Origin of the sequence: Lapillicoccus jejuensis (assembly GCF_006715055.1) — a bacterium.
Lineage (GTDB): Bacteria > Actinomycetota > Actinomycetes > Actinomycetales > Dermatophilaceae > Lapillicoccus > Lapillicoccus jejuensis.
The window spans coordinates 3,705,268-3,818,998 of sequence record NZ_VFMN01000001.1; the positions used below are offsets into that span (position 1 = coordinate 3,705,268).

110 protein-coding genes, 1 tRNA gene, 1 pseudogene and 1 riboswitch (2 of these 113 running past the window's edge) are annotated in these 113,731 nt (G+C 74.4%); of the genes and pseudogenes, 61 read left to right on the forward strand and 51 right to left on the reverse strand.

Annotation, left to right across the window (positions count from 1 at the left end; genetic code table 11):
• The 3 genes from FB458_RS17160 to FB458_RS17170 all read left to right on the forward strand — a co-directional run.
• Positions 1-722 carry the 3' portion of an ABC transporter permease gene (locus FB458_RS17160; protein ID WP_141849573.1) on the forward strand. It extends 157 nt beyond the left edge of the window, so 722 of the gene's 879 nt are visible here — the last part of the coding sequence; the start codon falls outside the window, past its left edge; the stop codon is at positions 720-722.
• A complete protein-coding gene (locus tag FB458_RS17165; protein WP_246061317.1) occupies positions 719-1,825 on the forward strand; it encodes an ABC transporter ATP-binding protein in 1,107 nt (368 codons plus the stop codon). Before FB458_RS17160 ends, FB458_RS17165 begins: the two co-directional genes overlap by 4 nt.
• Positions 1,826-2,039: 214 nt before the next feature.
• The gene (locus FB458_RS17170) at positions 2,040-2,723 is read left to right on the forward strand and encodes a GNAT family N-acetyltransferase (protein ID WP_141849574.1); all 684 of its coding nucleotides are present in this window, start codon (positions 2,040-2,042) and stop codon (positions 2,721-2,723) included.
• Between the two features lie 130 nt (positions 2,724-2,853).
• Here the strand turns inward: FB458_RS17170 and FB458_RS17175 are convergent, their stop codons facing one another.
• Positions 2,854-3,807 (reverse strand): 5'-3' exonuclease, encoded by a 954-nt coding sequence (locus tag FB458_RS17175; protein ID WP_246061319.1) that lies wholly within the window; start codon positions 3,805-3,807, stop codon positions 2,854-2,856.
• Between the two features lie 39 nt (positions 3,808-3,846).
• Here FB458_RS17175 and FB458_RS17180 point away from each other — a divergent pair, with 39 nt between their 5' ends.
• Both FB458_RS17180 and FB458_RS17185 read left to right on the forward strand, forming a co-directional pair.
• Positions 3,847-4,302, forward strand: coding sequence for an Lrp/AsnC family transcriptional regulator (locus FB458_RS17180; RefSeq protein ID WP_141849575.1), 456 nt, complete (start codon positions 3,847-3,849; stop codon positions 4,300-4,302).
• A gap of 83 nt (positions 4,303-4,385) precedes the next feature.
• Positions 4,386-4,733, forward strand: coding sequence for a hypothetical protein (locus FB458_RS17185; RefSeq protein ID WP_141849576.1), 348 nt, complete (start codon positions 4,386-4,388; stop codon positions 4,731-4,733).
• A 36-nt stretch (positions 4,734-4,769) separates the two neighbouring features.
• On the opposite strand, the gene ybaK is transcribed toward FB458_RS17185, so the two are convergent.
• Complete coding sequence (gene ybaK, locus FB458_RS17190) at positions 4,770-5,276, reverse strand: Cys-tRNA(Pro) deacylase (RefSeq protein ID WP_141849577.1); 507 nt, start codon at positions 5,274-5,276, stop codon at positions 4,770-4,772.
• Positions 5,277-5,312: 36 nt separating this feature from the next.
• Between ybaK and FB458_RS17195 the strand changes: the two genes are divergently transcribed.
• Entirely contained in the window at positions 5,313-6,203 is an 891-nt protein-coding gene (locus tag FB458_RS17195) for a MerR family transcriptional regulator (protein ID WP_211356081.1), read from the forward strand.
• Here FB458_RS17195 and FB458_RS17200 read toward each other — a convergent pair.
• Positions 6,200-6,853: a TetR/AcrR family transcriptional regulator gene (locus FB458_RS17200; protein ID WP_246061321.1), complete on the reverse strand. Its 654-nt coding sequence runs from the start codon at positions 6,851-6,853 to the stop codon at positions 6,200-6,202. The two genes, FB458_RS17195 and FB458_RS17200, sit on opposite strands and share 4 nt — an antisense overlap.
• A 129-nt stretch (positions 6,854-6,982) precedes the next feature.
• On the opposite strand from FB458_RS17200, the gene FB458_RS17205 reads away from it, so the two are divergent.
• The gene (locus FB458_RS17205) at positions 6,983-7,861 is read left to right on the forward strand and encodes an SDR family NAD(P)-dependent oxidoreductase (RefSeq protein WP_211356082.1); all 879 of its coding nucleotides are present in this window, start codon (positions 6,983-6,985) and stop codon (positions 7,859-7,861) included.
• A gap of 10 nt (positions 7,862-7,871) precedes the next feature.
• On the opposite strand, the gene FB458_RS17210 is transcribed toward FB458_RS17205, so the two are convergent.
• On the reverse strand, positions 7,872-9,320 hold the full coding sequence (locus FB458_RS17210; protein ID WP_141849580.1) for a KamA family radical SAM protein: 1,449 nt from the start codon (positions 9,318-9,320) through the stop codon (positions 7,872-7,874).
• Positions 9,321-9,416: 96 nt separating this feature from the next.
• Here FB458_RS17210 and kdd point away from each other — a divergent pair, with 96 nt between their 5' ends.
• On the forward strand, positions 9,417-10,502 hold the full coding sequence (kdd, locus tag FB458_RS17215; RefSeq protein WP_141849581.1) for an L-erythro-3,5-diaminohexanoate dehydrogenase: 1,086 nt from the start codon (positions 9,417-9,419) through the stop codon (positions 10,500-10,502).
• Between the two features lie 4 nt (positions 10,503-10,506).
• Here kdd and FB458_RS17220 read toward each other — a convergent pair whose 3' ends face one another.
• From FB458_RS17220 to FB458_RS17230, 3 genes are all read right to left on the reverse strand, one after another.
• Positions 10,507-12,015 (reverse strand): TolB family protein, encoded by a 1,509-nt coding sequence (locus FB458_RS17220; RefSeq protein ID WP_141849582.1) that lies wholly within the window; start codon positions 12,013-12,015, stop codon positions 10,507-10,509.
• A gap of 5 nt (positions 12,016-12,020) precedes the next feature.
• The gene (locus FB458_RS17225; RefSeq protein WP_141849583.1) at positions 12,021-12,812 is read right to left on the reverse strand and encodes a LamG domain-containing protein; all 792 of its coding nucleotides are present in this window, start codon (positions 12,810-12,812) and stop codon (positions 12,021-12,023) included.
• A gap of 146 nt (positions 12,813-12,958) precedes the next feature.
• Positions 12,959-14,353 (reverse strand): mycothione reductase, encoded by a 1,395-nt coding sequence (locus FB458_RS17230; protein ID WP_246061323.1) that lies wholly within the window; start codon positions 14,351-14,353, stop codon positions 12,959-12,961.
• A gap of 150 nt (positions 14,354-14,503) precedes the next feature.
• Between FB458_RS17230 and kamD the strand changes: the two genes are divergently transcribed.
• From kamD to FB458_RS17270, 8 genes are all read left to right on the forward strand, one after another.
• Positions 14,504-16,123, forward strand: a complete 1,620-nt coding sequence (gene kamD, locus FB458_RS17235; protein ID WP_141849585.1) for a lysine 5,6-aminomutase subunit alpha — start codon at positions 14,504-14,506, stop codon at positions 16,121-16,123.
• Positions 16,120-16,917, forward strand: a complete 798-nt coding sequence (gene kamE, locus FB458_RS17240) for a lysine 5,6-aminomutase subunit beta (RefSeq protein WP_141849586.1) — start codon at positions 16,120-16,122, stop codon at positions 16,915-16,917. Before kamD ends, kamE begins: the two co-directional genes overlap by 4 nt.
• Positions 16,914-17,345: a 3-aminobutyryl-CoA ammonia lyase gene (gene kal / locus FB458_RS17245; protein WP_211356083.1), complete on the forward strand. Its 432-nt coding sequence runs from the start codon at positions 16,914-16,916 to the stop codon at positions 17,343-17,345. Before kamE ends, kal begins: the two co-directional genes overlap by 4 nt.
• Positions 17,346-17,408: 63 nt before the next feature.
• Positions 17,409-19,013: an HNH endonuclease signature motif containing protein gene (locus FB458_RS17250; protein WP_141849587.1), complete on the forward strand. Its 1,605-nt coding sequence runs from the start codon at positions 17,409-17,411 to the stop codon at positions 19,011-19,013.
• Positions 19,014-20,043: 1,030 nt separating this feature from the next.
• On the forward strand, positions 20,044-20,928 hold the full coding sequence (locus tag FB458_RS17255) for an LLM class flavin-dependent oxidoreductase (RefSeq protein ID WP_141849588.1): 885 nt from the start codon (positions 20,044-20,046) through the stop codon (positions 20,926-20,928).
• Positions 20,929-21,460: 532 nt separating this feature from the next.
• Positions 21,461-23,089: an apolipoprotein N-acyltransferase gene (lnt, locus tag FB458_RS17260; RefSeq protein WP_141849589.1), complete on the forward strand. Its 1,629-nt coding sequence runs from the start codon at positions 21,461-21,463 to the stop codon at positions 23,087-23,089.
• 61 nt (positions 23,090-23,150) lie between these two features.
• Complete coding sequence (locus FB458_RS17265; protein WP_141849590.1) at positions 23,151-23,945, forward strand: polyprenol monophosphomannose synthase; 795 nt, start codon at positions 23,151-23,153, stop codon at positions 23,943-23,945.
• A complete protein-coding gene (locus FB458_RS17270; RefSeq protein WP_141849591.1) occupies positions 23,930-24,484 on the forward strand; it encodes an FxsA family protein in 555 nt (184 codons plus the stop codon). The genes FB458_RS17265 and FB458_RS17270 overlap by 16 nt, the downstream gene beginning before the upstream one ends.
• Before the next feature lie 105 nt (positions 24,485-24,589).
• Here the strand turns inward: FB458_RS17270 and FB458_RS17275 are convergent, their stop codons facing one another.
• Positions 24,590-24,949, reverse strand: coding sequence for an RNA polymerase-binding protein RbpA (locus FB458_RS17275; protein WP_141849592.1), 360 nt, complete (start codon positions 24,947-24,949; stop codon positions 24,590-24,592).
• A gap of 209 nt (positions 24,950-25,158) precedes the next feature.
• Positions 25,159-26,517 (reverse strand): MFS transporter, encoded by a 1,359-nt coding sequence (locus FB458_RS17280; protein ID WP_141849593.1) that lies wholly within the window; start codon positions 26,515-26,517, stop codon positions 25,159-25,161.
• A gap of 262 nt (positions 26,518-26,779) precedes the next feature.
• On the opposite strand from FB458_RS17280, the gene ngcE reads away from it, so the two are divergent.
• Genes ngcE through FB458_RS17295 form a run of 3 tightly spaced genes read left to right on the forward strand, consistent with a single transcriptional unit; the run spans position 26,780 to position 30,110 of the window.
• Complete coding sequence (gene ngcE, locus FB458_RS17285; RefSeq protein WP_246061325.1) at positions 26,780-28,246, forward strand: N-acetylglucosamine/diacetylchitobiose ABC transporter substrate-binding protein; 1,467 nt, start codon at positions 26,780-26,782, stop codon at positions 28,244-28,246.
• A complete protein-coding gene (locus tag FB458_RS17290) occupies positions 28,243-29,211 on the forward strand; it encodes a carbohydrate ABC transporter permease (RefSeq protein ID WP_141849594.1) in 969 nt (322 codons plus the stop codon). The genes ngcE and FB458_RS17290 overlap by 4 nt, the downstream gene beginning before the upstream one ends.
• Entirely contained in the window at positions 29,208-30,110 is a 903-nt protein-coding gene (locus FB458_RS17295) for a carbohydrate ABC transporter permease (RefSeq protein WP_141849595.1), read from the forward strand. Before FB458_RS17290 ends, FB458_RS17295 begins: the two co-directional genes overlap by 4 nt.
• Before the next feature lie 6 nt (positions 30,111-30,116).
• Here FB458_RS17295 and FB458_RS17300 read toward each other — a convergent pair whose 3' ends face one another.
• Positions 30,117-31,670: an acyl-CoA synthetase gene (locus FB458_RS17300; RefSeq protein WP_141849596.1), complete on the reverse strand. Its 1,554-nt coding sequence runs from the start codon at positions 31,668-31,670 to the stop codon at positions 30,117-30,119.
• 38 nt (positions 31,671-31,708) lie between these two features.
• Entirely contained in the window at positions 31,709-32,239 is a 531-nt protein-coding gene (locus tag FB458_RS17305; protein ID WP_141849597.1) for a GNAT family N-acetyltransferase, read from the reverse strand.
• Between the two features lie 63 nt (positions 32,240-32,302).
• Here FB458_RS17305 and FB458_RS17310 point away from each other — a divergent pair, with 63 nt between their 5' ends.
• The 6 genes from FB458_RS17310 to FB458_RS17335 are packed head-to-tail and all read left to right on the forward strand — an operon-like array spanning position 32,303 to position 37,487.
• Positions 32,303-32,704, forward strand: coding sequence for a helix-turn-helix transcriptional regulator (locus FB458_RS17310; protein ID WP_141850673.1), 402 nt, complete (start codon positions 32,303-32,305; stop codon positions 32,702-32,704).
• Between the two features lie 5 nt (positions 32,705-32,709).
• On the forward strand, positions 32,710-33,129 hold the full coding sequence (locus FB458_RS17315; protein ID WP_141849598.1) for a VOC family protein: 420 nt from the start codon (positions 32,710-32,712) through the stop codon (positions 33,127-33,129).
• Between the two features lie 17 nt (positions 33,130-33,146).
• Positions 33,147-33,836 carry a pyridoxamine 5'-phosphate oxidase family protein gene (locus FB458_RS17320; protein ID WP_211356084.1) on the forward strand — a complete coding sequence of 230 codons (690 nt, stop codon included), beginning with the start codon at positions 33,147-33,149 and terminating at the stop codon, positions 33,834-33,836.
• Positions 33,837-33,864: 28 nt separating this feature from the next.
• Positions 33,865-36,228, forward strand: coding sequence for an ATP-binding cassette domain-containing protein (locus FB458_RS17325; RefSeq protein ID WP_141849599.1), 2,364 nt, complete (start codon positions 33,865-33,867; stop codon positions 36,226-36,228).
• A gap of 3 nt (positions 36,229-36,231) precedes the next feature.
• Positions 36,232-36,762, forward strand: a complete 531-nt coding sequence (locus FB458_RS17330) for a putative immunity protein (protein ID WP_141849600.1) — start codon at positions 36,232-36,234, stop codon at positions 36,760-36,762.
• Positions 36,759-37,487 (forward strand): class I SAM-dependent methyltransferase, encoded by a 729-nt coding sequence (locus FB458_RS17335; RefSeq protein ID WP_141849601.1) that lies wholly within the window; start codon positions 36,759-36,761, stop codon positions 37,485-37,487. Before FB458_RS17330 ends, FB458_RS17335 begins: the two co-directional genes overlap by 4 nt.
• Here the strand turns inward: FB458_RS17335 and FB458_RS17340 are convergent.
• Complete coding sequence (locus tag FB458_RS17340; RefSeq protein WP_141849602.1) at positions 37,484-38,164, reverse strand: SDR family NAD(P)-dependent oxidoreductase; 681 nt, start codon at positions 38,162-38,164, stop codon at positions 37,484-37,486. The two genes, FB458_RS17335 and FB458_RS17340, sit on opposite strands and share 4 nt — an antisense overlap.
• Positions 38,165-38,272: 108 nt before the next feature.
• Between FB458_RS17340 and FB458_RS17345 the strand changes: the two genes are divergently transcribed.
• Both FB458_RS17345 and FB458_RS17350 read left to right on the forward strand, forming a co-directional pair.
• On the forward strand, positions 38,273-39,544 hold the full coding sequence (locus FB458_RS17345) for an EAL and HDOD domain-containing protein (protein ID WP_170185722.1): 1,272 nt from the start codon (positions 38,273-38,275) through the stop codon (positions 39,542-39,544).
• 20 nt (positions 39,545-39,564) lie between these two features.
• Positions 39,565-40,029 carry a GNAT family N-acetyltransferase gene (locus FB458_RS17350; RefSeq protein ID WP_211356085.1) on the forward strand — a complete coding sequence of 155 codons (465 nt, stop codon included), beginning with the start codon at positions 39,565-39,567 and terminating at the stop codon, positions 40,027-40,029.
• Between the two features lie 26 nt (positions 40,030-40,055).
• On the opposite strand, the gene FB458_RS17355 is transcribed toward FB458_RS17350, so the two are convergent.
• Positions 40,056-41,267: an ROK family transcriptional regulator gene (locus FB458_RS17355; RefSeq protein ID WP_141849604.1), complete on the reverse strand. Its 1,212-nt coding sequence runs from the start codon at positions 41,265-41,267 to the stop codon at positions 40,056-40,058.
• A 110-nt stretch (positions 41,268-41,377) separates the two neighbouring features.
• On the opposite strand from FB458_RS17355, the gene FB458_RS17360 reads away from it, so the two are divergent.
• From FB458_RS17360 to FB458_RS17375, 4 genes are all read left to right on the forward strand, one after another.
• Positions 41,378-42,835 carry an APC family permease gene (locus FB458_RS17360; RefSeq protein ID WP_141849605.1) on the forward strand — a complete coding sequence of 486 codons (1,458 nt, stop codon included), beginning with the start codon at positions 41,378-41,380 and terminating at the stop codon, positions 42,833-42,835.
• The gene (locus FB458_RS21450) at positions 42,832-43,776 is read left to right on the forward strand and encodes an ROK family protein (protein WP_170185723.1); all 945 of its coding nucleotides are present in this window, start codon (positions 42,832-42,834) and stop codon (positions 43,774-43,776) included. Before FB458_RS17360 ends, FB458_RS21450 begins: the two co-directional genes overlap by 4 nt.
• Positions 43,773-46,676 carry a glycoside hydrolase family 2 protein gene (locus FB458_RS17370; RefSeq protein ID WP_141849607.1) on the forward strand — a complete coding sequence of 968 codons (2,904 nt, stop codon included), beginning with the start codon at positions 43,773-43,775 and terminating at the stop codon, positions 46,674-46,676. Before FB458_RS21450 ends, FB458_RS17370 begins: the two co-directional genes overlap by 4 nt.
• An 86-nt stretch (positions 46,677-46,762) precedes the next feature.
• Positions 46,763-48,403, forward strand: coding sequence for a beta-N-acetylhexosaminidase (locus FB458_RS17375; RefSeq protein ID WP_141849608.1), 1,641 nt, complete (start codon positions 46,763-46,765; stop codon positions 48,401-48,403).
• 10 nt (positions 48,404-48,413) lie between these two features.
• On the opposite strand, the gene FB458_RS17380 is transcribed toward FB458_RS17375, so the two are convergent.
• Positions 48,414-49,241: a phytanoyl-CoA dioxygenase family protein gene (locus tag FB458_RS17380; protein WP_141849609.1), complete on the reverse strand. Its 828-nt coding sequence runs from the start codon at positions 49,239-49,241 to the stop codon at positions 48,414-48,416.
• A 78-nt stretch (positions 49,242-49,319) separates the two neighbouring features.
• On the opposite strand from FB458_RS17380, the gene FB458_RS17385 reads away from it, so the two are divergent.
• The 3 genes from FB458_RS17385 to FB458_RS22280 all read left to right on the forward strand — a co-directional run bounded on the left by FB458_RS17385 (position 49,320) and on the right by FB458_RS22280 (position 51,106).
• A complete protein-coding gene (locus tag FB458_RS17385) occupies positions 49,320-50,192 on the forward strand; it encodes a helix-turn-helix transcriptional regulator (protein WP_170185724.1) in 873 nt (290 codons plus the stop codon).
• A gap of 73 nt (positions 50,193-50,265) precedes the next feature.
• Positions 50,266-50,439, forward strand: coding sequence for a hypothetical protein (locus FB458_RS21670; RefSeq protein WP_211356086.1), 174 nt, complete (start codon positions 50,266-50,268; stop codon positions 50,437-50,439).
• 100 nt (positions 50,440-50,539) lie between these two features.
• Positions 50,540-51,106, forward strand: a complete 567-nt coding sequence (locus FB458_RS22280) for a GNAT family N-acetyltransferase (protein WP_425460855.1) — start codon at positions 50,540-50,542, stop codon at positions 51,104-51,106.
• On the opposite strand, the gene FB458_RS17395 is transcribed toward FB458_RS22280, so the two are convergent.
• The 3 genes from FB458_RS17395 to FB458_RS17405 all read right to left on the reverse strand — a co-directional run bounded on the left by FB458_RS17395 (position 51,041) and on the right by FB458_RS17405 (position 52,827).
• Entirely contained in the window at positions 51,041-51,580 is a 540-nt protein-coding gene (locus tag FB458_RS17395) for a hypothetical protein (RefSeq protein WP_141849611.1), read from the reverse strand. The two genes, FB458_RS22280 and FB458_RS17395, sit on opposite strands and share 66 nt — an antisense overlap.
• Positions 51,581-51,642: 62 nt before the next feature.
• Positions 51,643-51,819, reverse strand: a complete 177-nt coding sequence (locus FB458_RS17400; protein ID WP_170185725.1) for a hypothetical protein — start codon at positions 51,817-51,819, stop codon at positions 51,643-51,645.
• Positions 51,820-52,032: 213 nt separating this feature from the next.
• Positions 52,033-52,827 (reverse strand): MerR family transcriptional regulator, encoded by a 795-nt coding sequence (locus tag FB458_RS17405; protein ID WP_141849613.1) that lies wholly within the window; start codon positions 52,825-52,827, stop codon positions 52,033-52,035.
• 78 nt (positions 52,828-52,905) lie between these two features.
• Between FB458_RS17405 and FB458_RS17410 the strand changes: the two genes are divergently transcribed.
• The 3 genes from FB458_RS17410 (at position 52,906) to mraY (ending at position 54,756) form a co-directional block, all read left to right on the forward strand.
• Complete coding sequence (locus FB458_RS17410; RefSeq protein WP_141849614.1) at positions 52,906-53,274, forward strand: nuclear transport factor 2 family protein; 369 nt, start codon at positions 52,906-52,908, stop codon at positions 53,272-53,274.
• Positions 53,275-53,292: 18 nt separating this feature from the next.
• On the forward strand, positions 53,293-53,517 hold the full coding sequence (locus FB458_RS17415; RefSeq protein WP_141849615.1) for a hypothetical protein: 225 nt from the start codon (positions 53,293-53,295) through the stop codon (positions 53,515-53,517).
• 141 nt (positions 53,518-53,658) lie between these two features.
• The gene (gene mraY, locus FB458_RS17420; protein ID WP_141849616.1) at positions 53,659-54,756 is read left to right on the forward strand and encodes a phospho-N-acetylmuramoyl-pentapeptide-transferase; all 1,098 of its coding nucleotides are present in this window, start codon (positions 53,659-53,661) and stop codon (positions 54,754-54,756) included.
• Here the strand turns inward: mraY and FB458_RS17425 are convergent.
• Together FB458_RS17425 and FB458_RS17430 are read right to left on the reverse strand one after the other, a co-directional pair.
• On the reverse strand, positions 54,723-55,760 hold the full coding sequence (locus FB458_RS17425) for a GNAT family N-acetyltransferase (protein ID WP_141849617.1): 1,038 nt from the start codon (positions 55,758-55,760) through the stop codon (positions 54,723-54,725). The two genes, mraY and FB458_RS17425, sit on opposite strands and share 34 nt — an antisense overlap.
• Before the next feature lie 27 nt (positions 55,761-55,787).
• Entirely contained in the window at positions 55,788-56,999 is a 1,212-nt protein-coding gene (locus tag FB458_RS17430) for an FAD-dependent monooxygenase (protein WP_141849618.1), read from the reverse strand.
• Positions 57,000-57,072: 73 nt separating this feature from the next.
• On the opposite strand from FB458_RS17430, the gene FB458_RS17435 reads away from it, so the two are divergent.
• Complete coding sequence (locus FB458_RS17435) at positions 57,073-57,864, forward strand: GNAT family N-acetyltransferase (protein WP_141849619.1); 792 nt, start codon at positions 57,073-57,075, stop codon at positions 57,862-57,864.
• Between the two features lie 12 nt (positions 57,865-57,876).
• Here FB458_RS17435 and FB458_RS17440 read toward each other — a convergent pair whose 3' ends face one another.
• Complete coding sequence (locus FB458_RS17440) at positions 57,877-58,218, reverse strand: TraR/DksA family transcriptional regulator (protein WP_425460856.1); 342 nt, start codon at positions 58,216-58,218, stop codon at positions 57,877-57,879.
• A 61-nt stretch (positions 58,219-58,279) separates the two neighbouring features.
• On the opposite strand from FB458_RS17440, the gene FB458_RS17445 reads away from it, so the two are divergent.
• Together FB458_RS17445 and FB458_RS17450 are read left to right on the forward strand one after the other, a co-directional pair.
• Positions 58,280-59,428 carry a methyltransferase domain-containing protein gene (locus FB458_RS17445; protein WP_141849620.1) on the forward strand — a complete coding sequence of 383 codons (1,149 nt, stop codon included), beginning with the start codon at positions 58,280-58,282 and terminating at the stop codon, positions 59,426-59,428.
• Between the two features lie 74 nt (positions 59,429-59,502).
• Positions 59,503-60,078: a TetR family transcriptional regulator gene (locus FB458_RS17450; protein WP_170185726.1), complete on the forward strand. Its 576-nt coding sequence runs from the start codon at positions 59,503-59,505 to the stop codon at positions 60,076-60,078.
• Positions 60,079-60,128: 50 nt separating this feature from the next.
• Here the strand turns inward: FB458_RS17450 and FB458_RS17455 are convergent, their stop codons facing one another.
• Positions 60,129-62,783, reverse strand: a complete 2,655-nt coding sequence (locus tag FB458_RS17455; protein WP_141849621.1) for a hypothetical protein — start codon at positions 62,781-62,783, stop codon at positions 60,129-60,131.
• 551 nt (positions 62,784-63,334) lie between these two features.
• Between FB458_RS17455 and FB458_RS17460 the strand changes: the two genes are divergently transcribed.
• The 9 genes from FB458_RS17460 (at position 63,335) to FB458_RS17500 (ending at position 71,630) form a co-directional block, all read left to right on the forward strand.
• Positions 63,335-64,393 (forward strand): IS110 family RNA-guided transposase, encoded by a 1,059-nt coding sequence (locus tag FB458_RS17460; RefSeq protein WP_141847067.1) that lies wholly within the window; start codon positions 63,335-63,337, stop codon positions 64,391-64,393.
• A 14-nt stretch (positions 64,394-64,407) separates the two neighbouring features.
• Positions 64,408-65,253: an aldo/keto reductase gene (locus tag FB458_RS17465; RefSeq protein WP_141849622.1), complete on the forward strand. Its 846-nt coding sequence runs from the start codon at positions 64,408-64,410 to the stop codon at positions 65,251-65,253.
• A 6-nt stretch (positions 65,254-65,259) separates the two neighbouring features.
• On the forward strand, positions 65,260-66,354 hold the full coding sequence (locus tag FB458_RS17470; protein WP_141849623.1) for an ATP-dependent DNA ligase: 1,095 nt from the start codon (positions 65,260-65,262) through the stop codon (positions 66,352-66,354).
• Between the two features lie 69 nt (positions 66,355-66,423).
• The gene (locus FB458_RS17475; protein WP_141849624.1) at positions 66,424-66,996 is read left to right on the forward strand and encodes a biotin transporter BioY; all 573 of its coding nucleotides are present in this window, start codon (positions 66,424-66,426) and stop codon (positions 66,994-66,996) included.
• 160 nt (positions 66,997-67,156) lie between these two features.
• Entirely contained in the window at positions 67,157-67,795 is a 639-nt protein-coding gene (locus FB458_RS17480) for an urease subunit gamma (RefSeq protein WP_141849625.1), read from the forward strand.
• Complete coding sequence (locus FB458_RS17485) at positions 67,788-69,491, forward strand: urease subunit alpha (RefSeq protein ID WP_141849626.1); 1,704 nt, start codon at positions 67,788-67,790, stop codon at positions 69,489-69,491. The genes FB458_RS17480 and FB458_RS17485 overlap by 8 nt, the downstream gene beginning before the upstream one ends.
• A 12-nt stretch (positions 69,492-69,503) precedes the next feature.
• Positions 69,504-70,193, forward strand: coding sequence for an urease accessory protein UreF (locus FB458_RS17490; RefSeq protein WP_246061326.1), 690 nt, complete (start codon positions 69,504-69,506; stop codon positions 70,191-70,193).
• Entirely contained in the window at positions 70,186-70,905 is a 720-nt protein-coding gene (gene ureG, locus FB458_RS17495) for an urease accessory protein UreG (RefSeq protein ID WP_141849627.1), read from the forward strand. Before FB458_RS17490 ends, ureG begins: the two co-directional genes overlap by 8 nt.
• Positions 70,902-71,630 carry an urease accessory protein UreD gene (locus FB458_RS17500; RefSeq protein ID WP_141849628.1) on the forward strand — a complete coding sequence of 243 codons (729 nt, stop codon included), beginning with the start codon at positions 70,902-70,904 and terminating at the stop codon, positions 71,628-71,630. Before ureG ends, FB458_RS17500 begins: the two co-directional genes overlap by 4 nt.
• 495 nt (positions 71,631-72,125) lie before the next feature.
• Here the strand turns inward: FB458_RS17500 and FB458_RS22285 are convergent.
• A pseudogene (locus tag FB458_RS22285) lies at positions 72,126-72,419 on the reverse strand (hypothetical protein); the annotation flags it as partial.
• Here FB458_RS22285 and FB458_RS17510 point away from each other — a divergent pair.
• A complete protein-coding gene (locus FB458_RS17510; protein ID WP_141849629.1) occupies positions 72,398-72,859 on the forward strand; it encodes a cupin domain-containing protein in 462 nt (153 codons plus the stop codon). The pseudogene FB458_RS22285 and the gene FB458_RS17510 sit on opposite strands and share 22 nt — an antisense overlap.
• Before the next feature lie 18 nt (positions 72,860-72,877).
• Here the strand turns inward: FB458_RS17510 and FB458_RS17515 are convergent, their stop codons facing one another.
• Both FB458_RS17515 and FB458_RS17520 read right to left on the reverse strand, forming a co-directional pair.
• A complete protein-coding gene (locus FB458_RS17515) occupies positions 72,878-73,492 on the reverse strand; it encodes an FMN reductase (protein ID WP_141849630.1) in 615 nt (204 codons plus the stop codon).
• 10 nt (positions 73,493-73,502) lie between these two features.
• Entirely contained in the window at positions 73,503-74,627 is a 1,125-nt protein-coding gene (locus FB458_RS17520; protein WP_141849631.1) for an LLM class flavin-dependent oxidoreductase, read from the reverse strand.
• A gap of 106 nt (positions 74,628-74,733) precedes the next feature.
• Here FB458_RS17520 and FB458_RS17525 point away from each other — a divergent pair, with 106 nt between their 5' ends.
• Positions 74,734-75,762 carry an aminotransferase class V-fold PLP-dependent enzyme gene (locus FB458_RS17525; protein WP_141849632.1) on the forward strand — a complete coding sequence of 343 codons (1,029 nt, stop codon included), beginning with the start codon at positions 74,734-74,736 and terminating at the stop codon, positions 75,760-75,762.
• Positions 75,763-76,021: 259 nt separating this feature from the next.
• Here FB458_RS17525 and FB458_RS17530 read toward each other — a convergent pair whose 3' ends face one another.
• Genes FB458_RS17530 through FB458_RS17550 form a run of 5 tightly spaced genes read right to left on the reverse strand, consistent with a single transcriptional unit; the run spans position 76,022 to position 82,613 of the window.
• Complete coding sequence (locus FB458_RS17530) at positions 76,022-76,849, reverse strand: CoA transferase (RefSeq protein WP_141849633.1); 828 nt, start codon at positions 76,847-76,849, stop codon at positions 76,022-76,024.
• Positions 76,846-78,423: a fatty-acid--CoA ligase FadD5 gene (gene fadD5, locus FB458_RS17535; RefSeq protein ID WP_246061330.1), complete on the reverse strand. Its 1,578-nt coding sequence runs from the start codon at positions 78,421-78,423 to the stop codon at positions 76,846-76,848. The genes FB458_RS17530 and fadD5 overlap by 4 nt, the downstream gene beginning before the upstream one ends.
• Complete coding sequence (locus FB458_RS17540; protein WP_141849634.1) at positions 78,420-79,187, reverse strand: enoyl-CoA hydratase-related protein; 768 nt, start codon at positions 79,185-79,187, stop codon at positions 78,420-78,422. The genes fadD5 and FB458_RS17540 overlap by 4 nt, the downstream gene beginning before the upstream one ends.
• Entirely contained in the window at positions 79,184-81,388 is a 2,205-nt protein-coding gene (locus tag FB458_RS17545; protein WP_141849635.1) for a 3-hydroxyacyl-CoA dehydrogenase NAD-binding domain-containing protein, read from the reverse strand. Before FB458_RS17545 ends, FB458_RS17540 begins: the two co-directional genes overlap by 4 nt.
• Position 81,389: 1 nt before the next feature.
• Positions 81,390-82,613: an acetyl-CoA C-acetyltransferase gene (locus tag FB458_RS17550; RefSeq protein ID WP_141849636.1), complete on the reverse strand. Its 1,224-nt coding sequence runs from the start codon at positions 82,611-82,613 to the stop codon at positions 81,390-81,392.
• Positions 82,614-82,735: 122 nt separating this feature from the next.
• On the opposite strand from FB458_RS17550, the gene FB458_RS17555 reads away from it, so the two are divergent.
• Entirely contained in the window at positions 82,736-83,926 is a 1,191-nt protein-coding gene (locus tag FB458_RS17555) for a TetR/AcrR family transcriptional regulator (protein WP_141849637.1), read from the forward strand.
• A gap of 46 nt (positions 83,927-83,972) precedes the next feature.
• The gene (locus tag FB458_RS17560) at positions 83,973-85,115 is read left to right on the forward strand and encodes an acyl-CoA dehydrogenase family protein (protein WP_141849638.1); all 1,143 of its coding nucleotides are present in this window, start codon (positions 83,973-83,975) and stop codon (positions 85,113-85,115) included.
• A 28-nt stretch (positions 85,116-85,143) separates the two neighbouring features.
• On the opposite strand, the gene FB458_RS17565 is transcribed toward FB458_RS17560, so the two are convergent.
• On the reverse strand, positions 85,144-85,404 hold the full coding sequence (locus tag FB458_RS17565) for a GlsB/YeaQ/YmgE family stress response membrane protein (protein ID WP_141849639.1): 261 nt from the start codon (positions 85,402-85,404) through the stop codon (positions 85,144-85,146).
• A 107-nt stretch (positions 85,405-85,511) separates the two neighbouring features.
• Entirely contained in the window at positions 85,512-86,363 is an 852-nt protein-coding gene (locus FB458_RS17570) for a TIGR03620 family F420-dependent LLM class oxidoreductase (protein WP_141849640.1), read from the reverse strand.
• Positions 86,364-86,431: 68 nt separating this feature from the next.
• Between FB458_RS17570 and FB458_RS17575 the strand changes: the two genes are divergently transcribed.
• On the forward strand, positions 86,432-87,190 hold the full coding sequence (locus tag FB458_RS17575) for a TrmH family RNA methyltransferase (RefSeq protein WP_246061331.1): 759 nt from the start codon (positions 86,432-86,434) through the stop codon (positions 87,188-87,190).
• A 29-nt stretch (positions 87,191-87,219) separates the two neighbouring features.
• Here the strand turns inward: FB458_RS17575 and FB458_RS17580 are convergent, their stop codons facing one another.
• From FB458_RS17580 to FB458_RS17590, 3 genes are all read right to left on the reverse strand, one after another.
• Positions 87,220-88,416, reverse strand: coding sequence for an outer membrane protein assembly factor BamB family protein (locus tag FB458_RS17580; protein ID WP_170185728.1), 1,197 nt, complete (start codon positions 88,414-88,416; stop codon positions 87,220-87,222).
• A 154-nt stretch (positions 88,417-88,570) separates the two neighbouring features.
• Complete coding sequence (locus tag FB458_RS17585) at positions 88,571-89,632, reverse strand: TerC family protein (protein WP_141849643.1); 1,062 nt, start codon at positions 89,630-89,632, stop codon at positions 88,571-88,573.
• 185 nt (positions 89,633-89,817) lie between these two features.
• Positions 89,818-90,678, reverse strand: a complete 861-nt coding sequence (locus tag FB458_RS17590) for a PhzF family phenazine biosynthesis protein (RefSeq protein WP_141849644.1) — start codon at positions 90,676-90,678, stop codon at positions 89,818-89,820.
• Between the two features lie 23 nt (positions 90,679-90,701).
• Between FB458_RS17590 and FB458_RS17595 the strand changes: the two genes are divergently transcribed.
• A complete protein-coding gene (locus FB458_RS17595) occupies positions 90,702-91,310 on the forward strand; it encodes a histidine phosphatase family protein (RefSeq protein WP_246061339.1) in 609 nt (202 codons plus the stop codon).
• Here the strand turns inward: FB458_RS17595 and FB458_RS17600 are convergent.
• The 3 genes from FB458_RS17600 to FB458_RS17610 all read right to left on the reverse strand — a co-directional run bounded on the left by FB458_RS17600 (position 91,300) and on the right by FB458_RS17610 (position 94,142).
• Positions 91,300-91,956 (reverse strand): RES family NAD+ phosphorylase, encoded by a 657-nt coding sequence (locus FB458_RS17600; protein ID WP_141849645.1) that lies wholly within the window; start codon positions 91,954-91,956, stop codon positions 91,300-91,302. The genes FB458_RS17595 and FB458_RS17600 overlap by 11 nt on opposite strands.
• Positions 91,953-92,519 carry a hypothetical protein gene (locus tag FB458_RS17605; RefSeq protein WP_141849646.1) on the reverse strand — a complete coding sequence of 189 codons (567 nt, stop codon included), beginning with the start codon at positions 92,517-92,519 and terminating at the stop codon, positions 91,953-91,955. Before FB458_RS17605 ends, FB458_RS17600 begins: the two co-directional genes overlap by 4 nt.
• Before the next feature lie 135 nt (positions 92,520-92,654).
• A complete protein-coding gene (locus FB458_RS17610; protein ID WP_141849647.1) occupies positions 92,655-94,142 on the reverse strand; it encodes a glutamate-cysteine ligase family protein in 1,488 nt (495 codons plus the stop codon).
• A gap of 122 nt (positions 94,143-94,264) precedes the next feature.
• Between FB458_RS17610 and FB458_RS17615 the strand changes: the two genes are divergently transcribed.
• From FB458_RS17615 to FB458_RS17630, 4 genes are all read left to right on the forward strand, one after another.
• Positions 94,265-95,494 (forward strand): exonuclease SbcCD subunit D, encoded by a 1,230-nt coding sequence (locus FB458_RS17615; RefSeq protein ID WP_141849648.1) that lies wholly within the window; start codon positions 94,265-94,267, stop codon positions 95,492-95,494.
• Positions 95,491-98,715 carry an AAA family ATPase gene (locus FB458_RS17620; protein WP_141849649.1) on the forward strand — a complete coding sequence of 1,075 codons (3,225 nt, stop codon included), beginning with the start codon at positions 95,491-95,493 and terminating at the stop codon, positions 98,713-98,715. Before FB458_RS17615 ends, FB458_RS17620 begins: the two co-directional genes overlap by 4 nt.
• 122 nt (positions 98,716-98,837) lie before the next feature.
• Positions 98,838-99,821, forward strand: coding sequence for an alpha/beta hydrolase (locus tag FB458_RS17625; protein WP_141849650.1), 984 nt, complete (start codon positions 98,838-98,840; stop codon positions 99,819-99,821).
• Positions 99,822-99,878: 57 nt separating this feature from the next.
• On the forward strand, positions 99,879-100,994 hold the full coding sequence (locus FB458_RS17630) for a helix-turn-helix domain-containing protein (RefSeq protein ID WP_141849651.1): 1,116 nt from the start codon (positions 99,879-99,881) through the stop codon (positions 100,992-100,994).
• A gap of 49 nt (positions 100,995-101,043) precedes the next feature.
• Here the strand turns inward: FB458_RS17630 and gcvP are convergent, their stop codons facing one another.
• The 13 genes from gcvP to FB458_RS17695 form a co-directional block, all read right to left on the reverse strand.
• Positions 101,044-103,992 carry an aminomethyl-transferring glycine dehydrogenase gene (gene gcvP / locus FB458_RS17635; RefSeq protein WP_141849652.1) on the reverse strand — a complete coding sequence of 983 codons (2,949 nt, stop codon included), beginning with the start codon at positions 103,990-103,992 and terminating at the stop codon, positions 101,044-101,046.
• Between the two features lie 78 nt (positions 103,993-104,070).
• Positions 104,071-104,181, reverse strand: a riboswitch (glycine riboswitch).
• 35 nt (positions 104,182-104,216) lie between these two features.
• A complete protein-coding gene (locus tag FB458_RS17640) occupies positions 104,217-104,801 on the reverse strand; it encodes a MerR family transcriptional regulator (protein WP_141849653.1) in 585 nt (194 codons plus the stop codon).
• A gap of 200 nt (positions 104,802-105,001) precedes the next feature.
• Positions 105,002-105,541, reverse strand: coding sequence for a bifunctional nuclease family protein (locus tag FB458_RS17645; RefSeq protein WP_141849654.1), 540 nt, complete (start codon positions 105,539-105,541; stop codon positions 105,002-105,004).
• A 23-nt stretch (positions 105,542-105,564) separates the two neighbouring features.
• A complete protein-coding gene (gene ftsR, locus FB458_RS17650; RefSeq protein ID WP_141849655.1) occupies positions 105,565-106,326 on the reverse strand; it encodes a transcriptional regulator FtsR in 762 nt (253 codons plus the stop codon).
• Positions 106,323-106,790, reverse strand: coding sequence for an FHA domain-containing protein (locus FB458_RS17655; protein ID WP_141849656.1), 468 nt, complete (start codon positions 106,788-106,790; stop codon positions 106,323-106,325). Before FB458_RS17655 ends, ftsR begins: the two co-directional genes overlap by 4 nt.
• A gap of 136 nt (positions 106,791-106,926) precedes the next feature.
• Complete coding sequence (gene gcvH, locus FB458_RS17660; RefSeq protein WP_141849657.1) at positions 106,927-107,313, reverse strand: glycine cleavage system protein GcvH; 387 nt, start codon at positions 107,311-107,313, stop codon at positions 106,927-106,929.
• 97 nt (positions 107,314-107,410) lie between these two features.
• Positions 107,411-108,217 (reverse strand): DUF881 domain-containing protein, encoded by an 807-nt coding sequence (locus FB458_RS17665; protein WP_141849658.1) that lies wholly within the window; start codon positions 108,215-108,217, stop codon positions 107,411-107,413.
• A 3-nt stretch (positions 108,218-108,220) separates the two neighbouring features.
• Positions 108,221-108,553, reverse strand: coding sequence for a small basic family protein (locus FB458_RS17670; RefSeq protein WP_141849659.1), 333 nt, complete (start codon positions 108,551-108,553; stop codon positions 108,221-108,223).
• Positions 108,550-109,428, reverse strand: coding sequence for a DUF881 domain-containing protein (locus FB458_RS17675; RefSeq protein WP_141849660.1), 879 nt, complete (start codon positions 109,426-109,428; stop codon positions 108,550-108,552). The genes FB458_RS17670 and FB458_RS17675 overlap by 4 nt, the downstream gene beginning before the upstream one ends.
• Positions 109,429-109,440: 12 nt before the next feature.
• Positions 109,441-110,070 carry a cardiolipin synthase ClsA gene (gene clsA / locus FB458_RS17680; protein WP_170185729.1) on the reverse strand — a complete coding sequence of 210 codons (630 nt, stop codon included), beginning with the start codon at positions 110,068-110,070 and terminating at the stop codon, positions 109,441-109,443.
• Between the two features lie 27 nt (positions 110,071-110,097).
• Positions 110,098-110,610, reverse strand: a complete 513-nt coding sequence (locus tag FB458_RS17685; RefSeq protein ID WP_170185730.1) for a DoxX family protein — start codon at positions 110,608-110,610, stop codon at positions 110,098-110,100.
• Positions 110,611-110,723: 113 nt separating this feature from the next.
• Positions 110,724-111,227 carry a MarR family winged helix-turn-helix transcriptional regulator gene (locus tag FB458_RS17690; protein ID WP_141849662.1) on the reverse strand — a complete coding sequence of 168 codons (504 nt, stop codon included), beginning with the start codon at positions 111,225-111,227 and terminating at the stop codon, positions 110,724-110,726.
• 170 nt (positions 111,228-111,397) lie between these two features.
• A tRNA-Pro gene (locus FB458_RS17695) sits at positions 111,398-111,471 on the reverse strand.
• Between the two features lie 178 nt (positions 111,472-111,649).
• Between FB458_RS17695 and FB458_RS17700 the strand changes: the two genes are divergently transcribed.
• Positions 111,650-112,177, forward strand: coding sequence for a hypothetical protein (locus FB458_RS17700; protein ID WP_141849663.1), 528 nt, complete (start codon positions 111,650-111,652; stop codon positions 112,175-112,177).
• 116 nt (positions 112,178-112,293) lie between these two features.
• Complete coding sequence (locus FB458_RS17705; RefSeq protein ID WP_141849664.1) at positions 112,294-113,061, forward strand: hypothetical protein; 768 nt, start codon at positions 112,294-112,296, stop codon at positions 113,059-113,061.
• 51 nt (positions 113,062-113,112) lie between these two features.
• Here the strand turns inward: FB458_RS17705 and der are convergent, their stop codons facing one another.
• Positions 113,113-113,731 carry the final stretch of a ribosome biogenesis GTPase Der gene (gene der / locus FB458_RS17710; protein WP_141849665.1) on the reverse strand. 866 nt of this gene lie beyond the right edge of the window, so the window shows 619 of its 1,485 coding nt (coding positions 867-1,485); its start codon lies off the right edge, out of view; its stop codon occupies positions 113,113-113,115.

Genomic DNA, 113,731 nt, shown 5'->3' on the forward strand with positions numbered 1-113,731 from the left:
TGCTGGCGCTGCTCGTCCGGGCCCCGTGGTCGCGGATGGGGCAGGTGCTCGCCGACGCCGCCGTCCTCGACGCGCTGCGGCTGTCGCTGCTGTGCGCGTCCGGCGCGACGATCGTCTCCTTCGTCCTCGGCGTGCCCCTCGCGTGGTTCCTCGCGCGCGGCAGCGGACGGCTGACGAGCGTGCTGCGTGCGCTGGTGACGCTGCCGCTCGTCCTGCCCCCGGTCGTCGGCGGGGTGGCGCTGCTGCTCGCGCTCGGCCGGACCGGGCTGGTGGGGGAGTGGGTCTACCGGTGGACCGGGTTCTCGCTGCCCTTCACCGTCTGGGGGGTCGTCGTCGCCGAGGCGTTCGTCGCCATGCCGTTCCTCGTCGTCACCGTCGAGGGCGCCTTCCGCTCCGCCGACCCCGGCTACGAGGAGGCGGCCGCGACGCTGGGCGCCTCGCGGCTCACGACGTTCCGGAGGGTGACGTTGCCGCTCGTCGGGCCGTCGCTGCTCGCCGGAGGGGTGCTGGCGTTCGCGCGGGCGCTGGGGGAGTTCGGTGCCACGATCACCTTCGCCGGCAGCACGCCCGGGGTGACCCAGACGATGCCGATCAAGGTCTACCTCGCCCTCGAGGACGACCTCGACGCGGCGGTGGCGCTCTCCGTCGTGCTGCTGCTCGTCTCGGTCGTCGTCCTCGTCGCGCTGCGCGACCGCTGGCTGCGGGCGGGGCCGGCGGCGTGAGCGCGACGCTGGACGCCCGGGTCGTCGTACGGCGGAACGGCTTCGTCCTCGACGTCGAGCTCACCGCCCAGCCGGGCGAGGTCGTCGGCGTCCTCGGTCCCAACGGCGCCGGCAAGTCGACGCTGCTGCGCGCCCTCGCCGGGCTGCAGCCGCTGACCGGCGGCCGGCTCGCGCTCGGTGGGCGGGTCCTCGACGAGCCGTCGACCGCCGTGTTCGTGCCGCCCGCGGTCCGCCCGGTGGGGCTCGTCTTCCAGGACTACCGGCTCTTCCCGCACCTCGACGCGCTCGACAACGTCGCCTTCGGTCCCCGTGCCCGCGGCGTACGACGCCCCGCCGCCCGTGCCACCGCCGGTGACCTGCTGCGCCGGCTCGGGCTCGAGGGGCTCGAGCACCGCCGGCCCGCCGAGCTGTCCGGCGGTCAGGCGCAGCGGGTCGCGCTGGCGCGGGCGCTCGCCGTCGACCCCGGGCTGCTGCTGCTCGACGAGCCGCTGGCCGCGCTCGACGCCCGCACCCGGCTCGAGGTGCGCTCCCGGCTGCGCGAGCACCTGCGCGGCGTCGACGCCCCCGTCCTCGTCGTCACCCACGACCCGCTCGAGGCGATGGTCCTCGCCGACCGGCTCGTCGTCCTCGAGGGCGGCCGCGTCGTGCAGGAGGGGACGCCGCTGCAGGTCGCCCGCCGACCGGCGACGCAGTACGTCGCCCGCCTCGTCGGCCTCAACCTGTGGTCCGGCCGACTGGTGGGGACCGGTGTCGTCGAGCTCGAGGGTGGCGGTCGGGTGACCGGGACCCTCGACCCGGGGTCGGGTGCCCGGGAGGGCGACGCGGTCCTCGCCGCGGTGAGCCCGTCGGCGGTCGTCCTGTCGACCGCGGCGCCGGGACCGACGAGCGCGCGCAACGTCTGGCCCGGCACCGTCGAGGGCGTCGAGCTGCTCACCGACCGGGTCCGCGTCGAGGTGGGCGGCCCCCCGCACGCCTTCGTCGACGTCACCCCCGCCGCCGTCGCCGAGCTGGGCCTGCACCCCGGGCAGCCGGTCTGGCTGTCCGCGAAGGCCACCGAGACCGACGTCTACCCCGCCCAGAACCGGACTGCTGCGCAAGGGTGACGTCGACGTCCCGCCCCGATCCCGGGCTGCTGCGGGAAGGTGACGTCGACGTCCCATCCCGATCCCGGACTGCTGCGGAGGAGAGACGTCGACGTCCCGCCCGGAGTCCGGACTGCTGGGGGGAGTGCTGTCGGCGTCCCGCGGAGGGCACGACTCCAACCTCGACCGCTATCGTCCTGGGCCTCGAACTGATCGATGAGTGAGGGGACGTTCGGTGTTGACGATCGAGGAGATCTTCCCGCCGTTCGCCCTGCGCATCATCGGAGGTCCGGTCGAGATGCGTGTCCTGCGCGACGGGGACATCCCCGAGCTCGTCGAGCTGGTCCGATCGGGAGTCCAGACGCCCGGTCTGCCCATGCCGTTCCTGCGGGACTGGCACACCCAACCGTTCGACCCGGGGGCGCCCGGCGGATTCCCCACCGAGTCGCTCGCGTGGTGGTGGCGCCAGCGCAGCACGATCTCGCCGCAGGAGTGGCACCTCGCCCTCGTGGTCAGGAGCCAGGGCAGGGTGGTGGGCATGCAGGACCTGCGGGCCCGCGGCTTTGACCAGACCCGGCACGTCGAGAGCGGATCGTGGCTCGGACTGGAGCATCAGGGCCGTGGCACGGGAACCCTCATGCGCCGTCTCGCCGTCGGCTTCGCCTTCCAGGAACTCGGTGCCCGGTCATGTGGATCCGGCTACATCGCCGGCAACCACGCCTCCGCCGCCGTCAGTCGCAAGGTCGGCTACATCGCCAACGGGATCGAGCGGATCGTGCAGCAGACCTCCGACGGGCCTGTCGGGGTGGACGAGCAGCGGGTCCTGGTCACTCCCGCCACGTACGTCGCGCCGCAGGACCCGGTAGAGGTGCACGGGGCAGAGCAGCTGCGGCGGTTCTTGGGCATCACTCGAGGGTGACGTCGACCTCCCGCCTGGGCAGCAGTCCGGGTCCCCGGGGTGACGTCGACGTCCCGCCCCCGCAGCAGTCCGCGATCTCGGGGTGACGTCGACGTCCCGCCTCCGCAGCAGTCCGCGATCTGGGGTGACGTCAGCCGGCCGCGGGGATCCGCAGCGCCGTGAGCACCCGGTCGACCGAGGACGCGACGCCCCACGTGGACGCGACCTCGCTGAGCAGGCGCACGTCGGCGACGTCGGTGGGCAGCCGCAGGTCGACGTCGGGCACGGGCGCGTCACGAGCGACCTGCACGACGGCCGGGGCGGCGTCGAGGTACGCCGTCGCCGCCTCGAGCCGGGCGCGCTGCGCCCCCTTGATGGCCGGGTCGCCGCCGTCGACGGCGGCCCGCAGCGACGCGAGGTCGCCGTACGTCGCGATGAGCTTGGCCGCGGTCTTCTCGCCGATCCCGGCGACCCCGGGCAGGCCGTCGCTGGTGTCGCCGCGCAGGGTCGCCATGTCGGCGTACGCCGCCCCGGACGCCACGCCGTACTTCTCCCGCAGGAACGCCTCGTCGACCAGGTCGGAGTCCCGCACGCCGCCGCGCGCGGTGTAGACCACGCGCACCTCGTGGGCGTCGTCGACGAGCTGGAACAGGTCGCGGTCACCGGTGACGACGTCGACCGCCCGCACCCCGCGGTGCGCCTCGGCGAGCGTGCCGATGACGTCGTCGGCCTCGTACCCCGCCGACCCGATCCGCGGCAGACCCAGCGCGGCGAGCGCGTCGACGATGGCCGGCACCTGCACCCCGAGCTCGGGCGCGACGGCCTCCTCGTCGGGGCCGCCGCCCTCGGCGACGCGGTGCGCCTTGTACGTCGGGATGGCCTCGACCCGGAAGGCCGGTCGCCAGTCGTCGTCCCAGCACGCCGCCAGGTGCGTCGGCCGGTAGCGTTCGAGCAGCGAGGCGAGCATGTCGAGGAACCCGCGCAGCGCGTTGTTCGGCGGGGCGTCGGGGCGCGAGCGCTGGTCCGGGACGCCGAAGAACGCGCGGAAGTACAGGCTGGCCGAGTCGAGCAGCAGCAGTCGCTCGTCGGGGTGCTGGAGGCTCACGCGCCCACCCTAGGGTCCGTCGACCTCTAGGGTGACGCCGTGGAACGCCTCGACCGCCGCCTCGTCGACCTGCTCGCCGCCGACGGGCGGATGAGCTTCACCGACCTCGGCAAGGCCACGGGGCTGTCGACGTCGGCCGTCCACCAGCGGGTCCGGCGGCTGGAGGAGCGTGGCGTCATCCGCGGTTACCGCGCCGTCCTCGACCCCGAGTCGATCGGGCTGCCGCTCACCGCGCTCATCGCGGTCACCCCCTTCGACCCGGCCGCGCCGGACGACGTCCCGCAGCGGCTCGAGCACGTCCCCGAGATCGAGTCCTGCTTCTCCGTCGCCGGCGACGAGAGCTACGTCCTGCTCGTGCGGGTCGGCCAGCCCGGCGACCTCGAGGACCTGCTGGCCCGGATCCGCAGCGCCGCCAACGTCCGCACCCGCACCACCGTCGTCCTCTCGACGCCGTGGGAGGGTCGGCACGGTCAGCACGGCGACGACGACGCCTGACGCGACGAGGTGCCGGACGGCTCACGATCCGGGCGGAGCGGCCGATGGGCCAACCAGGTAACGGCCCCGACCCCAGGAGAGACATGCCCGTCGACGCCGTCGAGACCAGCACCTCCGTCACCTCCCGACCGGCTGCCGCGCCCGCCGACCGGGCGGGTCCGTCCGGCCGGCCGGCCCACGCCGGCACCGGGTCGGCGGCGACGATCGGCAGCGCCGCGGAGGCGGCCGCCATCGCCGCGCTGCGCAAGATGGTCGCGGCCGCCGAGGCCAAGCTGGCCCTGCTGCAGCGCCAGCGGGCCGGCGACCACGCCCTGCAGGGAGCGCGCATCGAGCTGGCCACCGCGTCCAGCGCGCTCGCGAACGCACTCGCCGACCAGGCCCGCCGGGCCCAGGAGGCCGCCGCGGCCGGCGGGCTCGACACCTACGCCTGACCGCTCGACGCGGCGCAGGTCGCCGTACGGCGTCCCTCAGCGCGCGATCGGCGCGGTGCTGGCGGCGGTGAGCCGAACGAGGTCCGCGGCGGTGAGCTCGACGTCGAACCCCCGGCGACCCCCGGAGACGTAGACCGTCGGGTGCGCCAGGGCCGAGACGTCGACGACGGTGCGCAGCGGCCGCTTCTGCCCCAGCGGGCTGATCCCGCCGACGACGTACCCGGTCGTCCGTTCCGCGACGTCGGGTGGCGCCATCGTCGCGCGCTTCGCGCCCACGGCCGCCGCGACCGCCTTGAGGTCCAGCTGCCGGTCGACCGGCACGACCCCGACCGCGAGGCCGCCGGGGGCGGCCCCGGCCGGCTCGAGCCGCACGAGGAGCGTCTTGAAGACCCGCGCCGGTTCGACGCCGAGCGCCTGCGCGGCCTCGAGCCCGTACGACGCCGCGCCCGGGTCGTGCTCGTAGGGGTGCGCCGTCCACGGCACGCCGCCGCGGTCGAGCGCCACCGTCGCCGGGGTCCCGCCGGCCACCGCCTTCCTCGCCACGCGGTGAGTATGCCGCCCGTCGGTAGGGTGGCGCCCGTGAGCCGCCGACCGACCCGCCGCCCGTCGAGCGAGGAGCCGCCGCGGCGGCGCCGCGGCCGGCGCGAGGGCGAGCTGACCGTCGACGAGCTCGCCGCGCAGACGGGGATGACGGTGCGCAACGTGCGGGCCTACTCCTCGCGCGGGCTGCTCCCACCCCCGCGGCTGGAGGGCCGGACCGGTTACTACGGACCCGACCACGTCGCCCGGCTCACGCTCGTGCGCGAGATGCTCGACCAGGGCTACACGCTGGCCGCCGCCGAGAAGCTCATCACCGCCGCCCCCGGCAGCGGCACCCAGGCGCTCGGGCTCTACCACGCCCTCATGAGCCCCTGGGACGGCGTCGAGGAGGAGGTCGTCGAGCCGCGGTCGCTGGCCCGCGAGGCCGGGATCGCCTACGACCCCGAGCTCGTACGACGCCTCGTCGACCTCGACCTCGCCACGGAGACCGAGGACCTGCGGCTGCGGATCGCCAACCCCACGCTCGTGCGGGCCGGGTTGCGGGTGATCGCCGCCGGCGTCCCGGCCGAGCGGGTGCTCGACATCGTGCCGACGCTGCGCGGGCACGCGGACGCGGTGTCGCGGCTCTTCGTGCAGCTCATCTGGGACTCGCTGTGGAAGGACTTCGTCGACGCCGGGATGCCGGCCCGGCAGTGGCCGCGGATGCAGCAGTCGTTCGAGGAGATCATCCCGCTCGCCGGGCAGGCGCTGCTCGCCGCGTTCCAGGACTCGCTCGGCACGGCCATCACCACGGCGATGCGCGACGCCCTGCCGGACGAGACCGCCGACGACGACACGGACCCCGACGACACGGACCCCGACGAGACCGACCCCGACGACACCGACCCCGACGGGGCCCTCGTGGGCGACCCCGACGAGGGGGACCGCTAGGCGGTCGCCGCCGCGCCGGTGAGTGTGCGCAGCCCGGTCCACACGGCCGAGACGACGAGGTCGGTCGCGTCCGCGGCGGTGACGCCGTCACGGTGGGTGCGCCAGACGGCGACCCGCTCGCAGGCGCCGACCACGACCTCGGCGTACCCCTCGACGAGCTGCTCGGGCACCTCGGCGAGGCCGGGGGAGCGGCGCAGGAACCCGACGATGACCGCGCCCTGCTGGGCCCGGATGCGCTCGACGTCGCGCTCGGTCGACACCGCGGCCGCGCTCTCCTGGTGCAGCAGACGGAACGCCAGGTCGTGCTCGTCGATGAACTCGAAGAACGCGGCGATGCCGCAGCGCAGGACCTCGTCGACGGGGGCGCCGGGCGGCAGCTGCTGAAGGGCCTCCTCGGTCGTGTCGGCCAGCAGGGTGCGGGCGCGGTCGACGCAGGCGATGAGCAGCCCGTCCTTCGACCCGAAGTAGTCGTAGATCAGCGGCTTGGTGACGCCGACCCGCTCGGCGATCTCGTCCATGGTCGTGGCCTGGTAGCCGAGGTCGGCGAAGACCTCCTCGGCGACGGACAGGATCTGCGCCTCGCGCTCCGCCCGCGGCATCCGGCGGCGCGGGACCGCCACCTCGTGGGTACGGCGTGCCGTCGTCCTCACCCTGGTCCCCGATCCGTCCTCGTGCGAGCACGCTCTCGTGCCCACAACTTACCCATGGTAACTTCAGCTGACGGCGCGCCGCCCCCGGTGCGCCCTCGGACTCTACCGCCGCGCTCGAAGGAGACCCCCGTGCCCGCTCTGCCGCTCACCGCCCGGCTCGGCATCACCACCCGGGGCCACTTCGACCCGCGGGTCAGCATCGTCACGGGGGGCGCCTCGGGGATCGGGCGCGCGATCGCCACGAAGCTCGCCGCCGGCGGCAGCCACGTCGTCGTCGCCGACCTCGACGAGGCGAAGGCGCAGCGGGTCGCGACCGGGCTGGGGTCGGCGACCGGCGTCCGGCTCGACGTCACCGACGCGGCCGCCGTGCGCGAGCTCGTCCGCGACACCGTCGCCCGGCACGGTGGCCTCGACCTCATGGTCAACAACGCGGGGGTGGCCGTCGGCGGGCTGCACGAGCAGCTCGAGCAGGCCCAGTGGGACCTCGCCCTGGCGGTCAACCTCGGCGGCGTCGTCAACGGCGTCAACGCGGCGTACCCCGTGATGCGCGAGGCGGGACGCGGGCACATCCTCAACACCGCGTCGCTGGCCGGCCTCATCACGGCGCCGGCGATGCTGCCCTACACGACGACCAAGCACGCCGTCGTCGGGCTGTCCACGGCGCTGCGGGTCGAGGCCGCCTCGGCCAACGTGCGGGTCAGCGTCCTGTGCCCCGGCTTCGTCGACACCCCGCTGCTCGACGAGATCCACACCGGCGGCCTGGCCGAGGGCGAGCGCACGAGCATGCGGCGCCAGATCAAGCTGCTCCAGCCGCGGCTCATCACCCCCGAGTACGTCGCCGACAAGGCCGTCGACGGTCTGCGCCGCAACCGCGCGATCATCCCCGTCGGCGGGATGGCCGAGGTCACCTGGCGGCTCGAGCGCTACCTGCCGGCCGTCGGCCGGGCGCTGACCCAGCTGCAGGCCACCGGCGCGCGCCGCGTGGTGCCGCGGCACACGGCCGGCTGAGAGCCCGGGCTCACCCCAGCTGGGCCTGCGCCAGCTCGCGGCTCGCCCGGGCCGCGTCCTGCGCCGCCGCGGCGTCCTGCGCGGCCGAGGCCGCCGACTGCTGGAGCCACCACTGCTGCCCGGCCTCGGGCAGGGTGTCGATCGGGTCGTAGTACACGTAGTCGCGCGACAGCGCCTCTGTGTCGTCGCCCTCGATCGAGGTGCGGTAGTTCTTGCGCCAGTAGGAGATCCCGCGCTCGGTGTCGTAGTCCTCGACCTGGTGCACCCACCGCTTGCCGACGAACGGCACGTCGCACACGATGCGCGGCGTGGCGAAGCCGGGCAGGTAGCCCATCATCGCGTGCTGCAGGTGCTGCGCGTGCTTCAGCGAGACCCGCCAGTGCTCGCTGAAGGGGATCATGTCGCACATGTAGAAGTAGTACGGCGTCACCATCGCGTCGTCCTGCAGGGCGAAGCACAGGTCGAGCAGCTGCTCGGGGGTGTCGTTGACGCCGCGCATGAGCACGCCCTGGTTGCGCACGTCGCGCACCCCCGCGTCGAGCATGGCCCGCGCCGCCGCGGCGACGGCCGGCGTCACCGACTGCGCGCTGTTGACGTGGGTGTGGATGGCGAGGTTCACCCCGCGGGCCCGCGCGACCTGGGCGACCCGGCCGACGCCCTCGACGACGTCGGGCGCGAGCCAGTGCTGCGGCAGGCCCATGAGGGCCTTGGTCGCGAGGCGCACGTCACGGACGTTGTCGATCTCGAGCAGGCGCAGCAGGAACGCCTCCAGGTTCTTCCACGGCATGTTGGCCACGTCGCCGCCGGAGACGACGACGTCGCGGACCTCGGGGTGGGTGCCGAGGTAGCCGAGCATCGCGGAGTAGCGGTCGACCGGTTTGCCGGCCAGCTTGAGCTTGGTGACCTGCGGGGTGGAGTTGCCGACGAGGTCCATCCGGGTGCAGTGGCCGCAGTACTGCGGGCAGGTCGGCAGCAGCTCGGCGAGCACCTTGGTCGGGTACCGGTGGGTCAGGCCCTCGGTCACCCACATGTCGTGCTCGTGCAGCGAGTCGCGCGTCGCGTGCGGGTGCGACGGCCAGTCGGACCGGCGGTCGGAGAACACCGGCAGCATGTAGCGGCGGACGGGGTCCGCGAGGAACGCGGCGGTGTACTCGGCGCCGGCCGCGGGCACCGGCCCGTCGGTGGCCGGGACCATCGTGTTGAGCATCTGCGGCGGCACGAGCATCGACATCGTCGCGCGCTCGGCCTGGTCGCGCTCGAGGTCGGCGTAGAAGGAGTCCTCGAGCAGGTCGCCCATGAGCTCGCGCAGCTGGCGCACGTTCTTCACGCAGTGCGCGCGCTGCCACTGCACGTCGGCCCACTCGGCGGCGGTGACGCCGGCCCATCCGGGCAGGCGCGTCCAGTCGGGCTCCACGAGCTCTCGGCGCCGGTAGGCATAGGGCTGCTCGACGATCGTCATGACCGGTACTGTAGCGGCGCCTGCTCGACAATTTCCCGTCAAGAGCCGTCAGAAGTGCAGGACTTCCTCTTGACGCGGGTTCTGAACGGAGTATCTGTGCCCACCACCCCGTCGTCCCCCGTCGGTCTGCACCGCGTCCTCGCCCCGCTGGGCGACACCGGTGAGCCGCTGACGCTGCCCCAGGCCGCCCAGCGGCTCGACGCGCGCGCGGAGCTGTGGAACGACGAGGTGCGGATCGAGGTCGAGACGCTCAACCTCGACGCGGCGTCGTACCGGCAGCTGGCCGAGAAGCACCGCACGCCGGACGGCAGGACCGACGGGGCGGCCGTGCGGGCCGAGGTCCTCGACATCGTCGCCACCCGGGGGAAGATGCAGAACCCGGTGACCGGGTCCGGCGGCATGCTCATCGGGACGGTCGCCGAGGTCGGGCCGCGCAGCCCGCTGGGCCTGGCGGTCGGCGAGCGGGTCGCCACCCTCGTCTCGCTGTCGCTCACCCCGCTCGCCGTCACCGACGGCCTCGAGCGCTGGGACGGCCTGTCCGAGCAGGTCCCGGCCACGGGGTACGCCGTCCTGTTCGGCCGCAGCATCGCCGCCGTCCTCCCGGGCGACCTGGACCCGCGGCTCGCGCTGATGGTCATGGACGTCTGCGGCGCCCCGGCCCTGGTCGCGCGGGTGGTGGGGGAGTACGTCGCCGCCCGGCCCGACCACGCGCCGACGGTGTGCGTCCTCGGCGGCGCCGGGAAGTCCGGCTCGCTGTCGCTGGCCGCGGCCCGCGAGGCCGGGGCGGGACGGACCATCGCCGTGGTCCCCGTCGAGCGCGAGGCGGCGCTGCTCGAGGGCACGGAGCTCGCGGACGCGGTCGTCGTCGCCGACGCCCGCTCGCCGCTCGGGCTGTCCGAGGCGGTGGCCGGGGCGGGGGGCCCCGCCGACGTCACCGTCGTCTGCGTCGACGTGCCCGGCTGCGAGCAGCCGGCCGTCCTCGCGACGGCCCAGGGCGGCACCGTCGTCTTCTTCTCGATGGCGACGAGCTTCGCGGCCGCCGCGCTCGGCGCCGAGGGGCTGGCCGCCGACGTGCGGATGCTCGTCGGCAACGGCTACGTCCCGGGGCACGCCGAGCACGCCCTGCGGCTGCTGCGCGGCACGCCGGCGGTCCGGGCCCTGTTCGAGTCGCGGCTCGACTGACCGCTCACCCCAGGGTGCGCAGCAGCACCTGCCCGGCGGTGTCGTCGGAGAACGCGACCCGCGTCGCGTCGAGCACCCGGGTGACCGAGGACAGGACGTCGGCGCCGGACGCCGCCACGCTCACCTGCGACGTGGTGCCCGCCGCGAGGTCGCGGCGCAGGATCGACTGGGGGACCGACGGTGCGGCGGGCAGCAGGTTGCTCCCGCGCGTCGACCACGTCACCACCGAGCCGTCCTGGCCGAGCTCCACGTCGTGACTCACCCCGACGTTCTTGCCCGTCGAGGTGCCCTTCGGCGGGCGCGAGACCCAGGTCAGCGCCCCGGTGGTGAGGCTCTTGACGTAGAGCTGCGGCGTCGACTTCACCACGCCCGCGACCCCGAGGTCGGTCGCGAACGACGTGACGGCGACCGCGGTCCCGTCGGCCGAGGCGCCGGAGAAGGTGGTCAGCTGGTCCGCGGCCGGCCCACTCGCTTTGGCCGACACGAGCGCCGTCCCGGTGCCGGTCGCGCCGGTGACGAAGACGTTGCCCTTGCCCTTCGGGGTGCCCGCGACGCACACGCCGGGGGAGTCGAAGACCACCCGGCCGGTGGCGAGGACCGTGTCGAGCGTCCCCCGGCAGGCGACCCCGGCGGCGTCGCGCGAGATCACGGACGTCGTCCGGCCGGCCAGGTCGCGCCGGTAGACCTGCCCGGGGGCCACCCCCGGCAGGACCTTCGCGGTGTCGGAGTCGAAGTAGACGGCCGCGCCGTCGGCGCTGATGCCGACGGTGGGCGGCGTCTGCCCGGCGGGGCCGACGGGCTGACCCGTGCTGCCGACCGAGGCCAGGGTCAGGGTCCCGGCGGCGAGGTCGGCGACGAGCACCTGCCACCCCGCGCCGTACGACGTGTCGCGGGCGGCGAAGGCGACCTTCGTCCCCGCGGCGGAGAACCCGGCCGGGGTGAGCGAGAGGCCGTGGTTGGCCAGGGCGGTGCCCCCCGTGCCCGAGACGAGCGTCGTCGCCCCGGTCGACAGGGTGCGGACGTAGGCCTGCGGCCCGGTCGCGGTCCCGGCGAGGCCGCCGCGGGCGACGAAGGCCACCCGCGAGCCGTCGGGGGAGAAGCCGACGCCGACCGCGCCCCGCGCCGACGGCGTGGCGCCCGAGGCGGAGACGAGGGTGAGGGCGCCCGACGTCGCCTTGACGTAGCTCTGCTGCGCGCCCGACGTGGCGCCCGGGGCGAGGTTGGTCGACGTGCTGTCGAGGGCGACGAGCCCCGGCCGGGCGTCGACGAGCGTGGAGCGCCCGTTGCCGACGACGCCGGCGGCGGTCGCGGAGAGGGTGGTCGTCGTCGCGGTGCTCGCGGCGGGGGACGTCCCGGCGGGCGCCCGCAGGGCGACGCCGGTCACCCCGGCGGCCACGACGGCGAGGGCGCCGGCGGCGGCGAGCAGGGGCGTCGCTCGGCGGCGGGTCGGGTCGGTGGTCGTCGTGCTCGTCGTGCTCGTCGTGCTCGTCGTGCTCGTCGTCATCGTCGTCATCCCCGTCAGCCCAGCCGGTAGGTCGCGTAGTCGAGGTCGCCGCCCAGCTCGTCGTCCGGGCTGACCGAGCCGTTGATCGTCTTCCCGCCGATCGAGACCCCGTCGGTCGTGTTGGTGTTGGCCCCGACGACGACGTCCTGGTGGTCCTCCAGCGCACCGTCGACCCAGAGGTCCGCCGCGGAGGCCGTCTTCGTGCACGTGATCGTGTGCCACCGGCCGTCGTTGATGACGGCGTGGCTCTGCAGCCGCGCCGAACCCTGCGCTCCGAGGAAGCGGCACCGGGTGATGTAGTACGTCGTCTCGATCTTCCAGAAGCCCGACGTGTCGGTCGAGGTGCCCTTCTGGATGATGTTGTTGCCCTTGGCGCCGTTGGTGACCCGCACGCGTACGTCGACGCGGATGTCGCGGTCGCCCGGCACGAGCGTGGCCGAGTTCGGCGTCTGGAGGATCCCGTCGGCGAAGTGCGCGTAGCCGCTGTCGCTCGTCGGCTCCCAGCGCCCCCACGAGACCCCCGGGTGGCGGGGGTCGGGGGTGGCGGTGTTGCCGGTGCCGGAGGAGTCCGGCTCGCTCGTCGACCCGGCGGGGCCGTCGAACTGCCAGGACCCGACGAGCGTGCCGGTCGGTGCGGGAGGGCCCGCGGCGACGACGGCCCGCGGGGCGACGGCCTGCGGGGCGCTCGCCGCCGCGGCGGCGGCGCCGCCGGCCGCGGCCGCCGGGTGGGACGCCAGGGCCACCCCCACGACGGTGAGGGTGGCGGCGGCCGCGGCCAGCGCGGTGCCGATCGGATGTGTGCGCACGGTGCGGCTCCCCGACGTCGTCTCCCCGGGGCTCCCCGTCCCGGCGTCGCCCCCGTCCGGGGCGGCGGCGGTCACGCTACCCCCCGGCACGGACAGCGCACAGGGATCGGCCAGGTCCGTCTCGGGGACGGTGCGCGGCCGACCGCTCAGAGCACCCCGAGGAGGGCGTTCTCGACGACCTCGCTGAGCGCCGGGTGGATCCAGTACTGCCCGCGCGCGACGTCGTCGGCTCGCTGCCCGAACGACATCGCCTGGATGAAGGTCTGCACGAGGACGGAGGACATCGGGCCCATGAGGTGCGCGCCGAGGATCTGCAGCGACTCCGGGTCGACGAGGACCTTGCACAACCCCGTCGTGTCCTCCAGGGCCCACCCATAGGCCACGTCGCCGAACTTCTGCGTCTTGGCGCGGTAGGCGCGGCCGGCGTCCTCGAGCTCCTGCTCGGTGGCACCGACGCTCGCGATCTGCGGATGGGTGAAGACGGCGCTGGGGACGAACCGGTGGTCGCTCTCGCGCGCCTCGCCCTCGCGGCCCATCGCGTGCAGCAGGTTGTGCTGGACGACGCGTGCCTCGTGGTTGGCCACGTGCTTGAGCGGGAAGTCCGTGCTGATGTCGCCGAGCGCCCAGACGTCGGGGACGGAGGTGCGCTGCTGGCTGTCGACGACGAGCCGACCGTCGTCCGTCGTCGCGAGCCCCGCCGCCGCGACGTCGAGCAGGTCGGTGTTCGGCACGCGCCCGACGGCGAGCAGGACCGCGTCCGCCTCGACGGTCCGCTCGCCCTCGGGGCCCTTCACCGCGAGGCGGTGCACCGAGCCGTCGTACGACGCCGCGGTGACGGTCGAGCCCAGCCGCAGGTCGAACCGCTCGCGCGCGAGGTCGGTGAAGGCCCGCGCGATCTCGCGGTCGAGGTGGCCGAGCAGGGTCTCGCCGCGGTGCACCCAGGTCACGTCGGAGCCGAGCGACTGCAGGACGTGCGAGAGCTCGGCGGCGACGTACCCGCCGCCGACCACCGCGGTCCGCAGCGGCAGCTCGTCGACCCTCATGATCGTATCGCTGGTGTGCACCCCGCGGGCGGGGTCGACGGCGTCGAGGCCGGGCACGTCGAGCAGCCGCGGGCGACCGCCGGCGGCGACGACCCAGCGGTCGGCCGTGATCTCGACCCCGGTGCCGGTGTCGAGCCGCATCGGGCCGACGAACCGGGCCTCCCGGTCGTAGACGGTGACGTTGGCGAGTCCGCGTCGGTACTCCTCACCGCCCGCGGCGATCGGGTCGATCCGCCCGAAGACGCGGTCGCGGATGGCGCGCCAGTCGGCCTGCCCCGGAGGGAAGGACACCCCCAGGCGGGCGCTGTCGGCGGCCTCGACGACCCGGTCGGCGGGCAGCACGAGCATCTTCGTGGGGATGCACCCGACGTTGAGGCAGGTGCCGCCGAAGACGCCCTTCTCGACGATGGCGACGTCGAGGTCGGCGAAGCGGTCGTCGACGATGCTGTTGCCGGATCCGGTCCCGATGACGACGAGGTCGTGGTGGCGCGTGGTCACGGCCGCCAGCCTAGGTGGGCGGTGCGACACGCGTCCGACCGGACACCACGGCGGTGACGATCCGACGCCGTACGGCGTGCTGCGCCGGAGAACTTGCGGCATGCGCCGCAGTGCACCGGAAGATCGTCGTCCTTCGCTACGCTGCTCCCCGTGACGACGACGCCCGCCCGCCTCGAGCTCGACCCCGCGGCCGTCCGCCGTGCCCGCACCCTGGCCCGCCGGGCCGGGGCGCCCGTCGTCAAACTGGCCCAGCGGCACACGACCATGTCCGTCGAGCGGGCGACGCTGCGCCTCGCCGGGCTGCGCGGCGCCGACCACGAGCGCGTCCCGTGGGTCAACCACCTCGTCGACGCGGTCCGCGGCCAGGTCGGCCTCGAGCACGGCGTCACGACCCCGGTGTACGACGCTCTGCGGCGCGGGGAGGCGGAGGACCTCACGACCCTGGCCCAGAAGGCGGCCAGCGGGTCGGTGTCCTTCCGGCTGCCCGAGGGGCGCGACCTCACGGGCGCCCGCACGGCCGCGCGCAAGGAGGTGGCCGCGGGGCTCCGTACGGTCGACCGGCAGCGGGCCGCCCGTGAGCGGATGATCAGGCGGCTGGGGGACCCGCCGAGCAAGCCGTGGATCTACCTCATCGTCGCCACCGGCGACATCGACGAGGACATCCCGCAGGCGCAGGCGGCCGCGCGCGAGGGCGCGGACGTCATCGCCGTCATCCGCTCGACGGGGCAGTCCCTGCTCGACTACGTGCCGGAGGGCGCGACCCACGAGGGGTACGCCGGGACGTACGCGACGCAGGAGAACTTCCGGCTCATGCGCGCCGCGCTCGACGAGACGAGCAAGGAGGTCGGGCGCTACGTCCGGCTCACCAACTACGCCTCCGGGCTGTGCATGCCGGAGATCGCGGCGCTGGCCGGGCTCGAGCGGCTCGACATGATGCTCAACGACTCGATGTACGGGATCCTCTTCCGCGACATCAACCCGATCCGCACCTTCGTCGACCAGCGCTTCTCGCGGCAGGTCCACGCGCGGGCCGGGATCATCATCAACACCGGCGAGGACAACTACCTCACGACCGCCGACGCGGTCGAGGCCGCGCACACCGTGACCGTCAGCCAGCTGCTCAACGAGTACTTCGCCAAGGAGGCGGGGCTGGAGGACTGGCAGCTCGGCCTCGGCCACGCGTTCGAGATCAACCCCGAGGTGCCCGAGTCGTTCCGGATGGAGCTGGCGCACGCGATGCTCGCGCGGCAGCTGTTCCCCGACGCGCCGCTGAAGTGGATGCCGCCGACCAAGCACATGACCGGCGACGTGTTCCGCGGCTACCTGCTCGACGGCTTCTTCAACCTCGTCGGGGCGATGACCGGGCAGGGCATCCTGCTCGTCGGGATGATGACCGAAGCCGTCGTCACGCCGTTCCTGTCCGACCGCGACCTCGCCCTGCAGAACGTGCGCTACGTGATGAACGCCGCCGGCGGACTCGTCGAGGACTTCCACCCGCCGCGCGACGGCTTCATCCAGACCCGGGCCCGCGAGGTGCTGGGGGAGGCGGTGACCCTGCTCGAGGGGATCGTCGCCGACCAGGGCGATCGGGGTGACCACCCGCCCCTGCTGCGGGCCATCGCCGACGGCACCTTCGGGCTGATGAAGCGCCCGCCGGAGGCGGGCAAGGGGCTCGACGGGGTGGTGGAGAAGGCGCGCCGCCGTACCCCCGAGGGGCCGGGCTACGACAACCCGGCGACGACGATGCTCGAGGAGGGCAGCACGCGATGAGCACCGAGCCGGGGCCCCTGGTCCGCCCGTACGGCGACACGACGGGTGACGGGATGGTGCAGGTCTCCTTCACCCTCCCTCTGCCGCACGACAAGCGCGCCGAGGGCGCCGCCCTCCAGCTGGCCCGCAAGATGGGCATGGAGCCGGCTCTGCTCGTCCACGCCAAGGCGATGGGGCCGGACTTCACGTTCTTCGTCGTCTACGGGTCGGTGACGCACCTGGTCGACCTGCGCGACGTCACCGTCGTCGAGCGCGAGTACCCGCTGCTCTCGTCCAAGGACGTCAACGCCGCGATCAAGCGCGGGCTGCGTCGCAAGCTCGTCGTCGTCGGCGCGTGCATCGGGACCGACGCGCACACGGTGGGCATCGACGCCATCCTCAACATCAAGGGCTTCGCCGGCGAGAAGGGGCTCGAGTACTACCGCGAGATCAAGGTGGTCAACCTCGGCGCTCAGGTGCTCGTCCCGGAGCTGGTCGCGCGGGCGCGCGCCGAGAAGGCCGACGCGGTGCTCGTCTCGCAGGTCGTCACGCAGAAGGACGCGCACGTGCACAACACGACCCAGATGTCGGCGGCCTTCCGCGAGGCATATCCCGCGGGGCAGGTGCCGCTCCTCGTCGCGGGGGGTCCGCGCTTCGAGGAGGGGTCGGAGGCCGGGTTGGGGGTCGACCGGATCTTCGGCCGGGGGACGACCCCGGGCGAGGTGGCCAGCTACCTCGTCCACGCGCTCGTGCCACCGGCGGGCAGCGCCCGGGGCAGCACCCGCAACCCCGACCAGGAGAGGAAGGCGTCGTGACCGACCACGCGCAGCAGCAGGCCGAGCCCGCGCCCGGGGCGGCGGCGTCGGGGGCCGAGGTGGGGGCGGTCGTGGTCCACCGCCGGTACGTGCCGTACAGCCACGCGCACTACGCGGGGAACCTCGTCGACGGGGCGTACTCGCTGGCGGCCTTCGGCGACGTCGCCACCGAGATGTGCATCCGCACCGACGGGGACGAGGGGCTGTTCGCGTCGTACTCCGACGTCCAGTTCGTCGCGCCCGTGCGGGCCGGCGACGTCATCGAGATCGAGGCGCGGCTGGTGCGGGTCGGCCGGCGCTCGCGCGAGATGGCGTTCGAGGTCCGCGTCGTCGGGCGCGGCGCGCCGCAGCGCGGTGAGTCCGCCGCCGACGTCCTCGACCCCCCGCTCGTCGCCACCACCGCGCGGGGGACCGTGGTCGTCCCCTGAGGGGCTTGCCCAGCCGCCGCTCTCGTCGTAGAATCGAACACACGTTCGAACGAGGAGACGGCGATGACCGGGTGGCGGGGGACCATGGAGCAGGTCGGTGACGGCCTGCGCTCGCCGCTGGGTGTCGTCCCGGACCTCGAGTCGCTGACCGACACCGCCCTGGTGGACCTCGAGGTCGACGAGGCGCTGGCCGTCGTGGAGCTGGTCCGCCGGGCGACCTCGGCACTGGACGCGATCCAGGTGCTGGCCCTGGAGGCCTTCGCCCGCCGCACGGTCGAGGAGGTCGAGCAGGACAAGGCCGACCTCCGCGCGAGAGGACGCTGCGCCCTCGGTCCCGAGGGGGACGACGTCGCCGCCGTCGAGCTGGCCACCGCGCTGCGGCTGGGCCGTCGGGCGGTGAGCGCGCTGCTCGACGACGCCCGCATGCTCGCCCGGGACCTGCCGCAGACCCTCGGGCTCGTGCGCGCCGGTCGGCTCGACCTGGCCCGCGCGCGGGTCGTCGCCCACCAGGCCTTCGAGGTCGCCCGTGAGCACCGTCCGGCGTACGACGACGCCGTCGTCCACCCCGAGCTCGTGTCGACGCGGTACCGCCTCGGCCCCACCGACCTCGACGTCCCGGCCCTGCGCAAGCGCGTCGCCGCCGCCGCGGCCCACGTCGACCCCGAGTCCCAGCAGCGGCGGGCCGAGAGCGCCCGCCGGGACGCGTTCGTGCGCGTCGGACCCGGCCTGGACCCCGGGATGAGCACCTGGTCGGCGTCGCTGCCGTCCGAGGACTCGCTGTCCGTGTGGGCGGCCATCGACGAGCTGGCGGGGGAGTACCTGCGGGCCGACCCGTCGCTGACGGTCGGTCCGGCCCGGGCCCAGGCGCTGGTCTCGCTCGTCCTCGGTCGAGCCACCATCACGACGACGGTCGACCTGACCGTGCCGCTCGACGCCTGGCCGGCCGCCGGTGACGGGATGGCCGACGGTGACGGGGTGGCCGCCGAGAGCTCCGAGGACGACGCCTCGACCGCCTGCACGAGCGACGTGCACGGCGATCGCCGCCCGGCGCTCCGCCTGGTCCCCGACCTCACGTGGTCGGTGGCCGAGCGTGGGCTGGCCGGTCTCGTCGAGGTGGCCGAAGGCGATTGCGATCTTCAGGTCGTGCCTACGGTCCCCGGGGCCGACCGCGACGCGTCACCACCCGACGAGCGATGGTCGGCAGCCTCGAGGGCTCAGGAATCACCGGGGAGCTGGTCGATCGGGGTGCAGCACCCCATGGTCGGGTTCGTCCTCGCCGAGGCGGTCGCCAGACTGCTGGCCGACCCCGACACCCGGGTACGCCTCCACGGGTGCCACCCGAGGACCGGCGCCCTCCTGACCCACGACCCGACGACCTACCGACCCGCCGCCGCGGTCGCCAGAGCGGTACGCGCCCGCGACGGCCACTGCCGCTTCCCCGGCTGCTCCGTCCCCGCCGCCCGCACCCAGCTCGACCACGTCGTCCCGTTCCCCACCGGCCCCACGACCGTCGACAACCTCGCCTGCCTCTGCGTCACCCACCACCGCTTCAAGACCCACACACCGTGGACCTACGTCCTCACCACCGACGGGATCTGCACGTGGACCTCGCCCCTAGGACGCACGTACGCCACCGAACCGGCAGCGCTCCGGGAACGTGCGGCGTGAGCGACCGGGTGTCGGTGCCGCCACCTCCCCTGGCCGCCCATGACACCGCCGCCCGGGCACGGCGCCGTCCCGGACACGACCACGCCCGCCACATCCCCAGCCACGAAGCCCGCCACCACCACCAGCGACACGACCCTCGCGGCCGCGACGACCGACCCGGGAAGGTGCTCGAGCAGTCTCCGGCCCCGGGTGGTCGTCACGACGACGGCGTCGATCGACGGCCGGGTGTCGACCTCCCGGCACGACCGCCTGCTCCAGCCCGAGGTCGGGCAGCGGTGGCGCTCGGGGTGGGCGAGGGACACCGAGGAGGTGCTGGCGCGTCGCCATCGCTGGATCGCCCGGACGTGGGGCCCCACGGTGGTGCTCGAGGGCAGCGCCAGCTTCGTCGGGCCGGACCGGGGTTCCCGCTGGGGACACCGTTCCGGCGTCACCGAGAGCAGCGATCGACCGGAACCCGACTCGCGCCTCTCGGGCGAGCCGAAAGCCGGACGACCACCTCCCGCGCCGGGCTCCGCGGTGGTTCGCCGTGATCGACGGGCGCGGCCGGGTCGACTGGACCTTCACCGGCGACGACGAGACCTCCCTGCTCGTCCTCGTCCGTGCCCACACCCCGGCCGGCTACCTGGCGCACCTGCGGGATCTCTAGGTGCCGTACCTCGTCCGCGGTGAGGAGCACGTCGACCTCGCCGCGGCCGTGGCGGCCTTCGGTGGCGTCCTCGGCGCGACCGCGGTCGTCGCGGACGGGGGTGGTGGGCTGACGACGGCGCTGCTCGCGGCCGGCTGGTCGACGAGCTCCACGTCGTCACCGTCCCGATGCTCGTCGGCGGCGTCGGCACCCGAGTCTCCTCGACGGTGCGGGCCTGCGCGGTGCGGGCTTCGGCGGAGAGGGCCTCGGTGGCGACGGTCGTCCGCACCGTCTCCGGGTCGCCACGTCCGTCGCCGGGCCGGCCGGCACCCGCTGGACACGGTACGTCGCCGAGTGAGCCCGGCCGGCCCTTCGCGCGACCATCCGCGGTGACAGAGTGACGGCGTGGACATCTCCTTCTGGCCGACCGCCAAGCACCCGTGGACCGTCTTGCGCGACCTGTCGCTGCACGCCGAGGAGGTGGGCGTGCACGGCGTGTGGGTCATGGACCACTTCATGGACAACACCGAGCAGGGCGGCGGCGACGTCCACGAGGGCTTCACCCTGCTCGCCGCCCTCGCCGCGGTCGTCCCGCGGGTGCGGCTCGGGACGCTGGTGGCCGGCAACACCTATCGGCACCCCGCCGTCGTCGCCAACCAGGCCCGCACCATCGACCACGTCAGCGACGGCCGGTTCGTCCTGGGCCTCGGCGCCGGGTGGCAGGTCAACGAGCACGAGCAGTACGGCATCGAGCTGCCCGCCGTCGGCCCCCGCCTGCGGCGCTTCGAGGAGGCCTGCCGGGTCGTGCGCGCACTCCGCGACGAGCCGGTCGCCGACCTCGACGGCCGGTACTACCGCCTCACCGCCGCCCGGATGGACCCGAAGCCCGTGGGACCCCTACCGCTGATGATCGGCGGAGCGGGGGAGAAGGTCATGGCCGGCATCGTCGCCCGGCAGGCCGACGAGTGGAACGTGTGGGGCGACCCCGACCTGTTCGCCCACAAGAGCGGGGTGATGACCGCCGCCTGCGAGCGGGAGGGCCGCGACCCGGCCAGCCTCCGCCGCACCGTCCAGGCGCGCATCGTCCTCGACGGCGTCACCGAGGCGATCGACCTCGACGACCGCACCGTCGGCGGCAGCCTCGAGCAGCTGCGCGACACCCTGGGGCGCTACCGCGACGCCGGCGCCGACGAGTTCATCGTCCTCGACGGCCACCTCGGCGGCGACGCCGAGCGGTCTCGCGCGCTGCTCGACGCCGTAGTCCACGACGTCGCCCCCGCCCTGGGCTGACGCACGACGGGGGAGGAGAGGGTCGTCCGTCCGTGCCGTCGGCGTGTCGTCCGGGACACGCCGACCGGACCGGGAGAAAGCCTTCGGTCGACCTCGTCCGGTGCACGTCCCTGACCTGCGGGAAGGCGCATCGTCGCAGGTGAACGGCGGGTTGACACCAGGTGCTCGACGAGTACGTTGATCCGCGGTTGGTCACCCGGACGACCTCGGTCGCGTCGGGAACAGTCCCCCTGGAGGGAGCCGTCGGCGGCATGCGCGCGCAGCCGTCGCACACCAGGCTCACCCGAGGCGGGGACGACGCCCACGGACGTCCCGTGGTTGGTGGCCGGCACGAGAGGCTCGCCCTGCCCAGTAGACAACTGGACGCGACCGGCACCCCGTCGGCCACGGCCAGGTCCCAACAGCAGGTGCGGGCCCTCGTGCTGCCCCGGCCCCGCGCTGCCCGGCCCTCCCCGGCCCGCGGGCTCCGCCCGACCCTTCCCGGTCGGCGGGCGCCGACGGACGTCCCAGGTCCGCCGGTTACGGTGACGCCGTGCCGCTCCGCGTCCTCCTCGCCCTGCTCGCGGGCGCGGCCCTCAGCCAGGCGTTCCCCGGCCGCGACTGGTGGTGGCTGGCCCCCGTCGGGGTGGCCCTGCTCGCCCTCGCGACCCGCGGGGTCCGCGCCCGCGTCGGCGCGCTCCTCGGCCTGCTCGCCGGGCTGGTGTACTTCCTCGTCACCCTGCACTGGTCGGGCATCTACGTCGGCGACCTGCCGTGGATCGCCCTGTCGGTCTCCCAGGCCGCCTTCATCGCTCTCCTCGGGGCCGCTCAGGCTGCGCTCCAGCGAGGCCGCCCCACCCCCGACCCGCTCACCCCGGACGGCGCCCGGCGCGGCCCCGACCGGGTCCGCCCGCTCGTCGTGGCCCTGGCGTGGACGACCCAGGAGCTGCTGCGCGACCGGCTCCCGTACGGCGGCTTCCCCTGGGTCCGGCTCGCCTTCAGCCAGTCGGGCTCGCCGTTCGGCCACCTGGCCCCGCTCGCCGGAGCCCCCGGCATCACCTTCGCCGTGGCCCTGTGCGGCGGCCTGCTCGCCGCGGCGGTCGTCCGGCTGGCGCGCCGGCCCGAGCAGGGTGCACCGACCGGGCGCCCCCTGCTCGGTGCCGTGGCCCTCGCCGGGGCCGTCGTCGTCGCGCTCGCCGGGTTCGTCGTCCCGCTGCCGACCGACGGCCCCACCGCGCGGGTGATGGCCGTCCAGGGCAACGTGCCCACGGCCGGCCTCGACTTCAACGCCCAGCGCCGGGCCGTCCTCGACGACCACGTCGCCGCGACGATCGCCGGCGCCCAGCAGGCCGGGCAGGCGGGCGACCCGACGCCCGACCTCGTCGTGTGGCCGGAGAACTCCTCGGACATCGACCCGACTCGCAACCCCGACGCGGGGGCGCAGATCCAGCGCGCCATCGACGCCGTCGGTGCCCCGCTCGTCGTCGGCGCCCTCCTCGAGCAGCCGTTCCCCAACATCTCCAACGCCTCGCTGCTCTACGAGCCGGGGAAGGGCATCGTGGCGACGTACGTCAAGCAGCACCCGGTGCCGTTCGCCGAGTACATCCCCCAGCGCTCGTTCTTCCGCCTCTTCAGCGACAAGGTCGACCTGGTCCGCAGCGACTTCGCCGCCGGCAAGGAGCCCGTGGTCTTCCGGGTCCCCAGCGCGGGCGGCACACCGATCGTCGCCGGCCCCACCATCTGCTTCGAGGTCGCGTACGACGACCTCGTCCGCGAGAACGTCGCCCTCGGCGCCAACCTGCTGCTGGTCCAGACCAACAACGCCACCTTCGGCTACACCGACGAGTCGGTCCAGCAGCTCGCCATCTCGCGGATCCGGGCCATGGAGCTCGGCCGCTCCGTCGTCCACATCTCGACGGTCGGCGTCAGCGCGCTCATCACCCCCGACGGAACCGTGCACCAACCGACCTCGTTGTACACGCGTGCCGTCCTCCACGGTGACCTCCCCCTCCGCAGCGCCCGGACCGTCGCCTCGGTCGTCGGGGCGTGGCCCGAGTACGCCGCCGGCGCCACCCTCCTCGTCCTCCTCCTCGTCCGCGTCAACCGCGCCCGCGTGGGCCGCCGTCCCGCCCGCCGAACCGCCCGATCCGGCCGCACCGGCGACGCCCGGCCCGCCCAGTAGGGTCGGCGCGCCGGCCGAGCCGGACGACGTGACCCCGCGAGACCCTTCGAGGACCCCCACCGTGACCGAGCCCCAGCGCGCCCCCCTCACCCGCGTCTGCGTCCTGGTGCCCACGTACGACGAGCGCGAGAACCTGCCGCGCATCGTCGCCCGCCTGCGGGCCGCCGTCCCCGACGCGGACGTGCTCGTCCTCGACGACGCGTCCCCCGACGGCACCGGCGACGTCGCCGACCGGCTGGCCGCCGCCGACGACGCCGTCCACGTCCTGCACCGCACCGGCAAGCAGGGGCTCGGCGCGGCGTACCTCGCCGGCTTCGCCTGGGCCCTCGAGCGCGGGTACGACGCCGCCGTCGAGATCGACGCGGACGGCTCGCACCAGCCGGAGACGCTGCCCGGCCTCCTGCGCGCGGCTCGCGACGCCGACGTCGTCATCGGCTCGCGCTGGGTGCCCGGCGGGAGCGTCGTCAACTGGCCGTCCCACCGCAAGGCGCTCAGCGTCGGGGCCAACCTCTACACGCGGGTGCTGCTGGGGATGCCCGTGTCGGACGCCACCGCCGGGTTCCGCGTCTACCGGGCGGACGCGCTGCGTCGGCTCGGGCTGGCCACCATCGACTCCCAGGGCTACTGCTTCCAGGTCGAGATGACCTGGCGCGCCGTCAAGGCCGGCCTGCACGTCGTCGAGGTCCCCATCGAGTTCGTCGAGCGCGAGATCGGCCGGTCGAAGATGAACGGCGACATCGTCGCCGAGTCCCTGCGCCGCATCACCGGGTGGGGCGTCAAGCACCGCTGGTCCGAGGTGCGGCGCGGCGTGGCCGACGGCGTCGGCGCGGGGGAGGGCACATGGCACCGCCTGTAGGTGAGCCCCGCCGGCCCGGGGGCCGCCGCGGTGGCGCGTTCCGGCTGCTGCGGCTGCTCCTCGTCCTCGTCCCCGTCGTCGAGGTGGCGCTGGTCATCGCCGTCGCCCACCTCATCGGTGGCTGGCCGACCTTCCTGCTCCTGCTCGCCGGCTCCGCGCTCGGTGCCTGGCTCGTCCGACGCGAAGGGGCCCGGACGCTGCGCTCGATGAGCGCGGCCGTGCGCACGGGCGGCCTGCCCGTGCAGGAGCTGTCCGACGCGGCCCTCGTGCTGGCCGGAGGCGTCCTCATCCTCGTCCCCGGCTTCCTCACCGACCTCGTCGGACTCCTGCTCGTCCTGCCGCCGACCCGGCCGCTGGCCCGACGCGTCGTCGCGGCGCTCACCGCCCGACGGCTGCTCGGGGCGGTGACGGTGAACGGGCAGGTGGTCGACGGGCAGGTGGTCGACGGGCAGGTGGTCGGGAGGCCCGACGGAGCGACCACGCCCCGTGACCGCGGCCCCGGCGACCCGCCCGACGTCATCGAGGGACGCGTGCTCTGAGGAGCCCTCGAGCACAGCCCTCGGCGCACAGCGCCGCGGCCCGCCCCCTCGAGGGGGGCGGGCCGCTGCGTCGTACGGGTGGTGCGAGGTGGTGCGTCCGCGCCGTCAGGCGCTGCGCTTGCGCGCGGGCTTCTCCCCGCGGGACTCCCGCAGCAGGGTGAGGCGCTCCTCGAGCAGCTCCTCGAGCTCGGGGATCGAGCGGCGCTCGAGCAGCATGTCCCAGTGGGTGCGGACGTGCTTGGCCTCCTTGCGCTCGACCTCGGGGCCGTCGAGGAGCTTGGCCTCCTGACCGCAACGGCACTCCCACACGGGCGGCACGTCGGCCTCCACGCTGAAGGGCAGCTCGATGCGGTGCCCCTGGGGGCAGACGTAGGTGGTGAGTCGGCGTTCGCTGGGGACGACGTTGTCGTCGGACTCCAGGCTCAGCGAGCCGAGGTTGGTGCCTCGAAGTGTGCGTTCGGCCATCATGTCCTCCCGGGGTCTGGGGGCCTGGACACGGCCTGACCCTTCGCGTCCGGCCCGTGTCCTTCGAGACGTTCCAACGAGCCGACCGGTTGCCTTGTTCCGCCCCGCGCCCGGGCTCGGGCAGGGGTGAGGGACGTCTCACCCACTGTTCGACGCCGAGGCGTGCGCGGATGGGTCGGGGGCAGTGGCCGGTACCGGCCGGGAACCCGTCACACGACGCGGGGCACCGGGTTCCCCGCCGCGACGATGCCCTCGCGCATCCGGACCCGGCTGAGCAGCACCCCGCCGACGACGAAGAAGACGACGAGGGCGACGAGGGCGTCGCGGTAGGACCCCGTCCACTGGTGCACGAGGCCGAAGAGCAACGTGCCGAACCAGCTCGTGCCGCGCTCCATCGCCTGGTAGAGGCTGAAGAACTCGGCCTCCCGGCCGCGGGGGATGAGCTGGCTGTAGAGCGAGCGGGACAGGGCCTGGCTGCCGCCGAGGACGATGCCGATGGCCAGGGCGAGGACGAGGAACACGGCCAGCTGCCGCTGCGGCACGAGGTAGGCGCCGAGCACGACGAAGGTCCAGGCGCCGAGGCTGCCGAGGACCGTGCGCCACGCGCCGACGCGCGCGGCCACCCGCCCGAGCAGCAGCGCCCCGCCCCAGGCGACGAACTGGACGAAGAGGAAGACCCCGAGGACGGTGGACTGCGGGAACCCGAGCTCGTCGCTGCCGTACAGGCTCGAGGAGCCGATGACGGTCTGGATGCCGTCGTTGAAGAACAGGTAGGCGAGCAGGAAGAGCAGCGTCTGCGGGTAGCGGCGCAGCTCGCGGAAGGTGTCGGCCAGCTGCACCACGCTGCCCCGTACGACGCCCCGGCGCCGCTCGACGGGGGTGGCGAGGGTGCCGGTCACCCCGCGCAGCCCGAGCACGGGGACGAGGGTGAACCCGCCCCACCACAGGCCGGCCGACAGCAGGCTGATCCGCGTCGACGTGGCCCGGTCGAGGCCGAGCCGGGTGTGGAACAGGTCGAGGAGGAAGTTGAGGGCGAGCAGCAGCCCGCCGCCGAGATATCCGAAGCCCCACCCGCGCGAGGAGACGCGGTCGCGGTCGTCCGGCCCGGCGATCCGCACGAGGAGCGAGTCGTACACCACGAGCGAGGCCCCGAGGCAGAGGTTCGCCACGACGAGCAGGCCCACCCCGAGCCCCCAGCTCGTCCCCGCCACGGCCACCATCGCCGACGCCGCCAGCGCCCCGACCCAGGCGAACCCGCCGAGCAGCCGCGTCGGGTGGGCGCTGCGGTCCGCCACCGCCCCGACGAGGACGAGCACCAGCGCCGACAGCAGCGTGGAGACCGTCGCCGTGTAGGCGTAGAGCGACCCCGGGTCGATCGGGAGCCCCAGCACGTCCAGCGTCGTGCGGCACCGCGTCTGGTCGGCGAGACCGGGGCACGCCGCGTTGCGGGCGACCGAGGTGAGGTACGGCGCCATGAGCACCGTCGCCGTCGTCGTCACGTAGGCCGAGTTGGCCCAGTCGTAGAAGAACCACGCCCGCTGCTCGCGCGTGGTCGCCGGGGCGGTCATGCGGGCAGCGTGGCACACCCGCGACCCCGCCCGTGGCGGCTCCGCACGACGCCGTACGGCGTGTCGGGAAGACCTCCTGGGCGGCGCGCGCGACCCTCGTAGCGGCCCGGGGACGGCCCCGGAAAGAGCCGGTCACAACATGGTCACAATAGTGCGGCGCTCTTACTTTTTACCGGGGCCGGTGGTCGGATGAGGCCACTCGGGAGGGCGGACCGCCAGGCCGCGCAGCACTCCCTGCCATCGTGAAAGGACATGGGTGAGCATGACCGACAGCTCGTCGACCCCGTCGACCACCGACCTCATGACGACGGCCGCGGCCGTCCGGCCGGGGAGGCGCGGGTTCCTCAAGCTCGCCCTCGCCGGCGCAGCGGCCGTGCCGGCCGCCTCGGCCCTCTCGGCCTGCGCGACGGGCGGTGGCAGCGGCTCGAGCGGGCAGGCCACCGTGGCCGGCCAGCAGAAGTCCGACTCCAACCCCTTCGGCATCGACCCGAAGGCCACCGTCGACGTCGTCATCTTCAAGGGCGGCTTCGGCGACCAGTACGGCATCGACGCCGGCAAGGCGTACGACACCCTCTGGAAGGGCAGCGGCGTCGCCAAGGTCACCTCGACGACGAAGATCAACACGCAGCTGCAGCCGCGCTTCGTCGGCGGCAACCCGCCCGACGTCATCGACAACTCGGGTGCCGACTCGATCTCCTTCGCCGGCATCCAGGACAAGGTCGAGACCCTCGACGACCTCCTCGAGGCGCCCGCCATCGGCTTCGAGGGCAAGAAGGTCAAGGACGTCCTCATCCCGGGCGCCACCGACCCGGGCACGTTCGACGGCAAGCTCCTGCAGATGAACTACTTCTACACCGTCTACTCCCTGTGGTACGGCGCGAAGCTGTTCAAGGACAACGGGTTCACCGCCCCCACCACGTGGGACGAGACGATGGCGCTCGGCGAGAAGGCCAAGTCCAAGGGCCTGTCGCTGTTCGTCTTCGGCGGTCAGAACGCCGCGAGCTACTACCACGAGTTCGCCATCTCGATGGCGGTCCGCCAGGGCGGCAAGGACGTCCTCACGCCGCTGGAGAAGCTCGACAAGGACAGCTACCAGCAGGACTCGGTCCAGGCCGCCTTCAAGGCGATCAAGGCCGCGGTCGACGCCGGCTACTTCCTGCCGGGCGGCTCGGGCATGATCCACACCCAGGCGCAGACCCAGTTCGTCCAGGGCAAGGCGCTGCTCTACCCCTCCGGCTCGTGGCTGGAGAACGAGATGATCGACATCACCCCGCAGGGCTTCGAGATGACCTCCCTGCAGGTGCCGGCCCTCGGGGCCAGCCCCAAGCTGGAGAAGGGCTTCCACGGCGCCGCCGGCGAGCCGTTCATCGTCCCCAAGGGCAAGAACCCCGCGGGCGGCAAGGAGTTCCTGCGCGTCATGCTGTCCAAGGACGCGGCGTCGAACACCTCGAAGCTCGTCAAGTCGGCCACGGTCGTCCAGGGCACCGTCCCGGACGACGGCTTCGGCTCGACCGCCCTCGCCTCGGCGACGAAGATCCAGAACGCCGGCCTCTCCGAGGTGTACGACTGGAGGTACAACACCTTCTACGGCATGGGCAAGGACATCGTGACCATCTGGAACACCTTCCTGTCCGGCGGCTCGAGCGTGCAGCAGCTCACCTCCTCGCTCCAGGGCCTGTCCGACAAGGTGCGAGAGGACCCGAGCATCAAGAAGTTCTCGGTGTCGTGACGGCTCCCGCTCAGGCGCCGGCGGCGGGGGGCAAGGCCCCCCGCCGCCGGCGGCCGCTCAGCTTCGACCGCATCTCGTTCTTCGCGGTCTTCCTGCTCGTGCCGCTGGCGCTGTACCTCTACCTCGTCGTCTCGCCGATCATCCAGGCGTTCTACTTCTCGCTCACGGACTGGTCGGGCTACGACAACAACCCCAACTTCGTCGGGCTGACCAACTACGTCAACCTCGTCCACGACGACCTGTTCTGGACGGCGCTGCGCAACAACATCGTGCTGGCGATCGTCCTGCCGCTGGTCACCGTCGTGCTCTCGCTGACGCTGGCCACCCTCGTCACCGTCGGCGGCAGCTCCCGCGGCCAGACCCGGGGCATCGGGGGATCGGGCTTCTACCGGGTCGTCTCGTTCTTCCCCTACTGCATCCCGGCCATCGTCACCGGCATCCTGTGGCAGCAGATCTACTCGCCGCAGGGCGGGCTGCTCAACGGGTTCCTCGACGTCATCGGCTTCCACAACCTGGCCAACACCCCGTGGTTGGGCGACCCGAACCTCGCGCTCGGCGCCATCGTGGTCGCCATCGTGTGGAGCTTCGTCGGCTTCTACATGGTGCTCTTCGTCGCCGCGATCAAGTCGATCCCGGCCGAGATCTACGAGGCGGCGCGCCTCGACGGCGCCGGACGTCTGCGTACGGCGGTCCGGATCACCGTCCCGCTCATCCGGGACAACGTCAACACGGCCGTCGTCTACCTCGCCATCCTCGGCCTCGACGCCTTCACCTACATGGCGGTGCTCGCCCCGAGCGGCGGGCCGGACAACCGGGCCCTCGTCGTGACGCAGTACCTCTACACGAACTTCACCAACGCCAAGTACGGCTACGCCATCGCCATGGGCGTCGCCCTGGCCCTCGTCACGCTCGTCGTGTCGATCGGGGTCCTGGTGTCCAGCCGCAAGCAGGAGGTCGAGCTGTGACCGCCGTCAGCGAGCGGCCCCGGGTCGCCGAGAGCCCGCGCGCCGCGAGCGGCGACGGCGGACAGGGGGAGCGCGGCGACCGCCGGTTCGCGGCCGTCTCGCACGTCGTCCTCACCCTGTGGGCGCTGGCCGTCGTCCTGCCGCTGCTGTGGACGCTGTTCAGCTCGTTCAAGGACAGCCGCTCGATCAACGTCTCGCCGTTCGCGCTGCCGGACACCTGGCACTGGGACAACTACGTGCGGGCGTGGAACACGATCGGGGTGGCGAAGTACCTCGCCAACACGGTCATCGTCGTCGGCAGCGCGCTCGTCCTCGTGATGGTCCTCGGCGCGATGTCGGCGTACGTCCTCGCGCGCTTCCGGTTCACCGGGAACGCGTTGGTCTACTACGTCATCCTGCTCGGCAACACGTTCCCGATCTTCCTCGCCGTGGTGCCGCTGTTCTTCGTGCTGAAGAACGCCGGCCTGCTCGGGACGTACCAGGGCCTGATCCTCGTCTACGTCGCCTACGCCTACCCCTTCACCGTCTTCTTCCTGCACTCGTTCTTCAAGACGCTGCCGAAGGAGATCTACGAGGCGGCGCAGGTCGACGGCGCGGGGGAGTGGCGCACCTTCTTCCAGGTCATGCTGCCGATGGCCAAGCCGGGGATGGCCTCCGTGGCCATCTTCAACTTCCTCGGTCTGTGGAACCAGTACCTGCTGCCGACGGTGCTCAACCCGGACCAGGACCACTACGTCCTGTCGCAAGGGCTCTACTCGATGGCCTCGCAGCAGGGGTACAACGTCGACTACGGCGGGCTGTTCGCCGCCGTCATCATCACCATCGCGCCGGTCCTGCTGATGTACATCGTCTTCCAGCGCCAGCTGCACGGCGGCGTGACCGCCGGGACGATGAAGTAGGCGCGACTACGACGGCGGGGCCTGCAGGGCGGCGTACCGCTCCCGCAGCCGGGCCTTGACCAGCTTGCCCGTCGGGGTCCGCGGGAGGTCGTCGGTGACGACGACCTCCCGCGGCACCTTGAAGTGGGCGATGCGTTCCCGGGCGTAGGCCACGAGCTCCTCCGGGAGCCGCTCGCGCGCCTCGAGGTCGAGATCCTCCGGCGGCTGCACGAAGGCGACGACCTTCTCGCCCAAGTCCTCGTCGGGCGCCCCGACGACGGCGACGTCGAGCACGTGCGGGTGCAGGCTGTAGAGGTCCTCGACCTCCTGCGGGTAGATGTTCACCCCACCGCTGATGATCATGAAGGCCTGCCGGTCGGTGAGGAACAGCCAGCCCTCGTCGTCGAGGTAGCCCAGGTCGCCCACCGTCGACCACGCGGGGTGGTCGGGGTGCTGCGCCGCGGCCGTCCTCGCCGGGTCGCCGTGGTAGGCGAAGGGCATCGCGTCGCGCTCGAAGAAGATCGTCCCGACCTCGCCCGGGGCCAGCTCCGCGCCGTCCGGGCCGCACACGTGCGGCACCCCGAGCAGCGGCCGACCGACGGTGCCCGGGTGGGCCAGCCAGTCCTGCGGGCCGACCTGCGTCGCGCCGTTGGCCTCGGTGCTCGCGTAGTACTCGTGGACGATCGGCCCGAGCCAGGCGAGGACCTGCTGCTTGACCTCGACGGGGCACGGAGCCGCCGCGTGGACGACGGTGCGCAGGCTGGAGGTGTCCGCGGCGCGCCGTACCTCCTCGGGCAGCTTGAGCAGCCGCACGAACATCGTCGGCACCACCTGGCTGTCGGTCACCCGGAACCGCTCGACGGCCTCGAGGAAGCGCTCCGGGTCGAAGCGCTGCATGAGCACGACGGTGCCACCCACGGCGTGCACGACGCCCATGAAGCGCAGCGGCGCCGCGTGGTAGACCGGGGCCGGCGAGAGGTAGACGGTCTCCTCCCCGTAGCCGTAGAGGCCACCGAAGATCGTCACGTAGCGGTAGCCGGGCTCGTCGACGGCGATCGGCGGCAGCGGCGCCTTGATCCCCTTGGGGCGCCCCGTCGTGCCGGAGGAGTAGAGGAAGTCGTCGCCGTGCGGCTGCCGCTCGAGCGGCTCGGCGGACGTCGCGTCGAGCGCCGCGCGGTAGTCGTCGTACCCGGGGACGGAGCCCCCGAAGGCGAGCCGGGTGCTCACCCGGTCGTCGAGCCGCAGGCGGGCGACGAGGTCGGCCTTGGCCGCCGAGACGACCAGCGCCTTTGCGCCGCAGTCGTCGACGACGTACGACGCCTCGCCGGGCGCGAGGTGGTGGTTGACCGCGGTGACGTACAGCCCCGAGCGCAGCGCGGCCCAGTAGACCTCGAACGCCTCGAGCCGGTTGTCGGACAGCAGCGCGACGACGTCGCCCTCGCGCAGCCCGCGCTCGTGCAGCAGCCGGGCCAGCCGGGCGCTGCGCTCGTCGAGCTCGCGGTAGGTCAGCCTCTCCCCGGTCTCGAGCAGGATCGCGGCCGGCTTGTCGGGGGTCGTCGTCGACCAGGTCCCGGGGTACATGCCGCGATCCTGTCAGCCAGCGGCGGGCACGGCCAGGGTCAGGCGATCGGCCTGGCCAGGACGACGAAGTGCAGGTCGTCGCGCAAGGCCCCGCCGCCGACCATGTCCGCGAAGGGGAAGGGACGGGTCTCGCCGGTGCGGGCGTAGCCGCGCCGCTCGTACCAGGCGATGAGCTCCTCGCGCTGGGCGATGACCGTCATCTCCATGGTCGTCGCGCCCCACGCCTCGGCGGCGTGCCTCTCCGCGGCGGCCAGCACGGCCCGGCCGACGCCCGCAGCCTGGAGCGCCGGCTCGACGGCGAACATGCCGAAGTAGGCGACGCCGTCGCCACGGTCCTCCACCTCGCAGCACGCGAGCAGGCCGCTCACCGTGCCCTCCTGCTCGGCGACGAGGACGACGGCGCGCGGCCGGGCCAGCTTGGCCCGCACCCCGGCCTCGTCGATGCGCTGGTCGTCGAGCAGCGCCGACTCCGTCGTCCACCCCTCGCGGCCCCGGTAGGCGCGGCGGACGAGGTCGGCGAGGGCGGGCGCGTCGGCGTCGGTCGCCGTCCGCAGGGTCGGGGTGGCCATGCGCCGTACTGTAGGCGGGTGGCCAGCAGCCCCGACGAGGAGCGTCGCCGGGCCCTCGTGCGCATGCGCCGGGTGCGGGACCGCATCGACCGCGAGTACGCGCAGCCCCTCGACGTCGAGGCGCTCGCCCGGGGCGAGCACGTCTCGGCCGGTCACCTCAGCCGCGAGTTCCGGGCGACGTACGGCGAGTCGCCGTACGCCTACCTCATGACCCGCCGGATCGAGCGGGCCATGGCGCTGCTGCGCCGGGGCGACCTCAGCGTGACCGAGGTCTGCTTCGCCGTGGGGGGCTCGTCGCTCGGCACGTTCAGCACGCGCTTCGCCGAGCTCGTGGGGATGCCGCCGTCGACGTACCGCGACCGGGCGCGGGACGGCGCGGTCGACCTGCCGTCGTGCGTGGTCAAGCAGGTGAGCAGACCGGTCAGGAATCGAGAAGCCCCGCTGGACACCGTCCCCCTAGCGTGACCGTCATGACGACACCGAACCTCAGCATCCACACCACCTTCCTGCCGCACGAGGACCCCGAGGCCTCGCTCGCCTTCTACCGCGACGTGCTCGGGTTCGAGGTCCGTCAGGACGTCGGGCAGGGCGCCATGCGCTGGATCACCGTCGCGCCGCCCGGCGACGCGGACGGCCCGGTGCTCGTCCTCGCCCCGCCGGTCTCCGACCCCGGGGTCAGCGAGCAGGAGCGGCGCACCGTCTCCGACCTCATGGCCAAGGGCAGCTGGGCGATGCTCATCCTCAAGACCCCCGACCTCGACGCGACCTTCGAGAAGCTCGCCGCGTCGGGAGCCGAGGTCGTCCAGGAGCCGATGGACCAGCCGTGGGGCGTGCGCGACGCCGCCGTCCGCGACCCGGCCGGCACGATGGTGCGCATCAACCAGGCGTGATGCGACAGGCTGCTCCCGTGAGCACCCCGCTGCCGGTCACCGACCGCACCCGCTTCACCCGCTACCGGGAGCGGCAGGTGACCGACCGACCGGCGCTGTACGACGTCCTCGACCACGCGCTCGTCGCGCACGTCGCCGTCGTGCGCGGGGAGGGGGAGCAGGCGGTGGCGGCGGTCCTGCCCGTCGCGTCCGCCCGGGACGGCGACTCGCTGCTGCTGCACGGGTCGACCGGGGCCGGGCTGCTGCGGGCCGCGGCCGAGGGCCGCACCGTCACCGCGACGGTCACGGTGCTCGACGGGCTCGTCGTCGCGCGGACCGTCTTCGACAGCTCGATGAACTACCGCTGCGCCGTCGTCTTCGGCGTCCCCGTCGTCGTCGCCGACGACGAGAAGGAGGCGGCGCTGCGGGTGCTGTCCGAGCACCTCGTGCCGGGACGGTGGGACGAGGTGCGCCGCCCGACCCGGCGCGAGCTGGCCGCGACCCTCGTCCTGCGGCTGCCGCTCGACGAGGCCAGCGTCAAGGTCCGCGCCGACGGCCCGGACGAGGACGAGCCCGAGGACCGGGGCGTGTGGGCCGGCGTCCTGCCGCTGCACACCGCGGTCGGGGCTCCGCGTACCGGCGACGACGTCCCCGCCGGGGTGCCCGTCCCGGCCTCCGTCCCGGCAGCCGCCGATCGGCTGGCGTCGTGGACGCCGCCGTACCGCTGACCGGACCGACGACCGAAGGAGAAGCACCGTGACCGACCAGCCGGCCGTGGCCGACACCCACGACGTCATCCGCGTCCGCGGCGCGCGCGAGCACAACCTGCGCGACGTCTCCCTCGACCTGCCCAAGCGCCGGCTCACCGTCTTCACCGGGGTCTCCGGCTCGGGCAAGAGCTCGCTCGTCTTCGCGACGATCGCCGCCGAGTCGCAGCGGATGATCAACGAGACCTACAGCAGCTTCGTCCAGGGCTTCATGCCGTCGCTCGCGCGTCCGGACGTCGACGTCCTCGAGGGGCTGACGACGGCGATCGTCGTCGACCAGTCGCGGATGGGCGCCGACCCACGCTCGACGGTCGGCACGGCGACCGACGCGTACGCGATGCTGCGGATCCTCTTCAGCCGAATCGGGACGCCGTACGTCGGCTCGCCGCAGGCGTTCTCGTTCAACGTCGCCTCGGTGAGCGGCGCGGGGGCGGTGACCTACAGCAAGGGTGGGCAGACGACGAAGGAGCGGCGCTCCTTCTCGGTCGTCGGTGGGATGTGCCCGCGGTGTGAGGGCCGCGGCTCCGTCCAGGACTTCGACCTCACCGCGCTGTACGACGCCTCGAAGAGCCTCGACGACGGCCCGTTCCTCGTGCCGGGCTACACGATGGACGGCTGGTTCGGCCGCATCTTCAAGGGCTCCGGGTTCTTCGACACGAGCAAGCCGATCGCGAGGTACACGAAGAAGGAGCTGCACGACCTGCTCTGGCGGGAGCCGACGAAGATCAAGGTCGAGGGGATCAACCTCACCTACGAGGGGCTCATCCTCAAGATCAAGCGCTCCATCCTGTCCAAGGACCTCGACGCGATGCAGCCGCACGTGCGGGCCTTCGTCGAGCGGGCGGTCACCTTCTCGACGTGCCCCGAGTGCGACGGCACGCGGCTGACCGCGCTCGCGCGGTCCGCCAAGGTCGGCGGTCTCGACATCGCGGCCGCGTCGGCCATGCAGATCACCGACCTCGCCGAGTGGGTCCGCGGGCTCGACGAGCCGTCGGTGGCGCCGCTGCTCGCGTCGCTGCGCGGGACCCTCGAGTCGTTCGTCGCAGTGGGGCTGGGCTACCTGTCGCTCGACCGGCCGGCGGGCACGCTGTCGGGTGGGGAGGCGCAGCGCACGAAGATGATCCGGCACCTCGGCTCGGCGCTCACCGACGTCACCTACGTGTTCGACGAGCCGACCGTGGGGCTGCACCCGCACGACGTGCAGCGGATGAACGAGCTGCTCATCGCCCTGCGCGACAAGGGGAACACCGTCCTCGTCGTCGAGCACAAGCCCGAGACCATCGCCGTCGCCGACCACGTCGTCGACCTCGGGCCGGGGGCCGGGTCGGCCGGCGGCGAGGTCTGCTTCGAGGGGACCGTCGACGAGCTGCGCCGCAGCGACACCGTGACCGGGCGGCACCTCGGTGACCGCGCCCGGGTCAAGGAGACGGTCCGCGAGCGGACGGGGGTGCTCGAGATCCGGGGAGCGTCGACCCACAACCTGCACGACGTCGACGTCGACCTGCCGCTCGGGGTGCTCTGCGTCCTCACCGGCGTGGCCGGGTCGGGGAAGAGCTCGCTCGTGCACGGCTCGGTGGCCGGGCGCGACGGGGTCGTGCTCGTCGACCAGGCGCCGATCAAGGGGTCGCGGCGCAGCAACCCGGCGACCTACACGGGCCTCCTCGAGCCGGTGCGCAAGGCGTTCGCCAAGGCCAACGGGGTGAAACCGGCTCTCTTCAGCGCGAACTCGGAGGGCGCCTGCCCCGCCTGCAACGGCGCGGGGGTGGTCTACACCGACCTGGCGATCATGGCGTCGGTCGCGACGACCTGCGAGGTGTGCGGCGGGAAGCGGTACGACGCCTCGGTGCTCGAGTACCGCCTGGGCGGCCGCGACATCAGCGAGGTGCTCGCCATGTCGGTCGCGCAGGCGCGGGCGTTCTTCGCCGAGGGGGAGGCGCGCACGCCGGCGGCCGAGACGGTCCTGACCCGGCTCGAGGACGTCGGGCTGGGCTACCTCACGATCGGCCAGCCCCTGACGACGCTGTCCGGGGGCGAGCGGCAGCGGCTCAAGCTGGCCACCCACCTCGGCGACAAGGGCGGCGTCATCGTCCTCGACGAGCCCACCAGCGGGCTGCACCTCGCCGACGTCGAGAACCTGCTCGCGCTGCTCGACCGACTGGTCGACGCGGGCCGGTCGCTGCTCGTCATCGAGCACCACCAGGCCGTCATGGCCCACGCGGACTGGCTCGTCGACCTCGGTCCCGGGGCCGGTCACGACGGTGGGCGCGTCGTCTTCGAGGGGACGCCGGCGCAGCTCGTGGCCGTCCGGTCGACCGTCACCGGCGAGCACCTCGCGGCGTACGTGGGGGCCTGACGGGTGATCCTGCCGCCGGTGCGCGACCCGCGGCTCGTCACCGTGCGCCGGGGCGGGACGCTGGGCGACGAGGACCACCGGCTGCTCGCGCTGTGGGCGGCGGACTGCGCCGAGCACGTGCTGGCGCTCTTCGAGGTGGCGTGTCCCGGTGACGAGCGGGTGCGCGAGGCCGTCGCGGCCGCGCGCTCCTGGGCGGCGGGGGAGACGGCGATGATGGCCGCGAGGGCGGTCGGCGGTCACGCCATGGGGGCGGCCCGGCCGCTGCGCGGGGCGCCGCGGTTCGCGGCCTACGCCGCGGGCCAGGCGGCCTGTGTCGGGCACGTCGCCGAGCACGACCTCGGGGCGGCGGCGTACGCGATCAGGGCGGTGACGGCCGCCGCCGATGCGGCGGGGGAGGACGGGGCGGCAGCCGGGGTGCGGGAGTGCGCCTGGCAGCGCGACCGGCTGCCGGGCGCCGTACGGGAGCTCGTGCTCGAGGACCAGGAGCGACGGAACGCGTTGTGCTGGAACGTGTTCACGAGGGGAGCAGGGTGAGACCTCCGGACGCGCACTTCGCCGACCCGCGCCAGGCGGTGCTGTACGACGACCTCGACGGGTCGCGGGAGGACCTCGACGCCTACCTCGCCCTCGTCGACGAGCTGGGCGCCCGCACGGTGGCCGACGTCGGGTGCGGGACGGGGTCGCTGCCGGTGCTGCTGGTCGCGAGGGGGATCGAGGTCGTCGGCGTCGACCCGGCCAGGGCCTCGCTCGACGTCGCCCGGAGCAAACCGGGGGCGGAGCGGGTCCGCTGGGTCGAGGGCGACGCGACGGCGCTCGTGGGGCTCGGCGTGACCGCGGACCTCGCCGTCATGACCGGCAACGTCGCGCAGGTCTTCGTCGACGACGCCGACTGGGACGCGACGCTGACCGCGGTCGCGGCGGTGGTGCGCGACGGCGGGTGGCTCGTCCTGGAGACGCGCCGGACGGCGGCCCGGGCCTGGGAGGGCTGGGACGTCGAGCCGACGCCCGTCGACCTGCCCGACGGTCGGACGGCGCTGGTGTCCCGGCAGGTGACCGAGGTGGCGCTGCCGCTCGTGACGTTCACCGGACGGGTCGAGCTGGAGGGTGAGGTGCTGTCCTCGACGTCCACGCTGCGCTTCCGTGAGCGGGACGAGCTCGGACGTGACCTGGCCCGCCACGGGTTCGCCGTCGCGGAGGTCCGGCAGGCCCCGGACCGGCCGGGGCTCGAGCACGTCGTCCTGGCCCGCCGGGTGGGCTAGCCGAAGTCGCCGCTCGCCACCTCGGTGTCGGTGCCGAGGATCGCCGCGACGCAGCGGGCGGCGACGGCGTCCGGTTCGAGGCCGGTCGGCATGGACGGCGGGTCGCCGGCGATGGCGCGGGTGGCCAGGCCGGTCTCGGTGTGCGGTGGGCGCAGGTCGAGGACGCGCACCTTGGAGCGGCGCGACTCGACGCGGACGGCGGTGAGGTACGACGAGAGGGCGGCCTTCGTGGCGCCGTACGCCGCCATGTTCGGGAACGGTCGCTCCGCCGGGACACCGGTGAGGGCCGCGACGACGCCGCCCGGGCCGAGCACCCCGAGCGCCGCCCGGACGAGCCGCACGGGAGCGAGGAAGTCGAGCAGGGTGAGGTCGTCGAGGGTGTCGTCGTCGAGCCGCGCCGCGGGGCCGAAGGCGACGACGCCCGCCGCGTAGACGACGCCGTCGAGCCGTCCGTGGCGCTGCGTGGCGGCGTCGACGAGCTGCTGCGGCAGGGCGGGCTGGCGCAGGTCGCCGGTGAGGCGGTGCGCCCCGTCGAGGTCGAGCCGCGCGAGGGACTCGTCGGAGCGCCCGTGGGCGCTGACGGTTGCACCGGCGTCCGCGAGGCCGCGGGCGATCCGGGAGCCGAGGGCGCCGCTGGCGCCGACGACGAGGAAGGACTGGCCGGAGGCGTCGGTCATGACGCCATCGTCACCCGACGGGGGCGCCCTTGTCCCGCCACTCTCCTCAGGGTCCGCTCGCCCCGGCCGATGACCCGTGCGCAACCCGTGCACCCCCCAGGAGGCTCCATGGCGACGGACGACGGGCCCCTCCCGGCCCAGGCGGTGGTCGGTCGCCAGGCGATCGCGGACCGGAGCGGTGCGACGGTCGGCTACGAGCTGCTCTTCCGGGCGAGCGGGGCCGCGGACGCGGCGGGCGACGAGTACGAGGCGGCCTCGATGACCGCGGACGTCGCGCTCAACGCCATGACCATCGGCCTCGACGTCGTGACCGACGGTTCGCTGGCCTTCTGCAACATCGACCAGTCGGTGCTGACGGGGGAGCTGCCGATGCTGTTCCCGGACCCGCGCCGGGTCGTCCTCGAGGTCCCCTCCGGCCTGGGGGCCGACGTCGAGGCGGTGGACGGCTGCCGGCGTCTCGTCGAGCAGGGGTGGACGCTCGCGCTGGACGGCGTCGACGGGGGAGAGGACGACCGGTCGCTGCTCGAGCTGGTCGACGTCGTCAAGGTCGACGTCGGCCGCCACACCGCCGGGGAGCTGGCGGACCTCGCCGCGCTCGCCCGGGACCACGACACCCGCGTCCTCGCGCAGCGGGTGGAGACCGCCGAGCAGCACGCGACGGCGTACGACCTCGGCTTCGACCTGTTCCAGGGCTACCTCGTCGACCGGCCCGTCGTCGTCACGGGTCGGGCGCTCGAGCCCGAGGGCCTGTCGCGGCTGGCGATGGCCTCGCTGATGCTCAAGTCCGACCTCGACGTCGGCGAGGTCGTCGACCTGCTGCGCACCGACCCCAGCCTCGCCGTGGGCGTCCTGCGGCTGGCGTCGATCGGTCGGGCGGGGGAGACCAGGCGCAGGGTCGCCTCGCTGCGCGACGCCGTCGTCCTCGCCGGCACCCGGCAGATCCAGAACTGGATGAGCGTGATCCTGCTGCGTCCGTGGCGCTCGGAGGGCCGCAGCCGCTACCTCGACGTGCTCGTCCGCGCCCGCTCCGTGGAGAACCTCGCGGCGGGCCTCGGCCTGGGCTCGCGGGACGTCGCCTTCGCCGCCGGGATGCTGTCCGCCCTGGACCTGCACCTCTCGATGTCCGTCGACCAGCTCCGGCAGTTCCTCGACGTCGACGAGACCCTCGCGCTGGCCGCCTTCGGTGAGCCGGTCACGGGCGCCCGGACGACGCCGCTGTCCCACGTCGTCCGCGCGGCCCGGGACTACCAGCTCGGGCTGGCGCCGTCCCCGGACGCCCCGGTCCCGGTCCCGGACCTCGAGGCCGCCTTCGCCGACGCGTTCTCGTGGGCGGGGACGACGCTGCAGCAGCTGGACACGGCGCAGCGACGGAGCGCGTAGCGCGGGCTAGCCTGCAGCCGGTGGAGGAGCGGACGGTCCGGACGGCGGGGGTCGACGACGTGACCCATCTCGTGCGGCTGCGGGCGGAGATGTTCGCGTCGATGGGGGTCCCCGCCGACGGCGCGGCGTGGCAGGAGTCGGCCGCGTGCTGGTTCCGCGAGCGGCTCACCGACCCCGGCCACCGGTTCGTCCTCGTCGAGGTGGAGGGCGCGGTCGTCGCCTGCGCGGTCGGCAGCATCCGGGACGCGATGCCGTCGCCGTCCGTGCCGGCCGGGCGCGACGTGCTCGTCGGCAACGTCTGCACCGACCCGGCCCACCGGGGCCGCGGTCACGGCCGCGCGGCCTTCGAGGCGGTGATGGCCTGGGCGGCGGCCACAGGGGTACGGCGCGTCGAGCTGCTCGCCACCGCGCAGGGCCGGGGGATGTACGAGGCGGCCGGGTTCGCCGAGACGGCGTGGCCGGCGATGCGGGCGACCCTGGGCTGACGGGCGGGGCCCGGGTCGGGACGGGATCAGGGCGCGGCGTCGGCGGGTCGCGCCGCGTCGAACGCGTGCCGCCGGGCGTGCAGGACGCCCTGGACGAGCGCGCCCTGCAGCGGGGCGTCGACGTCGAGGCGCGACAGGCGGATCTCGGGGACCGGCAACGGCAGCCGGGCCGCGAGGTGCGCGCGCAACGGCTCGAGCAGCAGGTCGCCGTTGCGGCCGATCCCGCCGCCGAGCAGCACCAGCGGCGGGTCGAGGACGGCGACGACGGCCGCGACGGCCAGGGCCAGTCGCTCGGCCTCGCGCTCCACGACCTGGGCGGCGACGGGGGAGCCGTGCCGGGCCGCGTCGAAGACGGCCTGCGCCGAGGGCAGGTCGAGGCCGAGGTCCTGGGCGGCGCGCACGATGGCCGCGGACCCGGTCAGCTCCTCGATCCGGGTGGGCCCCGCCGTGGGGGAGGGGTCCGCCGGCAGGTAGGAGATCTCGCCGGCGGCGCCTCGGGCCCCGCGCAGGACCCGTCCGTCCTCGACGATGCCCATGCCGAGGCCGGTCCCGACCGAGACGAGGACGAAGGACGGACCCGGCGCGTCCCTCTCGGGCGAGGGGTCGGCCGGGGACTCTAGCGCGTCCAGCTCGGCGAGGGCGGCGAGGTTGATGTCGTTGTCGACCAGCAGCGTGCCGGGCAGCCCGGCCCGCAGCCGTCGCAGCACGGCGGGACGGTCCCACCCGGGCAGGTTGGGGGCGAGCCGGATGACGTCGGCGGCGGCGTCGTACACCCCGGGGCTGCCGAGGACCGTGTGGCTGACCCTTCCCCGGTCCGCTTCCGGGCACAGCCGCGCCGCGAGACGCAGCACCTGGTCGACGAGGGCGCGGGCCGACCGCCCGTCCGCGTCGGACTCGGCCCGGCCGACCACAGCGCCGGCGAGGTCGACCCTCGCCGCACGCACCCGGTGCCGGCCGACGTCGACGGCCAGCGCGCCGCCGGCGGACGCCTCGAGCGCGAAGATGCGCGGCGACCGCCCGGTGGCGCCGGAACGCCGGCCGCTCTGGCGGACCAGGCCCACCTCCTCGAGCCGGGCCAGGGCCAGGCCCACCGTCGGCTTGGACAGACCCGTCGCCTCGACGAGGTCCGGCGCCGACAGCGGACGACCCAGCCCGAGGACGTCGTACACGACGCGCTCGTTGGCCAGCCGCACGGACCTCGTCGAGCTGACCGGCGAGCTCAGCCTGGACACCGACACCGGGTGATCATCGCACCGACCGGACGTCGTCGGGTCAGGACCCTTGTCATTCGGAAGACTCTCTTACTAATGTGCCTCCCAGCGACGACGGCCGAGGAGGGCTCGCCACGATGACTGCCAGCACGGGAACGGTGGAGCAGGGTCAGGAGGGGCACTTCCGACGTCGGGTGGGCCCCTGGTCCGCGACCGCCATCAACATGACGCAGATGTGCGGCATCGGGCCGTTCGTCACGATCCCGCTCATGGTGGCGACGATGGGCGGCCCGCAGGCCGTCTTCGGCTGGGTGATCGGGGCGGTCCTCGCCCTGGCCGACGGGCTGGTGTGGGCCGAGCTCGGGGCGGCGATGCCCGGTGCGGGCGGGACCTACCTCTACCTGCGCGAGGCCTTCCAGTACCGCACCGGCAAGCTCATGCCGTTCCTCTTCGCGTGGACCGCGGTCATCAGCATCCCGCTCATCATGTCCACCGGCGTCATCGGACTGGTCCAGTACCTGGGATTCTTCTTCCCGGACATGAGCTGGCTCGAGGTGCACGCGATCGGCCTGCTCGTCGTCGCCGTCGTCATGGTGGCGCTGCTGCGTCGCATCGAGTCGATCCGGCTGCTCACGACGGCTCTGTGGGTCGTCATGATCGTCACCGTCGTGCTCGTCATCGCCGCCTGCTACACCCACTTCGACGCGAGCCTGGCCTTCACCTTCCCGCAGGGGGCGTTCCGGGCGGGCGGTCCGTTCTTCACCGGGCTCGGCGCCGGGCTGCTCATCGCGGTCTACGACTACCTCGGCTACAACACGACGGCCTACATGGGTGACGAGCTGCGCGACCCCGGCCGGTCGATGCCGCGCTCGATCATCGTCTCGATCCTCGCGATGATGCTCGTCTACCTCACCCTCAACGTCGGCGTCATGGGCGCGGTGCCGTGGCAGGAGGTCGCCTCGTCGAGCTCGGTGGCCAGCCTCGCGGTGACCCGCAGCTGGGGCCACGGCGCCGCTGCGCTGGTCACGGTCCTCATCATCGTCACCGCCTTCGGGTCGGTGTTCGCCGGGCTGCTCGGCGGGTCGCGGGTGCCCTACAACGCCGCCCGCGACCGGGTCTTCCTGCCCGCCTTCGCCCGGCTCTCGCCGAAGGGCGGCTACCCGTCGGTGGCCCTGGTCTTCATGGGCGTCGTCACCGCGGCCGGCTCGCTGCTCGACCTCACCACCGTCATCAACATGCTCACCGCCGTGGCGGTCATCGTGCAGTCCATCGCCCAGGTGGCGGCCCTGGTGGTCCTGCGCCGCCGGCAGCCGACGCTGCGCCGGCCCTACCGGATGGCGCTCTACCCGCTACCGGCCGTCGTCGCCCTCGTCGGCTGGGCGTACGTCTACGTCTCGGCCACCCCGCTGTCGATCGGCCTGTCGCTGCTCTGGATCGTCGCGGGCGTCGTCGCCTTCCTCGTCTGGGCCCGGGTGCGACGCTCCTGGCCCTTCGGCCCCATCGAGGTGCGCGAGGCGTACGTCGAGCTGCAGGAGCACGGCGTCGACGCGCGCGACGAGGACGAGCACGCCGAGCCGCCCGCGGTGACCGCGTGACCCTCGCCGCCGCGCCGCTGCTGCTCGGCGTCGACGTCGGCGGCACCAAGGTCCAGGTCGCCCTCGCCCGTCCCGACGGCACCGTCGTCGACCGGCGGACCGGCCCGACCCGGGCCGCGGACGGCGCCGAGCAGGTGGTCGCGCGGGCCGCCGACCTCGCCCGGCAGCTGCTCACCGCGCGCGCCGGCCGGCTCGTCGCGGTGGGCGCGGTCTGCCCCGGCGTCCCGGGACCGGACGGCGTCCTGCTCGCGCCGACCATCGACGGCTGGGAGGACCTGCGCTTCGCCGACGCCCTGCGGCAGCGGCTGGGGCGGCTCGTCGGGCCGGGCGTCCCCGTCGCCGTCGGGAACGACGTCAAGGCGGGGGCGGCCTCCGAGGCCGCGTCCGGCGCGCTCGTGGGCAGCCGGTGCGGGGTCTACCTCAACCTCGGCACCGGGCTCGCCCTCGCGGTCGTCGTCGACGGCGTCGTCCTCTGCGGCGCGCACGGCGTCGCCGGCGAGATCGCCTACCAGCTGGTCGCGCCGGGCACCCCCGGGGCGCGCGACGGCCGGGCGCCGCTGGAGGAGGCGGTGAGCGGCCGGGTCCTCGACGACCGGGCGGCCGCCGCCGCGGGGCGCCGTACCACCGGGGTGGAGGTGCTGCTCGGGGACGACGTCGCGCTGCGCGAGTCGCTCGAGCCGGCGCTGGCGCTGCTCGACCTCGCCCTCGTCAACGCCTGCTGCCTGCTCGACCCGGACGTGGTCGTCGTCGCCGGGGGACTGGTCCGCGCCGGCGACGTGCTGCTCCCGCGGCTGCGGCGCGCGCTCGAGCGGGGCGTGCCGGTCCCGCCCGTCGTCGTCCCCGCCCACCGCCCGTACGACGCCCCGCTGCACGGGGCGCTGCTGCTCGCCGAGCGCGCGCTCGGGGAGCACGCCCCCGCCGTCCTCGAGGAGCCCGCATGAGACCCACGACCCGCGCCCGGTGGTCGATCGTCGTCGTCGCCGTCCTCGCGGCGCTCCTGCCGGCCGTGTCGTCCTCACCCGTCGCGGGTGCCGCCGTGGCGACCGGTCCGACGTCCGTCACGAGCACGCCCGACCCCGCCCTGGTGGCGCTGGCCGCCGCCGTGCGTGCCCACGCCCCGGCCGACGTCGGGACGACGACGGTCGGGCTGGGCGGGTGGCAGGTGGCGAGCACGGCCGACGACCACGGCGCCGGTGGGGCCGTCTCGCGGGTGGGCTACCCGACCCGGGGCTGGCTGCCGGTGCGGCCCGACGACGCCGGCGCCCCCGGCACCGAGATCACCGCGCTGCTGCAGAACGGGGTGTGCCCGCACGTCTTCTTCTCCGACACGATGCGGCGCTGCTTCGGCACCCAGACCACGGGACGCGAGACGGTCGCCCGGTTCGCCGTGCCCTGGTGGTACCGCACGACCTTCGCCACCCCCGCCCGCTCCGGCCACGTCGAGCTCGTCGTCAACGGTGTCGTCGGCGAGGCGGACGTGTGGGTCAACGGGCACGAGGTGGCCACCCACGACGAGGTGACCGGCGCCTACACGCAGCACCGGATCGACGTGACCGCGCTCGTGCGCCCGCACGGACAGAACGTCCTGGCGATGAAGGTGCACCCGAACGACCCCCTGCGGATGTTCACCGTCTCCGACATCGACTGGAGCCAGATCCCACCCGACCAGAACACCGGCATCCAGTTCCCGGTGCAGGTGCGCGGCAGCGACGACGTCGCGCTCGACGACGCGCACGTCGTGCAGGACACCGCGGCTGATCTGTCGAGCACCCGTCTGAGCGTGCTGGGGACGGTGTCCAACAGCGCCGACCGGCCCCGACGGGCGACCGTGGCCGCCGTGGTGGTCCCGCCGGACGACCGGACCGAGCCCGTCTACGCCACGACGGAGGTCCTCGTCCCGGCGCACACGAGCCGCGCGGTGGCGATCACCCCCGCCGACGCACCGTCCCTGGTCCTGCACCACCCCGCCGTGTGGTGGCCCTACCGGATGGGTGGCCAGCCGCTCTACACGACGGTGACGGCGCTCCTCTCCGACGGGCACGTCGTGGCCAGCACGACGAGCCGGCTGGGGATCCGGACCGTCTCGAGCCGGCTGGTGGGTCCCTCGACCCTTGCGCCCGACGGCGTGCGCCAGTACACCGTCGACGGGCGGCCGATCGTGCTGCGCGGCGGCGGGTTCCAGCCCGACCTCTTCCTGCGCTACTCCGCCGCCGACACCGACCAGCAGATCCGGCTGCTGCGCAGCGCCGGGCTCGACACCATCCGGGTCGAGGGGCACTTCATGCCCCAGGACTTCTACGACCGGATGGACGCCGCCGGCATCCTCGTCGCCTCGGGCTTCTCCTGCTGCGACGCGTGGGAGCTGCCGACCGACCAGCCGGTGAGCGCGCCGGACCTGCGGGTGCTGGGCGACTCGGCGGCCAATCTCGCTCGCGTCCTGCGCGACCACCCGTCGGTGTTCACCTTCCAGTGGAGCGACAACAATCCGGTGCCGGCGCAGGAACGGGTCACGCTCGCCGCGTTCCACGCCGAGGACCTCGACGTGCCGGTCATCGCCTCGGCGGAGAACAAGTCGACGCCCCGGCTCGGGCCGGCGGGGGAGAAGGAGGGTCCCTACGACTGGGTGCCGCCGAGCTACTGGTACGACCGGACGCACACCAGCTACGCCGACGACCCGAGCCTGACCAACGACGGTGGAGCCTGGTCGCTGGACAGCGAGCAGAGCGCCGGGCACACGGTGCCGACCCATGACTCGATGAACCGCTTCCTCTCCGCCGACGACCAGCGGCGTCTGTGGCAGGACCCGACCGCGAACCAGTACCACGCCAACGCCGAGACCGGCACGACCGGCTACGCGTTCGGGACCCTGGCGAACTTCGACGCGGCGCTCCGGGCCCGGTACGGCACCTGGTCCGACCTCGACGGCTACGTCCGCGAGGCGCAGCTGGCCAATTACGAGAACGTGCGAGCCCAGTTCGAGGCCTTCATCCTGCATTCCCACGACGCCGCTTCCCCGTCGACGGGGACGATCTACTGGATGGCCAACAAGGGCTGGCCGACCCTGCTGTGGGACCTCTACAACGCGGACTACGACCAGGCCGGGAGCTTCTTCGGTGCCCAAGAGGCGAACCGGGCGCTGCACGCCATCTTCGACCCGGCCACCGGCACGGTCGCCGTCGACAACCTCACCGGGTCCGGGGTGAGCGGGCTGTCGGTGACCGCCGACGTCGTCCGCCCCGACGGGACCGTCCTCGACCGCGGCCGGGGGGCCGTCGGGACGGTGCCGTCCGAAGGGCTGCGCACGGGCGTCGTCCACCTCACGGTGCCCGCGGCGACGGCGCCGCCGCAGCGCGCGACGACGTACCTCGTGCGGCTGGTCCTGCACCGCGACGGGCGGGTCGTGGACCGCAGCACCTACTGGTACTCGACCCAGGCCGACGTCGTCGACTGGCCCGCAACGCTGGGCAACCCGCAGGCGACGATGGTGCGGTACGGCGACCTCACCGGGCTTCGGGACCTGCCGACGGCGACCGTGCGGATGTCGTCGACGACGACATCCGCCGGCGGGTGGTCGCGGACCACGGTCACGCTGGAGAACACCTCACCCCGGGCGACCGCGCTGTTCCTGCGGGCCGACGTGCGCCGGGGCCGGGCCGACGGGGCGCCGTACGGCGGCGACGACCAGGTGCGGACGGCGACCTGGGACGTCGACGACGTCAGCCTGGCGCCGGGGGAGCGGCAGGTGCTGACCGCCACGTACCCGACCGAGGACCTGCAGGGCGCCGCGCCCGTGGTCACCCTCACCGGCTGGAACGTCCGCTCGGCACATGGACGGGGGTGACGCGGGTAGACAGCACCGGTCCCCGGCCCACCCCCAGGCCCACCCCGGCCGGAACCCGTTCGACCCTCACCGAAGGACGGCACGACATGCGCACCCGACTCACGGCCCTCGTGGCCTCCACCGCCGTCGCCGGCGGCCTCCTGCTCGGCACCGCCGGGCCCCCGGCTCTCGCCTCGACGGTGGCCGGCCCGTCCTCGACCAGCGCGACGGCGCAGCCGTCACCGGCCCAGCGCGTCCTGCCGACGCCCACCTCGCTCGTCACGCGGACCGGCACCCTGACGTTCTCCCGCGCCAGCGTCATCGACGTCGGCGCGCACGCGCGCCCGGACACCCTCCAGGTCGCCCAGGACCTGGCCGCGTTCCTGCGCACCCCCACCGGGTACCCGTGGCGGGTCGTGCGCGGTGGCTCGACCGGTGACGCCGGACGGGTCGTCCTCGCCGTCGGCGGCCCGAGCGGTCTCGGCACGGAGGGCTACCGGCTCGATGTCGACGGGACGAGCGCCCGGCTGACCGCGCCGACCGCGGACGGCCTCTTCCACGGCGTGCAGACCCTGCGGCAGCTGATGCCGCCGTCCGTCGAGGCGGCCACCGTGCAGGCCGGCGCGACCTGGAGCGTGCCGCAGGTGCTCGTCACCGACACCCCGCGCTACCCCCTCCGCGGGGCGATGCTCGACGTCGCGCGCCACTTCATGACCGTCGGCGAGGTCGAGCGCTACCTCGACGCGATGGTGCCGCTCAAGCTCAACACCTTCGTCCTGCACCTCGCCGACGACCAGGGGTGGCGCCTCGCCATCCGCAGCTGGCCCCGACTGGCGACGTACGGCGGGGCGATCGAGACGGGCGGGACGCCCGGCGGCTACTACACGCAGGCGCAGTTCCGGCAGCTCGTCGCGTACGCCGCCGCGCGGCACATCACCCTCGTGCCGCAGATCGACCTGCCCGGGCACACCAACGCGGCGCTGGCCAGCTACGCCCAGCTCAACTGCGACGGCGTCGCACCCCCGCGCTACACCGGCACCGACGTCGGGTTCTCGTCACTGTGCGCGAGCAAGCCGGTGACCTACCGCTTCCTCGACGACGTGCTGAGCGAGATCTCGGCCCTCACGCCCGGTCGTTACGTGAGCATCGGCGGCGACGAGGCGCACAGCACGACGGCGGCCGACTACACGAAGATGGTCGACGCGGCGCAGCGCATCCTGCACCGCAACGGCAAGCAGATGTGGGGCTGGCACCAGACCGCGGCGGCCGACCCGGCGAGGGGCAGCGTCGCCGCGTACTGGGGGACGGCCGGGTCGGACGCCGACATCGCGCTGGCCCAGGAGGCGGCGGCCAAGGGGGAGCGGCTGGTCATGGCACCGGCCGACCACGCCTACCTCGACATGAAGTACGACGCGAGCACGCCGTACGGGCAGGACTGGGCCGGGCTGGTCTCCGTCACCGACTCGTACACGTGGGACCCGGCGACGCTGGTGCCCGGGGTCCCCGACTCGTCGATCGCCGGCGTGCTCGCCCCGGTGTGGACCGAGACGCTGCCCTCGATCGGCCCGGTCGAGTACATGGCGTTCCCGCGGCTGGCCGGCATCGCCCAGCTCGGCTGGTCGACCCAGCGCAGCCACGACCTCGAGGCCTACCTCGTCCAGCTCGCCGCGCAGGCGCCGCGGTGGGAGGCGGCGGGGGTGCGGTTCTACCGGGCCCCCGAGGTCGCCTGGCGGCGCTTCGGGGGCTGAGCGACCGGGCTCAGGCGAGCCGGGGCAGGGCCGGGTTGGCGTCGGACGCGGCGACGTCACCCGGCTCGAGCCCGGGCAGCCAGGTGCGCAGGTCGTTGACCTGAGCGGGGTTCGCCGGCGGCCGCACGACCAGGCCGTCGGCGAACCAGATGACGGTCATCACCTCACGCATCCGGGTGGCGGTGTTGCCCAGGGCCTGGTGCACCGTCCACCCGGAGTGGAAGGAGGCGTCGCCGGCGCGCATCGCGACGGGCTCGTCGACGGCGAGCCCGCGCTCGTGCACGAGCCGCTCGAAGTGGTCCTGCGACGCGTCGGAGATGCCGATGTCGGACAGCGGCCCGTCGTGGTGGCTGCCGGCGGCGAACGCGAGCCCGCCGTGGGCCGGGGTGATGTCGACCAGCGGCATCCACATCGTCAGGCACCGGTTGCCGTCGAGCGGCCAGTACTGCGCGTCCTGGTGCCACGGGGTGTAGCCGCCGCCGGGCTCCTTGAACAGCGCCTGGTCGTGGTAGAGCCGCACGCGCTCGACGCCGAGCAGCGCCGCGGCGACACCGGCGAACCGGGAGGCGTGCACGAAGCGGGCGATGTCCGCGTCCTCGGTCCACAGGTTCATCGCCTGGACGAAGGCCATGCCGTAGCGGTCGCGCTCCTCCAGCGGAGGCAGATCGACCAGACGGCGCTCGACGGCACGGGCGATGGCCGGGCGGAACGCGTCGGCCTCCTGCGAGGTCGCCACCTGGCGCAGGCGGACGAAGCCGTGGTGGCGGAAGTGGTCGACCGCGTCGTCGGGGACGGGGTACGGCGTGGTGAGCTCGGGGAGACTGGTCGTGGTCGTCATGACGCACAGTCCACTCCGGCCTCGGACGCTGGTCCCGGTACGTCGTGGTCGCGGGGGACGTCCTGGTTGACTGCCGGTGTGAGCCGGACGAGCAGGACGCCGTACGGGGCGTCGTACGGGGGCCTCGTGCACGTGCTCGCCGCCGGCCGGCTGGTGGGTGGTGGGGGACTGCCCGTGGGGTCCGTACGACGGCACCCGCACTGGGGCTTCACGTTCGTCACCGCCGGGACCGGGCGCTACCGGGACGCCGACCACGACGAGGTCGTCGCGGCCGGGACGCTGGTGGTCGTGCGGCCCGGGCGGCCGCACTGGTACGGGCCGGACGGCGGCGGGTGGGACGAGGTGTTCGCGGTGTTCGACGGGCCGGTGGTCGAGGCGGCGGACCGTGCGGGGCGGCTCGGGTCCACGCCGCTGCTGCGGCTGCCGGTGCAGCCGTGGGCTCAGCGGCTGGGGGTCTTCGCGGGTCGGGCGCGACCGGTCGACGACGGGTCGCGGGCGGCGGAGGGGTTGCGGCTGCTGGCGATGCTCGTCGAGGCCGCGGGCGCCGCGGCGCCGGCGTCCGCCCCCGGGAACGACGCGGGGGAGGGGGAGGGGTGGCTGCGCCGGTCGTGCGCCCTGCTCGAGGCCGACCTCGCCGGAACCGTCGACCTGCGAGGCGTCGCGGCACGGGCCGAGATGCCGTACGAGACCTGGCGGCGACGGTTCCGCAGCGCGACCGGGTCGAGCCCGTACGCCTACCGCGCCGACGCGCGACTGCGGGCCGCGACCGAGCTGCTCACGCACACGCCGCTCGCGGTGAGGGAGATCGCGGCGAGCACCGGGTTCACTGACGAGCGGCACCTCATCCGGCGGTTCCGCGAGCACACCGGCGTGACGCCGCGAGCGTTCCGCGACGGGCTGATGGACCGGGGCGGACGCACCGACAGGCAGTGCGGGGTCGCGTGGCCCTGAGCATGCGCCGCGGTCCGCGGACGCTGGCCACTGCCTGTTGGTGCGGACGGGCCCCCGGGGCCAGGATGCTCGAGTGTTCGCCGACCTGTGGCCCCCGTACGGGATCGTCCTCACTACGCCGCGGCTGGTGCTGCGGCTCCCGGACGAGGCCGAGCTCGTCGCCCTCGCCGAGCTCGCGGCGACCGGCCTCCACGCGCCGGGGGAGCGGCCCTTCCTCACGCCGTGGACGGAAGGGACACCTCATTAGCGGGCCCGTTCCGTGCTGCAGGCGCACTGGCGCCGGTTGGCGTCCTGGGAAGCAGACTCCTGGGCGCTCGGGCTGGCCGTGTCCTGGGGGGAGAGGCACGGTGATCGGCCAGGTCACCCTGCGCGCCCGCGACTTCGCGGTGACCAGAGAGGTCTCGACCGGGTCCTGGCTCGGGCTGGGACACCACCGCCAGGGTTACGGCACCGAGGCTCGGACAGCGCTCCTCGCCCTCGCCTTCGACCACCTGGGGCGACGCGACGACGGAGGTGTTCGCGGTCAACGTGGCGTCGCAGGGTGTGTCGCGCCGATTGGGCTACCGGCCCGACGGGATCTCACGCGATCGGCGCGGCGACCAGGTCGTCGTGTCCCACCGGTTGCAACTCACCGAGGACCGCTGGGAGTCGCTCGAGGGGAAGGCGACTGTCGAGGTCGCCGGACTGGATGCTGCGAGATCGATGTTCGGGTGAGCGAATCGGCCGAGCGTCGGGCTCAACCCGTTTTCGACGCCGTCAGAGCAGGGACCCTGACCTCATCTCGCGAATTGTGGCACCGGTGTCCTGCTGGGGAGAGCCCGAGGTCGTTCAGGGGTTGTCTTTGTACCTCATTGAGAGGAGAGTCGGCTAAGAAAATCAATGGCTGCACGCTCGACATACTTCTTGAACACTGACTCTTCGAGCGGCTCGTGGATAGAGTCGAACACTAACCGGAGGGTGTACTGGCTCTTCCTGCCTTGCCACGTCCAGGCCAGGCACGCAGTTTGGTCTCTGACACCACATACGATGGATGTGTCCACGAAGCCGGAAACAGGAGACTGGGATGTTCGCCCAGAATCTGCACCCCACTTGGCGCGATATAACATTTCTGGATCCGTCTCCTTCATGAACACAGACGCGCCCAGATCCCCAGAAGCCCTGTTGACTTCCGCCGTGAACGCGATTCCATTTCTCGCATTGACGGTGGTTCCATACCACTCGGGATAGTCATCGGACGGGGTCATACGGAACCGGTCACCCGCCGGAGATGTTCCTAGCTCAGTGGTGAGCGTCGACAGTTCCTGCGCGCTCATCAACAGCTGGCGCGGGTCAAAGGTTTTGCTCGACGCCCGGTCAGTCGAGCAGCCAGCCGAGATGAGCCCTGCCATGATCGCACAGGCGACAACGACGTGACGTCCGCGCTCAGCCCTCCAGCCCGATCTCCTATGAGTCATTCGGTCTTCACCGATTTCACGTTGACGAGTGTATCGGCGTTTCCCTGAGATAATTCGTCAACAACGTCGACCTCATGCTGAGCGGCCTTGCCGTCGCCTTGAGTCGGGCCGGCCGGATGGGTCGGCGCGTGGCTCGACGAAATTATCGAGGACGGATGGTGGTAGCCCTTCATGAACATCCACCACCCTCGTCACGCTGTCGGGTTCGCTCGGCCTGGTCGAATGCCCCGCTGGTCATCATGCCCACATCTCGACGCTGGCGCTCGTGGTTGCAGAGATCCATCCGCCGCCCGGGCCAAGGATGGACAGGGTCACACAAGGATCTCAACGCCGATAATCGACATTATGTCAGTACGATCGGACCAAGGCTCCCCTCGCCGCGATCGTCAGACGACGCGGAACACCGGCCAACCGATCTCCGTACGCCATGCCGTCGGGTCCGGGGACTCGCGCGGGCCGACGAGGTAGACCTCGCGCACCGGCCCCGCGACCGACATGGCGTTCTGCACCACCCAGGTGCCGAGCTGGCCGTAGGTCACCTCGACGCCGTCGTGCTCACCCGGGTGGACGGTCGTGGCCAGCTCGACGGCCGGGAGGGTCAGCGGGTGCACGCGCCCGGTCGCACGTGGTGTCGTGCTCGGCAGGTAGACGACCGCACGACCTCGGCCCTGCTCGAACAGGGCGTTGTCGTAGGTGCCGCCCGGTGGACCCGTCGCCGCCTCCCCCGCGACCGCCAGCAGCTCGGCCATCGCGCCGGCGAACCAGCTCGCGACGTCGCCGCTGTCGACCACCCCCTCCACCGCCGCGACGGTGCGGGCCGGCTCGGCGCGCACCGTGACCTCGATGGGAGCCGGATCGGGCCGCAGCAGCCGCCGCAACGACACGATCGCCGCGCGGGTGCGGCCCAGCTCGTCCTCGAGCCGCTCGAGGTGCTCCGCCACGAGGGCCGCCCGGACCTGCGGCTCGGGACTGCGCAGGATGCGCTGCACGTCACCCAGCGGCACCTCGAGCTCGCGCAGCCGGTGGATGACCTGCGCGGTCGGGATCTGCTCCACGTCGTAGTAGCGGTAACCGGTGGCGGCGTCGACCACGGCCGGCTCGAGCAGCTGCGCCTCGTGGTACCGACGCAGGGTCCGGGCGCTGAGCTGGGTCAGCCGGGAGAACTCGCCGATCGTCAGCACCCCAGCAGTGTGGACTCTCCCCCGGGGGGAAGGTCCACGGCTTGACCTTCTCGCGCCGAGAGCGGTGACGGTGGGGGCATGACACAGCGCCCTGACACCTCCCCCGACACCTCGACCGACACCCTGCCGACCACGGTCCGCGAGTTCATGACCGCCCACACCGCCCACGACGCCGCCACCGCAGTCGCGTGCACGAGCGACGACGTCGTCGTCGTCGACCAGGGCGAGACGTTCCGCGGACGTGACCGCGTCCTGTCCTTCCTGCGCAGCGCGGGGTCCGAGTTCGAGTACACGACCGAGCAGATCGGCGCCCACCGCTTCGACACCGACCACTGGGTCGTCACCGTGCGCCTCGAGGGCACCTTCCCGGGCGGTGTCGCCGACCTCGACTACCACTTCACCCTGCAGGAGGGCCTCGTCGCCGAGCTCGTCATCGCCAACCACTGAACGGGCTACGGTCTGCGGATGAGCAGCCAGCAGACGGGCCCGGACCGGGCGAAGACGGACCCCCACCCGCCCCCGCCGCCGCGGGTGGGCGACCTGAACGACGACGTCAGGGTGGAGACGTTCACCCTCGACCCGTCCGCCTCGCGCGACGAGCGGATCGCCCAGGTCCTGGCCCGCTCCAGCCTCACGCTCGCCGAGGCCGTCGACCTCGTCGACGGCTCCCCGACGCCGCCGCCGACCTGAGTCGGTCGACGTCGCGCCCTCGACGGACCACCGTCACCCGCCGCATCGTCGGCGTGGGGTTGAGCCTCCCGTGAGGGCCGTCCGGTAGGAACGAGGGGTGAGCTGTCCCCCGCCGTCCCCCTGCCGTGACGCGGTGGTCCCGTGATCCTCGTCGTCGTCGGCGCGCTCGTCGCGCTGCTCGTCTCCCTGCTGGGGACCCGGTGGTACATCGGGTTCGCGACCCGGCACGGCTGGGGTCAGTTCGTCCGCGACGACGGCCCGACCAGCCACCACACCAAGCGCGGCACCCCGCAGATGGGCGGGCTGGTCATCATCGGTGCCAGCGTGCTCGGGTACGCCGTCGCCCACCTCGCCTTCCTCACTCCCCCGACGGCCTCCGGCGTCCTCGTCCTGTTCCTCATGGTCGGCATCGGCGTCGTCGGCTTCCTCGACGACTGGACGAAGATCAAGCGGGAGCGCTCGCTCGGGCTGACCTCGCGGCAGAAGGTCCTCGGCCAGACCCTGGTCGCCGTCGTGTTCGCGCTGCTCGCCATCGGGTTCTCGCGCGACGGGCTCACCCCGGCCAGCCACTACATCTCGTTCGTGCGCGACACCCCGATCGACCTCGCCGTCCTCGGGCCCGTCGTCGGCCTCATCCTCTTCGTGATCTGGGCCGACCTGATGATCGCCGGCGCCAGCAACGGCGTGAACCTCAGCGACGGCCTCGACGGGCTCGCCGCCGGCTCCAGCGCGATGGTCTTCGGCGGCTACACCCTCATCAGCGTCTGGCAGAACAGCCAGCGCTGCAGCCTCGTCGCCTCGCGCGCCTGCTACGAGGTCCGCGACCCCGTGGACCTCGCCGTCGTCTCGACCTGCATCGCCGCGGCCTGCTTCGGTTTCCTGTGGTGGAACGCCGCCCCGGCCCAGGTCTTCATGGGCGACACCGGCTCGCTCGGCCTCGGCGGCGCCCTCGCCGGCCTGGCCATCCTCACCCGCACCGAGCTGCTGCTCGTCCTCATGGGCGGGCTCTTCGTCCTCGAGACCGTCTCGGTCAGCCTCCAGGTCGGCTGGTTCAAGTACACCAAGCGCCGGTACGGCGCCGGCCGGCGCCTCTTCCGCATCACTCCCCTGCACCACCACTTCGAGATGGTGTGGGCCGAGATCACCGTGACGCTGCGGTTCTGGATCCTCTGCGGGCTGTTCGTCTCCGCCGGTCTCGTCGCGTTCTACGGCGAGTGGGTCGTCGCCAGCCGCCCTTGACCGCTCGGGTCGTCGAGGACCATGGCCAGCACCGGCGGCTCGTCGTCGGGCAGCCATGGCGGACGCGCCGACCCGACCTCGCGCCACCCGCGGTGGCGGTAGATCGCGAGCGCGTCACCGTGCTGCTGCACGACGTCGAGCACCGGGACCCGTCCTTGCTCGCGCACCCACGCGACCGCCGTGTCGAGGAGCCGGCCGCCGAGCCCCAGCCCGCGTCGGTCCAGGTCGACGAAGAACGCCGAGACGCAGCCCAGCCCGGCGTTCGCGCGACCCGTCCCGGCGCGCCACAGCCGGCCGAAGTCGTCGTCCCCGACGGTGGTCACGGTGACCTGCCCGGCCACGACGTCGTCGACGGTGACGACCCACGCTCGTTCCTCGCTCTCGCGCGCGAGGAACTCCTCGGCGGGGAACGGCAGCGGCCACCGGAAGGGGTAGCGCGAGGTCGGCTGCTGCCGACCGAGCAGCTCGACGAGCACGGGCAGGTCCTCGGGACGCCGGTCGCGGACCACGACCGCCGGCCCCCGACGCACCATCCGCCGCTCGAGACCGACGGGCTCCCGCACCGTCGCCCCGTCGAACACGAACCCCTGCCGCCGGTAGAACCGCATCGCCCGCTCGTTGCCGTCGAGCACCCACAGCACCGCGGGTGCGACGCCCACCGCCCGGCGTAGGAGCGCGTGCCCGAGGCCGGTGCCGTAGCACTCCGCCCGCACGTAGAGCGCCCACACCTCCGTCTCGGGAAGGATCTTCTCGGGATCGTTCCTCGCCGGTCCGACGCTGACGAACCCCAGGAGCCGCTCCCCCGCCGGCGACGGGACGACGTACGTCGTCGCGGGTCCGGCGGTCAGCGACTCCCGCCACCGTCGCACCCGGTCGGCACGCCGTCGGCGCCGGTCGGCCAGGACCTCGGGGTCGACGAGGGCGCCGTACGCCTCCTCCCACACGTCCGTGTGCAGGTCGGTCAGCGCCTCGGCGTCGTCGGGCAGCGCCACGCGGATGTCCACGGCGACGAGGCTAGGTCACGTACCCGGTCAGGCCGGCGCGGCCTCACGCAGCTCGGGCAGCGGCTGCTCGGACTGCGCCACGTGCCCGAACCGCCCGGCCAGCGTGGAGAACGGCGGTGACGTGGCCACCTTCGCGGCGGTGTTGCGGACGGCCAGCCCCAGCCCGGTCTGCGGGAAGGCGACGCGGCGCATCGCCCGGGGGAACGAGGGCACGGCGTCGACGAGCTCGCGCATCCAGGCCTCGTACGACGTCAGCGCGGCCTCCCGGTCGTCCGGCGAGGTCGAGAGGAACGCCGCGAGGACGTACCCCCCGGTGAGGGCGAGCGAGGCCCCCCCGCCGCCGAGCGGCGTGACGCACCAGGCGGCGTCGCCGGCGAGGACGACCCGCCCGCGGTGATACGTCGTCACGGTCATCCGCTCGAGGTCGTCGGCGTAGACGTCGTCGGAGGCCGCGAACCCGTCGAGGACCCGCTGCGCCTGCCACCCCGCGTCGGTGAACCGCCCGCGCAGCCGCGCGAGCATCGTGTCGCGGTCGACCCCGGCCAGCCCCTCGTCCTCGTCGTCGCCGTGGGCGTAGGCGAGCATCGCGCGGGTCGTGCCGTGCGGATCGGGCCGCAGGTGCACCTGACGGCCCCCGGGCGCGGTGTACCAGCGCCAGTAGCGGTCGTCGTCGTCGGTGCGCGGGATGGTCCCGAAGACCATGGTGATCCCGAGCGGCGTGGGCTCGGTGGCGTCGGCGAGGAGCTGGTCGCGGGTGCTCGAGCGGACGCCCTCGGCGACGACGACGAGATCGGCGCGGAAGGTGCGCCCGGCGTGGGTGCGGACGACCGCCGCGTCGCCCTCCTCGGTCAGCGTCTCGAGGCTGTCGCCGAAGACGAGCTCGACCGTCTCGGGCAGCCGGTCGCGCAGCAGGCCCGCCAGGTCGCCCCGCAGCACCTCGAGCTCGGCGGTCGCCCCGTCCGGGTCGTCCGACGGCAGCTCGGCGACGACGCCGCCGTCGTCGTCGACGAAGCGGGTGCCGACCTCGGTCGTGTTGCGGGCGAGGACGGCGTCGTACAGGCCCATCCGGTGCAGCACCTCGCGACCGACGCCGCGGACGTCGACGTTCTGCCCGCCCTCGCGGAACCCGTCGGCGCGCTCGAGGACGGTCACCCGCCAACCCACCCGGCTCAGCCACCAGGCGGTGGACAGGCCGGCGATGCTCGCGCCGGTGACGAGGGCGTGCGGCGCAGTGGTCACGGCACCGAGCCTAAGCGGCGCGCCCGCGCCCCGCTCGGGTGCCGTCGGCCGCAGCGGCGCTACCGTCGCCCGCGTGGCACTGACGACGCAGCAGGTCCTCGCCGCCTCCGACGCGTGGCTGTGGGTTCCGGAGCAGGCCCGCTCCGAGGTGGTCGCCGGCGTCCCCGTCGTCGACTACCCGGACTGGGCGCACACGCCGTTCTGGGCCGCGCCGCTCGACACCGGCCGGCCCGCCGAGGACGCGCCCGCCGTCGTCGCCGCGGTCGCCGCCGTGGCCCGCGAGCGCGGGAAGCCGTGGATGACGTGGTGGCTGAGCCCGTCCGCGCGCCCGGTCGAGCTCGCCGATGCCCTGCTCGCCGTCGGCGCGGTCGCCGAGGAGAGCTGCGACATCGTGGCCTGCGACCTCGCCGGCGGGATCCCTGACGTCGGCGACGTCGCGCCCGTGTGCACCGAGGTCGTCCAGGACGCCGCTGGGATCGACGACTTCGGCGCCGTGAGCGACGCGGTGTGGGGTCCCGTGCGCGACCCCGAGGCGCGTCGCGCGACGCAGCTGGCCGACCTCGGCCGACCGCTCGCCGAGCAGGACTCGCGCCGCGTCGTCGGCCACCTCGAGGACCGCCCGGTCGCGGTCGGCGGCCTCCAGGTCGCGGACGGCGTCGCGCGCCTGTACGGCGCCGCGACCCGCCCCGAGGCGCGCGGCCGCGGCGCCTACCGCGCCGTCCTGCACCGGCGTCTCGTCGAGGCCCGCGCGCTGGGGGCCACGACGGCGTTGGTCCACGCCCGGGTCGGCACCTCCGGCCCGATCCTGCGCCGCTGCGGCTTCGAGGCGTACGGCGTCGCGCGATCCTTCCGCCTGGACCTCTGACCCGGCCGGACCTCAGCCCGCGTGCTGCACGCAGCGCGTCGCCGTCGGCCGGGCCTCGAGCCGCTCGTCGGGGATCGGGCGCCCGCACACCTCGCAGACGCCGTACGTCCCGTCGGCGACCCGCTGCAGCGCCGCGTCGACCTCCGCGAGGCGCCGGCGCGCCGACGAGCCGAGCGCCTCGAGCTGCTGGCGCTCGTAGGCGATGGTCTGCCCCTCGGGATCGTGCTCGTCGTCGGCGTTGCTGTCCCGGCTCGCCTCCACCATCGCCGCGACGTCGGCCCGCGACGACGCCGCGAGCGCGAGCACCCGCTCGCGCTCGGCCTCCAGGCGGGCCACGACCTCGGTGCTGTCCACCCCCCGTTCCTACCCCGTCGCCGGCGGGGACACCGGCGTCGGGTCCGTAGGCTGCCTGCTCGTGCAGTGCGACTACTTCGACGCCGGGGTGTGCCGCTCGTGCACCCGGATGGGGACGCCGTACGAGCGTCAGCTCGACGACAAGCAGGCCGGCGTGGCCGCGACCCTCGCGGGGGTCGTCCCCGCCGGCGCGTGGGCGCCGGCGCAGGCGTCCCCCGAGTCGGGGTTCCGCAACAAGGCCAAGCTCGCCGTCGGCGGCCGCCCCGGCGAGGTCACCCTCGGCATCCTCGACGGCGACCGGCGCGGGGTCGACCTGCGCCACTGCGGGCTGCACGAGCCCGCGCTGCACGCCGCCCTGCCGCTGCTCGCCGACGCCGTCGACGACCTGCGGCTCGAGCCGTACGACGTCCCCACCCGCCGCGGCGAGCTGAAGTACCTCCTCGTCACCCGCTCCCCCGACGGCGAGCTGATGCTGCGGGTCGTGCTGCGCACCGACCGCGACCTGGAGCGGGTGCGGGCCGCGGTGCCGGTGCTGCGCGAGCGCCTCCCGCACCTGCGGGTCGTCACCGTCAACCTGCACCCCGAGCACAAGGCGGTCCTCGAGGGCGACACGGAGGTCGTCCTCACCGAGGGGCCGCAGGGGGCGGACCTGCCCATGCGGCTGGCCGGGCTCACCCTGCACCTGCCGCCGCGCAGCTTCTTCCAGACCAACACCGCCGTCGGGGCCGCGCTCTACGAGCAGGCCCGCGCCTGGGTCGACGAGGCGTCCCCGCGCGAGGTCCTCGACCTCTACTGCGGCGTCGGCGGCTTCGCCCTGGCGGCGGCCACCGCCACCCGGGCGCCCGAGGTGGTCCGTGGCGTCGAGGTGTCGGCCGAGGCCGTCGACGGGGCCCGGCGCAGCGCCGCCGAGCTGGGTCTGCCCCGCATCCGGTTCGAGGCCGGCGACGTCGACGTCGCCGACCCCGACCTGCTGGGCGACGCCGACCTCGTCGTCGTCAACCCGCCCCGGCGCGGGATCGGCGCCCTCGCGCCGGCGATCGAGCGCTCGGGGGTCCGGCACGTCGTCTACTCCAGCTGCCAGGCGGCCTCGCTGGCGCGCGACCTCGCGGCGATGCCGTCGTACGGCGTCCGCGCGGCGCGGCTGTTCGACATGTTCCCCCAGACCGGCCACCACGAGGTCGCCGTACGGCTCGAGCGCGAGCGCGCCTGAACGCCGCCTGGGAGGTTCCTGCGCACCGACCCGGCCGGCCGTGCCGGCCCTCGCGGTCCCCGTACCCTCGACCGGTGACCGAGGTGCTGGGGCGGCGCGAGCTGCGCAAGGCGCAGACCCGCCGCCGGCTCTCCGAGGAGGCGTTCGCGCTGTTCCTCGCCCACGGGTTCGACCAGGTCACCGTCGCCGACGTCGCGGCGTCGGCCGGGGTGTCCGTCACGACCCTCTTCTCCTACTTCCCCACCAAGGAGTCCCTGGTCTTCGACCCCGAGGGGCACCAGCTCGACGCGCTCGTGCTCGCCGTGCGCACCCGCCCGGTCGGGGTCTCGCTGGTCGACGCCGTCGAGCGGCACACGTACGACGCCCTCGACACCATGGCCGACGAGCCCGTCCGCCGGGCCTACGCGGCGCTCGTCGCCGCGACGCCGTCGCTGCAGCGTCACATCCAGACCGTCATGCTCACCGACTGGCGGCCCGTCCTGCGGGCGGCCCTGCACGAGACGGTGTGGGACCTGGACCCGACGGCGGCCGACGTCGCCGCCGTGCACCTGCTCGGCTCGCTCGCCGGGGTGGCCATCGAGGCCGACGCCGAGGCGGCCGCCCGGTTCCTCGGGCCCCTGCGGCACGGCTACGGCGCCGTCGGCGCCTGAGCCCCGAGGCTCACCCCCGCCGGCACACCCCCCGCCGGCACACCCCCGGCTCACCCGAGCCAGGCGGACGCGTCGCTCGTGCGGGCCGTCCCGCTGTCGCGGACCAGCTGGGTGAGCACGAGCTGCGCGGCCAGCTGGGCCGTGTGCTCCTCGCGACCGATGTAGACGTACTCCTGCGGGCTCGGTGTGAGGCTGTACGTCCGTCCGTCGGTGAACCGGTCGGTGAGGGCCTGATGACCCGCGAGGTGCTGCTGCAGCACCGCCGCGGTGTCCTCGCCGAGGAAGGCCTGCGCCTGCGCGTCGACCAGGGCGTAGGGCAGCAGCTGACCGGTGCCCCAGTCGTTGCCCTGGGGGTAGTAGATGCCCCCGCCGTCGGCGTAGACCGGGCCGCCCGGGGCCGCGAAGACCGTGGGCGAGAACCGCCGCGTCGTGTACGAGTCGTAGACGGGTCGCAGCAGCAGCGTCAGCGCCCGCGGCGCCGGCCGGCCCGCCACCGCGTCCAGCAGCACGCCGTCGACGTCCTGGTAGATCGTCGTCGAGTAGTCCGGGGCGATCCGGGCGTGGTTGACGACCGTGCCGTCCTGCTCGACGTTGGAGCCGGTGACCCAGGCCCCGAGCGGGGCCCCCGCGACCTGCTGGGTCGAGCCGACGTCCGAGGGACGGGCCCAGGACGCGAGCGCGAGCCGGACCTGGGTGTTCGCCCACACGGGGACGTCCGGGTGCCCGGGCAGCATGACGAGGGCCACCTGGAGCGGCAGCATCCGCCAGGACAGCTCCTCCGCGAAGGTGTTGCCCGGCGAGAGCAGGGTCCCGTCGGCGCCGCGGTAGTAGGTGACGGGCAACGTCGTCGCGTAGCGCGCCTCGTGCTCGACCATCCGTGCCGTCGCGGACTGCACGTCGACCGGGAGCGACCCCCAGGAGAGCCAGGCGGCGCGTCCGGCGATGCCGGACCACAGCGTGCTCTGCCACGAGTCGCCCCACCCGTCGGGCGTGGTCGCGGCGTGCGTGGTCGTCACCCGCCGCAGGATGGTCACGAGCCGCTGCCGGGCGACGGCGGCCGGCACCCCGACGGACGACTCGTCGTACGCGCCGGTGGCGAGCGAGGTCGACAGGGCCAGCGCCGTCATCGACAGCCGGCGCACGGGGTCGACGGTCGGGGACGTGCCGGTGGTGACCATGGTCCGACCGGCGGGGGCGGCGAGCAGGCCGGGGGCGACGGTCTGCCACCACGTGCCCATCGCGTAGCGGTCCGCGTCGAGCAGGCTGCGGCGGGCCATGGCCGTGTCGGCCGGGGCGGACGGGCCGTAGGTCGGCACCCGCGAGGGCGGCGTCACGACGAGGGCGGGGCGCGGGAGCGCGGCCTGGATGTCGACGACGACGTCGCTCGACGCGGCGGTCGAGGCGAGCGCCAGCGACCCGTCGGGGGCGAGCGGGAGCAGCACGGTGTTCGTGACCGTCGCGCCGGCCGGGAAGTTGACGCTCGAGGTGGCGGGCCGGTCGGCGCCCCAGGCCCACCCGGTGAGGTACCCGCTCGTGGTGGGCGCCGTGACGGTGAGGTGGGCGAGGACGGCGCCGGTGCCGGTCGGGACGCCCGCCACGCCGGCGACCGGGACGCGGCGGACCTCGCCGCGGGTCAGCGGGAGGGGTCCGGTGGAGGCGCGGCGGCTGTCGTAGACCCGGGTGGCCGTGTCCCCGGAGGTGAGGTAGCCCTCGACGTCGACGACGACGTCCGAGGGGCCGCCCGCGTCGAGCACGGAGACCCGTCCGGCGGCGTCGACGGGGAGGACCGCGAGCGTGGCCACCGGTCGCCCACCGGTGGTGTTGACGTGGGAGACGCTCGGCCGCGGGGTGCCCGCCCGGTAGGCGGTGAGGTAGCCCGGACCCGCCCCCGGCACCGGGACCGCGGTGAGGTTGGCCACCACGCCGGTCGTGCCGGGCGGCACGGGCAGGGTGTACGTCGTCGTGCTGCCGGCGACCGGGCGCACGGTCCCCCGCCGGGTGTCGAGCACCCGGGTCGGCGCGACGGCGGTGAGGGCGGCCCCCGCCCCCACCCAGCCCTGGACGTCGAGGACGACGTGCACGGCGCTGCGGCCGCCGCCGTTCGTCACCCGCACGGCCCCGTCGCGGACGGGGACGAGCGCCTGGTTCGAGACCGCCTGGCCGGGCTCGACGTTGACCGTGCTCGTCGTCGCGGCGGTGCCGTCGTCGAGGCGCACCCAGCCGGTCGTGGAGCCGCCGACGACGGTGAGGTTGACCAGCACGGCCGTGACCCCCGCGGCGGGCACCCCGGCGCCCAGCACCGGGACGCTCAGGGAGGCGCCGGCGGCGAGGGGTTTCCCGGAGGTGGGTCCGGTCGTGGTCCGGGTGTCGAGGACGCGCCGCGACGCGACCGCCTCCACCGACGGGACGGCCGGCTGCGCGGCGGCCGTCCCTCCGGTGAGCGCGTCCGTCGGGCGCACGGCGCCGGCGCCACGGACCGAGGCCTGCGCGGCGGCGGCCGCGGCGGCGGAGCCCGCCAGCTCGCGGCGGGCGGCGACGGCCGCGTCGCCCGCCTGGGGCGCCGTACCGGCCGGCGCGGTGAGCACGGTGCCCGGTGGCACGGGCGACCCGGCGACCGAGGCGCTGGCCGTGGGGACGGCGAGCGCCAGGAACGCGAGAACGGCGGTGGGGAGGGCGGCGCGACGCGCAGCGCGGCGCAGGGGCATGCGGCTGAGGACCCTTCGTCGGGGGGACGCGGAGCCGGGACGAGGGGCGGCGCCGACGCGCAGGGTAACGGCCGCGAGCGGCCCGACCTGAGGGAATCGAGGGATCCGCGACCGGACGGCTACCCTCGCGCCCCGGACGTCACACAGTCGTCACACAGAACAATGACAAATGTCCGGATGCGCGAAAGTGCAGTGACTACACTTTCGCTCGGCGGGCGCGTCGGGATGCCCAGCTCGGGAAGGCATCCCGATGCGCCCACCGCCGTCCTGGCTAGCGTGGCCTCAGTGTCAGGGTGACTGTCGCCGCTCACGCGGTGGTTGGATCCTGAGCACCTGGTGTCTGGCTCGTAGCGTGCCTGTCGCCTTCGGTCCCCGAGGGCTGATGTCCATGCGTTGTGCCGGCACCGGGTGTGAAGGAGCCGGCCGGCGTGACTTGATAGGAGCGTGGCGTCGCCCCCACTGAGATGTGTCCGCCGACCGGCCCAACCGTCCAGTCACTGAGCAGATGCACCTATCGGATCAGGTGCATCGGGTGAGAGGAGGCAACCTCCATGGTTGTTGTTGGCGCGGATGTGCACAAGCGCACGCACACGTTCGTCGCAGTCGACGAGGTCGGCCGCCAGGCCGGGCAGCGCACGGTCGAGGCCACCACCGCCGGGCACGCGCAGGCGTTGCGGTGGGCGCGGGAACGGTTCCCCGGTCAGGACCTGACCTGGGCGGTCGAGGACTGCCGGCACCTGTCGGCTCGGTTGGAGCGGGACCTGCTCAGCGCTGGTCAGAAGGTGGTGCGGGTGCCACCGAAGATGATGGCCGAGCAGCGTCGGGTGGCGCGGACCCGGGGCAAGTCCGACCCGATCGACGCGTTGGCCGTGGCGCGGGCGTTCCTGCGTGAGCCGTCGCTGCCGGTGGCCTCGCACGACGAGATCTCCCGCGAGGCCAAGCTGCTGGTCGACCGACGAGAGGCGTTGGTGGGTACCCGGACCCGCACGATCAACAGCCTGCTGTGGCGGGTGCACGAGCTGGACCCGGCCCACGCCCCGAAGGAGCGGTCGTTGGACAAGGCCAAGCACCAGCAGACGCTGCGGGCGTGGCTGCTCACGGTGCGCGGGATCGTGGCCGAGCTGGCGTTGGACGAGCTGGACGACGTCATCGCGCTGACCGTGCGGATCAAGGAGCTGCAGCGCCGGATCGGGGCCCTGGCCCGCCGGCACGCCCCGAGCCTGCTGGCGATGCCCGGGTGCGGGGAGCTGTCCGCGGCCAAGCTGCTGGGCGAGTCCGCCGGGGTCACCCGGTTCAAGAGCGAGGCCGCGTTCGCCCGCCACGCCGGTATCGCGCCCATCCCGGTGTGGTCCGGCAGCACCGCCGGCCGAGTGCGGATGACCCGCTCGGGCAACCGCCAGCTCAACGCCGCCATCCACCGCATCGCGATCACCCAGGCCCGCATGCCCGGCACACTCGGCCGGGCTTACTACGAGAAGAAGCTCGCCGAGGGCAAGTCGAAGACCGAGGCCCTGCGCTGCCTCAAACGCCGCCTGGCCCGCGTCGCCTTCCACCACCTGACCACCGACCACCACAACCGTCACCACGCTGCCCTCCCGGCAGCGGCTTGACATAGGAGCAACCCATGACCCACGCCGCGGGAGACCCGCACACCCTGCGCGACGGCACCACGGTGCCCGCCATCGGCTTCGGCACCTACCCCCTGTCCGGCGAGGAGGGCACGGCCGCGCTGGTCTCGGCCCTCGAGGCCGGGTACCGCTACCTCGACTCGGCGGTCAACTACGGCAACGAGGCCGAGGTCGGTGAGGCGCTGCGCCGCTCCGGCCTGCCGCGCGACGAGGTCCAGGTGGCGACGAAGATCCCCGGCCGCTGGCACGCGGAGGACCTCGCCCGGCGCAGCCTCGAGCAGTCGCTGGTCGCGATGGGCGTCGAGCAGCTCGACGTCGCGCTCATCCACTGGCCCAACCCCAGCCAGGACCTCTACCCGCAGGCGTGGCGCGCGCTCGTCCGCGCACAGCAGGACGGGCTCGTGCGAACCATCGGGGTCAGCAACTTCACCCCGGCGCACCTGCACCGCGTGATCGACGACACCGGCGTCGTCCCCGCGCTCAACCAGGTCGAGCTGCACCCGCGCTTCCCCCAGGAGGAGCTGCGCCGCACCCACGCGGAGCTCGGCATCCTCACGCAGGCGTGGAGCCCGCTGGGCAAGACCCTCGCCCCCTTCGACGAGGAGGCGGTGACCGGCCCCGCGGAGCGGTACGACGTCTCCCCCGGCCAGGTCGTGCTGCGCTGGCACCTGCAGCTCGGGTCCATGCCGATCCCCAAGTCCGCCTCGCCGCAGCGCCAGCGCGACAACCTCGACGTCCTCGGGTTCGCGCTCACCGACGACGAGGTCACGGCCATCAGCGCGCTGGCGCGCGAGGACGGCCGCCGCTTCGGCGGCGACCCGGACACCCACGAGGAGATGTAGGCGCCCGTGCACCTGCCCGTCCTGCCGCCGGTGCGGCCGATGCTCGCCCGCCCGGCGCCGCAGGTGCCGGAGGGCCGGTGCTACGAGCCGAAGTGGGACGGCTTCCGCACCGTCGTCTTCCGCGACGGCGACGAGATCGAACTGGGCAGCCGCAACGAGCGACCCATGACGCGCTACTTCCCCGAGGTCGTCGAGGCGGTCCGGGCGAGCCTGCCGCCGCGGTGCGTCGTCGACGGCGAGGTCGTCCTCGTCGACGCCGACACGGGGGTGCTCGACTTCGACCGGCTCCAGCTGCGGCTGCACCCGGCGGCCAGCCGCGTGGCCCGGCTGGCCGCGGAGACCCCGTGCGCGCTCGTCGTCTTCGACGTCCTCGCGCTCGGCGACGAGGACCTCACCGGGCTGCCCTTCGCCCAGCGCCGCGCCCGGCTCGAGGAGCTGCTGCCGGTGGCGCCGCTGCCTCTCGACGGTCCGGTGACCGGCGTACGCCTGACCCCGCTCACCCGCGACCGGGACGTCGCGCTCGACTGGTTCGACCGGCTCGAGGGCGCCGGGCTCGACGGCGTGGTCGCCAAGGCCGAGGACCTGACCTACCAGCCCGACAAGCGGGTGATGACCAAGGTCAAGCACGTGCGCACCCTCGACTGCGTCGTCGCCGGCTACCGCCCGCACACCTCCGGCCCGGACGCGGTCGGGTCGCTCATGCTGGGCCTGTGGGACGAGCACGGCGGGCTCGACTCGCTCGGGGTGATCGGCGCGCTGCCGATGGCGCGCCGGCGCGCGCTCGTCGACGAGCTGGCGCCGTACGTCACCGATCTCGCCGGGCACCCCTGGGACTGGGGCGGGGCGGCCGAGGGGCTGACCGACGCGCAGCGACGCTCCTTCGGCAGCCGGTGGAACGCCGGGAAGTCGCTGGCCTTCGTGCCCCTGCGGCCCGAGCTGGTGGTCGAGGCGCGCTACGACTTCCTCGACGGCGGCCGGTTCCGGCACACGGCGCAGCTGTCCCGGTGGCGCCCCGACCGCGACGCACGCTCGTGCACGTGGGACCAGGTCGAGCGACCGGAGCCGGTCGACGTCCGCCCGTTCCTGGCGGGTGGCGGGTGACCACCGGCACACCGGGGCCGCGCTGCGGGCCCCGCGGTCGGCGACCGCCCATCCGCTAGGTTGGCGGCCATGTCGCAGACCCTTCCTGCTCCCCGCGTCCTCGGCGACGCGATCCCCGGCGGCGCGGTGCGCGACGCCGCCCTCGTCCTCGGCGGCGCGGCCGTCGTCGGTGTCGCGGCGCAGGTCGCGGTGCCGCTCGGCTTCACCCCCGTGCCGCTGACCCTGCAGACGCTCGCCGTCCTCCTCGTCGGCGCGAGCCTCGGCACCGCCCGCGGCGTCGCCTCGCTGCTCGTCTACACCCTCGTCGGCGTCGCCGGCGTGCCGTGGTTCTCGCACCACACCTCCGGCTGGGGCGGCGCGTCGTTCGGCTACGTCCTCGGGTTCGTCCTCGCCGCGGCCGTCGTCGGCCGGCTCGCCGAGCAGGGCGCGACCCGTGGGCCGTGGCGCACCGTCGGTCTCATGGTCGTCGGCAACCTCGCCGTCTACGCCGTCGGCGTGCCGTGGCTCATGGGCACCGCGCACGTGGGCGTCGGCGAGGCGCTGGCGCTCGGGCTCACCCCGTTCCTCGTCGGTGACGCGATCAAGCTCGCGCTCGCGGCCGGGTTCTTCCCCGCCGCCTGGCGGCTGGTCGGCCGCCGCTGAGCCGGCCCCTGCTCGTCCCCGCGGGGCGTCGTACCGGCTCCGGTACGGCGCCCCGCGGCGTTCGTCCGGGTGGTGCGCGCCGAGACGCGCGCGAAACATCGCGGGCCTAGGCTGCCCGCCGTACCGCCCTTCCGGGCGCCGACCCACGAGCAGGAGCCGTATGCACCTCACCCCCGCGGACACCGAGAAGCTGCTGCTCAGCGTGGCCGGGATGGTCGCCCGCGACCGCCTCGCGCGCGGGGTGCGGCTCAACCACCCCGAGACGGTCGCGCTGCTGAGCACCTGGGTGATCGAGCGGGCCCGGGAGGGCGCGGGCGTCGCCGAGCTGATGGAGGCCGGGCGCACCGTGCTGAGCGCCGACCAGGTCATGGACGGCGTGCCGGAGATGCTGCACGACGTGCAGGTCGAGGCGACCTTCCCCGACGGGCGCAAGCTCGTCACCCTGCACCACCCGGTCGGCCCGGCCGGCGGCACCGTCGCCCCCGGCGCGGTGCGCACCGACGAGGGGACCGTCGTCCTCAACGAGCGACCCGAGGACGAGCGGATCGGGCTCGTGATCGAGAACACCGGCGACCGGCCGGTGCAGGTCGGCTCGCACGTGCACCTGCCCGACGCCAACGCGGCGCTGGCGTTCGACCGGGCGGCGGCGCACGGGTACCGGCTCGCCGTCCCGTCGGGCACGTCGCAGCGCTTCGAGCCGGGGGCGTCGCGTCGCGTCGCCGCGGTGACGCTGCGCGGGGCCCGGCGGGTGCCGGGCCTGCAGGTCAAGAGCGAGCAGGAGGCGCGGCTCGATGGCTGAGGTGACCCGGGCCGAGTACGCCGCCCTCTACGGCCCGACCGCGGGCGACCAGGTGCGGCTCGGCGACACCGACCTGTGGGTGCAGGTCGAGCGCGACCTCACCGTCGGCGGCGAGGAGGCCGTCTTCGGCGGCGGCAAGTCGATCCGCGAGTCGATGGCCCAGTCGGACCGGCCGCGCTCGGCCGGGGTGCTCGACACCGTCGTCACCAACGCGCTCGTGCTCGACCACTGGGGCGTCGTCAAGGCCGACGTCGGGATCCGTGACGGGCGGATCGTCGCGCTGGGCCGGGCCGGCAACCCCGACGTCGCCGACGGCGTGCACCCCGACCTCGTCATCGGGCCGTCGACCGACGTCGTCAGCGGCGAGGGCCGGATCCTCACCGCCGGGGGCATCGACGTCCACGTCCACCTGCTGTCCGGCTCGCAGCTGCACGAGGCCCTCGCGACGGGTATCACGACCGTCGGCGGGGGCGGCACCGGGCCGTCCGAGGGGTCCAAGGCGACCACGGTGACGCCGGGGGCGTGGCACCTCGCCGCCGTCCACCGCGGCCTCGACGCGTTCCCGGTCAACGTCCTGCTCCTGGGCAAGGGCAACACGACGAGCCTGGAGGCGCTGCGCGAGCAGGCCCTCGGTGGCGCGGCCGGCTACAAGGTCCACGAGGACTGGGGCTCGACGCCGGCCGCGATCGACGCGGCCCTGCGAGGAGCCGACGAGTGGGGCCTGCAGGTCGCTCTGCACTCGGACTCGCTCAACGAGGCGGGCTACCTCGAGTCGACGCTGCGGGCCATCGGCGGCCGGTCCATCCACGCCTTCCACGCCGAGGGCGCGGGCGGTGGGCACGCGCCCGACATCATGAAGGTCGCCGGCGAGCCGCACGTCATCCCCGGCTCGACGAACCCGACGCTGCCGCACACCGTCAACACCGTCGCCGAGCACCTCGACATGCTCATCGTCTGCCACCACCTCAACCCGGCCGTGCCCGAGGACCTCGCCTTCGCCGAGTCGCGCATCCGGGAGACGACGATCGCCGCCGAGGACGTGCTGCACGACCTCGGGGCCATGTCCATCACGTCGTCCGACGCGCAGGCGATGGGGCGGATCGGCGAGGTCGTCACCCGCACCTGGCAGGTCGCGCACGTGATGAAGGCCCGCCGCGGGTCGCTCGGGGGGTCGCTGCCCGCGGACAACGAGCGAGCGAGGCGCTACGTCGCGAAGTACACGATCAACCCGGCGATCGCCCACGGCATCGACCACGAGGTCGGGTCGGTCGAGCCGGGCAAGCTGGCCGACCTCGTCCTGTGGGACCCGCGCTTCTTCGGCATCCGCCCCGACGTCGTCCTCAAGGCCGGGGCGCTCGTGTGGGGCGCGCTCGGCGACCCCAACGCCTCCATCCCCACGCCGCAGCCGGTGCTGCTGCGCCCCACGCTGTTCGAGGGCAGCGCCGCCGACCACGCGGTCACCTTCGTCGCCCCGGCCGCCCTCGACGACGGTCTGGCCGGGCGGCTCGGCCTGCGACGGCGGCTGGCGGCGGTGCGGCCGACGCGCGACGTCGGCAAGGCGCAGATGGTCAACAACGACTACTGCCCCCGTATCGACATCGACCCGGCGACCTTCGCCATCACCGTCGACGGCGAGCTCGTCGTGCCGGCGCCCGCCTCGCGGCTGCCGCTCGCGCAGCTCTACACGATGTTCTGAGGGGGTCCTGCGGTGGTCGAGACGACGAGGACCGCGGCGGTCTCCCCCGACCTGCTGCTCATGCTGCTCGCCGACGCCCGCCTGCCGACCTCCGGGCACACCCAGTCCGGTGGGCTCGAGCCGGCCCTGCTCGGCGGGCTGCCCGAGGACGGCGTCGTCGACTACGCGCGCACCCGGCTCGCGACGGTGGTGCGGGTCGACGCGGGGACGGCTGTGGTGGCGCGCGGTCTCGCGCTGGCGGGGCGCCGTACGGACGCGGTGGAGGTGGCGTGGGCGGCCCGGACCCCGAGCCCGGCGCTGCGCGACGCCTCCCGCGACCTGGGGCGGGCGCTGCGCCGGCTCGCCCTGCGGGTCTGGCCGGACGCCCCCGCCCTGGCCGAGCTGCGCCTCGTCCGCACGCCGTGCCGACCGCGGGTGGTCGGGCTGCTCGGGGCCTCGCTCGGCCTCTCGCCGGAGCAGATGGCGCGCCTGGTGGCGTACGACGACGCGCAGTCCGTCCTGGCCGCGTCGCTCAAGCTCGTGCCGGGCGACCCGGCCGAGGCGACCGCCGCGCTCGTGGCGCTCGCTCGCGACGTCGAGGCGGTCGTGACCGCCGTGGCCGACCTGACGGACCCGTCCGACGTGCCGGCGACGTCGGCGCCGCTGACCGAGGCGTGGGCGCAGGCCCACGCCACCGCACCCAGGAGGCTGTTCCGTGCCTGACGTCGTACGTGCCCAGGAAGTATCATCGCGGAGGGCGTTGCGGCTGGGGGTGTGCGGACCGGTCGGCACCGGCAAGACCTCGATCCTCGCGCTGCTGTGCCGCGAGCTGGCCGGCGAGCTGTCGGTCGCCGTCGTCACCAACGACATCTACACCGACGAGGACGCCCGGATCCTGCGCAGCGCCGGGGTGCTCGCCCCCGAGCGGATCCGTGCCGTCGAGACCGGGGCCTGCCCGCACACCGCGATCCGCGATGACGTGACCGCCAACCTGCTCGCCGTCGAGGACCTCGAGGCCGACTTCGACCCGGTCGACCTCGTGCTCGTCGAGTCCGGTGGCGACAACCTCACCGCGACCTTCTCCCCCGCCCTCGTCGACGCGCAGGTGTTCGTCCTCGACGTCGCCGGCGGCGGGGACGTCGCCCGCAAGGGCGGCCCCGGGATCGCCCGCGCCGACCTGCTCGTCGTCAACAAGACCGACCTGGCGCCGTACGTCGGGGTCGACGTCGAGCGGATGGTGGCCGACGGGTCGGCCGCCCGAGACGGGCGACCGGTCGTCGCCCTGTCGCGGACCGACCCCGGGTCGGTCGCCGCGCTGGTCGGGTGGGTGCGCGGGCAGGTGCGGGCGCACCGCGAGGGGGCGCTCGTGCCGCAGGACCCCGGGCCGATGGCGCCGCACCACCACGGCGACGGCGTCGTGCACGCGCACCCGTGAGCACGACCCGCGTCGTCGTCACGGCCTCGGCCGGGCGGGACGCGGCCGTGACGGTGGTGACGCCCGGCCCCACCGGTCGCGGGCACCTCGGGGTCCGGCGGCTGCCCACCCGCGCCGGGGTGGCCCGGCTCGCCCTCGTCGCCGAGGGCGCGCTGCTGCTGGCCGGCGACGACGTCGGCGTCGAGCTCGTCGTCGGCGCGGGCGCCCGGGTCGAGGTGGTCGAGCCGTCGGGGACGGTGGCCTACCCGATGCGCGGCGGGCGCGCGGACTGGCGGGTGGACCTCACCGTCGGGGACGGGGCTACCCTGCGCTGGCGGGGGCTGCCCTTCGTCGTCGCCGAGGGCGCGGACGTCGACCGCTCGACGTCGGTCCGGCTCGCGGAGGGGGCGGTGGCGGTCCTGCGCGAGGTCCTCGTCCTCGGGCGCAGCGGCGAGCCGGGCGGGGCGATCGGCGGCCGGCTGCGCGTGGACGGCGTCGCGGGCCCCGTGCTCGCCGAGGACCTGCTCCTCGGACCCCAACGGCCGTCGGTGGGGGTGGTCGGTGGGGCCCGCGTCGTCGACACCCTCACGGTGCTGGGCGCCCGGGCCGGGGCGGCCCCGGAAGGCGTCACCCGGCTCGAGCTCGAGGCCGAGGGCACGCAGCTGCGCTGGCTGGGCGCGGCGACCCACGAGAGCCCGCTCGAGGGCTGGGCGGCGCCGTTGGCTGCTCAGGCGGCCCCGGCCTGACCCCCGCGAATCGGATTCGGCTCGCTCGGCTCGGGTCGCACACCGAGCCGAGTGGGCCGAATCCGATTCGGGTCGATCGCCGTCAGCGCAGGTGGGCCGGGCAGGCGAGGCCGGAGCGGCGCCGTACGGACTCGGCGTCGACGGAGGACCGGATCGCGAGGATCGGGTCGTCGGAGGGCTCCACGCCCTCGACGAGGCGCATCGGGTCGTGGACGAGGACGTCGCCGTCCCGCTCGCGGGTGTCGTCGAGGGCGGTGAGGACGACCTCGCCGAGGTCGACCCACGCGCGGTCGGTCGGCCAGGCGCGGCTGGGGTCGTGGGTCTGGTCGCCGGGGGCGGCCAGCTGCGCGGCGGGGCCCCGACCGTCGCGACGACCTCGCCGGCGGCGGCGACGTCCGGGTTGGCCGCGAGGAACGCGGCGGTCTGCTCCTCCCCCGCGTGCTGCGCGAGGAGGAGGTCGCGGAACTTCTCCGGGGTCGCCGCCGGGAAGACGGGCCGGTCCTGGCACACCAGGTCGGTCGTGCGGCCGTCGGCGAGGTGGAACTTCACCGCCATGCCGCGGGTCGCCGTACGTCGTGTGTCGGTCTCCTCGGGGCTGGGGAACCCGTTGGAGAAGCGGACGCTGACCGGCACCGGGTCGCCCTGCAGGTGGGGCGCGATGCTCAGCTCACCCGCCCTCGGGATGGCGGTGAACGTGCCGGCGAGTGTGACCCCGGCGCCGGGGTGGCACGAGGTGACGCACACGGTGTTGTGCCAGCGGTGAGGTCGTGGACACGCCTCACGGGACACCGGACGGGAGGGCGCTGCCGCCGTGGGCGGCGCCGCTGGGGTTGCGCCGCCACCCCGAGGGCGGCTGGTACGCCGAGACGTGGCGCAGCGAGGTCGAGGTCCCGGGCGGGGTGACCGGCCTGCCGGGGCCGAGGGCGGCGGCGACGGCCATCCACTTCCTGCTGCTGCCCGGCGAGGAGTCGGCCTGGCACCGGGTGCGCTCGGCCGAGCTGTGGCTGCTGCACCGCGGAGCGCTCGAGCTGAGCCTCGGCGGGGTCGGTGCTCGACCGGCCCCGGAGCGCACCGACGTGCTCGGTCCCGACCTCGCCGCCGGGCAGCGGCTGCAGCTGCTCGTCCCGGCCGGGCACTGGCAGGCGGCCCGGCCGCTGCACGGCGAGCCGTGCCTGGTCAGCTGCGTCGTCGCGCCCGGGTTCGACTTCGCCGACTTCGAGCTGGCCTGACGCGGCGCCGTACGGGCGTCAGGCCTCGCCGCGCAGCAGCCGCTCGAAGGGGACGACGTCGGCGAACGGGTCGGCGGGGGCCCGGCGGGCGGAGCCGGCGAGCAGGTCGCCGAACTCGGCGCCCGCCGCCGTGATCCGCCCGCCCAGGCCGTTGCTCGCGGCCGACGCCCAGTCGTCCGTCGCCGCGAACACGGCGGTCGGGGCGACGCTCGCCCTGAGGTAGGCGAACAGCGGCCGCAGGGCGAAGTCGAGCGCGAGAGAGTGCCGCGCCGTCCCGCCGGTCGCGCCGAGCAGGACCGGCATCCCGGCCAGCGACCCCATCTCGAGGGTGTCGACGAACGACTTGAACAACCCGCTGTACGACGCGCTGAAGATCGGCGTCACCGCGACCAGCCCGTCGGCGCCGGTGACGGCCCGCTGGGCCGCCTCCAGCGCCTCGGAGGGGAAGCCGGTGAGCATCGCGTTGGTGACGTCGTGGGCGAGGTCGCGCAGGTCGACGGTCTCGAGGACGACGTCGTCCCCCTGCTCGCGCAGGCGGTCGGCGGTGGCGGCGGCCAGCCGGTCGGCGAGCAGCCGCGTCGACGAGGGCTGCGACAGACCGGCCGAGACGACGGCGAGGGTGCGGGTGGTCATCGGCTCCTCCTCAGGAGGCCAGGACGATGGGGGTGTTGTCGGGCAGGGTCTCCCCCGCCTCGACGGCCGCCTTCATCGACGCGTGGGTGGGCGGGTTGTCGGGCACGCCGGCCGGGCGCCGCGCGGCGAGCTCCGTACGGAGCACGGGGACGACCTCGGAGCCGAGCAGCTCGATCTGCTCGAGCACCGTCGACAGCGGCAGGCCCGCGTGGTCGACGAGGAACAGCTGGCGCTGGTAGTCGCCGACGTACTCACGGAAGCCGAGGGTCTTCTCGATCACCTGCTCGGGCGAGCCGACCGTGAGCGGTGTCTGCCGGGTGAACTCCTCGAGCGACGGCCCGTGCCCGTAGACCGGGGCGCTGTCGAAGTAGGGCCGGAACTCGCGGACCGCGTCCTGGCTGTTCCTGCGCATGAAGACCTGGCCGCCGAGCCCCACGATCGCCTGGTCGGCGCGGCCGTGGCCGTAGTGCTCGAAGCGGCGGCGGTAGAGGTCGACCATCTGCTGCGTGTGCGACGCGGGCCAGAAGATGTGGTTGGCGAAGAACCCGTCCCCGTAGTAGGCCGCCTGCTCGGCGATCTCCGGCGTGCGGATCGAGCCGTGCCACACGAAGGGCGGGATGCCGTCGAGCGGGCGCGGCGTCGAGGTGAAGCCCTGCAGCGGCGTGCGGAAGTGGCCCTCCCAGTCGACGACGTCCTCGCGCCACAGCCGGCGCAGCAGCGCGTAGTTCTCCACCGCGAGCGGGACGCCCTGGCGGATGTCCTGGCCGAACCACGGGTAGACCGGGCCGGTGTTGCCGCGGCCCAGGGTGAGGTCGATCCGGCCGCCCGACAGGTGCTGGAGCATCGCGTAGTCCTCGGCGATGCGGACCGGGTCGGTCGTCGTGATGAGCGTCGTCGAGGTTGACAGCTGCAGGCGCTGCGTCTTTGCGGCGATGGCGGCGAGCATGACCGGCGGGTTGCCCGGCGCGACGAAGGGCGGGTTGTGGTGCTGCCCCACCGCGACGACGTCGAGACCGACCTCCTCGGCCTTCTTGGCGATCGCGACCATCGACATGATCCGCTCGTGCTCGGTCGGCGTCCGACCCGTCGTGGGGTCGGTCGTCACGTCGCCGACGGTGAAGATCCCGAACTGCATCGCGTCCTCCTCAAGATGATTGCAGATTCAATCACCTGGTGGAACGGGTGTCCAACCGGAGGTATTCCGCAGGGCCGGGTGGCACGGGGCGCCCTAGTGTCGGGTGGTGCGTGAGGCCTTCGGTGAGCGGTTCGACGTCCCGCACGGGTACCTGGCGACGGCGAGCGTCGGGGTGCCGCCGCAGGGCGCCGTACGGGCGGTTCAGGCCGCCCTCGACGACTGGGCGACGGGGGGAGCACGACCGCCGGCGTACGACGAGCCCGTCGAGACCGCCCGGGCGGCCTTCGCCGCCCTCACGGGGTACGACGCCGCAGACGTCGCCATCGGCGGGTCCGCGTCGGCGCTGCTCGCGCTCGTGGCGGACGCCGTGCCCGACGGCGCGCGGGTCGTCACCGCCGTCGACGAGTTCACCAGCGCCACCTTCCCGTTCGCGGCGCACGGCGACCGCGGGGTGCGGGTGCTCGAGGTGCCGCTGGACGAGCTCGGAGCAGCGGCCGCCGGGGCCGAGGTGGTCGTCGTCAGCGTCGTGCAGTCGCTGGGCGGCGCCCAGGTCGACCTCGCGCCGCTGCGGGCGGCCGCGGCCGGTGGCACGCTCGTCGTGCTCGACGTGACCCAGGCCGCCGGCTGGCGACCGCTCGACCTCGGGTGGGTCGACGCCGTCGTGGCCGGCGGCTACAAGTGGCTGCTCTGCCCGCGCGGGGCGGCGTGGCTCGGGACGTCGGCGCGGCTGCGCGAGCGGATGCGCCCGCTCGCGGCGAACTGGTACGCCGGCGGCGACGAGCGGTGGTCGGCGATCTACGGGCTGCCGCTGCGCCTGTCCCCCGACGCGCGGCGGTACGACGCCTCCCCCGCCTGGTGGTGCCACGTCGGCGCCGCCGTCACGCTGCCCTGGCTCGCGTCCCTCGACCTCGCCGCCGTGCGCGAGCACTGCGTCGGCCTCGCCGACGCGACGCTCGCCGGTCTCGGGCTGCCACCCCAGGGATCGGCGATCATCAGCCTCGACCGGCCGGACGCGTTGGAGCGACTGACGGACGCCGGGGTCGTCGCCGCGGCTCGTGGTGGGCGGACCCGGCTCGCCTTCCACCTCTACAACGACGCGTCCGACGTCGACCGGGTGCTGTCGGCCCTGCGCTGACGTCCCTCCCCCGACCCGGACTGCTGCGGGACCGGGCCCTCGAGGTCCCTCCTCCGACCCGGACTGCGGCGGGAACGGGACCTCGAGGTCCCTCCCCTGTTCGAGCTGCTGCGCGAACGTGAGCCGAAGCGACATCCCGTTGGCGCAGCAGTCCGATCTTCGCCGGGACGTCGAGGTCCCTCCTCCGCAGCAGTCCGGTTCGTGGGGGGACGTCGAGGTTCCGCCTCCGCAGCAGTCCGATCTCCCGGGGACGGCCGCGTCAGTCCGGGAGGGCGGCGAGGGGGAGGTCGTGCGCCGCGGCCCAGGACTCCCACTCGGCGCGGGTCCGACCCGCGAACGCCGCGGCGAGAGCCGCGCGGGTGTCCTCGACGCCGAGCACCTCGAGCAGGCGCCGGTGGAAGTGCGGCTCGAGGGCCGCGACGGCGACCCGACCGTCGGCGCACGCGTAGACGCCGTACGCCGGGAACCCGCCGGCCAGCAGACCGCCCGGCTGGGTCAGGCCCCAGCGCCGCGGACGCGCCATGTCGTGCGCGGCCTGGCTGAGCGCGACCTCGCGGTAGGTCCCCGGCCCGTCGGCGCCGCGCTCGAGCAGGGCGGCGAGGGCCTCGATGGCCGCCCGGTCACCGCCGCCGAGGTCGGCCAGCAGGACCCGCGGCATCTCGGCGCCCAGCAGCCCGTTGACGGCCTGGTAGGTGAGGTCGTGCCCGGGAACGTCGGCCCCCTCCCCCGGGTGCCCGACGATCGCGATCTGCACCAACCGCGGGTGCGCCGCGTGCAGCTGCGACCACGACAGGCCGAGGCGGGCCAGCGCCGCGGGACGGTGCGAGGTGAGCAGCAGGTCCGCGCTCGACAGCAGCCCGTGCAGCGCCGCCCGGCCGTCGTCCGTCTTGAGGTCGAGGGTGACGACCTCCTGCCCGGCGCGCAGCTCGTCGTACCCCGGGCCGGCGAACGCGGCCAGCGGGTCGCCGCCCGGCGGCTCGACCTTGGTGACGTGGGCGCCGAGCGCGGCCAGCCGGGCCGCCGCCACCGGCCCGGGCACGTTGACGGCGATGGTGACGACGCGGACGCCGGCGAGCGGACCGCTCACGACCCCACCTGCGCCCGCAGCTGCGGCTTGACGACCTTGCCGCTGGCGTTGCGCGGCAGCCGCTCGACGCGCTCGACCACCCGCGGGTGCTTGTACGACGCTAGCCGGTCGCGCAGGAACGCCCGCAGCGCCTCGACCTCGAGGTCCGGCGCGCCCTCGCGCAGCGCGACGACGGCGACCGGGACCTCGCCCCAGCGCTCGTCCGCGCGTCCCACGACGGCGACCTCGAGCACGTCGGGGTGCGCCGCCACGGCGTTCTCGACCTCGGCGCAGTAGATGTTCTCCCCGCCGGAGATGAGCATGTCCTTCTTCCGGTCGACGACCCAGACGAACCCCTCGTCGTCCTGCCGCACGAGGTCGCCCGAGTGGAACCAGCCGCCCTCGAACGCCTCGGCCGTCGCCTCAGGGGCGTTCCAGTAACCCTTCATCAGCGTCGGCCCCCGGTAGACGATCTCGCCCACCTCACCGCGCGGCACGTCCTGCCCGAACGAGTCCACGACCCGCGCCTGCACGGTGGGGATCACACGGCCGACCGAGCCGAGCTTGCGCAGCGCGTCCTCGCCCCGCAGGACGCAGGTGATAGGCGACATCTCGGTCTGCCCGAAGACGGCGACGTTCTGCGCGTCGGGAAAGGTGTCGGCCATCTGCCGCAGCAGGGTGTCGCTCGCCGGGGCGGCCCCCCAGCTGATGCAGCGCAGCGCGAGGTCGCGCTGGCCCACGCCCGGGTCCGCACACACGGCCTGCCACTGGGTGGGCACGAGGAAGACCGAGGTCACCCGCTCGCGCTCCCAGGTGTCGAGGATGTCCGTCGCCGAGAACTCGCGCAGGGGGTGGATGACGGTGCGGATGCCGAGCAGCAGGTTCGGCGCCACCGCGCCGAGGGCGGCGACGTGGAAGCCCGGCGCCGCCATGAAACCGATGTCGTCCTCCGTACTGGCGAACGCCCGGAGGCACGTCAGCGCCTGCGTGGCGAGGTTGACGTGGCTGAGCATCGCGCCCTTGGGCCGGCCGGTGGTGCCGCTCGTGTAGAGGATGAGCGCGGTCGTGTCCTCCGCGACGTCGGGCAGGTCGGCCGGCTCGCCGTCGGACTCGCCCTCGGCCAGGACCTGCTCGTAACCGAGCAGGTCGCCGTCCGTCTCGGCGCCCATGACGAGCACGAGCGACAGCGCCGGTACGGCGCCCCGTACGGCCACGGCCAGGGGCAGCAGCGCTGGCTCGGTGACCACCGCCGTGGCCCCGCAGTCCTGCGCGAGGGCGCTCGCCTCGGGCGGGGTGAGCCGGAAGTTGACCGGGACGGCGATCGCGCCGAGAGCGTTGACGGCGAGGACGGTCTCGAAGAACTCGGTGCGGTTGAGGGTGATCAGCAGGACACGATCCCCCGCCGTCACCCGGCGCCGCGCGAGACCGGAGGCCAGTGCGGACACCCGCCGGTGGAGGTCGGACCACGTCGTGTCGTGGCCCAGGAAGCGGAACGCGACGTCGTCGGGACGCATGAGCGCGTGGGTGGCCACCCACGTCATCCAGTGGTGCCGCGTCGAGCGGGTCGGCTCGGCGCCGGGCGGCGTGCCCGTCACGACCGCACCGCCCGACGGGTGAGCAACGCCTCGGCGGCCCGCGCGAACTCGGGGGTGCGCAGGAGCTCCTGCTGGCCGGTGCCCTCGCGGCCCAGGGCGTCGGCCAGCCCGCCGAGGGTGGCCTCGCGCAGGGCGGCCTTGGTCAGCTCGACCGCGCGCCGGGGCGCGGCGACCAGGTGCGTGACGGCGCCGTCGACGAGGGCGTCGAGCTCGTCGAGGCTCGGGGCGGCCCCGGCGACCAGACCGGCCGCGGCGGCCTCCGTCGCGCCGATGCGACGGCCGAGCAGGACGGCCTCGTTGGCGCGGGCGCGGCCCATCGCCGCGGCCAGCAGCATCGTCGAGCCCCCGTCGGGCATGAGCCCGATGGAGAGGAACGACTGCAGGAGGTAGCCGTCGGGGCCGACGTACGCGAGGTCGGCGGCCAGGGCCAAGGACATGCCGATCCCCACGGCGGGACCCTGGACGCGGGCCACCACGGGGACGGCGCAGTGGACGACGGCGCTGACGAGCCGCTCGGCACCGGCCATGATCGCCGCCGGGTCGGCGTCCTCGCCGCTGATGTCGGTGAGGTCGGCCCCGGAGCAGAACGCACGACCTGCTCCGGCGAGGACGACCACGCGGACCTCCTCGTCCGTCGACACCCCGTCGAGGGCGTCGACGACCGCGCGCATCGCCTCACCGGTGACGGCGTTGAGCCGGGCCTCGTGGTCGATGGTCAGCCGCAGCACCGCCCCGTCCCGCTCGACCCGCAGGTGGTGGCTCACGCCACCTCCTCGTAGGTGCCGCCGGACTCGGCGCGCTCGACGAGCGACGCGGGCGGCGTGAACCGGTCGCCGTACCTCTCGGCCAGCTCGCGGGCCCTCGCGACGAACCCGGCGAGACCGCCCGGGTACTGGTCGAGGTAGCGCGCGACCCCGCCCGTCCACCCCGGGAAGCCGATTCCCAGGATGGAGCCGACGTTGGCGTCGGTCGTCGACTCGAGCACGCCCTCGTCGAGGCACTTGACCGTCTCGAGGGCCTCGGCGAAGAGCATCCGCTCCTGCATGTCCTCGAACGGGATCTGCCGCCAGCCGTCGGCCGGGCGGAACGCCTCGAGCCCGGACCACAGGCCGGTACGACGCCCGTCGGCGTCGTACTCGTAGAACCCGCGGCCGGAGCTGCGGCCCGGACGGTCGAGCTCGTCGAGCATCCGGTCGGTCACGGCGTCGGCGGGGTGCGGCGTCCACGTGCCGCCCTCGGCCTCGACCGCCGCCCGTGTCTCACGACGGATCTTCCGGGGAAGCGTGAGGGTCAGCTCGTCCATGAGCTGGAGCACCGGGGCGGGGTAGCCCGCCTGGCGGCTCGCCTGCTCGATCGACGCGGGCGCGATGCCCTCGCCGAGCATGGCCAGGCCCTCGCTGGTGAAGGTGCCGATGACCCGGCTGGTGAAGAAGCCCCGCGAGTCGTGGACGACGATCGGCGTCTTGCCGATCTGCTTGGCGAAGGCCAGCGCCCGCCCGAGGGCCGCGTCGGAGGTCCGCTCCCCGCGGATGACCTCGAGCAGGGGCATCTTGTCCACCGGGGAGAAGAAGTGCAGGCCGATGAAGTCCGCGGGCCGGGTGACGTGCTCGGCGAGCCCGGTGATCGGCAGGGTCGAGGTGTTCGACCCCAGCAGCGCGTCGGGCGCGACGACGGGCTCGATCTCGGCGTAGACGGCGGCCTTGACCGACGGGTCCTCGAAGACGGCCTCGATGACGAGGTCGGCCCCGGCGGCGTCCTGCGGGTCGGCGGTCGCGGTGACCCGGGCGAGCAGCGCCTCGCCGTCCGCCTCGGTGCTGCGCCCGGAGGCGACCGCCTTCTCGACGAGCCGGCGCGAGTACCCCTTGCCGCGCTCGGCCGATTCCTGGGACACGTCCTTGAGGACGACCTCGATCCCGGCCTTCGCGGCGACGTACGCGATGGCGGCGCCCATCATCCCGGCGCCGAGGACGACGACCTTCCGCACGGGTGGGGCGTCCGGGTCGGCGTACTGCTTGACCCGCCCAGCGGCGGTCTGCAGGTCGAAGAACATCGCCCGGATCATGTTCTTGGCGATCTGGCTTCCGAGCAGCGAGGTGAAGTACCGCGTCTCGACGAGGTGGGCCGTCGCGTAGTCCAGGCCCGCCCCCTCGACGGCGGCGGCGAGGATGGCCCGCGGGGCGGGGTACGGCGCCCCGCCCAGCTGCTTGCGCAGCGTCGCCGGCGCGGCGGAGATGAGGCCGCTGACCCTCGGGGAGCCGGGGGCGCCACCGGGAAGCCGGTAACCCGGCCGGTCCCACGGCTGAGCGGCGTCCGGGTGCGCGGCGATCCACGCCTTGGCGGCCGGCAGCAGGTCGTCGACGGTGGGCACGACCTCGTCGACGAGGCCCAGCTCGCGGGCCGCGGACGGGGTGAGCCGCTGCCCCTGCAGCAGGCAGCCGGTGAGGGCCGGCAGCAGCCCGAGCAGCCGGACGCTGCGCACGACGCCGCCGGCGCCGGGCAGCAGCCCGAGGGTGACCTCCGGGAACCCGATCCGCGTCGAGCGCAGGTCCGCGACGACGCGGTGGTGGCAGGCCAGGGCGATCTCGAGGCCGCCGCCGAGCGCGGCGCCGTTGATCGCCGCCACGACGGGGCGACCGAGGGTCTCCAGGTCGCGCATCGGCCGCTTGATCGCCGCCGTGCGCTCCATCGACGCGGCGGCGGCCTCCGGACCGGTCGGCATCCGCAGCAGGTCGGTGAGGTTCCCGCCGGCGAAGAACGTCTTCTTGGCCGAGGTGAGCACGACCCCGGTGATCGACTCCTTCTCCTCGACGAGGCGCTGCACCGTGGCGGCGAAGCTCGCCAGGTGCGCGGCGTTCATCGTGTTGGCCGAGGCGCCGGGGTCGTCCATGGTCAGCACGACGACGCCGTCGGCGTCCTGCTCCCACCGGATCGTCGAGGTCCGCTCCGTGGTGTCCTGCGGGCCCACCTCAGGCCCCCAGCCGCTCGATGACGGTGGCGATGCCCATGCCGCCGCCGACGCACAGCGTCGCGAGGGCGTAGCGGCCGCCGGTGCGCTCGAGCTCGTCGAGCGCCGTGCCGAGGATCATCGCGCCGGTCGCCCCGAGGGGGTGCCCCATGGCGATGGCCCCGCCGTTGACGTTGACCTTGTCGATGCTGATCCCGAGGTCCTTCATGAGCTTCATCGGCACGGCGGCGAAGGCCTCGTTGACCTCGAACACGTCGATGTCGTCGACGTCGAGACCGGCCCGTCGCAGGACCTTCTGCGTGGCCGGGGTCGGCCCGGTCAGCATGATCGTCGAGTCCGAGCCGGTGACGGCGGTGGCGACGATGCGCGCCCGCGGCGTGAGGCCGGCCCGCTCCCCCGCCTCGCGGTTCCCGATGAGCATCAGCGTCGCCCCGTCGACGATGCCGGAGGAGTTGCCGGCGTGGTGGACGTGCTCGATCCGCTCGACCCAGTGGTACTTCTGCAGCGCGACGGCGTCGAAGCCGGCCTCGGCGCCGAGCTTGGCGAAGGACGGCCGCAGCCCGGCCAGGGTCTGGCGCGTCGTGCCCGCCCGGAGGTGCTCGTCGTGGTCGAGGACGGTGACGCCGTTGACGTCGGTGACCGGCACGACGGAGTGCTCGAAGAGGTGCTTGTCCCAGGCCCGGGCGGCGAGCTCCTGCGACCGGACGGCGTAGTCGTCGACATCGTCTCGGGTGAAGCCCTCGATCGTCGCGATGAGGTCGGCACCGATCCCCTGCGGCACGAAGCCGGTGTCGTAGTTCGTCGCCGGGTCCTCCGCCCACGCGCCGCCGTCGGAGCCCATCGGCACCCGGGACATCGACTCGACCCCGCCGGCGAGGACGAGGTCCTCCATCCCGCTCATGATCTTGTGGGCGGCGAGGTTGACCGCCTCGAGGCCGCTGGCGCAGAACCGGTCGACCTGCAGGCCCGCCACCGTCTCGGGCAGCCCGGCGGCGACGGCGGCCACGCGCGGCAGCACCGAGCCCTGCTCCCCCACCGGCGAGACGATCCCCATGACGATGTCGTCGACGTCGGCCGGATCGAGCCCGGGGTTTCGCCGCTTCACGGCCTCGATGAGCCCGGTCGTCAGGTCGATGGGCTTGACGCTGTGCAGCGCCCCGTCCGGCTTGCCGCGTCCCCTCGGCGTGCGGACGGCGTCGAAGATGAGGGCGTCGGTCGCGGGCACGGGGGCCTCCGTCGGTCGTCGATGAGCGCGGGTGGGCGAACAGCCGTTAACTTAGGCATCCGATCGCGGCCCGTCAAGGCACGTCCTTGACGATCCGTGAGTGAAGGTGCGTTAATCACCGGGTGTCGCAGGCGACCCGCACCCGCCCGGCCGACCGCCGGGCCCAGCTGCTCGACGCGGCCGCCGTCGCCTTCGGCGCCCGGGGGTACGCCGCGGTGTCCCTCGGGGACATCGCCGCCGCGGTCGGGATCTCCGCCCCTGCGCTCTACCGCCACGTGCCGAACAAGTACGCGCTCTTCGCCGAGGTCGCGCAGGCCGAGATGACGGCCCTGCTCGAGGCCGCACGCGCCGTGCCCGACCCCGACGACCTCGACGCGGTCCTGCTCGCCATCGCGGGCCGCACGGTCGACCACCGCGACCACGGCAGCCTCTACCGGTGGGAGGCGCGGTTCCTCACCGAGGAGGACCGCGGCCGGCTGCGCGCGACGACCCGAGCCCTGCGGGCGTCCGTCGCGGGCCCGCTGGCGCGGCGCCGTACGGCGACCCGGGGCGCGGTCCCCGACGAGGCGGACCCCACGCTGCTCGCGTCCGCCGCGCTCGCCGTCGTCGCCAGCGTGACCGCGCACCGGCTCGTGCTCCCCGACCTGGCCGAGCGCGTGGCCCGGCTGGCCGCCGCCGTCGCGCAGGTCCCGCTGCCGCCGTCGCCGGGTCCGGCGCCCGCTCCCGGCCCCGAACCGGCCTGGCGGGCGACGCTGGCCCCGTCCTCGACGCGGGAGCGGCTGCTCGTCGAGGCGCTGCGGGCCTTCGAGCGGCACGGGTACCTCGGCGCGACGATGGAGGAGATCGCGCGGGCCGTCGGGCTCAGCGCGCCGGCCGCCTACCGCTACGTGCCGACCAAGGCCGCCCTGCTCGCGGAGGCGTTCTCCCGCAGCCAGATCCGACTCGATGCCGTCGTCCGCGCGGCACTCGCCGACGTCGACGCGGCGGACGAGGCGCTGCCGGCCCTCGCGGCGGCGTACGTGCGGCTGTGGTTCCAGCAGCCCGAGGTGATGAGCGTGTGGGGGGCCGAGGCCGGCCACCTCGGCGACGACGAGCGCGAGGAGCTGCGGGCCGTCCAGCGCGACCACGTCGCCGTGTGGGTCGCGCTGCTGCGCGAGGTGCGGCCCGACCTCGACCCGGTCGACGCGCGCCTGCGGGTCCACGCCGCCCTCACCGTCGTCGTGGACACCGGCCGCCTGCTGCGCTTCGACCGGCGCCGGCCCGTCCGGGACCGCGTCGTCGCGCTCGTCCTCGGCGTCCTGCTCGCCCCTTGACCGCTGCCTGACCGACCAGCCCCGACCCACCCCAGGAGACCGACCGATGTTGCTCGAGCTCACCGACGACCAGCGCGACCTCGCCCGGGCCGTGGACGACTTCTGCCGCAGGGAGGCCGGCTCGCGCGACCAGCGCGAGAAGCTCACCGACGGCGGCCGGCTGCACCACAACGAGGACCTCTACCGGCGGCTCGCCGGCCTCGGCTGGGCCGGCGTCCGCGTCCCGGAGGAGTACGGCGGCCTGGGCGGCAGCCACGTCGACATGTGCCTGCTGCTGGAGCGCACGGCCCACGGGATGCTGCCCATCGCCGGGATGGGCGTGACCTTCATCGTCGCGAACGCGGTCGCCCGCTTCGGGACGGCCGCGCAGAAGGAGACCCTGCTGCGCAGCGTCGTGGCCGGTGACTCGCAGTCGATCTCGATGTCCGAGCCGGGCGCCGGCTCCGACGTCGCCGCCCTCACCTGCAAGGCGGAGCGGACCGACTCGGGCTGGCGGGTCAACGGGCAGAAGACGTGGTGCTCCAACGCGCACTACGCGCAGCACCTGCTCCTCGTCGCGCGCACGTCGGGCAGCGGCTCGAAGCACGAGGGCATCACCATGTTCCACGTGCCGTTGCCGGCCGACGGGCTGGAGATCCGCGGGATCGACACCCTCGGCGGCCGCGAGGTCAACGACCTCTTCTTCACCGACGTCGAGCTGCCCGAGGACGCCGTGGTCGGGCAGGTCGGTCAGGGCTGGACGCAGCTGATGGCCGGGCTCAGCACCGAGCGGCTCATCCTCGGCGCCCTCATGGTGGGGACGGCGCAGCGCGCCTTCGACGACGCGCTGGCCTTCGTGTCGACTCGCGAGCAGTTCGGGCGCAAGGTCGGCTCGTTCCAGGCCCTGCGGCACCGGGTCGCCGACCTCGCGACGGAGATCGAGGCGACCCGGCTTCTGGTGTACGCCGTCGCGCGGATGGCCGACGCCCAGCCGGACAAGGTGCTCGCGAGGGAGGCGTCGATGGTCAAGCTCAAGGCGACCGAGGTCGCCAAGCGCGTCGCCATCGAGGGCATGCAGATGATGGGAGGCTACGGCTACGCCACCGAGTTCGACATGGAGAAGCACCTGCGCTCCACCATCGTCTCGACGGTGTACGGCGGCACCAACGAGATCCAGCGCGACATCATCGGGAAGACCTACGGGTTGTAGGCCTCCCCGACGACGGGACGCTCCTGGGTCAGCCGCGCACCGAGCGGCGACCGCTCAGGGTCTCGGCGACGCCGATGAGCAGGACGGCGGCGACCACGGCGACGATCGAGCCGAGGACGTTCAGCTCGAAGATGCTGCCGGTGCCGAGCAGGTTGGCGACGACGCCGCCGATCACCGAGCCGACGAGGCCGAGCAGCAGGGTGGCCAGGATCGACAGGTTCTGCTTCCCGGGCTTGATGAGGCGCGCCACGGCGCCGACGACGAGACCGAAGACGATGAAACCGATCATGGTGAGCTCCTTCTGGCTCTCGGATGCTGTGCTGTCACCTCATTGGTCGTGTCCGACGACGCGATCCTCACGGCGTCGCGAGCCCGCCCCGTGTGAAGACGGTCACATCACGCGCGCAGAGCGGCCCCCAGGCGTCCGACCTGCTCGACCGGGTCGTCGCCCTCGCCGAGCAGGAGGTTGACCGCGACGTGGTCGGCCCCGGACTCGAGGTGGGCCCGCAGCCCGGCGACGACGTGCGACAGGTCGCCGCGCAGCACGAGGTCGTCGGCGAGCCGCTCGCTGCCCGAGCCCTCGAGGTCGGCGGCGTCGTACCCGAGCTTCTCGAGGTTGCGCCGGTAGTTGACCAGGCCGAGGTAGAAGCCGAGCGTCTCGTGGGCCAGGCGCGTGGCCTGCTCCGGGTCCGCGCTGAGCGCGACCTTGTGCTCGGCGGCGAGCACCGCGCCGTCACCGAGGATGTCGCGGGCCTCGCGGGTGTGCTGCGGCGTCGTCAGGTAGGGGATCGCGCCGGCGGTGCGGTCCCGCGACAGCCGCAGGACCCGCGGGCCGAGGGCCGCGAGCAGCCGGGTCGACGCGTCGACCCCGGCCGCGTCGAGCGCGTCGAGGTAGTCGACCAGCGTCTCGTAGGGCTTCTTGTAGGTCCGCGTCGCCTCGGGGTGACCGATGCCGATGCCGAGGAAGAAGCGTCCGGGGAATCGGTCGTGCAGGCGGCGGGTGACCTCGGCGATCGGCGCGGCGTCGTCCTTCCACACGTTGACGATGCTCGTCCCGACGATGGCCTCGCGGGTGCTCTCCAGCAGCCTGGCCACGACCTCGAGGTCGCCGCCCGGTGAGCCACCCACCCACAAGGTGGTGAACCCGGCCTCCTCGGCCGCGGTGGCGAGCTGCGGGCTCCAGCCCGCCTCCCCCTGCCAGAGGCCGTAGCGGCCAAGGACGGATCGGGACTGCGGCGTCGACGTCATGCCCCGGCAACGGCACGCTCCCGGGCGGGATTCCCGTCCCCGCGCGGCGCGGTGCGATGCTGGCCACCGTGAGCACCCCGGACGCCGTCTCGCCCAAGGACCGCTTCGTCACCGTCTACGGTCGCAACCCGGTGCTCGAGGTCCTCGCCGACGAGTCGCTCACCGTCGACAAGGTCGTCCTCGCCGAGGGCGCCCGCGGCCACGGCGTGGCCGACATCGAGCGGCTCGCGCGGCGCCGGCGCGTGCCGCTGCAGCGGGCCACCGCCGAACGGGTCAAGAAGCTGGCCGGCAACGGCAAGCAGGACCAGGGCGTGTTCGCCGACGTCGTCGCCCCGCGCAAGCGCACCCTCTCAGCCGCCCTCGACGACCCGTCGCTGCGCCGGGTCGTCCTCCTCGACGGCCTGACCACGCCGGCCAACGTCGGCATGGTGCTGCGCACGGCGACGGCCGCCGGGGTCGACGGCATCGTCGTCCCCCGTCGGGGCGTCGCCTCGATCGACCCGCTCGTCGTCAAGGCGTCGGCCGGCGTCGCGTTCCGGGCCCCGGTCGTCACCTGCGGGACGGCGGCCGAGGCCGCGGACGCCCTGTCCGCCGCGGGGTTCCGGTTGGTCGGCCTGGCCGCCGACGGGGCGGACACGCTCTTCGAGGCCGACCTGCCCGAGCACGTCGTCCTCGTCCTCGGCAGCGAGACGGCCGGCGTGTCCCCCGAGGTCGCCGAGCACGTCACCGACTGGGTGAGCATCCCCATGCCGGGCGACGTCGAGTCGCTCAACGTCTCGGCCGCGGCCGCCGTCGTCTGCTTCGAGCTGGTCCGCCGCGGGCTCTGAGACGCCCGTACGGCGCCCCGCGGGTCGGCTCAGCGGAAGGCCACCAGCGTGCCCGAGGCGGGAACGAGGAGCGTGTCGCCCGAGACCGCCAGCCCGGTGCGCACGGTGGCGTTCCGGTCGTCGACGGAGACGGGGGCACCGGCCGTCCCGGACCACAACGGGACTCCGGTGACCACGTCGAAGCCGAACACGCTCCCCGAAAGGCTGCCGACGTAGGCGACGCCCCCGGCGATGACCGCCGGGGTGCTCAGGCTGCCGTCGCCGGCCTGTACCCAGACCTGTCGACCGGTCACCGCGTTGAGCCCCCGGGCGCCCTGGGCCGACACCGTCACTGCTCGGCGCCCGGCGACCGCCGGCGCGTAGGCGGCGTCGAACGTGAACCGGACGCTGCCGTCCGCCGTGGACAGGACTCGTCCCGGCATGCCGAACGGTTCGCGCACCCAGAGCTGGTCACCGGACAGCACGGGGGTGCTCCCGCCACCGCCCTCGCACCCGAAGTTGTCCGTCCAGCGCGGGAGGCCGGAGGTGGTGAACGCCTGGGTCCACTCGCACGCGAAGGACGTGTAGACAGACCCCGACCCGACGGCCGGCGCTGCACTCTGGCCGTTGACGACCGACTGGGTCCAGTCGAGCAGCCCGGTGGCCTGCCGCACGGCGTACAGCGTCCCTCCGCTGCCGGCTCCGACGACGAACACCTCGGAGCCCGCGGCGACCGGGGGCGCGTCGAAGGACCACTGTCGCGGGAGCACGACGGACCACTGCGCCGTCCCGTCCGTGGCGGAGTAGGCCCGCAGGATGCCGTCGAAGTTGAGGACGAAGAGGCGGCCGTTCGCGTAGGTGACGGCCGAGAAGCCGTAGGTCCCCGGGATGGTCACGGGTCCCCAGACCGTCCGCCCGGTCGTCTTGTCGAGGGCGAGCAGTTTCGTCCCGGCCGACGCGTCGTCGACGGTGACGTACACCGTGTTGCCGGCCACGACGGGATAGGAGACCGCGGTGCCGAGGGAGCGCGACCACACACGGGTGGCGGTCCGCGACACCGCTCCGGTCGACGCTCCGTCGTGACGGGCGTCCTGCTGGTACGACGTCACGTCCGTCGGGCTCGACGTGACCGTCGGCGCGACAGGGGTGGCGGGCGACGCGGACGCCGTCGCCGCGGTCGGCGCCGCGAGCAGACCGAGGGCCAGCAGGGCGGTGGACGTGACGAGAGCGGTACGGCGAGAACGCACGGGGTCTCCTCCGGGGGACGGCCAGATGGGTGCCGTCGGCAACCGGCGCACAGCATGGCAGGGGGGGCGACTCCTTTGTCCGGGAAAGCCCGCAGAACGCCCGTACGACGCCCCGCGGTTCGCGGGACGCCGTACGGGCGGGTGGGTGCGCGGGTCAGGAGCCGACGCGAGCCGTGTCGTGGGCGTCGTCCGTCGTCTCCCCGCGCGCCTCGGCCCGGCGCTTGGCGACGAGCGAGGTGACGGTGACGAGGGCGAGGATGCCGACGATGACGCCGAGCGAGGCGAGGGTCGGGACGGTGGGGACGCCGGCCCAGACGCCGTGCGCCCAGTGCAGGACGAGCTTGACGCCGATGAAGGCGAGGATCGCCGCGAGGCCGTAGCCGAGGTGGGACAGCGAGGCCAGCGCGCCCTCGAGGACGAAGTACAGCGCGCGCAGGCCGAGCAGGGCGAAGGCGTTGGTGGCGAAGACGAGGTACGGGTCGCCGGTGATGCCGTAGACGGCGGGCACCGAGTCGATGGCGAAGACGATGTCGGTGGCGAGGATGGCGACGATGACGACGGCCATGGGGGTGAGGGCGCGCTTGCCGGCCTGGCGGACGGTGAGCCTCGTGCCCTCGTAGTCCTCGGTGACCGGCATGAGGCGGCGCAGCAGCCTGACCGACCTCATCGAGCCGACGTCGACCGACTGGTCGTCGTGCGAGAGCGCGTCGCGCAGGACCTTGACCGCGGTGACGAGCAGGATCGCCCCGAAGAGCAGGAAGGCCCAGGAGAAGCTGGCGATGAGCTGCGCGCCGAGGGCGATGAAGATGCCGCGCAGGACGAGCGCGCCCGCGACGCCGATGAGCAGCACGCGCTGCTGCAGCTCGCGGGGGACGGCGAAGGCGCCGAGCAGGAGGAGGAAGACGAAGAGGTTGTCGACCGAGAGCGACTTCTCGACGAGGTAGCCGGTGTAGTACTCCAGGCCCTGCTGGCCGCCGTACCGGCTCCAGATCCAGACGCCGAAGGCGAGCGGGATGGCGATGTAGAACGCCGACCAGCCGATGGCCTCCTTCATCCTCACCTCGTGCGGCTTGCGGGTGAGGACGAAGTCGAGGACGAAGAGCAGCAGGACGCCGGCGATGGTCAGCCCCCACAGCAGGGGCGTGCCGATGCTGCTCGTCGAGCCGGCGGCGAGGTCGTCGCCCCCGGCGAGGGGGACGGAGGACAGGAAGGACATGGGTCTCCTCAAGGCGTGGTGCGACGTCTTGAGGTCTCCTTCACCTGGCCTCGTGGGCCGGGCGGTGGCCCGGGGCCGTCATCGGACGAGCCGTACTGACCGGGACACGCTTGAGAAGTACTCCCCTCGTGGACGAGTCTACGGGACCGCGGAGAGGATGTCTCGTTGCGCAGGTTTCCGGCTCGTCAGGGCAGGAGCAGCGTGCCGGACCCCGTCTCGGTGACGAGGCCGCCGACGGTGACGACGCCCTCGCTCGACACCCCGAGCCGCAGCAGCGACGGCCGCTGGACGGCGGCGCCCTGGTGGACGACGCGGGTCAGGCCACCGGAGCGGTGGGCGTCGTGCGCGACGAACCAGCCGCCCAGGTTGGCGCACGCCGAGCCGGTGGCCGGGTCCTCGACGACGCTCCCGCCGTCGGCGAGGACGAAGCGCGCCTCGACCTCGTCACCCCCGGCCTCGGCCCAGGCCAGCACCTGCGGCTCGCCGAGCGTGGTCCGCACGTGCCGGTGCAGCAGCGCCGCGTCGGCGCCCACCCGGCGCACGGCGTCGACCGACGCGAGCGGGACGACGAGCTGCTCGACGCCGGAGTTGACGAGCAGCGGTTCCCCGGCGAGGTCTTGGGGCTCGAGCCCGAGCGTCGCCGCGAGCTCCCCACGGGTCGCGTCCGGCGAGCGCCAGGTCGAGGCCCGGGCGGTGGTGAGGGTCCACGTGGCTCCGTCGCCGACGACGGGGACGTGCCCGGCGGGCAGGTCGAGGACGACGACGCCCCGTCCCAGGTGCCCGGCGACGACGTGCGCCGTCCCGAGCGTCGGGTGCCCGGCGAAGGGCATCTCGTACGTCGTCGTGTAGATCCGCACCGTCGCGGTCCCCGACCCCTCGTCGACCGCGGTGACGAACGTCGTCTCGGACAGGTTGAACTGCCGGGCCACCGCCTGCATGACGTGTGGCTCGAGGTCGCCCGCGTCCTCGACGACGGCGAGCGGGTTGCCGCTGAACGGGTCGCCCTCGACGGCGAAGACGGAGACGAGGCGGAAGGGCAGCTCCATGGGCGCCACCCTAGGCTGGCGCGGTGACGACGCACGCCTCCCCTCCCGGCCACCTCCTGCTCGTCCGGCACGGGGAGACGCTGTGGTCGCGCGACCGACGCCACACCGGCCTGACCGACCTGCCCCTGCTGCCCGAGGGCGAGGCGGTCGCCGCGCGGCTGCCCGCCCTGCTGGAGCGGTACGACGTCGTCGCCGCCCGGGTCTCCCCCGCGCAGCGCGCCCGCCGCACCGCCGAGCTGGCCGGGCTCGGCGACCTCGCCGTCGTCGACGACCGGCTGCACGAGTGGGACTACGGCGGCTACGAGGGGCTGACCACCCCGCAGATCCGCGAGCAGGTCGGGCACGACTGGACCGTCTTCGCCGACGGCGTCGTCCCCGGCGACACCCCGGGCGAGACGCTCGAGCAGGTCGCCGACCGGGCGCGGGCCGTCCTCGCCGACGTGGCTGCCGACCGCGAGCGCGGCGACGTCGCCCTCGTCGCGCACAGCCACCTGCTGCGGGTGCTGGCCGCCGTCGCGCTCCAGGAGGACCCGCACCTCGGCGCCAAGCTCGTCCTCGACGCGGGCGCGCTGAGCGTGCTCGGTGAGGAGCACGGCCTGCCCGTCGTGCGGGCCTGGAACCTCACGCCCTAGGCGGAGCAGGCCTCCCCCGGGTGCGCGGCGGCTTGACGACGGTCAGCTCGTCGCGGCGCGGGCGGGTCAGACCGCGCGGGGCGCCGGGCACGTCGGCGCCGGGGACGGCATCTGGGTCGGACGGTCCCTCGGCCGCGCCGGCGGGCCCGAAGACGGCGTAGGACGTCACGTCGCCCGGGGTCAACCGCGGTCCGTACCGCACGCCCTGCAGACCGACCACGTCGAACGCCGCGGCCCACCGCTGCGGGACGTCGTACGGGACCATGACCTCGAGCTCGCGGGTGACCCCGAAGTCGGCGGCGACCCGTGAGCGCAGGTCGGCCAGCCGCGCCTCGGGCGCGGGCAGCCGCGAGACGAGCGTCGCCTCGAGCAGCGACACGGGAAGGGCCTCGACCTCGCCGAGCACCGGGCCGAGCCGCTCGCGCAGGGCGACGAGGGGGTCGTCGGCGAGGTAGCAGGTGCCGCGGGGGGCGGGCAGGTCGAAGCGGCCGCCGCCGTCGCTGGCGTACCACCACGGGCCGAGGTCGCGGTGGTGGGCGCGGAAGCACGCCGTCCCGGCGGTGAGCCGGTGGGTGGGGAAGCCGTCGAGGGGGACGGCGGGCGGGCGCTGGGCGACCCGCTGACGCCCCTCCTCCCCCGCGCTCACGTCGCCCACCGCCGGGCGTCGGCGGTCGCGGCGGCGACGACCCGCGCGACGGCGGCGCGGGACTGGCGGTGCACGACGAGGTGGTCGACGGCGCTGTCGCCGCCGAAGGCCGCGGACGGCGTGGTGAGCCAGGTGCCGACGGTCCAGCCGTCGACGCCGGCCCGCAGCAGGACCTGCACGGCCTCGGCGATGCCGGCGCGGACCTCGCCCGACCGGGCGAACTGGAACAGCGGGTAGAGCAGGTGCCCGTCGGCGGTCCGGCAGGCGAGCAGCGTGCCGCGGCGGACCCGGTCGGCGAGCGCCTGACGGGAGACGCCGAGCCAGCCGACCAGCCCGGTCGTGTCGTAGAACGGGCCGAGGGCGGTGTCGAGGGGGTGCACGCTCGGGAGCACGGCGACCATCCGCTCGGCCAGCTCGTCCGGGTCGCCGAGCGAGTCGACCGACCGGCCGGCCGCGGTGAGCTCCTCGACGCGCTCCCCCAGCCGCTGCTCGACCTGGGTGAGCAGCCGCGCGAGGGCGTCGGCGTTGGTGCGGGCGACGGGGGTGGCGGCGTCGGGGCTCATGGGTGGTCTCCTCGGGGGTCGGCGGGGTCGGACGCGCCGGGGAGTGCGCGTCAAGGGCGTCAAGGTCTCGTGCGACCCAGACTACCTCCCACCACCGACAGCCGTCGCGGGGCCACCCGCGGGGCCGTGCCTGCCCTACTCCTGCGGCAGCTCCCACTCGTGGACCGGCAGGTTGGCCTGCATCTGCTCGGCGTAGTGCCGCAGCATCTCCCGCAGCGCGGCGGGGCGGTCGAGACCGCGGGCCTCGAGGCGTCGTACGGCCTCGATCTGCCACGTCGAGCCGTTGACCCCGCGCAGGCAGCGCGCCTCGACGATCGACAGGTAGCGGTCGCGCACCTCCTGCGCGACGCCCCACCGGGCCAGCCCCTCGTGGGCCATGGGCAGCAGGTGGCGCAGCACGAGCTCTGTCGCCGGCACCTCGCCGCGGCCCGGCCAGAACTGGCGCGCCTCGATGCCGTCGCGGGCGGCGGCGAAGAAGTTCTCCTCGGCCGCGGTGAAGCTCATCCGCGTCCACGTGGGCCGGTCGTCGGTCGCGAGCATCCGCAGCGCGCCGTAGTAGAAGGCCGAGTTGGCCATGACGTCGAGGATGCTCGGCCCGGCCGGCAGCACCCGGTTCTCGACGCGCAGGTGCGGGCGGCCGCCGACGGTGTCGTAGATCGGCCGGTTCCACCGGTAGACGGTGCCGTTGTGCAGCCTCAGCTCGGCCAGCTCGGGCACGCCCCCGGCCTCGAGGACGGCCAGCGGGTCCTCGTCGCTCAGCTCCGGCAGCAGCGCCGGGAAGTAGCGCACGTTCTCCTCGAAGAGGTCGAAGATCGAGGTGATCCAGCGCTCGCCGAAGAAGACCCGTGGGCGCACGCCCTGGTTCTTCAGCTCCACCGAGCGGGTGTCCGCCGCCTGGGTGAACAGCTCGATCCGGGTCTCGTGCCACAGCTGCTGGCCGAAGAAGAAGGGGCTGTTGGCGCCGACGGCCAGCTGCGGCCCGGCGAGGACCTGCGCCGCGTTCCAGTACGACGCGAAGTGGTGCGGCTCGACCTGCAGGTGCAGCTGCACGGAGGTGCAGGCGCTCTCCGGCGCCAGCGAGTCGGCGTACCGGTTGACCCGCTCGCCGGTCGCGCCCTCGATGTCGAGGTAGACGTCCTCGCCGCGCGCGGCGAGGACGGCGTCGTTGAGGGCCTGGTAGCGCACGTTGGCGCTCATCCAGTCGTCCTCGAAGTGCTCGGGCATGACCGTCGGCAGGATGCCGATCATGAGGATGTGCGAGCCGACGGCGCGGCTGCGCTTCTCCGCGGCGTTGAGGGAGGCCCGCAGCTGCTCCTCGAGCTCGAGGGCCTCCGAGCCGGGCAGCGGCCGCGGCGGCAGGTTGATCTCGATGTTGTAGCGCGCGAGCTCGGTCTGGTAGGCCTCGTCCTCGATCGCCTCGAGGACCTCGGCGTTGGCCATCCGCGGGCCGAAGTCGTCGTCGACGAGGTTGAGCTCGACCTCCATCCCGGTCAGCTGCCGGTCGAACTCGAACACGCTGTGCCGCAGCATCCGCTCGAACACGTCGAGGTCGGCGCGCACCTTCTCGCGGTAGCGCTGGCGCTGCTCACGGGTGAAGCTCGCGGAGGCGACGTCCTTGCCCATGGGCGACACGCTAGAGCGTGCAGCGCCCGTACGACGCCCCGGAGCGCTCGCGTCTCGCCCCTCGTCGGCACACGCCGGGCGACCTCCCGGGCCCTGTCGGTGCCCCGACCTAGCCTGCACGCGTGCGGTTCCTCCACACCTCCGACTGGCACCTGGGGCGGTCCTTCCACCAGGTGGGGCTGCTCGGCGCCCAGGTGCGGGTGCTCGACCACCTGGTCGAGGTCGTGCGGTCCGAGAAGGTCGACGCGGTGCTCGTCTCGGGCGACGTCTACGACCGGGCGCTGCCGTCGCCGGAGACCGTGGCCGCGCTGGGCGAGGCGCTGGTGCGTCTCGTCGACGCCGGCGCGCAGGTCGTCCTGTCCAGCGGCAACCACGACTCGGCCATCCGACTGGGCTTCGCGGCCGGGCTGCTCGAGCGGTCCGGGCTGCACATCCGCTCCTCGGTGACCGACATCGGCCGCCCGGTCCTCGTCGGCGACGTCGCGGTCCACGCGCTGCCCTACCTCGAGCCGGCCGCGACGGCCGATGCGCTCGGCGCGTCCGCGCGCACGCACGCCGGGGTGCTCGGGGCGGCGATGGAGCGGGTGCGGGCCGACCTCGCCGGGCGCGGTGGCCCGTCGGTCGTCATGGCGCACGCCTTCGTCACCGGCGGGGCGACGAGCGACAGCGAGCGCGACATCGCCGTCGGCGGGGTGGGGGCGGTCCACCCCGACACGTTCGCCGGGGCGTCGTACGCGGCGCTGGGGCACCTGCACGGGCGGCAGGAGGTCGCGCCGGGGGTCCGCTACAGCGGGTCGCCGGTCGCGATGTCGTTCAGCGAGTGGCGGCACACGAAGGGCTCGTGGCTCGTCGACCTCGCCGCCGACGGAACCTCGCGGGTCGAGTTCGTCGAGGCGCCGGTCGAGCGGCCGCTGCGGCTGCTGCGCGGCGACCTCGAGGACCTGCTGCGCGACCGCGCCCACGACGACGCCGAGGGCGCCTGGGTGCAGGCGACGCTCACCGACGCGGCCCGCCCGCGGGCGGCCATGGAGCGGCTGCGCACCCGGTTCCCGCACGCCCTCGTCCTGCAGTGGCAGCCGCAGGGGGCGGCGGTCGACCTCACGTCGTACGCCGCCCGGGTGGGGCGGCCGCGCCAGGACCTCGACCTGTGCTGCGACTTCGTCGGGCACGTGCGCGACGGGCGGGCCGCCGACGACGAGGAGCGGTTGCTGCTGCGCGACGCGCTGGAGGCGTCGCGCGCGGCGCGGGCGCAGCACGTCGACGAGCTGGGCGCGGTGCTGCCCGGGCTCGAGGACCTGCGCCGGCCCGGGGGGGGCGGCCGGGACGGCGAGCGCGAGGACGGGGTCGCGTGAAGCTGCACCACCTGCGGGTCACCGCGTTCGGCCCGTTCGCCGGCACCGTCGAGGTCGACCTCGACGAGGTGTCGCAGGCCGGGCTGTTCCTCATCCAGGGGCCCACCGGGGCCGGGAAGACGAGCCTGCTCGACGCGATCTGCTTCGCCCTCTACGCCGGGGTGCCGGGCGCGCGTCCGGGCGGGCGCCGGCTGCGCAGCGACCACGCGCCCGCCGGCGCGATCCCCCAGGTGCGCCTCGAGCTGACGACGGCCGGGCGGCGGCTGCGCGTCACCCGCTCACCGGAGACCGAGCGGCCCAAGAAGCGCGGCGAGGGCACGACCAAGGTGCCGGCGACCGTCCTGCTCGAGGAGCGCGTCGACGGCGCCTGGGTGGTCCGCTCGACCCGCAGCGACGAGGTCGGCGAGGTCGTCACCGAGGTGCTCGGGATGGGTCTGGAGCAGTTCTCCAAGGTCGTCCTGCTCCCCCAGGGCGAGTTCGCCGCCTTCCTGCGGGCCGACGCCGAGGAGCGGCGCGCCCTGCTCGAGCGGCTGTTCGACATCTCGACCTGGGTCGGGGTCGAGGAGTGGCTCGTCGAGCAGCGGCGCACCCTCGGCCAGCAGGTCGCCGAGGCGCGGGCCGCCGTCGCGACGGACGTGGCCCGGCTGCGCGACGCCGTCGCGACGCTCCCGGCCCACGTCGTCGGTGAGCCCGAGGGCGCCGGCTGGTCCGCCGACGACCCCGCCTCGCTCGCGGCGCTCGTGGACGGGCTGCCGACGCTCGTCGAGCGGTGCGAGACGCACGTCGTCGAGCTGCTGGGGGCGGTGTCGGCCGCGCAGCAGCAGGCGGCCAGGGCGGACGCCGCGGTGGCGCAGGGCGAGGCGGTCGCCGCGCTGCAGCGGCGGGGCCTCTCGGCCCGGGCCGAGCTGGCTCGGCTGACCGAGTGGGCGGAGGAGCACGCCCGCGACGTCGCGCGGCTCGCCGCCGACGAGCGGGCCGCCCCCGTCGTCCCCGAGGTCCAGGCGACGCGTCGCGAGGAGGGGGCCGAGCGACGGGCCCGCGCCACCTGGGAGGCCGCGGCCGCCCGGGCGGCGACGCTGCTGGGGCCGAACGGGTCGACCGCGTCCGCCGAGCGGCTGGCCTCCGTGCGCTCGCACGCCGCCGACCTCGACGCAGCCCGGCGGGCCCGGGCGGGGGTGGCGCGGGCCGCCGACGCGGTGGCGCAGGCCCAGGACGCCGTACGGCGCGCGGAGGAGGCGCTCGCCGCGGTCCGCGCCGACGGCGCCGGGCTCGACGAGCAGGTCGACGCCGCTCGGGAGGCCGTGGAGCGCACCCGCCGGCGAGCCGGGTGGCTCGAGATGCTGACCACCCGCCGCGGCGAGGCCGAGGCCGTCGTCGCCGCGGCCGTCGCCCGCCGACGCGCCGAGCGCGACGTCACCGCCCGGGAGGACGCGCTGCGGGAGGCCACCGACGTCGAGCAGTCCGCCCGCGACCGGTTCCTCGGGCTGCGGCAGCGCCGGGTCGACGGCCTCGCCGCCGAGCTGGCCGCCGGCCTCGAGGCGGGATGCCCGTGCCCCGTCTGCGGGGCGAGCGCCCACCCGTCACCGGCCACCGCCTCGGGGGGCCCGGTGCCGGCGGAGGCCGTCGATGCCGCCGAGCGGTCGTGGCACGCCGAGCGGGACCGTCGCGAGGCCGTCGCCGGGGCCGTGGCCGCCGCACGGGCCGTCGTCGTCGAGCGGGTCGAGGCGCTGGACCGATTGCAGGACAACGCTCTCCGCGAGCTGGGCGCGCTGCGGGCGCGGTCGCGCGAGGAGTCGGAGGACCTCGTCACCGTGGCCACGCGGGCTCTCGTGGGCGACGGCGTGGTCGGCGTCGCCGACGCGTCGGACGACCCGGAGCGGGCCTGGAGCCGGGTGGGGGATGCCCTCACCACGGCCGCCCGGGAGGTCACGGCGGCGGGCGTCGACGTCGCCGGGGCCGAGACGGAGCTGCGGCGCACCGAGGCCCGACGGGCGGGGCACGCCGACCGGGTCACGGGCGCGGGCGAGGGTGTGGCCCGGGCCACGGCCGCGCAGGCGGCCGCCGGCACGGCCCTCGTCGAGCGCCGCACCGAGGTGACGACCGCGCTCCGCGCGCACGCCGGCTGCCCGTGCGTGGTCGACCCGGACTCCGCCGAGGACCTCTCCCCCGAGCACGCCGAGGACACCACTGCGGCGGACCTCGACGCACTCGTCCGACGCCACGTCCAGGTCGAGTCCGCGCTGGCCGACGTCGTCACGTCCGCGCAGTCGCTGGCCGCCGCCGTCGAGCGGCACACCGACGCGGCCCAGCGTCTCGCCGCGGCCCTGCTGGCGTCCGGGCTGCCGACCGCCGACGCCGCCCTGGCGGCTGCGCTGGACCCGGCCGAGCGCGAGACCCTGCGCCACCGGGTGGCCGCGCACGACCGGGCGTCGACCGTCGCCGCCGCGACCCTGGCCGAGCCCGCCGTCGCGCAGGCCCTGGCGGCGGACCCGGTCGACCTCGAGCAGGACCGCGTCGCGGCGGCCGCCGCGCACGCGGCCGTCCGGGTCGCCACCCGCGACCACGACGTCGCCGCCCACGCGCGCCGCCAGCTGGGCGCCGTCGTCACCGCCCTCACCCGGCACGCCGGGGTGCTGCGCCCGCTCGAGCGCCGGCACGGCTCGGTCGCCGAGCTCGCCGACCTCGTCACCGGGGTCGGGGCGGACAACGCATTGCGGATGCGGCTGTCGTCGTACGTCCTCGCCGCCCGGCTCGAGAAGGTGGCCGACCTGGCCAACGAGCGGCTGGCCGTCATGGGCGACGGGCGCTACCAGCTGCAGCACACCGACGGCCTCGCCGGTGGCCGACGCCGCAGCGGGCTCGGGCTCGTCGTGCGCGACCTGTGGACCGGCGTCGTCCGCGACACCTCGTCGCTGTCCGGGGGCGAGTCGTTCATGGCCTCGCTGGCCCTGGCGCTCGGGCTCGCCGACGCCGTCCGCGAGGAGGCGGGGGGCTTCGACCTGCAGACGCTGTTCGTCGACGAGGGGTTCGGCACCCTCGACGACGAGAGCCTCGAGCAGGTCCTCGGCGTCCTCGACGGCCTGCGCGAGGGCGGCCGCGCCGTCGGCGTCGTCAGCCACGTCGCCGACCTCCTCACCCGCATCCCCACCCAGGTCTGCGTGAGCAAGACCCAGGCCGGCTCGACGGTGTCGGTCCGGCTCGGTCTCGAGCCCGCCGCCTGACCCGCCATCCGGCGGGTCAGGGCGACCGGACGCCCGCCGCCCGGCGACTGCCGGGCCGCTCGGGTGACGGCGATACTCGGGTCACCGGCGTCGACGAGGACGCCCCCACGTCAGGAGCAGCGATGACGACCACCCCGGCCCGCCCGACGCACCCGCCCTTCGACCCCGAGCTGGAGGCGGCCCTGACCCTGGTCCGCGACGTCCTGCCCGGCTCGATCCTGCCCGAGCACATCCCCGCGATGCGCGAGCCCAACCCGCTGCTCGACGTGACGCCCGAGATGCTGCGGCGCGACGGGACCGTGGAGGTCTCGGAGCGCACGGTCCCCGGCCCGGACGGCGACCCCGACGTCACCGTGCTCGTCCTGCGGCCGGTCGGCATCGCGCCCGGGGCGCCGCTGATCTACCACACGCACGGCGGCGGGATGATCATCGGCAACCGCTTCACCGGGGTCGCCGGGATCCTCGACTGGGCCGTCGAGTCCGGCGCCGTCGTCGTGTCGGTCGAGTACCGCCTCGCCCCCGAGCACCCGGACCCCGCGCCGGTCGAGGACTGCTACGCAGGCCTCGTCTGGGCGCACGGCCACGCCGCCGAGCTCGGCGCCGACCCGGACCGCATCCTCATCGCCGGCGCCAGCGCCGGCGGCGGGCTCGCGGCGGGCGTCGCCCTGCTGGCCCGCGACCGGAAGGGTCCACCGCTCATCGGCCAGGTCCTCATGTGCCCGATGCTCGACGACCGCGCCGTCACCCCGTCGAGCACCTCCCTGGAGGGCGAGGGGATCTGGGACCGGGCGAGCAACGACACCGGCTGGGACGCCCTCCTCGGTGAGCGCCGCGGCGGCACCGACGTCAGCGTGTACGCCGCCCCGGCCCGGGCCACCGACCTCTCCGGACTGCCGCCGGCCTTCGTCGACGTCGGCTCGGTGGAGACCTTCCGCGACGAGGACGTCGCCTACGCGACCGCGCTGTGGCAGGCCGGGGTCCAGTGCGAGCTGCACGTGTGGCCGGGCGGGTTCCACGGCTTCGACCTCATGGCCCCGCAGGCCGCCCTCTCCCAGCTGTCCGTCTCGACCCGGGCCGCCTGGGTGCGCCGCACCCTGGCGTCCTGACCCGCCCGGCCGCCGGGTTCCTGGTGCTCGCGCCCGCGCCCGGGGGACGATGACCGCATGCAGGAGCTGGCGGGCAAGCTGGCGGCGCTGGACCCCGAGGCCGGCGCCGCCCTGCGGGTCATCGCCTACTTCGACGCGCTCGTCGACCGGCACGTCGGCCTCGAGTCGCTCGTCCGGGGCGCCGCGGTGCTCAGCGGGCAGACCGCGCGGCTGTCGGTCGACGACCGCGGCCTCGTCGTGCGCGTCGGCGCGGACGGCCGGGTTCTCCCCCCGGACGGCGCGGTGTCCCCCGCGTGGCCGCACCGGCCGGTGGGCGACGGCGCCGGCACCGTGTGGGTGGAGACGACCCACGAGCACCGGGCCCTCGACGACCTCGTGCTCGAGCGTCTTGCCGCGGCCGTACGGCTCGTCCTCGACCGGACACGAGGTCGCGTCGTTCCCGGGGACGGGGCGACCCTCGAGCGGCTCCTCCTGCCGGGGACGACGCCCGAGGAGCGCGAGCGGCTCGTGCGACGGCTCGGTCTGGAGCCCGCGACCCCGGTCCGCCTCGCCGCCGTCCTCGACGGCAGGACACGGGACGGCGAGCGGCCGGTGGTCCTTCGCGCTCCCGACGCGCTCGACGCGCCGCGCCGGACGGCGACCGAGCTCGACGGCGTCGTCGCGGTCCTCGTCCCGGTCGAGCCGCCGACCCCCGCGGGGCTCGCGGTCCGGGCGGCGGACCGGGTCGAGGACCGCCTCGGCCGCCGGGTGGGGCTGGGGCCGAGGGTGCCGGCCGTCGACGCGGCCCGGTCCTGGACGGCGGCCCGGGTCGCGGTGCGCTTCGCCGCCGGCGGGGGCGCCGACGACCCGGGCCGCGGCGTCGTCGACCACGCCGACCTCGGCGGGCTGGTCCTGCTCGCCGACGTCGTCGGCCCGGGGACCGCGCCGCACCCGGACGTCGTCGCGGTGGACGCGGCCGCGGCCGCGCACCCGTGGGCCCTCGCCACCCTCGACGCCCTGACCCGGCACGTCAGCCTGCGCTCGGCCGCCCTCGAGGCGCACCTGCACCACTCGACGCTCCAGTCGCGCCTGCCCGTGCTCGAGAACGCGCTCGGGTGGCCCCTCGGCGATCCGGCCGGCCGCTCGCGCCTCGTCGTCGCCCTCGCGCTGCGCCGCCTGCACGCCACCGCGTAGCGTCCGCATCGTCGAGGCACCGGTGCCCCGACGATGCGGACGCTTCCGCTCAGTCGGCGAACGCCTCCGGCGGGGGGCAGGAGCAGACGAGGTGCCGGTCGCCGTACGCGCCGTCGATCCGGCGCACCGGCGGCCAGTACTTGTCGGCGCTCAGCCCGCCCGGGAAGGCGGCGGTCGCGCGGTCGAAACCGTGGTCCCACTCGCCGACCATCGACATCGAGGTGTACGGCGCGTGCCGCAGCACCGAGTCGGCCGCCGCGACCTCACCGCGCTCGACGGCGGCGATCTCCTCGCGGATGGCGATCATCGCGTCGCAGAACCGGTCGAGCTCGCCCTTGTCCTCGCTCTCGGTCGGCTCGACCATGAGCGTGCCCGCGACGGGGAAGCTCATCGTCGGCGCGTGGAAGCCGAAGTCGACGAGGCGCTTGGCCACGTCGTCGACGGTGACGCCGGTCCGCTTGGTCAGGTCGCGCAGGTCGAGGATGCACTCGTGGGCGACGATCCCGTCGCGCCCCGAGTAGAGCACCGGGTAGTGCTCGCGCAGCCGCGCGGCGACGTAGTTGGCGTTGAGCACGGCGACCTCGGTCGCGTGCTGAAGCCCCTCACCGCCCATGAGCCGCACGTAGGCCCACGAGATCGGCAGGATGCTCGCCGAGCCGTACGGCGCCCCGCTGATCGGCCCGACCCCGGTCTCCGGACCGGCCTCGGGCGCCATCGGGTGGTTGGGCAGGAAGGGCGCGAGGTGCGAGCGGACCGCGACCGGGCCGACACCCGGGCCACCGCCGCCGTGCGGGATGCAGAACGTCTTGTGCAGGTTCAGGTGGGAGACGTCGGCGCCGAACTTGCCCGGCTGGGCGAGGCCGACGAGGGCGTTGAGGTTCGCCCCGTCGACGTAGACCTGACCGCCGGCGTCGTGGACCAGTGCGCACAGCTCGGTGATCGTGTCCTCGTACACCCCGTGGGTCGAGGGGTAGGTGACCATGATCGCGGCGAGGTCGTCGCGGTGCTGCTCGATCTTCGCGCGCAGGTCGTCGAGGTCGACGTCGCCGCCCTCGGCCGTCTTGACGACGACGACCTTGAGGCCGGCCATCACCGCCGACGCGGCGTTGGTGCCGTGCGCGCTGGCCGGGATGAGGCAGACCCGGCGGTGACCCTGCCCGTTGGCCTGGTGGTAGGCGTGGATGGCCAGCAGCCCGGCGAACTCGCCCTGCGAGCCGGCGTTCGGCTGGAGCGAGACGGCGTCGTACCCGGTGATCTCGCACAGCCACGCCGACAGGTCGGCGACGAGCTCGCGGATGCCCTCGGTCTGGTGGGCGGGGGCGAACGGGTGCAGCTCGGCGAACTCCGGCCAGGTGACGGCGAGCATCTCGGTCGTCGCGTTGAGCTTCATCGTGCAGGAGCCCAGCGGGATCATCCCGCGGTCGAGCGCGAAGTCGCGGTCGGAGAGGCGGCGCAGGTAGCGCAGCATCGCCGTCTCGCTGTGGTGGGCGTGGAAGACCGGGTGGGTGAGGTAGTCGCTCGTGCGGGTCAGGCCCTCCCAGGCCGGCTCCGCCGTCGACGGCTCGGGCTCGACGCCGGGCACCCCGAAGGCGGCCCACACGGCGGTGAGGTCCTCGCCCGTCGTCGTCTCGTCGAGCGCGATCGACAGGGTGTCCGCGTCGACGAGGTGCAGGTTGACCCCGCGGGCGGCGGCCTCGGCGAGCACCTGCTCGGCGCGGCTGGGCACGCGGACGGTGAGGGTGTCGACGTACGACGTCGTGACGACCTCGGCGTCGGCGGTGGCCAGGCCCTCGGCGAGGGTCCGGGTGTAGCCGTGCACGCGGCGCGCGATCGCGGCCAGCCCGGCGGGGCCGTGGTAGACGGCGTACATGCTGGCCATGACGGCGAGCAGCACCTGCGCGGTGCAGATGTTCGACGTCGCCTTCTCGCGGCGGATGTGCTGCTCGCGGGTCTGCAGCGCGAGACGGTAGGCCGGCTGGCCGTCGGCGTCGACGGAGACGCCGACGAGGCGGCCCGGCATCGAGCGCTCGAGCCCCGGGCGGACCGACATGAACCCGGCGTGCGGGCCGCCGAAGCCCATCGGCACACCGAATCGCTGACTGGACCCGACGGCGATGTCGGCGCCCCACTCCCCCGGCGGGGTGAGCAGGGTGAGCGCGAGCAGGTCGGTCGCGGCGGTGACGAGGGCGCCGTGCTCGTGGGCGGCGTCGGTGAGGGCCCGCCAGTCGCGCACCTGCCCGTCGGCGCCGGGGTACTGCAGCAGGACGCCGTAGACGTCCTGGTCGCCGGCGACCGAGCGCAGCTGCTCGACGGTGGTGACGCCGGTGAGGTCGGCGACGACCACGGGGATGTCGAGCGGCAGCGCCCGCGTGGCGACGACGGCCACGGTCTGCGGCAGCACGTGCTCGTCGACGAGCAGCACCGCCGTCTCGGGCTTCCTCGTCGAGCGGCGCATGAGGGTCATCGCCTCGGCCGCCGCGGTCGACTCGTCGAGCAGCGACGCCCCGGCCAGCGGGAGCGCGGTGAGGTCGCTGACGACGGTCTGGAAGTTGAGCAGCGCCTCGAGCCGGCCCTGCGAGATCTCCGGCTGGTACGGCGTGTAGGCGGTGTACCAGGCCGGGTTCTCCAGGACGTTGCGCTGGATGACCGCCGGGGTGACGGTGCCGTAGTAGCCGAGCCCGATCATCGAGCGCATCACCGTGTTGCGCGACGCCAGCCCGCGCAGCTCGGCCACGACCGCCCGCTCCGACGAGGCCGCGTCGAGGCGCAGCGCCCGCTGGGCGCGGATGCTGCCCGGGATGGCCGTGTCGACCAGCGCGTCGAGCGAGGGCTGGCCGACGACCTCCAGCATCGCCGCGACGTCGTCGGACGTCGGGCCGACGTGCCGCGCGACGAAGGGCGCGAAGGGCGCCGACGGGTCCACCGGGGCGTCGTACGGCGCGGTCGTCGGCTCGGTCGTCGGCTCGGTGGTGCTCGGTGCAGTCGGGGCGGCGGTCATGGGGCTCCTCGAGCAGGGGTGGTCGGGTCGACCCCCCTCTGTCGTCCGCCCCGCGCACGGGTCGACCTCCAGAGCTGCCTCGCCCCCGCGGTCCTTGGCGCCTGAGAGGTTCCGGGGGTGTTGCCCCTTCGGCGCCCCGGCTGGTGCCCCGCGAGCGGGTCACCCCGGGGTCTCTCCCACGTGGGTTGGTACGGCGACCCCGAGTCTACCGGGGTCGGCGCCCGTCAGGACGTCTTGCGCAGCCGGCGGACGGCGAGCTCGTCGGACGGGTCGGCGGCGGGCGCCTCGTCGTCGGCGCGCTCGCTGGGCAGCGCGGAGAGCGAGCCCTCCACCTCCCGCCAGACCCGGCCGACGGCGATGCCGAACACGCCCTGCCCGCCCTGGACGAGGTCGATGACCTCGTCGGCGGAGGTGCACTCGTAGACCGAGGCCCCGTCGCTCATCAGCGTGATCTGGGCCAGGTCGTCGACGCCGCGGTCACGCAGGTGCTGGATGGCGACGCGGATCTGCTGGAGCGAGACCCCGGTGTCGAGCAGGCGCTTGACGACCTTGAGCACGAGGATGTCGCGGAACCCGTAGAGGCGCTGCGTGCCGGAGCCGCCCGCGCCGCGCACGGAGGGCTCGACGAGGCCGGTGCGGGCCCAGTAGTCGAGCTGGCGGTACGTGATGCCGGCCGCCTTGCAGGCGGTGGGCCCGCGGTAGCCGATGTCGTCGCTGAGCTCGGGCAGGTCGTCGGTGAACAGCAGGCCCTGGGCGGCCACGGGCACGCTGGTGCTCCGCTCCGGCTGGGCGTCACCCGGTGTGCTCACGCGGGACCTCCTCGGTCACGGCGCCCGGTGGCCGGGCGGGGGGTCAGGACCGGCGCGACCACGGCTGTAGTTACACCCTCGTGCTTCCCGACCCGATGACGGTACGGCGCCGCCCGGGGTGCGTCAAACATCACGCCCGCTTCGCGTCCGGCGTGTCGCGGGTGAGCAAGCAGTCTCGACCTCGACGTGAGGGTGAGGCATCAGCCGCGGGTCGGCGGGGTGTCCGGGCCGTCACCGGGCTCCTCCCCCGGGCCCGGCTCGTGCGGGCCCTCGGCGGGGGCGCCGAAGTCCTCGGCGGAGACCTGGTCGAGGAACTCGCGGAACCGCTCGACCTCGTCGTCCTCCTCGGGCGCGAGCGCCACGCCCGCCTCGTCGAGGACGGACTCGGCGACGACGATCGGCGTGGAGGTGCGCAGCGCCAGCGCGATGGCGTCGGAGGGCCGGGCGCTGACCTCGCGCCCGCCGTCGAGCACGAGCGTGGCGTAGAAGACCTTCTCCTTGAGGTCGGTCACCTGCACCTGCGTGAGCGTGTGACCGAGGGCGTCGAGGACGTCCTTGAACAGGTCGTGGGTGAGCGGCCGCGGGGGGACGACGCCCTGCTGGGCGTAGGCGATGGCGGTGGCCTCCGCGGCCCCGATCCAGATCGTCAGGTAGCGGTCCCCGTCGCGCTCGCGCAGCAGCACGATCGGCTGGTTCGTGGGCATCTCCACCCGCACCCCGAGGACGTCGACCGGCTTCATGGGGCCACGTTACCCCGGCCCGGTCACGGGGCCGGAGGGGCCGCGGTCCCGGCCCGGACGAGCGCGACGTGCAGGGCCAGGCACTGCTGGAGGACCCGCCTCACCTCGGCCTCGTCACCCGGCCGGACGGCCTGGCGCACGAGCGCGACCTCGCGGTCGGCGGCAGTCCGGAACGGGCGCAGGTGGCGCGGCTCGATGCCCACCGCGGCGAGCTGGGCGGCGGCCGTGGCGACGGCGAGCGCCGGCCCGTCCCAGTGCCCGTCCCGCCCCGCCCGCAGCAGCCCGTAGCCGGCGAGCGCGGTGAGCGCCTCGGGCGTGAGCCCCGAGGCGTCGCACAGCTCGGCGTCGGTGAGGCGCAGCGCGGGACCGGGCGCGAGGTCGTCGGCCCGCGGGAGCCCCGGGTCGGCGGCGACCGCGGGCACCACAGGACGTCCGGGGGTGCCGGCGACGCGGCCCAGACCGCCCGTCCCCCCGCCGTCCCCGTCGGGCTGGACGGGCCAGTCACCCGCGGGCGTCAGCCCCCGGTCGAGCGCGTCGAGCGCGTCGCGGATCACCTTGAGCGGCCAGAAGCGGTCGCGCTGCGCGGTGAGGACGTAGCGCAGCCGCTCGACGTCGGCGTCGCGGTAGCGGCGGTACCCCGAGGGCAGCCGCAGTGGCGTGACGAGCCCCTCGGTCTCGAGGAAGCGCAGCTTGCTGATCGTCAGGTCGGGGAACTCGGCGACGAGCTCGGCGACCACCGCCCCGATGGAGCGGCCCGGGCCACCGTCGGCGCCGGCCTGGCTCACTGACCGCGGGCGGCGTGGTAGACGAGCCGGAACTTGCCGATCTGGACCTCGTCGCCCGTGCGCAGGGCGGCGTCCTCGACGATCTCGCGGTTGACGTAGGTGCCGTTGAGCGACCCGACGTCGTGCACGTGGTAGCCCGACCCCTCGCGGCGGAACTCGGCGTGCTTGCGCGAGACCGTCACGTCGTCGAGGAAGATGTCGCTGTCGGGGTGCCGCCCGGTCGTGACGAGCTCGTCGTCGAGCAGGAAGCGGGCCCCCGCGTTGGGGCCGCGCAGGACGAGCAGCAGGGCCGTGCCGGGGCGCAGCGCCTCGATCGTCGCCTGGTCCTCCGCGGACAGCCCGCGGACGTCGACCTCGACCTTCTCCGGCTCACCGACGCCCTGGAAGCGCATCGTCGCCGGGTCCGGCGCGCGCCGGGTGACCTCACGGTCGAGCTCCTCGCCCCAGCCCTCCTGGTCCGACATCACCCCTCCTCACCCATGACCCACCCATGATCCACACCTGACCCGTGCCGACCCTTCGCGTGGGTCCCTGGCCCGTCAACCCTAGTGCACGCCGTGGCCGCCGCCCCGGGGGCACCCGGCGCGGCGGCGGCGCCGCTCAGCCCAGGGTGCCGCGGTACGTCGCGGCGTCCATGAGGTCGCCCGGCAGCTCGCCGGAGGGACGGACGGCGTACATCCAGCCGTCGGTGTAGGGCGCGCTGTTGACCAGCTCCGGCGTGCCGTCGAGCGCCGCGTTGACCTCGGTGACCTCGCCCGTGACCGGGGCGTAGACGTCGCTGACCGACTTGGTCGACTCGACCTCGCCGCACGTGTCGCCGACGGTGACCGTGTCCCCGACCGCGGGCAGCTGCACGTAGACGACGTCGCCGAGCGCGTCCTGAGCGTAGGCGGTGATGCCGATCCGGATCGTGCCGTCCTCGCGCTCCTGCACCCACTCGTGGTCCGCCGTGTAGCGGAGGGTGTCGGGGTACTCGAGGTCGCTCATGGTGCTCCTTGGGGCGCGAGGAGGGAGTGGCGCCGGGACCGGCGCACGAGGGGTGCTGCGGGTGACGATGATGCCGTGCCCGGTCGACGTCCGCGCGTCAGGGGGTCGGCGTGCCGCCCCCCGCCGGGACGGGCTGAGCGTAACGAGGGGTCCGGGGCGACGCCAGGGCGTCGACGGTGACCGACCCGAGCTGCTGGACGGCCGCGTCGGCGCCCAGCCGGCGCAGCGTCTCGACGACCCCACCGGGGATGGTCATGGCCGACGCGAGGGTCTGCGGGTCGCCGATGGCGAGGACCTCGACGGGGCGGGCCACGGGGGTGCCGTCGACGACGAGCCGGCCGTCCTCGTCGGCGAACCACGTGCTCGCGACGACCCGGACCGAGCCCACCTGCTGGACCTCGGCGCCGGCGTCGCGCAGCTCCTCGACGAGGTCGAGCAGCTGCGCCGACCCGACCTTGCTGCCGGGGTCGCTCACGGTGACCCGGACGCCGGGTCCCGTCGCCGGCGCCGTCCCGGCGAGGAGCCGCAGCGCGTCGAGGCGGGCCTGGGCCTGCGCGACGGCCTCCTGGCCGCCACCGGCCGCCGCGAGCCGGTCGCGCTGGGCCTGCAGGTCGCGGACCTGCTGGTCCAGCCGGGCCGAGCGCTGGGTGACGTCGTCGAGGACCTGGACCAGGTCGTCCTGGCGCATCTGCTCCAACCCCCCGGCCTGGGTGGCCTGCACCTGGGTGACGATGGCGAAGCCGAGCGCGAGGGCGAGCACCGCGCCGAGCGCCTGGGCCCTCGTGGCCCGCGGCGCGGCGGCCCGGGCCAGTCGCGCCCAGGCGGACCGGGGTCGGGGCGGGGGCGGCTCGTGCGGCTCGTGCGGCTCGTGCGGCTCGTGCGGCTCGTGCGGTGGGTCGGTCACGGGTCAGGCCTTGAAGAGGTGACGGCGGATCGAGGCGACGTTGGAGAAGATCCGGATCCCGAGCACGACGACGACGCCGGTCGAGAGCTGGGTGCCGACGCCGAGCTGGTCGCCGAGGAAAACGATGAACGCGGCGACGACGACGTTGGACAGGAACGAGACGACGAAGACCTTGTCGTCGAAGATCCCGTCGAGGATGGCCCGGATCCCGCCGAACACCGCGTCGAGCGCGGCGATGACGGCGATGGGCAGGTAGGGCTGCAGCCCGACGGGGACCGAGGGGTGCAGCAGCAGGCCGGCGACGACGCCGACGACCAGGCCGAGGACGGGGATCACCGGGTCACCTCCGGGGTGGGGGTCGGGCGGGCGAGGACGACGTCGGCGCCGCCCCGCGGGACGGTGAGGTCGTCGCCGGTGCTCACCGTCGACGGGATGGCGTAGTTGGCGCGCAGCGCGTCGAGGTAGCTGCCGCCGACGGTCTGCGCGAAGGCGGCGGGCAGGCCGCGCGGGTCGCCGAGGGCGGTGACGACGTACGGCGGCGTGAGCGGCCGGTAGTCGACGAGGATCGCCTGACCGGCGAAGCGGATCGCCGAGCGGGCGGTCAGGCGCTGGCCGTTGACGGCGACCGCCTCGGCACCCGCCTGCCACAGCCCGTTGACGACGACCTGGAGGTCGAGGGAGGTGACCCGGCCCTCGTCGGCCGATCCGCCGGAGCGCGGCTGCCCGGCTCCCGCCTGGGCCGCGGGGGCGTCGTCGAGCGTCACCGTGAGGCCGGGACCGCGCGCCGCGGTGTCGCCGGTGAGGAGCGAGAGCCGGCTGAGCTCGGCCGCCCCGGCCCCGGTCCCGAGGGCCTGCTGCTGCGTGCGGTCGACCTGGCCGCGCAGCGTCTGCGCGGCCGCGGCCTGCGCGTCGCCGTGCGCCTGCCGGTCGCGGATCTGGTCGATGAGCTGCTGCTTGTCGCGGCTGGCCGTCGTCCCGCTCGGGCGCAGGCTCTGGTGGGCGACGACGAGCAGCAGCCCGACGACGACGGCGGCGAGCAGGACGAGCCAGGAGCGGGTGCCCGTGCTGCGGGGCCGGCCCTGCTCCTCGCGGCGCTGGGCGGCGGCGGCGTACCCGGGGTCGAGCGGTCGCTCGAGCACCTGCGTCAGCAGCGTCATCGACGCGTCGACGCGGCGCCAGCCGCGCCCTCCCGGCGTCCCCGGGGTGCTCATCGCCCAGCCGCCTCAGCCGGCCGGAGCCGGCGTCGGCGGCTGTCCCGGACGGCCGGCGCGCAGCAGCGGGGCGGCCTGGACGGCGTAGAGGACGGCGGCGAGCAGGTACAGCCCCGTGCCCCACCACGTGAAGGCCCACCCGAGCGGCCGCGCGACGGCGCCCAGGGCGCCGGCGGCCTCGCCGAGCAGCAGCACCGGGAAGGCGTAGAGCAGGTTGAAGGTCGCCGCCTTGCCGACGAAGTGCACCGGCAGCCCGACCAACCCGACCCGCCGCAGGGCGAGGACGAGCAGCGCCATGAAGACGTCCCGGCCGAGTAGGACGACGACGAGCCAGACGGGGATGATGCCCCGCCAGGCGAAGGCGAGGATCGTCGTGAGCGTGTAGAGCCGGTCGGCCAGCGGGTCGAGCAGCTGACCCAGCCGCGACTCCAGGCCGAAGCGCCGGGCGATCTTGCCGTCGAGGTAGTCGGTGACGCCGGAGAGCATGAGGACGAGCAGCGCCCAGCCGTCGGCCCGGACGACGAGCAGCCACACGAAGAGCGGGACCCCGACCAGGCGCAGGGCGGACAGGGCGTTGGGCACGGTGAGGACGCGGTCCGAGACCCCTCCCCCGGCACCCACCGGTCCCGCCTCCTGCGCCACGCCGAGAGGGTAACGCGCGGGCCGGGGTCAGCCCCGCCGGCGACGGGCCCTCACCCGGCGGTCGAGGGCCAGGCCGCCGCCGCCCAGCCCGAGCAGCGCGGCACCGATGGCGGCCAGCAGCAGCTGGCGCTCGCCGGCCAGACCGGAGACCCCGGGGAGGAACACGTCGGTGCGGCCCGACCAGTCGACGAGGACCAGCGCGACGACCGACTGGGCGAGCAGGCCGAGCCCGACCACCCGGACCGCGAGCCCGAGGACGAGGGCGACCGCCATGGCCAGCTGCACGGGCCCGAGCAGGGCCCCGAGGACGTCGGGCGCCGGCAGGCCGGCCGTGCGCAGCATCGTCACGGTGCCGGGGCGCTGGTCGATCTTCTGCAGGCCGGTCACGGCCAGCAGCGCGGCCGTCCCGAGGCGCAGCAGGAGCAGCCCCAGGGCACCGTCCCAGCGGTCGGTGACCGACCTGCCGGTGGCCTGCGGGGTGGTGGCCGCGTCGTCCTCGGTCGGCCCGAGTCCCGCGAAGGGTTCCGTCGTCGTGCTCATCGCCGCTCCTGACGTCCGCTCGCCGCCGCGCCCGCGGCCCACGACCATGCTGCCGCAGCGGGCGACGGAGCGACGGGAGGCGGTACGGCGCGCCGTACGGGCGGCCGGTGCGCTCAGCCGGGCTCGGAGATGTGGTCGCTCAGCGCGCGCAGCTGCCCCCGCAGCGCGGAGAACTCGGCGACGTTGAGGCCGATGCCCTCGATGACGGCGGGCTGGATGTCGGCCACGAGCTCGCGCAGCCGGTCGCCCTGCTCGGTGAGGACGATGTCGACCGAGCGCTCGTCGTCGACGCGGCGCCGGCGCTCGAGGTGACCGGACGCCTCGAGCCGCTTGAGCAGCGGCGTGAGGGTGCCGTAGTCGAGGTGCAGGAGCGACCCGATCTCCTTGATCGTCGCCGTCCGGCGCTCCCACAGGACGAGCATGACGAGGTACTGCGGGTAGGTGAGACCGACCTCGTCGAGCATGGGCCGGTAGAGCCCGACCACGGCGCGCGAGGCGGCGTAGAGCGCGAAGCACATCTGGTCGTCGAGACGCAGCGACCCCTCGGGCAGGCGCTCCTCGTCGAGCCCGGGCTCGCTCGGGACGGCGCGGTGGCTGGTGTGCGGCGACGCGGTCATGGGGGGAGGGTCCTTTCGTCCTCGTCAGTCTTCCACACCCACGAGCACGAGAACATCGTGCACGAGGTGCGTGTCGGTCGGCCGGACGGACGAGCCCCGTCAGGACGTGCGCGGCTCCCGCGGGGACGGGAAGGGCCCCGACCCGCCGCAGCGGATCGGGGCCCGGACGGTCGGGCTGACAGGATTTGAACCTGCGACCCCTTGACCCCCAGTCAAGTGCGCTACCAAGCTGCGCCACAGCCCGTCAGGGTGCGGGCCGAGCGGCCCGCGGAGCGAACGAAACCCTAGCGCACGGCGCCGGGCCCGCCGAAATCGGTTGTCTCGGGCGGTTCGCGAGGACAGTGGCAGGGCACCGGCCCGGGCGTCAGGCTGGGACCAGGACCCGCCCGCACGTACGGGTCACCGCACGAGGAGGCACGAGCGTGAGCACCCAGGAGCACCACCCGCAGGAGCACCACCCGCAGGAGCACCACCCGCAGGAGCACCACCCGCAGGAGCACCACCCGCAGGAGCACCACCCGCAGGAGCACCACCCGACGCCGGACCCCGGCGACAGCGCCGACCTCGGCACCACCGCCGAGGACCACGCGCAGCGGGAGCAGGGGGAGACGAGGGCGACCGAGACGTACACCCAGGAGAAGGAGCTCCAACCCGCGGCGGGGCACACCTGGGGGCCGACCGTCGTCAGCCTCATCGGCCCTACCCCCGAGACCGAGGGCGCCGTAGATCCCGACGAGGACCGCGTCTTGGCGCACAAGCGCCGCGCCGAGGAGATCGAGGCGGCGATCATCGCGACGTCCGAGTCGCACCCCGACCACGACCGGCAGACGGTCAAGCAGGTCCTCCAGCACCAGCTGGAGCTGCGCGGGCACTGGCCGCAGCCCGACCCGTGGATGGACTCCGTCGCGTCGTCGATCGAGAACGGCCGCCGCTACGAGATGGGGACCTGACTCCCGGCTGGGAGCCGGCCGGGCGTCCGCCCGGAACCGGGGGCGCCGTACGGCGCGTTGGCCCCATGACGAGCGGGTGACCGCACCCGCCCGCCCACACGACAGGAGAGCGACCCGTGGGATTCCTCGACCGCCTGCTCGGCCGTGCGCCGCAGACCCCGACCGGCTACCAGCAGCCGCAGGGCGGCTACCCCGCACCCCCGCCGGGCTACGGCGCCCCGCAGCAGGGGTACGGCGCCCCGCCGCCGTCCGGCACGCCGCAGGACGCCCCCGCCGGCGCGAGCCAGGACGAGGTCGCCATCGCGCGGTACAAGTACCTGCTGCGCACCGCACCCCCGGAGAAGATCGAGGAGGCGCACGCCGAGGCCTTCGCCCAGCTCTCGCCGCAGCAGCGCCAGCAGGTCCTCGGCCAGCTCTCGCAGGGTCTGCCGGAGAACGAGCGCCCGCGCAGCGACGACCCGCGTGACCTGGCGCGCTCGGCCACCCGGGCCGAGCTGCGTCAGCCCGGCTTCCTCCAGCGCAGCTTCGGCGGCATGGGCGGCGGCATGGGCGGCGGCATGGGGATGGGCGGCGCCATCATGGGCTCGATGCTCGGCACCGTGGCCGGTGTCGTCGTCGGCACGGCCGTCGCCGACGCGCTGTTCGGCGGCTTCGACGCCTCGCCCGAGGCGGCCGACGCGGGCGTCGGCGACCAGGGCGACCAGGGCGGTGACCCCGGTGACCAGGGCGGCGACGCCGGTGACCAGGGTGGTGACGCCGGGGGTGACCAGGGCGGCGACGTCGGCGACTTCGGCAGCGACTTCGGGGGCGGCTACTTCGGCGACACCGGCGGCGGGGGCGACTTCGGCGGCGGGGACTTCGGGGACTTCGGCGGCGACTTCTGAGTCGTCTCCGCCCCACCGTCACCCACCCGTCCGGGAGGGGCGCCGCCGCGGTCAGCGGCGGCGCTTCTCCTTGACCCGGACCGAGATCTCGATGGGCGTGCCCTCGAAGCCGAACTGCTCGCGCAGCCGACGCTCGAGGAAGCGGCGGTAGCCCGCCTCGACGAACCCGGAGGCGAAGACCACGAAGCGCGGCGGACGCGTCGAGGCCTGCGTGGCGAAGAGGATGCGCGGCTGCTTGCCTCCCCGGACCGGGTGCGGGTGGGCGGCGACGACCTCGCCGAGGAAGGCGTTGAGCTTGGCGGTGGGGATGCGGGTGTCCCACGACGCCAGCGCCCGCTCCAGCGCCGGGACGAGCCGGTCGGTGTGCCGTCCGGTGCGCGCGGACAGGTTGACCCGCGGCGCCCAGGGGATCTGGACGAGGTCGCGCTCGATCTCGCGCTCGAGGAAGTAGCGGCGCTCCTCGTCGGTGAGGTCCCACTTGTTGTAGGCGACGACGAGCGCGCGCCCGGCGTCGACGACCTGCTGGATGACCCGCACGTCCTGCTCGGCGATGGTCGTGGCGGCGTCGACGAGGACGACGGCCACCTCGGCCTTCTCCAGCGCGGTCTGGGTGCGCAGCGAGGCGTAGAAGTCGGCGCCGCGGGTCTGGTGCACCCGTCGGCGGATGCCC

Bases quoted from the DNA above. Each gene is read 5' to 3' on its own strand.
- FB458_RS17345 (WP_170185722.1), top strand. From the start codon at position 38,273: ATGGCGACGGACGACGGGCCCCTCCCGGCCCAGGCGGTGGTCGGTCGC.
- gcvH (WP_141849657.1), bottom strand. From the start codon at position 107,313: ATGAGCGACCTCGAGTACCCCGACACCCTCCGCTACACGGCGGACCAC.
- FB458_RS17315 (WP_141849598.1), top strand. From the start codon at position 32,710: ATGACGACACCGAACCTCAGCATCCACACCACCTTCCTGCCGCACGAG.
- FB458_RS17515 (WP_141849630.1), bottom strand. From the start codon at position 73,492: ATGACCACCCGCACCCTCGCCGTCGTCTCGGCCGGTCTGTCGCAGCCC.
- FB458_RS17410 (WP_141849614.1), top strand. From the start codon at position 52,906: ATGACACAGCGCCCTGACACCTCCCCCGACACCTCGACCGACACCCTG.
- FB458_RS17465 (WP_141849622.1), top strand. From the start codon at position 64,408: ATGACCCACGCCGCGGGAGACCCGCACACCCTGCGCGACGGCACCACG.
- FB458_RS17360 (WP_141849605.1), top strand. From the start codon at position 41,378: ATGACTGCCAGCACGGGAACGGTGGAGCAGGGTCAGGAGGGGCACTTC.
- FB458_RS17300 (WP_141849596.1), bottom strand. From the start codon at position 31,670: ATGTACCCCGGGACCTGGTCGACGACGACCCCCGACAAGCCGGCCGCG.
- FB458_RS17220 (WP_141849582.1), bottom strand. From the start codon at position 12,015: ATGACGACGATGACGACGAGCACGACGAGCACGACGAGCACGACGAGC.
- FB458_RS17380 (WP_141849609.1), bottom strand. From the start codon at position 49,241: ATGACGACCACGACCAGTCTCCCCGAGCTCACCACGCCGTACCCCGTC.
- FB458_RS17460 (WP_141847067.1), top strand. From the start codon at position 63,335: ATGGTTGTTGTTGGCGCGGATGTGCACAAGCGCACGCACACGTTCGTC.
- FB458_RS17590 (WP_141849644.1), bottom strand. From the start codon at position 90,678: ATGGAGCTGCCCTTCCGCCTCGTCTCCGTCTTCGCCGTCGAGGGCGAC.
- gcvP (WP_141849652.1), bottom strand. From the start codon at position 103,992: ATGACCGCCGCCCCGACTGCACCGAGCACCACCGAGCCGACGACCGAG.
- FB458_RS17275 (WP_141849592.1), bottom strand. From the start codon at position 24,949: ATGGCCGAACGCACACTTCGAGGCACCAACCTCGGCTCGCTGAGCCTG.
- FB458_RS17375 (WP_141849608.1), top strand. From the start codon at position 46,763: ATGCGCACCCGACTCACGGCCCTCGTGGCCTCCACCGCCGTCGCCGGC.
- FB458_RS17565 (WP_141849639.1), bottom strand. From the start codon at position 85,404: ATGATCGGTTTCATCGTCTTCGGTCTCGTCGTCGGCGCCGTGGCGCGC.
- FB458_RS17675 (WP_141849660.1), bottom strand. From the start codon at position 109,428: ATGAGCACCCCGGGGACGCCGGGAGGGCGCGGCTGGCGCCGCGTCGAC.
- FB458_RS17270 (WP_141849591.1), top strand. From the start codon at position 23,930: ATGGCACCGCCTGTAGGTGAGCCCCGCCGGCCCGGGGGCCGCCGCGGT.
- FB458_RS17610 (WP_141849647.1), bottom strand. From the start codon at position 94,142: ATGGGCAAGGACGTCGCCTCCGCGAGCTTCACCCGTGAGCAGCGCCAG.
- FB458_RS17645 (WP_141849654.1), bottom strand. From the start codon at position 105,541: ATGAAGCCGGTCGACGTCCTCGGGGTGCGGGTGGAGATGCCCACGAAC.
- FB458_RS17395 (WP_141849611.1), bottom strand. From the start codon at position 51,580: ATGGCAGGGCTCATCTCGGCTGGCTGCTCGACTGACCGGGCGTCGAGC.
- FB458_RS17370 (WP_141849607.1), top strand. From the start codon at position 43,773: ATGAGACCCACGACCCGCGCCCGGTGGTCGATCGTCGTCGTCGCCGTC.
- FB458_RS17305 (WP_141849597.1), bottom strand. From the start codon at position 32,239: ATGGCCACCCCGACCCTGCGGACGGCGACCGACGCCGACGCGCCCGCC.
- FB458_RS17585 (WP_141849643.1), bottom strand. From the start codon at position 89,632: ATGTCCTTCCTGTCCTCCGTCCCCCTCGCCGGGGGCGACGACCTCGCC.
- FB458_RS17400 (WP_170185725.1), bottom strand. From the start codon at position 51,819: ATGAAGGGCTACCACCATCCGTCCTCGATAATTTCGTCGAGCCACGCG.
- FB458_RS17280 (WP_141849593.1), bottom strand. From the start codon at position 26,517: ATGACCGCCCCGGCGACCACGCGCGAGCAGCGGGCGTGGTTCTTCTAC.
- FB458_RS17630 (WP_141849651.1), top strand. From the start codon at position 99,879: ATGCAGGAGCTGGCGGGCAAGCTGGCGGCGCTGGACCCCGAGGCCGGC.
- FB458_RS17340 (WP_141849602.1), bottom strand. From the start codon at position 38,164: ATGACCGACGCCTCCGGCCAGTCCTTCCTCGTCGTCGGCGCCAGCGGC.
- FB458_RS17685 (WP_170185730.1), bottom strand. From the start codon at position 110,610: ATGAGCACGACGACGGAACCCTTCGCGGGACTCGGGCCGACCGAGGAC.
- FB458_RS17415 (WP_141849615.1), top strand. From the start codon at position 53,293: ATGAGCAGCCAGCAGACGGGCCCGGACCGGGCGAAGACGGACCCCCAC.
- FB458_RS17250 (WP_141849587.1), top strand. From the start codon at position 17,409: ATGACCGGGTGGCGGGGGACCATGGAGCAGGTCGGTGACGGCCTGCGC.
- FB458_RS17480 (WP_141849625.1), top strand. From the start codon at position 67,157: ATGCACCTCACCCCCGCGGACACCGAGAAGCTGCTGCTCAGCGTGGCC.
- FB458_RS17485 (WP_141849626.1), top strand. From the start codon at position 67,788: ATGGCTGAGGTGACCCGGGCCGAGTACGCCGCCCTCTACGGCCCGACC.
- FB458_RS17570 (WP_141849640.1), bottom strand. From the start codon at position 86,363: ATGACGTCGACGCCGCAGTCCCGATCCGTCCTTGGCCGCTACGGCCTC.
- FB458_RS17655 (WP_141849656.1), bottom strand. From the start codon at position 106,790: ATGTCGGACCAGGAGGGCTGGGGCGAGGAGCTCGACCGTGAGGTCACC.
- FB458_RS17455 (WP_141849621.1), bottom strand. From the start codon at position 62,783: ATGCCCCTGCGCCGCGCTGCGCGTCGCGCCGCCCTCCCCACCGCCGTT.
- FB458_RS17520 (WP_141849631.1), bottom strand. From the start codon at position 74,627: ATGCAGTTCGGGATCTTCACCGTCGGCGACGTGACGACCGACCCCACG.
- FB458_RS17605 (WP_141849646.1), bottom strand. From the start codon at position 92,519: ATGAGCCCCGACGCCGCCACCCCCGTCGCCCGCACCAACGCCGACGCC.
- FB458_RS17310 (WP_141850673.1), top strand. From the start codon at position 32,303: ATGCGCCGGGTGCGGGACCGCATCGACCGCGAGTACGCGCAGCCCCTC.
- FB458_RS17625 (WP_141849650.1), top strand. From the start codon at position 98,838: ATGACGACCACCCCGGCCCGCCCGACGCACCCGCCCTTCGACCCCGAG.
- FB458_RS17690 (WP_141849662.1), bottom strand. From the start codon at position 111,227: ATGACCGCGTCGCCGCACACCAGCCACCGCGCCGTCCCGAGCGAGCCC.
- FB458_RS17185 (WP_141849576.1), top strand. From the start codon at position 4,386: ATGCCCGTCGACGCCGTCGAGACCAGCACCTCCGTCACCTCCCGACCG.
- ngcE (WP_246061325.1), top strand. From the start codon at position 26,780: ATGACCGACAGCTCGTCGACCCCGTCGACCACCGACCTCATGACGACG.
- FB458_RS17475 (WP_141849624.1), top strand. From the start codon at position 66,424: ATGTCGCAGACCCTTCCTGCTCCCCGCGTCCTCGGCGACGCGATCCCC.
- FB458_RS17560 (WP_141849638.1), top strand. From the start codon at position 83,973: ATGTTGCTCGAGCTCACCGACGACCAGCGCGACCTCGCCCGGGCCGTG.
- kamE (WP_141849586.1), top strand. From the start codon at position 16,120: ATGAGCACCGAGCCGGGGCCCCTGGTCCGCCCGTACGGCGACACGACG.
- FB458_RS17210 (WP_141849580.1), bottom strand. From the start codon at position 9,320: ATGACGATCGTCGAGCAGCCCTATGCCTACCGGCGCCGAGAGCTCGTG.